Below are 93,838 nucleotides of genomic sequence, written 5' to 3'. Positions count from 1 at the left end.
GGACTACCGCACACATCAGTGTTGTCCGTTTTTCACTTAGGTCCACTACGGTAAAATCAGAATATTCTTTCTGATTTAACCTTCAACGAAACAATTCGATTGACAATAGAGATACTTATTTATGCAATGCTAATGTATTGTCATAGTAATATAGACTAAGTTGATTTATAATAGATGTATATAGTCCTATAATATTTTTTAAAAAATCCGATTTTTGTGCTTTGGTGAATCCATTATAAGAAAAAAGGCTTTATTATACCTGATAAACGTGATTGAATGACTTTAATACGGAGTAAATTATAGGTATTTTATACTATCGTTAACATGATGGGTGGTGATTGAATTGAACAAGTTTATAAGTATGGAGTATAGCAATGTTGAATATCAAGAATTGTTACATGAAGTCGTTAGAAAAATTCAGACAGGTTCACCCTTATTTAAGCCAGCGATATTTTTTATTGCGTCAAATGATAAAGTCCACTCTATTTCTAAAGTGGGTTATTTACCAAAAACATTAGTAGACGCACTGGGATACTTAGAGAAGGATTTTACGTCTTGTGAAACAATTAAGTACTATCAGGATTGTGTTCAATTCATATCACCAGTTACTGATGAGGTAAGCGAGAAGGAATTATTTTTAGGGGCGATTGTTTCTCAAACAGACCATATGAAAGATGTCCAACTTCTAATGGAAGGCATCGCACTTGGGTTATCTTCTAAGTTAAATATAGGACCAGCTCCATTTGTTGAAATGCACGAATTATTAATTTCAGTAAATTACCAAATTGAATTCAAAAAACTAGTAGAAACCTTCGTAAATAAGCTGACAGAAAGAAAATACCCTCACCCATTTCTCGTTTTAGAAAAAAAGGGAGAAAAGTTTGTACCTCTTTTTTCTTCTCAAATAGACCTAAGTGAAGCTGAAACAATTGAATTAACAAAAATAAAGTGGAAGGATGAGCGCTCCTTCATACTAGATGGCCACCTTTTGTTTAAAAATGATAGTAAATCTTACCTCATTTTTCCTATAAAGATAGAAAGTGAAATGGTTTCTTTATTTATGTTTGCCTTTAGGTCGAATGAAGATGCTTTTAGAAAAAAGGAAGAATTAGATGCCGGACTATCGACTTTAATACCGCTCTTTGAAAAGGGTTATACATATGAATTTGCAATGAAAGATGAGAAGCGAAGAAATATACTCATGCAAGTAACTAAGAAGTTTCATTCGACGATGGATATAGGTGAACTTCTAGGAGAAATTATTGAAGCGTTAAATCTAGCCAATCCAGGGTTCCGTGTACATTTATTGCTTTCACAAGAATGGAAAGTGAAAGAAACGTTGCCTATTAAGCCTTTCAAGTATGGCACTGATAGCAGCAATAGATTGGCAGAAAATGCTTACGTAACAGGGCGGATCTTAATTGAAAAGGCTGTTAAAACAAATAACATGCTTCTGTTTGCGCCACTTAGAGGAAAACAAGGCGTATATGGAGTGATGGAAATTGAAACGCAGTCGAATTCCTATTTATCAAAGCAGGAAATTGATTTCATTGAAATGCTCGCTGATACGGGTGGAATTGCTTTAGAAAATGCTGAAATGTATCAACAATCCAGAAAGTTAATTAACGATTTGCAATTAATTAATGAAACCACGCATCAACTTAATCTTAATTTACGTTTGACCGATACGATTAATTACATGACTCATCAAATTAGAGAATCATTTGGTGCAGAGGAAGTAGGATTCGTCATTTTTCAACCGAATGGTGAGTCCCTAGTATTAGAAGGAAGCTCTGCATTTTTTCGTGACGCAAGGACCATTACACTTCTTGATGAGTTTATTCGTAAAATGAAAAAGGAAAAAGAAGCTGTCTTTATTGGAGATACGATGCTTAAGGAAGAGATTAAGCTAGAAACATATCATTCCATTTTGGCAGTTCCGATGATCCATAGTAAAGAATTAAAAGGAATGGCTATTGCTGTACATCATCAACCTTATCAATTTACGTTTGATCACTTTAAATTGTTACAGTCGCTCATTCATCACTCCACACTGGCATTAACGAACTCTATGCTACATGAAGAGCTTGAACGACTAGTCATTACGGATCACTTAACCCGTTTATACTCGAGAAATTACTTGGATGAGTGTATACAAGAATCTTTAATGAAAGACTTAAATGGAACTTTTTTACTGATTGATATTGATAACTTTAAAAAAGTAAATGATACGTTTGGCCATCAAGTAGGGGATGACATTATTATCCAGGTTGCGAATGTCCTAAAAAGAAACATTCGAGACTTGGATATTGCTGCTAGATGGGGTGGTGAGGAATTAGCTATATACTTGCCAAAGATGTCCGTTGATATTGGAAGTCGAATTGCTGAACGGATTTTAAAGGCGGTTGAAATCGAAACTAGTCCTCGTGTCACCGTTTCCATCGGTGTGTCGACTTGGAATCGAAATGACAAGGAAACGAATTTACAAAGCTTGTTTAAGAAAGCAGATCAAGGTTTGTATGAAGCGAAAGAGTCTGGTAAAAACCGAGTGGTTGTTAATGTATAAATAAAATAGGGCGAACTCTAGGAGGTAGACACCTAAAGTTTGCCCTATTTTTTTAAATGTGTTTTTCGAGTACTTGAGTAAATTTTTCTAAATAACCCTTTTCATCCATTGAGAAGCGATCTAGGATTGGGCTATCTATATCTAAAATAGCGATGATGTTCCCGTTACGGCGAATCGGTATAACAATTTCAGATCTTGATGCGGCATCACACGCAATATGACCCGGAAATTTATGGACATCCGGAACTATCATGGTTTCATCTTTCACAACGGCTGTTCCACAGACTCCCTTTCCAACGGGAATCCGTACGCAAGCAGGCAAACCTTGGAATGGACCAAGAACTAGTTCGCCCTCTTTCAAAAGATAGAATCCAACCCAATTTACTTGATCTAAGAATTGAGATAATAAAGCACTGGCATTGGCGAGGTTCGCAATTAAATCATGTTCTCCAACAAGAAGTGCATCTAATTGTTTCGTTACGATTTCGTATTTTTCTTCTAGTGATCCTTTATATAACTCTGTTTGAAACATATGTTTTTCCCTCTCTTTTCTGAGTAAAAGTGTACAATAGCCATTTTACATGAATCAGCTTAGAAACGACAAATCCTTAGAAGGATTAAGCTAAAAAACATCTTAATGTAAGAATGATAAGAAAAATGTCTAAATAAAGAGGGATTTTGTCGAGCGATAATTAGAGGAAATTAGCTGATAGACACGAAACGATTAGGTATGAGAAAAAGGGGGATACCATAATGAAGGAAACGAAAAAAGAAAAGATACTTGATGCTGCTGTCCGACTGTTTCACACTCAAGGCTTTGATGGTACCTCAGTTAGAGATATCGCGAATAAAGCAAACGTCAATGTTGCCCTTGTCTCCTATCATTTTGGTGGTAAAAAAGGATTATACGAAGAATTAATGACTCAATTCCTTGAAGGCTACCTCCATGTTATTAAGTCCGAGTTAGAGAGAACTTCTAGTTCTGTTAAGGAGCAATTAATCGAAATTGTTAAATCCTTGATTGAATATCAATCTTCCCACCATTATGTCGCAAGAATGGTTCATAGAGAAATGACATTCGATTCTATGCTTGTACGTGAGCTAATGTCTACTTACTTAAGAAAAGAAAAACATGACCTTGAGGAAATCATTCGCAGTGGGATGAGAAGAGGAGAGTTTCGTAAGCAACCGATCGATCTTGTTGTGATTCATTTAAGAACGATGATTACGATGCCTTACTTATCTCCTCATTACTTAAGTGAACTGTATCAAATTACGACGACAGAACCGTACTTCATTGAAAAGTACATGAGACATGTCAGAAGTTGGATTGATCTTTGGCTTTGTGTGGAAGATTTCAGTTCTACTCCAGCTTTTTTGCTACCAAGATCCATATCTTAGTTTAACAGGTTTTACAAGTTCAGCATGGGGGAGCAATTCATCGTATCCATTCATTAAGCTTGAAGCTTGGTGGGCATCTGAACCGTAAACAAGTGGGATGTTAAGATTGATGGCTTCCTGTATGACTTCTTTAAAAGGGTAGGGTTCCTTACAAAGTGGTTTCATCGTTCCAGCACCATTGTAATCGAGCTCATATCCTTTTTTCTTGATTTCCGTTAAAATGCTCATTAATTCGGTCATGAACGAATGGGAAGCAGGAAATTTATTCTGGAATTTTCGCGCTAATGTTATGTGGCCAATACGGGTCGGTTTGTTATGACCTAAACCAGCTTGTATGGATTTTAAAACGGTCTGATAGTAAAGGGTGTAGACAGAGTTCACGGAGCCAAGTAAAACAGATGCTTGCCTAAAAACATCGGGGCTGTAATCTAAACATACATATTGAGAATCAATATGTAAGAAGTGAACAGATAAAATGCTGTCATCTAACTTGGGTCCAAACTCATCTAAAAATAAGGTTGTCTCCTTTTCGAATCCTTCTATGTAATCTACTTCTAAACCGACTAAAATATCTAAATACCCTTTGTATTCATTTTTCAGTGCGCTTACTTCTTTTAGGTACATATCTAAATCAGACCACTTCATACCACTATCCTGATTGGGCGTTGGATCAACAAATGAATGAGGAAGGGGAGCGTGCTCAGTAAATGTGATTCCGGTTAATTGATGTTTAATGGCTGCTTCACAATATTTATGAAGCGAATCTTTTGTACCGTGAGGACAAAAAGGTGTATGGATATGTCCATCATGTATCATGTATTGATCCCTTCTTTTCAATGAGATTTTTTTATATGTAACATTTTAACAAAATCTAGCCTATCTTTATCCTTAAAAACTGGAAAAAAAGCATACAAACTAGCATTTTCATGGTATCATAAGATTTATTGAAATCGTAAAAAATTTAAATAAATTTGTCAAAAATAGAGGTTTTTTGTTTTCTTTTGCAGAAACAACAAGAAGCTCAATTATGTTAAGGCACAGGACCTCACAACAACTAATAAACGAGCAGAAGAAGGGAGTCCTCTAAAAATGTATGTGGTTTTTTCAATAGTAGCAATTATTGCTATTTTTATACTTGTTAGTTCAATGTTGCGCAAACGGATATACAAAGAAGTCGATCGGCTTGAGGAATGGAAAAATGGAATTTTAAATCGTGATGTTCCTGAGGAAATTGGGAAAGTGAAACGACTACATATGTCTGGGCAAACAGAAGAAAAGTTCGAGACTTGGCGCAATGAGTGGGATGAGATAGTCAGTGGAATTTTACCAGATATCGAAGAACGCCTTTTTGATATCGAGGATCTTGCTGCAAAAAATCGATTTAAAAAAGCAAAACAGCTGATTGATATTACGGAAAAACGATTAAACGGAATTGAAGAGCAGATCAAACAGTTGTTGGAGGAAGTAGAGCAACTTGTTCAAAGTGAGGAACAAAACCGTACGGAAATAGATGAAGTACGTGTTGCTTATAAAGATATTTCTACAATGGTTACTAAAAAGAGAGGCTCATTAGGAGCAGGTCTTCCGTTAATTGATGATAAGTTAGATCGTATAAACGAGTTACTTGATTTATTTGATCAAGCGACTGGAGATGGGAGCTATCTTCAAGCGAGAGAACACCTTGTCGAAGCCAATACTTTAATTAATGAATTAAAAGAACTGGTTGAGCAATATCCTAAACTTTTAGTTCAAGTAGAAACAAAAATACCTGCAGAATTAAATGAAATTCGTGTTGGTATTGAGGAAATGAAAGAAGCAGGTTACCAGCTCGATGCCTTTTCTTTAGATTCAAGACTTGAGCAGATTGAATCTGAATTAGAAAAAGTGAAGGTTGATTTGGTTGACCTTAAATGTGAAGGGGCAAGTAATAAGCTTGTTGAATTTTCGAATCAAATCGAGCAGTTGTATGATACTTTGGATTTAGAGGTAGACTCCAAATTATATGTGGAAGCTAAGCTAAATGAGTTAAATGAGAAAGTCATGCAAGTAAAAACGAAAGTGGATACGCTAATTAGCGAAACATTGGACGCGCAGCAAAGTTACTTTGTTTCCAAACAGCAATTGGACTCACAAAAGAAATTAAGTGAAAATGTAGTGGACTTAACGAATGATTTATATGTTTTATACGATATCTCGGATAAACAAAAACAAACGTACACGTCTATTCGAGAGATGGTAGATGAATGGCAAGCTGAGCTAGAAGAAATGGACGAATTGATTGAACAGGAAAAAGCAACGTTGTTTGAGCTAAGGGAAGATGAAAGAAAAGCAAAGGAAATGTTGTTAACTCTTCATGAAACGATGATGGAATTGCACCGTACTCTTAAGAAGAGCAATATACCGGGGTTACCTGAAAGAGCGTTGAATCAGTTGAAAGATGTGGAAGAAAAACTAATCGAAGCGTCTGATCATTTAGAGAAAACGCCTTTAGAAATGGGTAGAATTAATATTTTAGTAAAAGAAGCTGAAGAATTGGTTGTCAAAAACAAAGAGGTCATTCAAGAAACGATTGAGTTGGCACGGTTAGCTGAAAATGTTATTCAGTATGGAAATCGCTATCGCAGCAGTTCGGATTCAGTCGCAGCTGGATTACTTGAGGCGGAATTACTGTTTAGACAATATGAATACGAAGAGGCAGTGCAGTGTGCTGTTCAAGTGATTGAGAAATATGAACCAAATGTATTAGACATAGTAAAAGGCTATGTAACGGCCTAATCAGTAAGGGAGTTGGCTCTTAAAATAGAGCTGCTCCTTTTTCTTTTTGACCAAATGTAACGGCATTTTGGCTATTGTTTTTGGTGAATAACTGGTAATCTGGGCTCTGCATCTTGATATTCAAGCATTTTGTGCTAACATATATGGGTGCAATGAGTTCGAATGGGGGGAATGAGATGATTTATTTAGACAATAGTGCAACCACAAAACCATTTAAAGAAGTGGTGGACGCCTATGCGGCTGTTGCATCCAATTTTTTTGGGAACCCATCGTCTCTACACTCTCTGGGAATGCAAGCAGAGGGTTTAATGACAGAATCTAGAAATCGAATCGCCGATTTACTTCATGTTAAAAATACGGAGATTGTTTTCACTTCTGGTGGAACAGAAGGGAATAATATAGCCATCAAAGGAGCAGCTCGTGCGAAGCAAAAACGAGGAAAGCACCTGATTACGACACAGGTTGAACATGCCTCTGTTGAAGAAGCATTTGGTCAACTTGAGCAAGAAGGATATGAAATCACTTATTTACCAGTCGATCAAAACGGTAGAGTGAGCGTCGAGCAAGTGGAGGCGGAAATTCGCTCAGATACTACACTCATCTCGATCATACATGTGAATAATGAAACGGGAACGATCCAACCAATTGAGGATATTGGGAAGATGTTGATTCGTTATCCACAAATCTATTTCCATGTTGATCATGTTCAAGGGATCTCGAAAGTCCCCTTAAACTTTCGTCAGGCACGGATTGACCTTTGTACCTGTTCAGCGCATAAGTTTCATGGAATGAAAGGAAATGGGTTTCTATTTGTGAGAGAAGGCATTCAAGTGGAGTCTTTATTTCAAGGTGGCGATCAAGAAAATGGATTACGTGCTGGAACTGAAAACGTGGCTGGAATTGTCGGAATGGCTAAAGCATTACGAATGACGAAGGCCAAAGAAAGTAAAATCAATGATTTAGTTGCATTAAAGGAACAATTTATCGAGCAGTTAAAAACAATTGAGGGTGTTTGGATTAATAGTCCAACCCATGCATCTGCCCCTCACATTGTTAATTTTTCAATTCCTGGTACAAAACCGGAAGTCATTGTTCAATCACTAACAACGAAAAAGATCTATGTATCTACGAAATCTGCTTGTTCATCTAAATTATCAGCACCAAGCCGCGTTCTTTCTGTGATGGGTTTAGAGCATGACCGAGCGAATTCGGGAGTTCGAGTTAGCTTCAGCTTTGATACGACAGCTGACGAATTGAATGTGTTATTTAATGAATTGAAAAAGATTATTCCCGAATTATTGGAGGTCGTTAATTCATGATTTATGATCATATCTTGGTAAGGTTTGGAGAGCTTGCTTTAAAAGGAAAGAACCGTTCCGTTTTTGAAAAGGCACTGCTGCAAAATATTAAAATGAGTTTGAAGCCGATTGCTAATTTAAGCATTAAGCGTACGTTCGGAAGAATTATGATTGAGTTAAATGGCGAAAATCCAGAACCGGTTGTTGAGAAATTAAAGGATATTTTCGGGATTCACTCGTTTAGCTTAGCTTTTAAGGTAGAAAACTCGCTCGAAGCGATGCAAAAAGGGGCACTTGAAGTCTTAAAAAGTCAAAAGAATGCCCGTACGTTTAAAATTACAGCTAGAAGAGCCTATAAACCATTCCCACTTGATACGATGGAATTGAATCGTGAAATTGGTGGATATACGCTAGCTCATACAGAAGGCATTACCGTAGACGTTCATAATCCAGATGTAGATATTCGTGTGGAAGTTCGTGAAACAGCCACCTATATCACTTCTGCTTCTTATGAAGGAGCCGGTGGTTTACCTGTAGGGACGAGCGGAAAAGTTCTATTATTGTTGTCAGGTGGTATTGATAGTCCTGTTGCTGGTTACCTCACGTTAAAACGAGGAGCTAAGATTGAAGCGGTTCATTTCCATAGTCCTCCATATACGAATGAGCGGGCTAAGCAGAAAGTAATTGATTTGGCAAAGGCCCTAACAAAATTTGGTAACAGTGTTACGTTACATTTGGTTCCTTTTACAGATGTTCAAAAGCACATTCATTCGGAGATACCAAGTAATTTGCAAATGACGATTATGAGAAGAGTCATGCTTCGAATTAGTGAAAGAATAGCCAATGATCGCGGTATTTTAGCATTAGGTACAGGGGAAAGCCTAGGTCAGGTCGCAAGTCAAACCCTACACAGTATGAACACCATTAATGAGGTAACGAACTTGCCGATCATTCGTCCATTAGTTACTATGGACAAGTTAGAAGTCATCAGTATTGCTAAAAAAATTGATACGTACGACACATCGATTCTGCCTTTTGAAGACTGCTGTACGATCTTTTTGCCACCAGACTCTAAAACAAGACCAAAGCGTGAACAAGCAAATAAATATGAACAATTCCTTGAAATGGATAAGTACATTAATGATGCCGTTGCTCGTACAGAAAAGATGATTTTAACGAGTAGTACTCCGATTAATAAAGAGGTTGATCATCTTTTTTAGCATCTTTTTAACTCTTTCATTAAGAGTACGAGGTTTGCTGTGAAGCGGTTTATTTGTTGTTAGTCTAGGATTCTCAACAATTACCAATAATCTAAGTGCATGTTTTTCTCTCTAAAAACTCATTCTATGAGTACAGAAGGAGGTGATTAACATGGCAAGCAACAACAACAGTTCAAATCAACTTCTTGTACCTGGTGTACAACAAGCACTAGATCAAATGAAGTATGAAATCGCTTCTGAATTTGGTGTTCAACTTGGTGCTGATGCAACATCTCGTGCTAACGGTTCAGTTGGTGGAGAGATCACTAAGCGTCTAGTACAAATGGCTGAACAACAAATGGGTGGTTACCAACAATAATTGTATAAAATGGCTGTAAGAAGGGTGACTTGTCACCCTTCTTTTTTTTATGGGACGAAATTATTATGATACGTTATCTTTTTTTCATACATTCTTAACTATCATTTGCATGTTTTTTATGATTCTGGCACGATTAAAAGAAAGACAACGAAAAAAACGAATTTGAAGGAAGTAGAGGCCTACTAAAGGTAGAGAGCACCCTTTTTTGGTGACCTAGACCGAGAGAGGTTGTCTTTTAATCAAGGAGGAAGTGCTATGGGAACACTTTGGTATAATGGAACGTTCTTTACGATGCAAAATGAACACGAGACTGTAGAAGCTGTCTATGTAGAAAATGGGTGGATAACTGAGGTTGGAAAAAAGGACACATTAGAAAAAAAATACGCAGATTCCATTAGAGAAAGACACAACTTGAAACAGTTATTTATCTATCCTGGATTTGTTGATAGTCATTTACATATGGTTGGACATGGTGAAAAATTAATTCGCTTGGATTTATCCGGTATCCAAGCGGCTGAAGAAATGAAGACAAAGCTAGTACAAGCATCTACTGAAACAAAAAGGGATGACTGGATATTTGGGGAAGGTTGGAATGAGAATAATTTTTCAGATAGAAAGATTTTTCATAAACAAGAATTGGATGAAATATCTCACGGAAATCCTATGTTCTTAACAAGGATTTGTCGTCATGCTGCGCTTGTTAACAGTAGAGCACTTGCTCTTGCTGGTATTAAAAAGGAGACAAAAGATCCAGAAGGTGGTGTAATCGTTCGAGATGATTCTGGTGAACCAACGGGCTATTTACTTGATACGGCAGCCGATTTAGTGAAAGCGGTCATGCCAAAGGTATCAGATGAATATGTAGAACGAGCGCTAAAAGTAGCGGTAGATGATTTATATCGAGTGGGCCTAGTTGGTGGGCATACGGAGGATTTACACTATTATGGAGGATTTAAACAAACGTTTAGTCAGTTTCAAAAAGTCATTGATGGGAAAAAGAGAAAGTTTAGAGCCCATCTGCTTGTTCACCACGAAGCGATAGCAGAAATGGAAGCAGAAGGCTATGAAAAAGGAGAGGTCACCTCATATCTTGAACTTGGTGCTGTGAAGATCTTTGCTGATGGAGCATTAGGTGGAAGAACTGCCTATTTAAGAAAACCGTACACAGATGACCCCTCTACTTCAGGTGTAGCTATACATACAGAAGAAAGTTTGCAACAACTTGTAAAACAAGCCCGAGCAAAAAATAGGCCTGTCGCGATTCATGCCATTGGGGATGGAGCTCTTGAAATGACATTGACTGCATTAGAACGTTACCCGTTAAAAGAAGGCAGAGATCGTTTAATACATGTACAAATCGCTGATCCCTCTTTAATTGAAAGAATGAAGAAGTTACCAGTCATTCTGGACCTACAACCAAGGTTTGTTGCATCAGACTTCCCGTGGGTGATAGAAAGGTTAGGGGAAGAGCGAATCCAATATTCTTTTGCTTGGAAGACCTTACTACAAGCGGGGTTACCTTGTGCAGGTGGATCAGATGCGCCAATTGAACCGGCGGATCCGTTGCTTGGAATCCATGCTGCTATCACAAGAAAAAGTGTAGGAGAAGAACATGAGGGATATGTACCAGAACAAAAGTTGACCCCATTTGAAGCTGTACAGCTTTTCACAAGTGGCAGTGCTTATGCCATTGAAAAAGAGCATGAGCGTGGACAAATTAGAGAAGGCTTTGTTGCTGATTTTACTGTTCTAGATCAAAATCTATTTACAATAGCACCGGATGATATTGTCCATGCAAATGTTGGCATGACAATTGTCGATAATTCAATCATGTATAAGAAAAGTGAATAACGAGAAGCTCAAAAGGGAAAATTCCTTTTGAGCTTTTATGATAATAAAACTTTTTTATAAAAAATTCCGTTGTACTTTTTGCCAGAAAGAATTATTCTTCAACTTTAGAACTTTGATCGACTTATTTGCTAAACGAAGCTTGATCTCTTTCGCATGACGTATGCTTAGTGCTTCATTATCGACTCCGATAATTGGATGGTCGTTTCCATCTTGTACAACTTTTAAGGTTAGAGTTCGATCTGCACCTAATAAGAAAGATGTACCTAATGTTCGGTACTCATTATTGTTTAAAGACGCTATCTCACTAACTTGTAGTGACGGAAGAGTGGGATCAACGACTGCGCCTTTAACAGACATGTTATAAGCGGTGCTTCCAGTCGGAGTTGAAACAATCATCCCGTCTCCACGGAACGTTTCAAAATGAAAATCATCAATTAAGACATCAATTACAAAGGTTTTTATGACATTTGACCGAATCGAACATTCATTTAAACAATAAAAGGGGTGTTCTTGGTCAACGGTTACTTTTAGTATGGGATAACGGCGCACTTCTACTTCTTCATTTTTCATCGCCTGAATCATTTGATCAAAATCTTGAATCATGAAATCTGTATAAAAGCCTAATGAATCCGTATTAACACCAACATACAAGCAATCTTCTCTAAATCCAGTTTTTCGCGTTGCTTGAAGAAACGCGTTATCTCCACCAATACTTGCGATAATGTCTGCTTCCTCTACGTTCGTAACGAGATGGAACCCGTTTTGATTGGCAAGTTTAAGTAAAGGTTGTACTTGTTCTTCAATCTCTTGTGTACGTTTGTAAAAAAGATAAAGGTTATTTCTTATTGGCATTTTAAAGCATCCTTTCATGAAAATGTCCATAATCCTTATTATATGTTATCATAACCAATGATTGGGAAAAAGAACCAGAAACGAAGATGGAGGGTGAGGTATGAGTCGTAAACGATGGTTAGCATTAATAGCTGTAGCCATGATTTTTGTGGTTGCTGTCATTGTCAACTTAGCAACTTCTAGCATTTTTTCTAATGCCAATTCAATGTTAGATCCTACAGGGCAACACTGGACACAACAAGTGATGGAGTCTGGCGATGAAATGGGAGGTACCATTGTTGTCTTAGAAATAAATGGGGTTATTCAAGACACAGGAGATGGTGGTTTATTTCAAACGTCAGGTTATAGACACCAGATGTTCCTTTCACAAATAGAACATGCAGCAGAAGACCCGAATGTTGAAGGCATTATTATTAGAGTCAATACACCAGGTGGCGGTGTTGTAGAGAGTGCTGAAATTCATCAGAAAATCGTTCATGCACAAACCGAGTTTGATGTTCCGATTTATGTTTCAATGGGAAACATGGCCGCATCTGGAGGCTATTATATAGCCGCACCAGCCGATAAAATCGTGGCGAGCCCGCAAACCATTACGGGGTCGATTGGCGTTATTATGGAATCGATTAACGTGGCGGGACTTGCAAAAAATTACGGGGTTGAAGTAAATACGATAAAAAGTGGTCCTTATAAAGATATTATGTCTGCAACAAGACAGATGACAGATGATGAGAGAGCCATTCTTCAGTCCATTATAGATGAATCCTATGATGAATTTGTTCGAGTTATTGTAGAAGGACGCGACATGACAGAAAGTCAAGTACGTACGATTGCAGACGGACGAATTTACACAGGGAAACAAGCTTTAGAACTTGACTTAATTGATGAAATTGGTAGTTTGGATGACACGATTTCGATGATGCGAGAACTTGTCGGTCATTATGATGTTGTAAAGTACGAAGCACATTTAGGTTTTCCTCAGCTTTTCTCAATGTCTCTACAACAGTTGATTAGAGGAGATCAAGAGCTAGTCAGTCTTGAGCGTATCTTATCTACGCATCGTTCACCGACTTTAAAGTATATTTATACAGATTAAGGGGGGCAAGCACTGTGAGTGAAGGTTTAGAACAAAGAAAAAGAATCGTTAATAGCCGACTGAGAAAACGTGTAAAACGAACAGAGATGGCTAAACCCGTTCATCCCTTGCCTATTCAAGAAGAAGTAACAGTGGCTTCTCCTACCTTTTATTATGCTGGATTTTGGATGAGGCTTTGGGCTTTTTTATTAGATTTAATTACGGTTTTCTCGATAAACTTGTTGTTGGTTTCACCATTCATACGTCTTACGAATATAGACGGACTACTATCACTAGGACCATACAGTTTTGAAACTTTTTTAGGAGCGGTCGTTTTTTTCTTCTATTTTGCTATTATGACCAAACTTTATGGGCAAACAATCGGAAAAATGGTTATGGGACTTAAAGTGATCTCTACCAACGATGAACACTTAAAATGGTCACAAATTGTTTTTCGAGAAGGAGTAGGACGATTATTGCATCAAGTTTTTTTTCTTTTTTACGTGATTTATGTCATGGTTGCATTTACCGAAAAAAAGCAAGGGTTGCATGATATCATTGCTGATACATTTGTCATTTACGATCGATCTGAATAACGAAGATAAACCTACCAATATTGGTAGGTTTATTTCGTATAAAAACGGAGAAACTATTTATAATCGCTATGTGTAAAGGGAGAAATGTATGGTTTGGACAATAGTAATAGTAGGAATAATTTTACTTTTCATTGTTATTGCAATCACAAAAGTGAAAGTCGATTGTCAATATCGACATAATCAAGACGATGATTTGCTTGAGGTTAAAGTCACGGTTTGGAAAATGAGGGTTTATACGTTTTCTGCGCCAATTATAAAAATCGATCCTGATTCTGCTGCTGTTATTGTAGAAGAAGAGCAAGAAATTGCTGGTATTGATTCAAAGAAAAAATTTCCAATTACACCTCATTTAATTTTAGAAGATTTAAGATGGTTGAGAGATTTATTTAAACATGTAGTAGGCCTGCATAAAATTATAAAGCGCTTCTTGAAGAAAGTAAGTGTGAACAAGTTTACTTGGCATACAGATATTGGCGTTGGAGATGCGGCTCACACGGCTCAGTTAGCTGGTGCAGTTTGGACATTAAAAGGGAGTATTATCGGTCTTATTGGTAATACTATGAGAATAAAGCTCATGCCCAAGCTATCGATTAACCCGCATTTTCAAGCCGTTGTATCTCATACATATCTTTCATGCATATTTTCTTTCAGAATAGGACATGCTATCGTTGCAGGTCTAATGCTACTCAAGCATTGGAGAAGAAGACCGAAGATGGAAAGACCAAGCTCTTCGGTTGAAAATAATATGTAATCCAAGGAGGAAACGATTATGACAGACCATCCGATTCAAGGGTTAATGAAGACAGCAATGGAAAATTTAAAAGAAATGGTCGATGTAAACACAATCGTTGGTGACCCAGTCGAGACGCCTGACGGTAGTGTCATTATGCCAGTATCGAAGGTTGGCTTTGGTTTCGCAGCTGGTGGTAGTGAATTCGTCGTTGAACATCGACATGGTGAAGAAGGGCACGTTCACCCGTTTGGTGGAGGTAGCGGTGGTGGAGTTTCGATTACGCCTATTGCATTTTTAGTTGTTAATAGTGAAGGTGTTAAGATGGTACACTTAGATAGCAATACTCATTTATACGAAAAGTTACTTGATTTTGCTCCACAAGTTGTTGAAAAAATTCAACAGATGATGGCTAGTAATGGTGGATCACAATCTGCTCAAGGTACTACACCACCACCTAATACAACAACAACTTCAACAACAACAACATCTGATAATCAACCACTATAAAAAGAATGGGGCTTCCCCATTCTTTTTTTTGGCATAAATTCTCAAACTCATGTAAGATAGGATTGTACATATTATTTTTAGGAGGAATTTAAATGGCAACGATTACGTTTAAGAATAATCCGGTAACATTGCTTGGTTCTGAAGTAAAGGTTGGGGAGAAGGCTCCTCAATTCTCTGTTTTAGCAAACGATCTATCTAAGGTCACTTTAGATGATACAAAAGGAAAAGTTCGTTTAATTAGTGTAGTTCCTTCCATTGATACAGGTGTTTGTGATCAACAAACTCGCCGATTTAATGAAGAAGCTGCAGCTCTTTCGAATGTTGAAGTGTTGACAGTCAGTGTCGATTTACCATTTGCTCAAAAGCGTTGGTGCGCTGCTGCTGGCATCGAGAACGTTCAAACAGTTTCGGATCATCGCGATCTTTCTTTTGGAGAAGCGTTCGGAGTAGCGATTAAAGAACTTCGTCTACTTGCTCGTGCAGTGTTTGTCATTGATTCTAATGATATTGTTACCTATGCAGAATATGTATCAGAGGCAACCAATCACCCCAATTACGAAGCGGCGATTGAAGCGGCTAAAGCGGCTCAATAATAAAACGAAACCCACGGAGCTAAAAGGCACCGTGGGTTTTCGAATTAAGTTTAATAGTAAAAGGTAGCAAACCAGTAATAATAAGGGATACCAATAATTAAATTAAAAGGTAACGTTAAACCGAGCGCTGAACCTAAATAAATGCCGGAATTAGCATTGGGGATTGCTTGAGCAATAGCAGCAGGTGCGGCAATGTAAGAAGCGCTTCCGGTTAACACAGCAAGGATAAAAGCCCCCCCAAGAGATAGACCAATGAATTGTCCAATGAAGATTCCTAAGCTCCCTCCAATGAACGGTAAAAGAAAAGCAAAGAGAAAGGAATACGGTGTTAACTTTTCTAATTGCTTTAGACTCTGAGTTGCTATCATCCCCATATGCAATAAGAAAATACATAGAATCCCATAAAACAAGTCACCAAACAATGGTCTGATTAACAGTAATCCATCGGCATGGGCGACAAAACCAATAAAGATCCCTCCGAGTAATAAAAATATACTTTTTCCGAAAAAAGCTTCTTTTACTACATGCTTCAAACTCGCATTTGGATTATCTGTTTCTTTACCTTGTTTTTGAATATAAATCTTGTAAAAGATAATGGCCAAAATAATCGCAGGCCCTTCCATGATGACCAAAATGGCAGACATATAAGATTCATAACTCATTTCAATTTTATCTAAAAAAGCCAGGCCAGCAATGAAAGTAACAGCACTTACGGAACCATAATGAGCTGAAATAGCCCAAGACTCTTCAACTGAGAATTTCCATATCTTTCTAACGAGGATAAAAGCGATAAAAAGCATGGCTATACTCAAGAAAACAGCTGCAATGATAGCAGGAAGCATTTCAAAAAAGGAGACATTCCTAAGCTCAATTCCTCCCTTTATACCAATTGTGAAAAGGATAATCATCGTATAACCAGTATAAAAAGCCGTAGGCACTTTTAAATCAGAGTTAACAAGGACAGCGATGATTCCGATTAAAAAAAACAGAACCATTGGAGATAATAAATTGGCATAGGCTATTTCAAATATTTGATTCATTCCAACACCACCTTAGTTGTAAAATCTATTGGAAAAAACACCTGTAATAACAGTGTTGTCGATTAGTGAAGATCCTAGTCTTTTGTATATCATATTAAATACAGATAGGCATGATTCATCTTGTAACAGGCGATACTGGTTATGGGGAATAGATAACGATCATATTCATGTTCACTCGTCGAGAAAGTAGCAATTCAATGCTTGTTTTGTTACAATATTGGGATGAATTAACTTAGGAGAGGGGAATAGGCATGACAACTTCAACAAAAACGGAAGATCTATTTACATATTTAGATGAAACGGCTCAATTCTTAGAGGAGAATGGGTCAGTTACTTATTTAGAAGGTATTGCTGAAGCAGGAGAAAACTTATTTCGAGAAGAGTTGTGCCAAACATTACTACCAGACCAAGCACAAATTCTTAAGGAGAAGCTGGATCTTATTAGAAAAGAAGAATTTAAAGCTGAAGAAATTCGCAAAGCTTTTCAATTGGTTGTATTAAAAGGCATGAAAGGTGCCATTCAACCGCATCATTCAATGACACCAGACGCTGTATGCTTATTTATCAGTTATTTAGTCAATAAAGTCTATGGAAAACAAAAGGAGCAATTGGCTCTTTTAGACTTGGCAGCTGGATCCGGAAATTTAGTTTCTGCGTTATTAAATCAAGCTACATTTCCCCTTCAGGCTTGCGGCTTTGAAGTAGATGAAACATTACTAAAGCTAGCATATGTAAGTGCGAACTTACAAAAGCATGAGCTTCAACTTTTTCATCAAGACAGTGTAGAACCAATTGCTCTTTTAGAAGTAGACCTGGTTGTTACTGATTTACCCATTGGATATTATCCAAAAGATGGGACGGCTAAAACATATGAATTACAAGCAACAGAGGGTCACTCTTTTATTCATCATCTCATGATCGAACAAGCGATAAAAAAGACGAAAGCGGGAGGTTTTCTCTTTTTTGTTGTTCCGAATTTCTTATTTGAAAGCGGACAAGCCAAACAATTACATGACTTTATTAAAAAGGAAGCGAATATCTTAGGATTGTTACAATTACCGAAAAGTATGTTTAAATCACAACAAGCTGGTAAAAGTATCTTCATGCTTCAGAAAAAGGGAGAGGGTACTATTTTGCCTAAACAAGCATTACTAGCTGAATTGCCTTCTTTCACTAAAAAAGAAGCACTAGCTGATATGATGAAACAAATTAATAAATGGTTTGAAAACGAATTACACATACTATAAAAAAGTTGAACTTGGCTATTTTGGTCAAGTTCCTTTTTTGATAAAAAAGCTCTTCTATGTTCGTTAACTCATTTTCCTAAAAATCAATAAAAAGTTCTTTAAAGGCCAGTTTTTAATTTTCCGAATATAAAACGGTTTCAATTCTGAAAATAAAGAATACGAGTGAAAATGAGCGAAAATCCTCGAATAAGCTTGAAATGATTGATTCGGGGTGCTTAAATGAAAGAGGACAAAATCGTAGAATAAGCGTGTAAGAAAAAGGAGCTGTATTTAAAGAATGGCAAAAATCATTGCAATTAATGCAGGTAGTTCATCACTGAAATTTCAATTATTAAATATGCCAGAGGAGACCGTCGTAACAAAGGGTCTAGTCGAACGTATTGGCCTTGGAGAAGGGGTCTTTACGATTGAAGTAGAAGGTGAGAAAAATAAAGAAACTTTAGATATTCCTGACCATGCGTTTGCGGTAAAAACCTTACTTGAGAAGTTAACGGGACTTGGAATTATTCAATCTTTAGATGAGATTGATGGAATTGGTCATCGTGTCGTTCATGGTGGAGAAAAGTTTAATGACTCAGTTTTAATCACTGATGAGGTATTAGCAGGGATAGAAGAAGTTTCTGAGCTTGCTCCATTACATAATCCTGCTAACGTGGTTGGGATTAAAGCATTCCAAGAAGTGTTACCGAATGTACCCGCTGTAGCAGTTTTTGATACTGCTTTCCATCAAACAATGCCAGAGTCATCGTTCCTATACAGCTTGCCATATGAATACTATGAAGATTTTGGGATCCGAAAGTATGGTTTCCATGGCACTTCGCATAAGTATGTTTCTGAGCGTGCGGCTGAATTATTAGGTCGCCCATTAGAGCAACTACGTTTACTATCTTGTCACTTAGGTAACGGAGCTAGTATTGCTGCTATTGAAGGTGGTAAGTCGATTGATACTTCAATGGGTTTTACTCCTCTTGCAGGTGTAACGATGGGTACACGTTCAGGTAATATCGATCCTGCTTTAATCCCTTATATTATGGAGAAAACAGGTCAAGATGCTAACGGTGTTCTAGATACATTGAATAAGCGTAGTGGATTGTTAGGGGTATCTGGATTTTCTAGTGATCTTCGTGATATTGAGGGTGAGGCAGCGGCTGGAAACGAACGTGCTGAGCTTGCATTAGAAGTATTCACGTCTAGAATTCATAAATATGTAGGTTCATACGCAGCTCGTATGAGTGGGGTTGATGCGATTATTTTCACAGCGGGAATTGGTGAAAATAGTGATGTCATTCGTGAGCGTGTTTTAAAAGGACTTGAATTCATGGGCGTTTATTGGGACCCAGCGTTAAATAAAGTTCGTGGAAAAGAAGCATTCATTAACTATCCTCATTCACCGGTAAAAGTGTTAGTCATTCCGACTAATGAAGAAGTGATGATTGCACGTGATACTGTACGTTTGTCTAAATAACTTTTTTCAACAAGCCCGTTACGTCTTCGTAGCGGGCTTTTAATAGTAGATGGTTCCTTCCTTTACTTTTGTTTGAAAAGGACGTTATCATTAGACTGAAAACTTTCTATCTCGCATAGAATGTAGACAAGCGAATAGGGGGAATGACTGTGGTGCAATGGCGAGAGGGAGAGACGATTACAGATTTTTTTCTGATTAGAGAACGTGAAATAAAGCTAGCATCCAATGGCAGTGAATATGCAAATCTCACTATAGAGCGTAACTTACATGTTATGTTAGCGCGATTATGGGATATTACTATAGAACAGAAGCAACAATTCGTAAGAAAGGCGATTGTTAAAATAGAAGGAACCGTTATTACATATCGCGGACAGTTGCAATTAACTATTCATCGTATCCGTTTAGCTACAGGGGAAGATGAAGTAAAAGTCTCAGAGTTAATTTCAAGAGAAGGAGTACAAAGAGAAGAGCTCTGGCATGAGTTAAGACTGATGATGGAAGAAATTGAATCAGAAGCACTTAGCTCTATTATCAAAACACTTTACAGTCAAAAGACAATAAGAGAACGAGTTACGACGATACCAGCTTCAAAAAACTATCATCATACTTACTACGCAGGATTACTTGATCACATCGTTCATGTGACAGGGTGCGCGTTACAATTGCTACCTCTTTACCCACATGTGAACCGTGATGTGGTTCTGTCAACGTGTCTCTTACATGATTTAGGGAAGACAGAGTTGTTTACAGAAGCCGTAGCGCCTGACTACACAACAGCCGGTGAATTCATGGGGCCTATCACTCTTGGACTTGAACTTATTTATGACGCAGCAAAAGAAGCAGGGATTCCAAGGACCAATGTTGAATTAATGAAAGTAAAGCATTGTATAGCGAGCCAGTTTGGAGAAGTGAGTCAAGGATATGGAAGTACGGTATCGCCTAAAACGGCTGAGGCCATCTTTTTCCATCATATTAAGCAGATGAATACAAGGCTTCATGCTCTAGAAATTGTTCAGGAACGCTCTGAAGAGGATTGGACATACTCGCCTATGTTTAAGCGGAAAATGTATACGAATAAAGAGGGATAAATATGAATCAAAGATGGAATGAAATAAAAGAATGGGAAGAAACGTTTTTTAGCTATGATACAACAGATCTTGCTGGTACGTATAACAAATGGAATGAAAGACTATTTCAACAGCTAGGAAATAACCGTAAGCAAAAGTGGCTGGAGAAAATGGATGCCTGCTTAATCCATTTGCATGCATGGTTGCAAAATAGCCGTTCATACGAGGAAACGAAGAAAAGAGTCATTTCACATGCACGTATTTTTGATTCACATATTACGAGCATTGAAGAGTTGCAAAGTTTGCCACTTGAGCAACTGGATTATTTAGCCGAGCAGTTAATGGCGAAGCAAAGGCTTCTAGCTCTAGGTCAAGGCGGATTAACCGGCATGGGTGGTACGTTTCTGCTACTAGCTGATTTACCTGCTCTTGCGGTCATACAATTACGCTCCTTGCAGCATTTAGCCTTAGTATATGGATATGATGTAAGACGACCTATTGAAATGGTGAATATGTTAAAACTGTTTTATGTAGCAACGGTGCCTAAATCTTATCAAGCAGCTGAATGGGATAAGCTCGTCCAAGAAGTGGAACAACAGGATTTAGATCATGTATTTTATCAAGGTGATGATGCAATCTTTCAAGAGTCTAGCTTAGAACAATTAACCAATCAATTAGCAAAAAGCTTTGTCATTACGATGCTCAGAAAAAAAATGATTCAAGGTGTTCCTATAGTAGGGATGGCTGTTGGTGCGGGGATGAATTACCGCTTCTCTCAACAAGTAATTGAAATCGGACAGCGCTTTTACCAAAAACGTAGATTGTTAGAGAACATGTAATAAAGAAGAGGTTGTTGGCATAATCCCAACAACCTCTTCTTCACTTACAAACTATTTCTTTAACTGATTTTTAAAAAAACAGGCAACAATTCAAAGCTGAATACTTATTATGTCAAAGTAGGGGTTAAACGAAACCAAATCCATAAATCATTAATATTTGATGCGAGCTCAGCCATTTCTAGATTTAATGCACATGAACGCTCGAAATCTTCTTCTCTAGATAACTGTTCATGAACGATGGTGATTTTTTTTTCAATGTCTTTGATCAGATCGGGAATGGTCCCTCTAATGGACTCCCATTTAGCAAGAACTTGTTCTTGAGTTGTCACATTTAGATCTTCCCAAGAGCTGTTTAAGCGCGGGATTGAAAGGCCGAGACGTGAATCATAAATAAACTCTACACTCATTTGCATTCACCTCACCTTGATGATAGCGAATGTTCAACAAAAATGGAATGAAAAACAACATAAAAAAACAAAAAAATTACTTGCCAAAACCAAGCACCCCTGTTAAAGTAATGAATATTAATAAGAATTGTATTTGGTTTTATGCAAGTGTGCGAGTAATCGAAGCACTCATTTTTTTGAATAAGGATGTATAAAAATAACGTTAACAGTATTAATATTCATATTTATTGGAGGTAATTAAAGATGAGCAAAGAAAAAGTAGTATTAGCATATTCAGGTGGTTTAGATACGTCAGTTGCAATCAAATGGTTAGCAGATAAAGGGTACGATGTCATTGCAGTTGGTCTAGATGTAGGTGAAGGTAAGGATTTAGACTTCGTTAAACAGAAAGCTTTAGATGTTGGTGCCATTGAATCACATTCAATTGATGCAAAAAAAGAATTTGCAGAGGATTTTGTTTTACCTGCATTACAAGCACATACAATGTATGAAGAAAAATATCCACTTGTATCAGCACTTTCTCGTCCACTAATCTCAAAGAAGTTAGTTGAAATTGCTGAGCAAACAGGAGCAAGTGCAGTAGCTCACGGTTGTACGGGTAAAGGAAACGACCAAGTTCGTTTTGAAGTATCGATTCAAGCTTTGAATCCAAACCTAAAAGTTCTTGCACCAGTTCGTGAGTGGGGCTGGTCACGTGACGAAGAAATCGCTTATGCTAAAGCAAATAATGTACCAATTCCAGTTGATTTGGATAATCCATACTCAGTTGACCAAAACTTATGGGGACGTGCAAATGAGTGTGGCATTCTTGAAGATCCATGGGCAACTCCACCAGAAGGAGCTTATGAGTTAACAGCAGCAATTGAAAACACTCCAGATCAAGCAGAATATGTTGAAATTGGTTTCGAGCAAGGTGTTCCTGTTACATTAAACGGAAAATCTTATCAACTAGATCAATTAATTCTTGAATTAAACCATGTTGCAGGTAAGCATGGAGTTGGTCGTATTGACCATGTAGAAAATCGTCTTGTTGGAATTAAATCTCGTGAAGTATATGAGTGCCCAGGTGCCATGACGTTAATTAAGGCTCATAAAGAACTTGAAGACATCACACTTACAAAAGAAGTAGCTCATTTTAAACCAGTTATTTCTAAGAAATTATCAGAAGTGATTTATGACGGATTATGGTTCTCTCCAATTACAAAAGCCCTACAAGCATTTTTAGTGGAAACGCAAAAAACAGTAACTGGAGTCGTTCGTGTAAAACTATTCAAAGGCCATGCAATCGTTGAAGGTCGTAAGTCACCATTTTCTCTTTATAATGAAAAGTTAGCTACGTATTCTACAGATGATGAATTTGATCATAGTGCAGCTGTTGGTTTCATCTCTCTTTGGGGATTATCAACAAAAGTGAACAGCATGGTGAACAAAGAGAAGAAGGAGGTCACTCAATAGTGTCTAAGCTTTGGGGGGGACGTTTTACAAAGACAGCTGAGGAGTGGGTCGATGCATTTGGTGCATCGATCGGCTTCGATCAAGCGCTTGTCGATGAAGACATAGAAGGAAGTTTGGCTCATGTTACGATGCTTGGCAAATGCGGCATTCTTCCTGCAGAAGAGGTTGAACAAATCAAATCTGGTTTGAACATCCTACGTGAAAAAGCAAAAAAGGGAGAGCTTGAGTTCTCTGTTTCTGAAGAAGATATACATTTAAACCTTGAGAAAATGCTTATTGATGAGATTGGACCAGTAGGTGGAAAACTACATACTGGACGTAGTCGTAATGATCAAGTTGCAACCGACATGCATCTTTATTTACGTAACAATACAAAAGAAATTATGACTGCAGTGAAAAAGCTGCAAGAAGCTTTGTATAATCAAGCAACCAATCATGTTGAGACACTTATTCCAGGATACACGCACCTTCAGCGTGCACAGCCTGTCTCATTTGCGCATCATTTGCTTGCATACTTCTGGATGCTTGAGCGCGACTTTGGACGTTATGAAGACAGCTTAAAGCGTCTAAATATTTCACCTTTAGGTGCAGGAGCACTTGCAGGGACAACATTTCCAATTGACCGTGCCTATGCAGCAGAACTATTAGGATTTGACGATATTTATCACAATAGCCTTGATGCTGTAAGTGATCGTGACTTTATTGTGGAGTTTCTAAGTGCGTCTTCTGTTTTAATGATGCATTTATCACGTCTTTGTGAGGAACTTATTTTATGGTCAACACAGGAATTTCAATTTATTGAAATGGACGATTCTTTTGCGACGGGAAGTAGTATTATGCCTCAAAAGAAAAATCCAGATATGGCCGAATTAATTCGTGGGAAAACAGGCCGTGTTTATGGCAACCTCTTCTCTCTTTTAACGACATTGAAAGGCTTACCTTTAGCATATAACAAAGATATGCAAGAGGATAAGGAAGGGATGTTTGATACGGTAGAAACCGTAAAAGGTTCCTTAAATATCTTTGCTGGCATGATTGAAACAATGACGGTAAATACCGGTACAATGGAAAAAGCCGTTCATCAGGACTTTTCTAATGCGACAGAACTTGCAGATTATTTAGCAACAAAAGGGATGCCTTTCCGTCAAGCTCATGAAGTAGTTGGAAAGCTAGTACTTGTTGCTATTCAAAAAGGTGTCTTTCTACTTGATTTACCATTCTCTGACTATCAAGAAGCTAGTGAGCTATTTGAAGAGAATATTTTTGATGTCCTACATCCAAAGACGGTCGTAGCTCGTCGAAATAGTGCGGGTGGTACTGGGTTTGAACAAGTGAAAATTGCACTTAAAAAAGCAGAGGCATGCATAACGGTATCAACTGAAGTATAATTTTATTCATCACATATTAGATTTGTTTGTGCCAATACTAACTAAGTAAATAATTTACTTAGAAGGAGGCGCATTTAAGTGAAAGAGCATAAGCTAACAAACGCAACTTACGATGCAGAAGGTGAAATGATGGTTCATCAACAAGTGATGGATTCGTATAGTCATGGTACACATGATGAACAGAGACATCAGGATGAAATGGACCATCAATACGAAAAAACGAAATATTAACTAGAAGACTGACTTGATAAGAAACTATTTGAAGCTTACCCGCTTTTGAATAGTACTTATAAGTCAGTCTCTTTTTTTTACTAACCGACCAAAACATAGTATGATCTAAGAAAGGTTGTTTATAAAGATAGTCACTTAGCTTTTAATAAGAGACAAAGCAAGGGCGAGGAGGGAAATTCATGCGTCATGCCTTCATTACAGCAGGGACAAAGGGACTGGGAGTTCAAGTAACGGAAGCGCTACTTGCAAATGGATATTCTGTTACGGTCACCTTCCGAAAGGACAAAGAAGCTGTAGAAAAGTTGCAAAGAAGGTGGAAGCACTATGAACAGCATCTTCAATTTGTTCAAGCTGATGTGACAAAGAAAGAAGATATTGACCGAGCGGTTGATACTGCATTCAAACGTTTCAATAGGATTGACCTACTCATTAACAATGCAGGTCCGTATGTGTTTGAACGAAAGAAATTAGTTGATTATGAATTTGATGAATGGAACAACATGATCGAAGGGAATTTAACCGCTGCCTATCACTTACTAAAAAAAGTGGTACCGATCATGAGGAAGCAACAGTTTGGCAGAATTATTACATATGGGTTTCAAGGGGCTAATAGTGCACCTGGATGGATATATCGCTCTGCTTATGCAGCTGCAAAAGTAGGACTGGTCTCATTAATGAAGACCGTGTCGATTGAAGAAGCAGAATATGGGATTACAGCAAATATGGTATGTCCAGGCAATATTCTCGGTGAGATGAAGGAAGCAACGATTGAGGAAGCAAGGCTCCATCGCGACAGTGAAACGCCAATCGGTCGGTCTGGTACAGGTGAAGATATTGCTCGGGCTATTCTTTTTCTATGTGAAGAAAATGCCGATATGGTGACAGGTACCGTTTTGGAAGTAACAGGTGGAGTCGATGTGATTCATCGATATCGTTAAATTTTTTGCAGGGTCTTCTCAAAACATGAATAATATACCAATTTATGTACATGTTAAAAATGAGGTGATGTACATGAAGAAATGGTGCATGATTCCAATCATCCTGTCCTTACTGATGATGGTGCTAGTTAGTCCTGCAATTGCGGCGGGGACAGAGCTAATGACGCTTTTCTCTATCCGAATTACAGTGATAGAAAAGGGGATTGAGTATGAGTGGGAATATGATAGCCCTAGTCAATATGAATTTGAAAAAGGGGATCGTGTCATGAAAGGCCCCCAAGCAAAAGAAGAGATGGAGAAAATTCTTCGAGTTTTACAATTGGATGAGCAAGAAGATGTTAATAATTATGTTAAACGTTTAAAGGAATCCCATTTCCCGGAACTCGATCGGATTGACATTCGCTTTATGAATGGTGAAGGGGAATTATATACATGGGTGTGGGATTCATAGGGAATAAAAAGATGAGTTCGTACAAGTAAACGCTCGATTTTGAGCGTTTTTTTGTGAGGAGGATGCCTACAGGCACGAAGCGGACATAAGATCCGTTAGTATCATACTATTGGCTCTTTTATTGATGCATAGGACATGAGTTCCGTTATTTGCTTAAAATCCAGAGATTTGATCTCGTAATTTCAAGAAAAGCGGACCTGATGTCTGCCTACATAACGCCTGTATGAATGAGATCCAAGAAGGTGATCGCAAAAACGTCACCTTTTGTCTCAAGCATAGCAAATCATCGCTTAATGATTTGTAGTTCCTTCGGATATTTTGTTAAGCACTCAAACCCTGTATCGGTAATGAGAACGTCATCCTCAATCCGGACTCCACCCACATTAGGTATGTAAATGCCAGGTTCAATTGTGAACGTCATTCCCACCTTTAAACGGTCGTTATTTAACTCATTAAGAGACGGTAGTTCATGAACTTCAGCTCCAAGTCCATGTCCAATCCGGTGCGGGAAAAAGTCTCCGTAGCCGGCTGCGGTAATGACGGATCTCGCCTTGCGATCTAAGTCGCCTAAAATCGTTCCTTTCTGACAGATGCTCAATGTTTCTAGTTGTGCATTTAACACAGTTGAATAGATGTTTTCTTGTTCTTCTGTTGGTTGACCAAAGACAACCGTCCTTGTAATATCAGAGCAATAACCATCTAGAACTACACCTAGATCAAACAAAACGAAATCTCCCTCTTCAATGACTTTCATTTTGGGTTTTCCGTGGGGATTGGCAGATTGCTCTCCGCTCAATACTAAAGTGCCAAAGGACATTTCAGCAATCCCTTTTTTCTTTAATTCGTATTCAATTAAAGCAAGAACTTCCATTTCAGTTTTTCCGCTTTGTAACGCATGCACCCCAACCTCTACACCCAAATCAGCCAATTGAGCCGCTTCACGGAGGATTGAAATTTCTTCAGCGCTCTTAATGAGTCTAAGTTCCATTAAAGCTTGTTCGCAATTCAAAAAGCTGAGAGAAGGAGCGAGCTTTTGTAACTGCTCGAATCTTGCTACGGAAAGACCTTCTTTTTCAATAGCGAGGTTTTGTCCATCAAGAGTGAAAGAAGACATATATTTGGAAATAAGCTCCCATGGGTTTTCATGATCGCTATATCCAATGACCGGATAGTCCCAGCCAGCTTGCTTGACTAACGCTTTTTCCATATTTGGACAAACTAGAAATGGTTCTTTCTCTTGGAAAACAAAAAGGGCTATCAAACGCTCATGAGGTTCACTCCGAAGCCCTGTTAGATAAAATAGATTGGCTTTTCCTTGGATAAAGCCAAATGCAGCCTCGTTTTCCTTTAACCAATGTTTAATAGATTGTAATCGTTGTTTAGACATAGAGAACTCCCTTCAATCGTTTCATTATTCTAAATTTATCATCATATGATAGAATAGGAAAGAGTAGGAGATAGGAGAACCGATATGAAAACCTTTTTTAATTACCTATCATTAACGCTAGGAGCGATTATCGTTGCTACTGGACTAGAACTTATTTTAGCACCAAATGGTTTAGTTGATGGAGGAGTTACCGCCATTGCGATTATGGTTAATTCTCAGTTAGATTGGCCAATTTGGATGGTTTTTTTAGGCCTTAATGTACCAACTCTGCTCTTTTCAGGTCGTTATATGGGGAAGAAATTTGTTATTCGAACGCTCTATGCAAATGCAGTAACAACTCTAGCGCTTTGGTGGATGGCACCGATGTCTGCCATTACCTCATCAGAAGTATTAATTGTCCTTTATGGTGGGTTAATGTTAGGCCTTGGAATTGGACTTGTCGTAAAAGCAGGTGGGGCTGTTGATGGGACAGAGATGATTGCCATTTGGATTAATCGTCGCTTTCACATCCCGATTAGCAGTTTTTTATTAGCTATCAATGCGGTCATTTTAACGGGAGCGGCTTTCGTATTTACGTTAGAAAAGGCGATGTTTAGTATTGCTGTTTTTTATCTTGTTTCTAAGATGATTGATTTTGTGCTTGATGGATTAAACCAAGGGAAATCGGTTATGATTATTTCTGATTCTCCTCATAAAATCGGGGAAAAGCTTTTGGAGGAATTAGACGTCTCTATCACCTATCTATATGGTCAAGGTGGCTATACCGGGGATGAGAGATTAATAATTTATTGTATAACCAACCGTTTTATGTATCCTAAGTTAAAAGATGTGGTTCTCTCAATTGACCCAAGTGCTGTATTAGAAGCTTCTTACGTAACGGAAACATCGGGAGTGAAAAAGCAAACGATTTTTTCAACTAAAAATGGTGAAAATGATGCAGGAATCTGATAGAAAATGGTTAAATTGTTAAGAGCGAAGATAAAACATTCATTTAGGAGTAGATAAATATGAAATTAAGTTACCATGGACATTCAGTTGTTTGCGTTGAAACGCTAGGAACTAAATTAATTATTGATCCATTCATAACAGGCAATGGGTTAACTGATCTAGATCCCGATCAATTAAAAGTCGATGTTATTCTTCTAACTCATGGACATAATGATCATGTTGGCGACACAGTAGCCTTAGCAAAGAAAAATGATGCATTAGTGATAGCTCCATTTGAATTATCTACATACTTAAGCTGGCAAGGAGTACGTACACACCCAATGCATATCGGTGGCTCACATGAATTTGATTTTGGAACAGTGAAACTCACTCAAGCGTTCCATGGTTCTTCATATACAATTGAAGAAGAACAAAAAATGGTTTATACAGGAATGCCGGCGGGGTTACTGTTTACAGCGGAAGGAAAAACCATCTTCCATGCGGGAGACACGGCTCTTTTTGGCGATATGAAATTGATTGGAGAACGCAATACGATTGATGTTGCTTTTTTACCAATAGGAGATAACTTTACAATGGGTCCAGAGGATGCTGCGATTGCGGCTGAGTGGCTACAAGCAAAACGTGTAGTGCCAATTCACTACAATACGTTCCCTGTTATTGAACAGGATCCAGTTGAATTTGCTGAAAATCTATCCGGGAAAAAAGGACTTCCATTAAAAGTAGGAGAATCAATTGAGTTATAGAAAAAGTTACTAATTAAAACGATTTAAGCCTCACCGAGTGCGGGGGAGTTAGGTCGTTTTTTTTTTGCCTGTTCTTGATCGTTTTCATGGTCGTTTACAGACAAAAGTCTTCTTGCACGCTAAAAAAATTAGGTTCTAGACCAGGTCTTTCACAGAGGCTCGGTCTTTTTTTGCCTAAAAAAACATATGATGAAGTAAGAATCGGGGGGATTAAAATGAAACAAAGATATTTTATGTGTTTTCTGCTTGCTACAGCCATGTTGATGTATGGAATTGAATTCCTTCCCATGGCGGGCTCGATGGTCGATCAGATCTTTGCATGGGGATGGATTGCTTTTGCTAGTATGGTTATTCTCGGCAATGGCTTGCATCTGTTATATCGAAAAAAAGAAGAAGCAAGGAAATCTGTACCTATTAGAAAGCATGTACAAGTGAGAACTAAGTTAAGAGGATAAGAAGGAGAGCCTTGATAGTCGCATCTTTCACACGTATAATGGTTAGTAGTACAGATATGAATTTTCGGTAGAACAGCCGAGTGAAAGTGTGGTGGCTATCATGGCTACAAAGCATGAGCAGATTATTGAATATATTACAAGTTTAGCTGTTGGAGAAAAAATTTCCGTACGTTCGATTGCGAAAGCACTTACAGTAAGTGAAGGAACAGCTTATCGAGCGATCAAAGAAGCAGAAAATAAAGGATTAGTCAGTACGATCGAACGGGTTGGTACGATTCGCATTGAAAAAAAGAAGAAAGAGAATATTGAGAAACTTACTTATGCCGAGGTTGTAAACATTGTGGATGGACAAGTCCTAGGTGGAAGAGAAGGGCTTCATAAAACATTAAATCGTTTTGTGATTGGTGCGATGAAGCTAGATGCCATGATGAGATACGTTGAAGCAGGCAATTTATTGATCGTAGGTAATCGTGATCAAGTGCACAAAGTCGGCCTTGAAGCGGGTGCTGCTGTCCTCATTACAGGGGGATTTGACACGAGCGAAGAGGCAAAAGCGCTTGCTGATGAGTTGGCATTACCTATCATCTCCACGAGTTATGATACGTTTACAGTTGCAGCGATGATTAACCGGGCCATCTATGATCAATTAATTAAAAAGGAAATCGTTCTTGTCGATGATGTGTTAATTCCGTTTCAAGATACGTATTATATGACGACGCAAAACACGGTCGATAAATGGCATGATTTAAATGAAAAAACGGGCCATAGTCGCTATCCAGTCATTGATCAGAATTTAAAAATCAAGGGGATGGTAGCTGCTAAAGATGTATTAGGTGCGACGAAGCAAACACCGATTGAAAAGGTGATGACTGGCAACCCGATAACGGTAAATGAACGCACATCAGTCGCAGCAGCCGCTCACGTCATGGTGTGGGAAGGGATTGAACTTCTACCTGTCATTGATAGCCAAAGGAAGCTGCTTGGAGTGATTAGTCGCCAGGATGTACTTAAGGCCTTGCAAATGGTGCAGCGCCAACCGCATATCGGAGAAACGATTGAGGATATTGTTACAAGTCGTATACGAGATATTTCAACAGAGGAATTATTATTTGAATGTGAAGTAACCCCACAGATGACGAACCAGCTAGGAACGATTTCATATGGCGTCATTACAACCCTAGTAACCGAAGTAGGGAGAAGGGTATTACGTAAATTTAAAAAGGGAGATTTGGTTGTTGAAAATATTACCCTTTACTTCATAAAGCCTGTTCAAATTGACAGCATTATGACGATCCAACCGAAGATCCTTGAAAGCGGAAGAAGAAATGGCAAGATCGATGTTGAACTGTATCACAATGGTGATATTGTCGGTAAAGCGTTGATGATGGCGCAGTTAATCGACTAAATAAAGAATCCCTTTAGCAGATTCAAGGAAGCTGCAATGGCTTCACACGTTGCGCGTTTGCTATGAGAACCCCACTATAGCAGGCTTAAGACCAAGCAACGGTTCCGCTCATTGCTAAAAGGCCACTGAAAAAGGTGAGAATCGTACCTTTTTCAGTGGCCTTGCAAACGCTTGGGGGTGAACCATTTATCTTTAATTATCCAATTGGCCCATATAATGACGTGACGCACGATAGCCAAAGATGACATTGGCTAAACCGAGAATGGCGAATATAATCCCAACAACAAAATCTATTGTACTTCGAGGAAAGATAAACAAGTTTGCCCCGAATGCTGTGAGGAAGAAACCAAGAGTTAACGTAGATTTAGTTTGATAAATCTTTTTTAATAATGATTCTTCAGTACGCCAAAACTTAACTTTGTTATACATGAAGAAAACGGCCGAAACCACTATAATAATAGTTAATAGTTTATCCATAAAAACATACCCTCCTTTTTAGCAACCTAGTAGCAATAGCGAGCTCTACTTCGTTTATATGTAATAGACAGCTGAGAGTCTTAAGCTATTGCATGACCTTTTTCAAATGCGTATAGTAGCAATTGTATCTTGGTAACGATGATTTTGCCAGTGGAGGATCCGTGAACAAACAGGAGAGTGAGAAAATGATACAAGACATTCAAGTGAAAATAAATGAATTTGAGACCATCATTATTCATAGGCACGAACGTCCTGATCCAGACGCATTAGGGTCACAAATGGGATTAGCTCAAGTGATCAAAGAACGTTTCCCAGAAAAGAAAGTCCTTGTAGTAGGAGAAGAAGAGCCATCACTTTCCTTCTTAGGGAAAATGGATCAAGTTCTAGATCATGATTATGAACAAGCATTAGTAATTGTTTGTGACACGGCAAATACGGAGAGAGTGGACGATAAACGTTTTACTCAAGGGGCTTATTTGATCAAAGTAGACCATCATCCAAATGAAGAGCCTTACGGTGATATCGTATGGGTTGATCCTGCCTTTAGTTCAACTAGTGAAATGATCGTCGAATTTGTCATTCAAGGAAAAGAGAATGGCTACAAATTAAGCTCTGAATCTGCGTTGCTATTATACGCTGGTATAGTAGGAGATACGGGACGGTTTAGGTATACGAACACGACAGCTGAAACGTTCATGAGAACGAGTTTACTTGTTAAACAAACTTTTGATCAAAATGCTTTTTACTCTAATTTACATAAGAAAGACTTAAAGATCACTCGACTTCAGGGCTATGTATTGCAGCATTTTCAGGTTGTGGAAAACGTAGGTGTCATGAAGTTAACGGCAGAAGATTTAACACGTTTTCAAGTGACATCCAATGAATCATCACAACTTGTGAATACTTTTTCGGATGTAGAAGGGCTAAAAGCGTGGGTATTCTTTGTGGAAGATGCGGACCGTATACGCGTGAGGCTTCGTTCTAAAGGGCCGGTTATTAATGGCATTGCGGCTGAGCATCATGGTGGAGGTCATCCCATGGCGGCTGGAGCAACAGCTTATTCTTGGGAAGAAACTGAAGACATCGTATCCAAATTGATAAAGGCCTGCCAGTAAAAAGGAAAAGAGGGAAGGGTGCCGTGTATGTGGTTATCCTATCCCTCTTTTTGGTTTTTTACATTATTTAGCTGGGATAAACCAAGATCCAATTTCTGTAATGTCCTCGTACACGTCAATGCCATCCTTTTCTAGCTCCTTACGAATGATCTCAATTACTTCTTTTGACTCAGCAAAAGCAGACAAACCATTTTTAACCTTTTCAACTTTCTTTAGAGCCATTTGCTTACGGTTAAGCACCATGTCTTTTCCTGTTACATCCATGATCCAACCCTCCCTATTTTTATATAAGATATACTTATATTATACAGCATTTGACTAGATCAGAATGGAATTAAAAGAAAAGTTCGAAAAACTGTGACGTTTTAGAGTATGTTCAAAAAGGTCGGGTTTTACCTTTTTGAACATACTCTAAGCAATGAGCGGAACCGCTACAAGGTTTTAAGCCTTTTCTGAGTGGTTTTCTCAGAAGAGGCGCGCAGCGAGTAAGCCATTGCGCCTTTACTCCAGGTAGAATTACAAGTTCACAAAAGGTCAGGTTTTACCTGCTCTTTTAGCTCGATGGAATGATCTCTACATAAAGCTCAAGCGTTGTATAGAGGAACGTTCCGGTCACATTTAGTTGATAGCGCTTATCTTCAACCGTATAGACTTTATTCTCGATCGTACTTATCATTAACTCTTTCATATTGGCTATTGTCTCAAGATCTTTACGCTTAATGTCTTGTAATTCATTTAAAGCCTGTTGCTTTAAATCTAATAAGGTTAGTTGGTTCAACTTAAGCTTTCGGTCATTATTAAAATGAATCTCAATGTCCTGAAGCGTTAATTTTTTTTGATTTTCCTCATTTAATTTTGTTTGCTCACTTACTAATATTTTTTTTTCTCTCTCGAGATCTCGTATCGTCGCTTCTTGTTCAGAGATACGAACAACTAATCCTTCATACACTTGTCCGTATTGATAAATAAAAAAGAACCAACCAATGAAAATCCCGAGTATGATGCCCGCGAAAAAGCGTTGAACCGTAGGACGCCCGAAAAAAGGTGGAATCCTCATGATGGCAAGGACTCCCCAACAATCCACTGGATAAATACAGTACCGGAATGAGCTCCACATAATGCTGCTAGAATCATAAACCCGGTCTTGAAAATATCGTCATGCGTTCCATAAAAAAGACCGCGTTCAATATTCGTAATAGCATCAAATGTTCCACCGATGGCTGCGACAATCGCCCATATTTTTAAGCTTCCGGCTAGGTCATGCATCGCTGATAAAGGAGGTTTTCCAATTAAAAAAGCCCCGATGCCACCAATAATAGCCCCCCCAATGATGACACCAAAGGCAACAAAAAAATCAATAATAAGTGTGGCGAGTAGTTCGCGAGTTAGCATTTGGATTCACCTTTCTTTCTTCTCTAATTGTATCAATTAAAAAGTGGTAGCTTTTTAGCATAGTTGTAGCTTGTCTATTTATTGACAAATGGTCTAGATAAAAGGAGAGCAGGAATAACTTTTTATAATAAAGCTTATCCATATATATATAAGACAAGACTTTAGAAATTATGACTACAATTATGAAACTCCTTAGGCACTCTCGTGTTCAATTTAGGAGAATTTGTACTATACTAGAGAAACAAATAAGGAAAGGGGATGAGGTTGAAATGGAGATTGTCCTAAGTCATGTTTACAGTGAATACAGTCTTCTATCTTCCACTAATCGAATAGAACCCCTCGTCAAAAGAGCAAAGGAACTCGGATATAAGGCATTGGCATTAAGTGATAGACATGTGATGTATGGAGCTGTTCCTTTTTATGAAGCCTGCTTAAAGCATCAGATAAAGCCCATTTTTGGTTTGGAGTTAACCATCGAACAAGATAGCAAAGGACACTCAAGTGAGTCGGCCTTGATTCGAGTGTATGCAAAAAATCAGAATGGCTACACCAACTTGCTTAAGCTTTCAACCATTATTGGTCATAAACCAGATAAGAAGTCTTACTTAACGAGAGATGAAGTGGTTCCATACTTGGACGATTTAATGGTTGTCGTTCCTTTTACCAATGGTCCACTGTCCTCTTTTTTGTTTCAAAATCGCGAGGAGCAAGCTAGTGTTTGGTTGAAAACGTGGTTAGGAACGATGGAGGGATCGGATTGTTATTTAGAACTGCAAGCTAGTTCAAAAATGGATAAAGAAATGCATCAAAGTATAAAATGGCTATCTGAGAAAACTGGAGTCCATTTACTGGCCTCTCAGCCCTGCTTTTATTTAGAGAAGAAAGATGCGAAGGCTTACCAAGTTGTCCGTTCGATAAAAGAAAACGTTAAAATAGAAGATTACCCGCTTGAAAGAAAAGAGGCTTTCTTTTATTTACAAAGTCCTAAGGAAATGCAAGATCTTTTCAAGGGAGAGGAGGTAGCTCTAAAGGCAACGCAGTTTTTTGCTTCAAAGTGCTCGGTACATTTAGAGCTAGATAAGCCGCAACTCCCTAAGTATCCAAATGAGGTAAATCAGAGTTCAAATGAATTTTTAAGAACATTGTGCCTGGAAGGTTGCTCCATTCGTTATGAGAATATTTCGACCGAGGTATTGGAACGATTAGAGAAAGAGTTAGCGGTTATTGAACGAATGGGCTTTAGTGATTACTTTTTAATCGTATGGGACTTTATGAAATATGCAAGAGAACAAGGGATTTTAACTGGTCCGGGGAGGGGATCTGCTGCTGGCTCATTAGTGGCTTATGTATTACAGATCACCAATGTCGACCCATTACATTATGATTTGCTGTTTGAGCGTTTTTTGAATCATGAACGGGTTTCAATGCCTGATATTGATATTGATTTCCCCGACCATAGACGGGATGAAATCATTACTTACGTTCAAAAAAAGTATGGAAGAGCACATGTCGCGCAAATTATTACATTCGGTACATTAGCGGCTAGAGCTGTTATTCGAGATGTTGGGAAAGTGCTAGGAGCCGATAGCTATGTAATTGAGCAACTTATTAAGCAGATCCCATCCGCTCCTGGAATGACTCTAGCCAAAGCATTGGCTGACAGTGAAACATTACAAGAGTTGGTTCAACAATCAGAGGATGTACACGAAATGTGGAAGATTGCACTGGAATTAGAAGGTCTCCCGCGCCACTCCTCGACTCATGCTGCGGGGGTCGTGATCAGCAGTGAACCATTAACAAAAGTAATGGCGTTACAAGCGGGACAATCCATGATCTCTTTAACTCAAGCAACTATGGATATCGTTGAAAAATTAGGACTACTCAAATTTGATTTTCTCGGATTACGAAACTTAACGTTACTTGAGAATATAACTAAATTAATTGAACAACAATCAGGGACGAAAATAAACTTATCGGATGTTCCATTCGATGATGAAAAAACGTTCCAATTACTAGGTAAGGGAGAAACGACAGGAGTTTTTCAACTTGAATCACCCGGGATGAGACAAGCTTTAAAACAGTTAAAACCATCAGAATTTGAAGACATCGTTGCGGTCAATGCGTTGTATCGACCGGGTCCAATGAAATACATCCCAACTTATGTAAAAGGCAAACATGAAAATGCACCGATCTCAGTAGCCCATCCTGACCTAATACCGATTCTAACAAGAACATATGGGGTCATAATCTATCAAGAACAAATTATGGAAATTGCTTCGACCATGGCTGGTTTTTCTCTTGCAGAAGCAGATATTCTGAGGAGGGCGATCGGCAAAAAGAAAAAACAAGAGCTAGACCAACAGCGTGAAGCCTTTATAAAAGGTGCTAATTTAAAAGGATATTCTAGACAAGTTGCAGAAGAAGTTTATGAGCTTATTGAGCGATTTGCCGATTACGGCTTTAATCGAAGTCATGCTGTTGCTTATAGCATGATTAGTTATTATTTAGCGTATTTAAAAGTGAATTATCCACTTGCCTTTTATACAGCTCTTTTATCGGGGGTTTGGAATCAACATGATAAATTAGCTCATCACATTCGTGAATGTAAGGATGCAGGATATGAGGTGTTGCCTCCCTCGGTTTCAAAGAGTCAAATTCTCTTCTCGATTGAAGATCAAGGGATCCGATTTGGATTATTGCCTATTGCACATGTCGGATTGCAAGCGGCAAGGCAAATTGTTCAAGAAGGAAGAAAAGAAGCCTTTACCGATTTGTTTAGCTTTGCTGTTCGAGTTGATCAAAAAAACGTTAATAAAAAAGCATTAGAAAACTTAATAAAAGCAGGAGCTATGGATGAGTTTGAAGAAGATCGTGCGACTTTGTTATACGCGGTAGAAGAAGCGGTGCGTTTCGCGAGTGAAGTGAATTCTTTTCAAAATGAGACTGAGGGACTCTTTACGTTAGATTTACAACCTCCGAATTATCGCCAAGTGGAGCCACTCCTCCCACAAGAGAAGTTGGATTTTGAAAAAGAAGTATTAGGTTTTTATTTATCCGGACATCCAATTGAAGAGTGGAAGGGAAAACTGCAAGACGTAGGACGCCTTACTGTGGATGAAGCGTTGACCAAACAAGGAACAGTTAGAGTGGCAGGGTTGATTACACACGTTAAGAAAATCAAAACAAAAAAAGGAGAAGGGATGGCGTTCTCAGCGATTACAGATGAATCTGGGGAATGTGAATTAATCATATTTCCTCGGACTTGGAGTAAACATGAACAAGTGTTTGACGAAGGAAGGCTTGTGTTAGTAGAGGGGCGTTTTGATCAGACAAAGGAACGACTCCAACTAATTGTCGATAAAGCAGCGCCTGTCGATTCTCTAGGTGTAAAGAAAGAGCTAGATGCACTTTACTTAAGAATCACAGCTGAACAAGGGAAACCTGAGATATTAACAAAAGTGAAAAGTTTACTTCTTGAGGAGAAGGGTGCGATCCCGGTTATTTTGTATTACGAGAGAACTCAGCAAACGATTCATTTATCTCAAGATTATTATGTAAGCTCAAGTTTCGACTTCTTAAATGGTATGAAAAAGCTCTTAGGTGATGAGAATGTAGTATTAAAAGCAACTATATAAAAAATGAAGCTAGACAGTATTGTCAGTTATTCTTTCAAAATAGAATATTTTCCGTATAAGTTTATTGAGAGTTAGTCGTAAATAGGGCATTTTATCACTTTGGTAGATTCATTTCATATTTAGTCTTGGCTAATCAAGGAATCTTCTATATAATAAAGGATGTTTTAGTGGTCAGACCAGTGAATTTTATTAAAAAAATAGATAATCTTACATTGAAGGAGAGTGTCATTGTGGCAACGACTAGAGAAGAAGCTTTACATATGCATCGTATTAATCAGGGGAAACTTGAATCTAGAGCAAAGGTAGCTGTACGTAATGCAAAGGATTTAAGTTTGGCCTATTCTCCTGGTGTAGCTGAACCTTGTAAAGAAATTTTTGAAGATGTCGAAACTGTTTATGAATATACAATGAAGGGGAACATGGTTGCTGTTGTTAGTAATGGTACAGCAGTACTAGGGCTTGGGAATATCGGACCAGAAGCATCTTTACCTGTTATGGAAGGAAAAGCGGTTCTATTTAAATCGTTTGCTGGTGTCGATGCATTCCCTATCTGCTTACGTACAACAGACGCAGAGAAAATCATTGAAACAGTGAAATTGCTTGAACCTACTTTCGGTGGTGTTAATTTAGAGGACATTGCTGCACCAGACTGCTTTGAAATTGAAGAACGTTTGAAAAAAGAGACCAATATTCCTGTGTTTCATGACGATCAACACGGAACGGCTATCGTTACGTTAGCTGGTTTAATTAATGCATTGAAAATCACAGGAAAGAGTATGTCTGAAATTAAAGTCGTGGCAAATGGAGCTGGATCAGCGGGAATTGCCATCATTAAATTGATGCAAAGAATGGGTGTCAGGGACATCATTATGTGTGATTCAAAGGGGGCTATTTTTGAAGGTCGCACTTATGGCATGAATAGCATGAAAGCAGAAGTGGCTAAGTTTACTAACCGCGACAAATTAGAAGGTAGTTTGGCAGATGTGATTAAAGGGTCTGATGTGTTTATCGGAGTATCGGTTGCCGGAGCTCTAACTAAAGAGATGATTGAAAGCATGAATCCAGATCCTACTATTTTTGCAATGGCGAATCCTACACCAGAAATTATGCCAGAAGAAGCAAAAGCAGCAGGTGCAAAGGTAATTGGAACAGGACGCTCTGATTTTCCTAATCAGGTTAACAATGTTCTTGCATTCCCTGGTATTTTCAGAGGAGCCCTTGATGTGAGAGCCACTCACATTAACGAGGAAATGAAAGTGGCTGCTGTCTACGCAATTGCTGATCTAGTTACGGAAGCAGAACTAACTCCTGACTATGTCATCCCAGCTCCATTTGATCCAAGAGTGGCCCCAGCTGTAGCTTCTGCTGTAGCAAAAACGGCAATGGAAACAGGTGTTGCCCGTAAGAAAGTTGACCCAGAAGCAATTGCTGAAAAAACGCGTCGACTAGCTATTATTGGCGACGAGGAATAAGAGGGAGCAATAGAGAGCGATGTTTTCTAATAAAACGACCTTGAACTTATAACTGAAGTGAGGGTGAGAAATGTCCTCAGAACAACCGAAAGTGTATATAGAAGTTATTAAACAAATTAACAATATTATAAATGAAGATCAGTTAAGAAGTGGTGATAAACTACCTTCAGAGAGAGAATTGAGCGACCGTCTAGACGTAGGTCGCTCTTCTGTCCGAGAAGCTCTACGGGCATTAGAATTGCTTGATTTAATTGAAACGCGTCGTGGAGAAGGTACGTATATGAAGCCATTTGGCAGTTATCGTCTAGTTGAAATTCTTTTATCATTTTTGCTGAAAGATGAAAATGACAGGAAGGATTTGACGGAAACAAGACGAATAGTAGAGCTTGAAGCTTTAAAATTAGCTTGTGATCGAATCTCTGATGAATCCATTATGAAGCTTGATCAGCTTTTGAATCGTGCAAAAGAAGAATGGTCTCATGGTGATTTGCCGGTTGAAGAGGATTATTTATTTCATAAAACGATTGTAAAAGCGTGTGGGAATCGGTTGCTCCTAAATTTATGGATTTCCCTTGTTGAATATAACAAAGTTGCAATCGAACGTTCTCTGCAAAGAGAAGGGCGTATGTCAGCCTCTTTAAAGGAACATGAAGAAATTTATCAGGCTCTAAAAAATCGAGATCGTGATCAAGCGACGCTAGCTATGAGACGTCATTTAGAAAATAGTCGTTTTTAGTGAAGCCATTTTAATAAGTTGCCGTTCATGATAGCCTGTACTATTTTTAAAACTATTGCCATAAGATGAACTATTACAGCTTAAGCGAATGAGGTGGGAAAGTGCTTAAGGATTTCCTAAAGAAGAAGAAAAGATACGCAACAATTCCTTCAGAACGGGCAAAGCAAGAAGTCCCAGAAGGCTTAATGACAAAATGTCCGTCATGTCGGACGATTATGTACACGAAAGAGCTTCAAAAGAATTTAAATGTTTGTGACTCATGTGGACACCATTTTCGAATGACAGCACCAGAACGATTCGATAGCTTACTTGATGTGGGTTCGTTCACAGAATATGATAAAGATATGATTAGTCAGAATCCGCTTGACTTTCCGACATATGAAGATAAGTTAGAAGCAGATCGTAAAAAAACAAACTTAAACGAAGCCATTGTAACGGGAAAGGGCACGATCAATGGATATGGAGTCGTAATGGCCGTTATGGACTCTCGTTTTAGAATGGGGAGTATGGGTTCTGTTGTCGGGGAGAAAATCACTAGAGCCGTCGAACAAGCTATTGAATTAAACGTCCCATTCATTTTATTCTCAGCCTCTGGTGGAGCGAGAATGCAAGAAGGGGTATTAAGTTTAATGCAGATGGCGAAAACGAGTGCAGCTTTGCAAAAATTAAGTCGACAAGGTGGATTATTCATTTCGATTATGACGCACCCAACCACTGGTGGAGTATCTGCTAGTTTTGCTTCTCTAGGAGATTATAACTTTGCCGAACCAAAGGCATTGATTGGATTTGCAGGACGAAGAATTATTGAACAAACCATTCGTCAAGACTTACCTGAAGACTTTCAAACGGCTGAATTTCTTTTAAAGCATGGACAGCTTGATCGGGTTCTCCCGCGTTTAGAAATGAAGGAAACATTAACAAAGATATTAGACATCCATGCTTTATAAGGGAGGTGTAGAAAGATGGCAAGTGAATTAGGATTTGAAAAGCCAATTTTAGAATTAAAAAATAAAATTTCTGAGCTTCGAACATTTACAGAAGAAAAAGAAATGGATCTGACAGATGAAATTTCCAAACTTGAAAATCGCTTACAGCAACTAGAAAGAGATATCTATGGCAATCTACAGCCATGGGAGCGTGTTCAAATAGCTAGGCATAATGAGCGCCCTACTACTCTTGATTATATTGAACATTTATTTACGGATTTTCTAGAAATGCATGGCGACCGATATTACGGAGATGACGCAGCGATTGTTGGAGGAATCGCCAAATATAAAGGTAGAGCCATAACTGTTATAGGTCACCAACGCGGAAAAGATACAAAAGAAAACATCCGACGGAATTTTGGGATGCCACATCCAGAAGGTTATCGAAAAGCTCTTCGTCTAATGAAGCAAGCAGAGAAATTTGATCGTCCCATTATTTGTTTCATAGATACAAAAGGAGCTTACCCTGGGAAAGCGGCAGAAGAACGTGGACAGAGTGAAGCGATTGCGAAAAATTTACTAGAAATGGCTGGCCTTACCGTACCTGTTGTCTGCATTGTTATTGGTGAAGGCGGTAGCGGTGGAGCATTAGCGCTAGGTGTGGGGAACCATATTCATATGCTAGAAAATTCAACGTATTCGGTCATTTCTCCTGAGGGTGCTGCAGCCCTACTATGGAAAGATGCATCCCTTGCTCAAAAAGCAGCGGAGTCAATGAAAATTACAGCTCCAGATTTAAAAGAGCTGGGAATCATAGATGAGATCATTCATGAGGTGAAAGGTGGCGCACATCGTGATGTTGCACAACAAGCAAGATCAATTGACGCAGTACTACAACAATCAATGGTCGCTCTTTCTGAATTAACAGAGGATGAGCTAATTGAGCAACGCTATCAAAAATATAAAAATATTGGACAATTTACGTATGTAAACGATGTCATGCCTATTAATAAAGGCTAAATGCTTCCGGTTTTTTCGGAAGCTCTTTTTGTGTTGGTAGTTACTGGATTGTATTCATCTCAGTAAAGTGGTATTTTAAAAAATGGATGTGAAACTCTCAGAAAAATCTTCATGAATAAGAGGAAAATACACAAGCTATATTAACATCTGTTTTTTATGATTTTACTGTATATAAAGTTTGAGGAGGTTGTTCGTATGAAGAGAATTGGTGTATTAACAAGTGGTGGAGATTCACCCGGAATGAATGCAGCTATTCGTGCTGTTGTACGTAAGGCTATTTTTCATGAATTAGAAGTGTATGGAATTTCTTATGGTTATCAAGGGTTAATTAATGGTGATATTAAGAAAATGGAGCTAGGTTCAGTAGGTGATATCATTCATCGAGGAGGAACGATGCTTTATACTGCTCGTTGTGAAGAATTCAAAACCCTTGAAGGACAACAAAAAGGAATTGAACAGCTGAAGAAATTCGGGATTGAAGGACTTGTTGTCATCGGTGGAGATGGTTCATATAGAGGCGCTCAAAAACTTACAGAACATGGCTTTCCTACAATCGGTGTCCCTGGAACGATTGATAACGATATTCCAGGAACTGACTTTACGATTGGTTTTGATACGGCATTAAATACTGTTATTGATGCAATAGATAAGATTCGTGATACGGCAACTTCGCATGAGCGTACATATGTGATTGAAGTAATGGGACGTCACGCTGGAGACTTAGCTCTTTGGTCTGGTCTAGCGGATGGAGCAGAGACAATTGTCGTTCCGGAAGCAGATTATGATATGGAAGAAATCATTGGTCGTCTAAAACGTGGACAAGAACGTGGGAAAAAACACAGTATTATTATCGTTGCAGAAGGTGCTGGTACAGGTTTTGACTTTGGGGACCGCATTAAAGAGGCGATGAACCTTGAAACACGTGTTACCGTACTAGGTCACATTCAACGTGGAGGATCACCAACAGGATTTGACCGTGTCCTCGCCAGTCGACTCGGAGCAAAAGCGGTAGACCTCCTCTTAGAAGGAAAAGCAGGCGTTACAGTTGGAATCGAAAAAAATGAACTTGTCTACCATGACATTAACGAAGCACTAGCAAAGAAACATACAATTGACTTAGAGATGTACAAGCTATCACAACAATTATCGATTTAGAGATTTTAGAGAAAGGTCGAACTTAACCTTTTTCTCTGAAATCGAAGCCGCTGCCATGTTTTAAGCCTTTCTTTAGTGTAGCCAATGCACCAACCAAACAGGTACGCTCTTGAAAGCGGAAAAAGGTCGAATGCCCCTTTTTCTATAAAATCGTATGACCACAGAAACACCTTCAAGAATCGAAAAAGGCTGAAACCTTTCTCTATAATCTAAATTAGCCATTATTTTTAATTAAATTAAATCAGGAGGCAAATATGCGTAAAACAAAAATAGTCTGTACGATTGGTCCAGCAAGTGAGTCAGTGGACAAGTTAGTAGCGTTAATTGAAGCCGGAATGAATGTAGCTCGTTTGAATTTTTCACACGGAGATTTTGAGGAGCACGGTGCTCGTATTAAAAACATTCGTGAAGCTGCGGAAAAAACAGGGAATACGGTTGCCATTCTTTTAGATACGAAAGGTCCAGAAATTCGTACACAAACATTAGAAGGTGGAGTAGCTGAATTAAAAGCAGGCGATGAACTAATTATTTCAATGACTGAAGTAGTCGGGAATAATAAGAAAATCTCAGTTAGTTACCCTGGCCTGATTAATGATGTATCACCAGGTTCTAGCATTCTTCTTGATGATGGATTAATTGGTCTTGAAGTAACTGAAGTGCTTGAAGGTGAACTAGTAACAAAGGTCTTAAACAGTGGGACGTTAAAAAATAAAAAAGGTGTAAATGTACCGAATGTAAGTGTAAACTTACCTGCTTTAACGGATAAAGATGCTGCAGATATTAAATTTGGTATTGAGCAAGGTGTTGACTTCATTGCTGCGTCATTCGTAAGAAGAGCAACAGATGTTTTAGAAATTCGTGAACTTCTCGATAACAATAATGGAAGTGAAATTCATATCATTCCAAAGATTGAAAATCAAGAAGGCGTTGATAACATTGACGAAATCTTAGATGTTTCGGACGGCTTAATGGTTGCACGTGGAGATTTAGGAGTGGAAATTCCAGCTGAAGAAGTACCTTTAGTACAAAAGCAACTTATTAAAAAATGTAACTTTGCTGCAAAGCCGGTTATTACGGCAACTCAGATGCTTGATTCCATGCAACGTAACCCAAGACCTACAAGAGCGGAAGCAAGTGATGTTGCGAATGCGATTTTTGATGGCACGGATGCAATCATGCTTTCTGGTGAAACAGCTGCTGGGGACTATCCGGTTGAATCTGTTCAAACGATGCACAATATTGCAACTCGTACAGAGCAAGCTCTTAATTACAGCAATATGCTTCGTAAGAAAACGAAAGAAGAGACAACTACAATTACTAGTGCAATTGGTCAATCGGTTGCTCATACAGCCTTTAACTTAAATGCAGCTGTTATTTTATCAGCGACTGAGAGTGGTCATACGGCTCGTGTGGTTTCTAAATATCGTCCTAAGTCACCAATCATTGCCGTTACAAGTAATGCAAAGGTGATTCGCAAGCTAAGTCTTGTTTGGGGTGTAACTCCTATACAAGGAAGAGAAGCTACATCCACTGATGAAATGTTCGAATCGACGATTTCAACTGCTTTAGAATCTAATTCAATTAAGCAAGGAGATCTAGTGGTCATTACTGCTGGAGTTCCAGTAGGAGAAACAGGAACAACGAATATTATGAAGGTCCATGTCATTGGCGAGGTTGTTGCGAAAGGTCAAGGAATTGGCCGCAGGTCTGCAGCAGGACGAGTGGTTGTGGCGCGCGATGCGGCAGAAGCACTTGAAAAGACAACAGAAGGCTCTATCTTAGTTACGTATAGCACAGACAAAGATATGATTCCTGCTTTTGAAAAAGCTGCAGCGGTTATCACAGAAGAAGGTGGATTAACTTCACATGCAGCAGTAGTTGGCATTAACTTAAGTACGCCTGTTATTGTTGGTGTGCAAGGGGCGCTTGATCTATTTAAAGATGGTGAAGAAATTACGGTCGATAGTGCGCGTGGGGATATTTACAGAGGACACGCTAGTGTACTATAATTAATAACTATGGAGAAGGGAATCCCTTCTCCTATTTTTATATCAAAACTGAAATTCGTACCATTTTGTTCTCTTATTCAGAACTCAAAAAAGGAGCATGCTATGTTTCGAATATTACTATTACTGATTATCGTTGTACCTGCGTTAGAAATTGCCGTCCTCATATTAGCTGGAAATGTAATCGGAGTTTGGCAAACGATATTCCTTATCATTGCTACAGGTGTATTAGGGGCCTGGCTTGCTAAAAAAGAAGGACTTCAAGCTGTACGATTAGCTCAACTTCAAACACAGCAAGGTCAATTGCCTAGCGGCGTATTACTTGATGGCATATGTATACTAATTGGTGGTGTAGTTTTATTAACTCCAGGTTTTATCACTGATGCGATCGGCTTTTTCTTATTGGTTCCGCAAACAAGAACGTATGCAAAAGCTCTGCTCTTAAAAATCTTCAATAATATGATTAAAAATGGGAACTTTATCATTTTGAATCGAAGATAATCTGTTGAAAAGGTAACCTGTAAAAAAGAAAGAGGGAAGACTGTTGTCACAAGCATCCATTTTTATGTTAATTTTATTAGCTGTCGCTATCGTTGCGAAAAATCAATCTTTAATAGTAGCAGTTGCCTTTTTACTGATCGTTAAATGGGTCGGACTCGGTGATAAGTTATTTCCTCTCTTTCAACAAAAAGGAATTAATATTGGTGTAACAGTTATTACGATCGCAGTCTTAACTCCTATAGTGACAGGTGAAATTGGTTTTAAACAATTAGGGGAAGCCGTTAGATCCTCTTATGCCTGGGTTGCTCTTGCGTCTGGGATTTTAGTAGCATTAATTGCGGCGAACGGAATTAGTTTATTGAAGAACGACCCACACATTACAACAGCTTTAGTTTTTGGAACTATTTTAGCTGTTGCTGTTTTTAAAGGAGTTGCCGTAGGTCCATTAATCGGAGCTGGAATTGCTTATTTTGCTATGAAAGTTGTAAGTTTTTTTTCTAATTTAGGGAGCTAAAAGTATTGTAGGGAATAGGTTTTTTAGCAAAAAGTAAAAGAGAAATTTTAGAATTTAAAAACAACTTTTAGAGAAAACGTTCACAAAAGCTTAATAAATCGTTATAATAGAAGTTGTGAACATCCTTATACATAGAAACAGCCTGCATTCTCTAAAAAGTGGAATGTAAGCATTTACTATTTTGGGGAAACTAAGTTTTAAAGAAAAGGAGAGGTTAACGTGAGTACAACTCGTGGTCTAGAAGGTATTGTAGCAACGACGTCAAGCGTTAGTTCCATTATTGAAAGTGTCCTTACTTATCAAGGATATGATATTGATGATTTAGCGGATAATGCGAGTTTTGAAGAGGTTATTTATCTCTTATGGAATGGACGATTACCAAATTCAACGGAGCTGAGTCAATTTACTCAAGAGCTAGCAGATCATGCTGAAGTTCCAAAAGAAATTATTGACCAAATGAAAGCTTATCCAATCGACAAAGTTCATCCAATGGCGGCTCTTCGGTCAGCGATTTCAAGTTTGGCATTATTTGATGAACAAGCAGATGTAATGGAAGAGGAAGCAAACCGACTTAAGGCGGTTAAAATTCAAGCACAAATCCCAACGATCGTGACAGCGTTTTCACGCATTCGTGATGGTTTAGAGCCAGTTGGCCCGCGTAGTGATTTAGGATTTGCTGCAAACTTCTTGTACATGTTAACGGGCAATGAGCCAGACGAAATTGCTGTCAATGCCTTTAATAAAGCACTTGTATTGCATGCTGACCATGAGTTAAATGCTTCTACGTTTACAGCTCGTGTCTGTGTTGCGACATTATCAGATGTATACTCGGGTATTACAGCTGCGATTGGCGCTTTAAAAGGCCCACTTCATGGTGGTGCAAACGAAGCGGTTATGAAAATGCTTATGGAAATTGAAGACGTTGAAAACGTTGAACCATACATTCGTAAAGCATTAGATAATAAAGAAAAAATCATGGGCTTTGGACATCGTGTCTATAAAGATGGAGACCCACGTGCGAAGCATTTAAAAGAAATGTCTAAGCGTTTAACAGAAATTACTGGTGAGACAAAGTGGTACGAGATGTCTACCAAAATTAATGAAATGGTTACTGGAGAAAAGGGTTTACTACCAAATGTAGATTTTTACTCTGCAAGTGTTTACCACAGCCTTGGTATTAAACATGACCTTTTTACACCGATTTTTGCAGTAAGTCGTGCATCAGGCTGGTTAGCTCATATCCTTGAGCAATATAGTAATAATCGTCTTATCCGTCCACGTGCTGAATATGTTGGACCTGGTAAACAAACTTATATTCCAATTGAACAACGATAAGAGCGTGCCTGGGAGGATGACCTCCCTGTACATAGATTGACAAGTGCGTTGAATTTTGGCTACATTAGACTAGGTAGTCTTATATTTTTAATTATTTCAGGAGGTTAAGAACATGGCAGACGTAATTAAAGTAAACAATGGTGTACTTGATGTACCAAACAATCCAATCGTTCCTTACATTGAAGGTGACGGTATTGGACCAGATATTTGGGCAGCTGCTTCACGAGTATTAGATGCTGCTGTTGAAAAAGCATATAACGGAGAGAAGAAAATCGAGTGGAAAGAAATTCTTGCTGGTGAAAAAGCGTTCAACCAAACAGGTGAGTGGCTGCCGGAAGAAACATTAGAAGCTGTTCGTGAATATATGATCGCAATCAAAGGACCTTTAACAACGCCAATCGGTGGTGGTATTCGTTCTTTAAACGTTGCACTTCGTCAAGAGCTTGACCTTTACGTATGTCTTCGTCCTGTCCGTTATTTTAATGGAGTTCCTTCACCTGTAAAACGTCCTGAAGATACAGATATGGTTATCTTCCGTGAAAACTCTGAGGATATTTATGCTGGTATCGAGTATAAAGAAGGATCTGAAGAAGTTAAGAAACTTATTGCCTTCTTACAAAATGAAATGGGAGCTACGAAAATCCGTTTCCCTGAAACATCTGGTATCGGAATTAAGCCAGTATCGCAGGAAGGAACAGACCGACTAGTTCGTGCGGCTATTCAATATGCAATTGACGAGGGTCGTAAGAGTGTGACACTTGTTCACAAAGGTAACATTATGAAGTTCACTGAAGGAGCCTTCAAAAACTGGGGTTATGAAGTAGCTGAGCGTGAGTTCGGAGATAAAGTCTTCACATGGGCTCAATATGATAAGTTAGTTGAAACAGAAGGCAAAGATGCTGCTAATAAAGCACAAGCTGATGCAGAAGCTGAAGGCAAGATTATCGTTAAAGATTCGATTGCTGATATCTTCTTACAACAAATTTTAACTCGTCCTAAAGAGTTTGATGTTGTAGCAACAATGAACTTGAATGGTGACTACATTTCTGACGCCCTTGCTGCACAAGTTGGTGGAATCGGTATTGCTCCAGGAGCAAACATTAACTACGACACAGGACACGCTATTTTTGAAGCTACACACGGTACGGCTCCTAAATACGCTGGTCTTGATAAAGTAAACCCATCTTCAGTTTTACTTTCTGGTGAGTTATTACTTCGTCACTTAGGTTGGTTTGAAGCGGCTGATCTAATCATGGCATCTATGGACAAAACAATCGCAAGCAAAGTTGTAACATATGACTTTGCACGTCTAATGGACGGCGCTACAGAAGTTTCTTGTTCTGGATTTGCTGAAGAGTTAATTAAAAACCTATAAGAGAATGAACACCAAAAGGTCATTTACAACCTATAAGAGAATGAACACCAAAAGGTCATTTACAACCTTTTGGTGTTAACTTGAAGGAATGAGCGAAGCCGCTGTTACGTGCTAACCCCCTTCACAGCGTGCGGGTCCATTGCAATTCATTGCACTTTTTTGAACGTAAAATTCAAATTATATCAAAAATTCTTATCATGGGGAGTGAGTGTGTCATGGCAATTAAACGTAGAAAGATTTCTGTTATTGGTGGTGGCTTCACTGGAGCTACAACTGCTCTTATGGTTGCTCAAAAAGAACTAGGAGACGTTGTTCTTCTTGATATTCCACAAATGGAAGGTCCAACAAAAGGTAAAGCACTAGATATGCTAGAATCGACACCTGTTGCAGGAATTGATTCGAATATTGTCGGAACTTCAGATTATGCAGATACGAAGGATTCTGATGTTGTTGTTATCACTGCTGGAATTGCACGTAAACCAGGTATGAGTCGTGATGATCTTGTGAGCACAAATGCTGGAATTATGAAGGCTGTTACAAAGGAAGTTGTTAAATACTCACCTAATTGCTACATTATCGTTTTAACGAACCCAGCAGATGCAATGACTTACACGGTTTACAAAGAGTCTGGCTTCCCTAAAAATCGTGTAATTGGTCAATCCGGAGTACTTGATACGGCACGTTTCCGTACATTCGTTGCACAAGAATTAAACCTATCTGTTGAAGATATTACAGGTTTCGTTCTTGGTGGACACGGTGACGACATGGTTCCACTTATTCGTTACTCAGCTGCTGGCGGTGTGCCACTTGAGAAGCTTATCCCTCAAGATCGCTTAGACGCTATTGTTGAGCGCACACGTAAAGGTGGCGGTGAGATTGTTGGTCTTCTAGGTAACGGAAGTGCTTACTACGCGCCAGCTGCGTCACTTACTCAAATGGTTGAAGCAATCATTAAAGATAAGAAACGTGTTATTCCTACAATTGCTTACCTTGAAGGTGAGTATGGCTATAATGATCTTTATGTGGGTGTTCCAACCATCCTTGGTGGAGACGGAATTGAAAAGGTCATTGAGCTTGATTTAACAGAAGATGAAAAAGCAGCCCTTGCTAAATCTGTTGAATCTATTAAAAATGTTATGTCGGCATTGCCAACTGCATAATTTTCTTAAAGTATGCCACTTACGAGTGGTGTACTTTTTTTGGTTAGAGAAGGGAAGAGACAATTTCGGTAAATAGAGTTATCCTCTTTGAGCATTGTTTGCTATACTGAAACTATAAAAAGAGAGCCGATTCACTCGGCAGGGATGAAACCGTAACATGTCGCTCGTAATAAAGTCGGGCTTGGAGGTTTAATATGTCACAACGCTTATTAATAGTCGATGATGAAGAATCAATCGTTACTCTGCTTCAATTTAATTTGGAGCAGTCTGGTTACGAGGTAACAACTGCGCTCGATGGTGCTAAAGCACTTGAACTCGCCAAAAATGAAAGCTTTGATATGCTTATACTTGATCTCATGTTACCTGAAATGGACGGTCTAGATGTGTGTAAACAGTTACGTCAAAATAAAATCATGACACCGATTTTGATGTTAACGGCTAAAGATGATGAGTTTGACAAAGTCTTAGGATTGGAGCTTGGAGCGGACGATTATATGACGAAACCGTTTAGCCCAAGGGAAGTGGTTGCAAGAGTCCGTGCTATCTTAAGACGATCCCAACCTGTAATTTCAGAAAATGAGGTATCTAAAAGCTCTAATCAAGATCAAGTGATTAAATTTGGAGAAGTAGAAATTTATCCAGAAAATTATGAAGTGCTGTTCAAGAAGCAGTCCATAGAACTAACACCGAAAGAATTCGAATTACTTTTGTATTTAGCCAATCATAAAGGCCGTGTTTTAACAAGAGATCAACTTTTAAATGCCGTTTGGAACTATGAATTTGTTGGCGATACAAGAATTGTTGATGTGCACATAAGTCATCTTCGGGAGAAAATCGAAGCAAATACAAAGAAGCCTGTATATATTAAGACAATCCGAGGGCTTGGTTATAAATTAGAGGAGCCTTCCTTACATGTATAAACTACGGTTCAAGCTCAACTTTGCTACATTGCTAATCACGCTGCTAGTGATGGCAGGACTTGGCATTGTTATTGGGCAGTTGTATCAAGCATTCTATTTGAGCAACTTAACTGAACGTATCGAAAAAGAAACCAATTTAGCTGCTTATATTATCAGTGAAAAAGAGAGCTTGACAGGAGAAACACCACAACGTTTAGCGATCGAGTTTTCCGAAATGCTTGAGGCACGAGTAACAATTATCTTACCAGATGGCACGGTTATTGGAGAATCAGAGAAGGATCCGTCTCTGATGGATAATCATTTAACAAGACCAGAGATTGCTGCTGCTAAAAGAGGCGAGAAGGGAGCTGAAATTCGTCATAGTGATACTGTTCATGACGAATTACTATATTACGCAGTTTCGATTATAGACCCTTCAGGAAATCACTTAGGCTATTTACGCTTAGGACTCTCCACTCAAACATTAGCTGAAATGGATCAGATCATCTGGGGGATATTAGCTACTAGTTTTATCATTGCTTTTATCATTATTGTGTCTATAACCTACCGGGTAGCTAACGAAATGATTAGACCCATTGAACAAGCTACTGTTGTTGCGAATGAGTTAGCCGAGGGGAATTATAAGGTTAGAATACAAGAAGGGAAGCGGGATGAAATTGGCCAATTGACACGCTCCATTAACATTTTGGCTTACAATTTAGAGCGTCTTACGAAGCGACACCAAGCTCAAACGGAACGGATGGAAACGTTAATTGAAAATATGGGTAGTGGCTTAATTCTGATTAATACAAAAGGAGATATCACTCTTATTAATGGAACATGTCGCACAATTTTTCAAGAGAATACCGATCTTTGGTTAAATCAGCTTTACCATGACGTGATTAAACATAAAGAGGTCATTCGGATTGTTCAGACGATCTTTCTAACAGAGGAAAACCAAAGGAAGCAAATTCATTTTCCTGTGAAACTTGAAGTACGTCATTTTGAAGTGTATGGCGCACCAGTTATGAGTAATAGAGGGAAATTAAAAGGAATCGTTCTCGTTCTTCATGACATTACTGGCTTAAAGAAACTAGAACAAGTTAGGACTGATTTTGTTGCAAATGTTTCCCACGAATTAAAGACGCCTGTAACTTCGATCAAAGGTTTTACAGAGACTCTTTTGGATGGGGCCATGCATTCAGAACCGTTGAGAGAAAAATTTCTAAATATTATCGCAAAAGAGAGTGAAAGGCTTCAAGATTTAATTGAAGAATTACTTGAGCTCTCGCGAATCGAACAATCATACTTTAGGCTCAACTGGCATACAACAAATTTTAAAACGATTATAGAAGAAGTATTTGATCTACTAAAAGAAAAGGCCAAAAATAAAGGGATTCATCTTGATCTAGTTATAGAAGGAGATACAACTCTTGAAGGGGATGCTACTCGTCTGAAACAGATCGCAATAAACTTAATTAACAATGCAATTGCGTATACGCCGACTGGAGGACACGTAACGGTTTTCTTAAAAGGGAGAGAAAACCGCGTTGAACTAGATGTAATTGATACAGGCGTCGGAATCAGTGAGAGCGAATTACCTAGAATTTTTGAACGTTTTTACAGAGTAGACAGAGCTCGAAGTAGAAATTCAGGCGGAACAGGACTAGGTTTAGCAATTGTAAAGCATTTAGTAGAAGCTCATTCTGGTATCATATCGGTTACAAGCCAAGTGGGAAAAGGAACGACATTTTCTATTGAATTTCATAAAGAACGTCAACAATAGAGTGACATCATTTACAAAATATTTACAATCACTTTAAACATGCTTAATGTTGGCCGGCTACAATGTAATAGAACGGTTTCATCACTGTCGAGCAACTAGACAACACTCTAGTTGTCCAAAAGTACATCCCCTTATAGGATGTGAGCGCCCCTTTATGCTCACATCCTTTTTTTAGAGTTGAGGAGAAATGGTCGCCCTTTACCTTTTGTCCTTAACTCTAAGTAATGAGTGTAGCCGCGGCCATGTCTTAAGCCTTTTGAGCGATCTTCTCAAAAGGTGCGCAGCGAGTGGAGCCATTGCAAGCCATGATCAGCCATCAAAACAACACAAAGAAGAAAGTTAACGTACCGAAGTAAAGTCGCCCTTGACCTAACTAGATTCCTACTTCTCCCATTTTATCCACAACTACTACATGGAGTTTTCTCTAAACGCCCCATTTATCTTAAAATTTGTTTTATAATGAAAAAGAATGAAATGTTATAAAGAATAGTGAAACCGTTTAATCGGTAAGTACGTAGAAAGAAAGACATCACAATGAGAAGGGATGATACGATGACCATTAAGCAACTGCTCGTTGGCTTTGTTTCTTTAATAGCTGGGGCCATTCTTGTTTTATTTTTAGTAACGGGATGGTACATAGTTGACGAATCGGAACAGGCTGCACTTATTACGTTTGGTAAGGTTGAAGATACGATTACGGAACCGGGGTTAAAGTTTAAGATGCCGTGGCCTATACAAAGAGTAGAGATTCTTTCAAGGGGGACGTTTAACCTTCAAGTAGGTTACCACGAAGAAGATGGTGAGGTTGTTGAATTTACTCGAGAAGCTAAAATGATTACAGGGGATGAGAATATTCTCTTTGCAGATTTGGCTGTTCAATGGAGAATTACCGATCCAGAACAATATTTATATAGTACGGTTGACGCCCAGCAAGTGTTGTATAACGCGACATCTGCTGCATTACGTGGCGTGATTGGTAGTACGAGTATTGATGAGGTCTTAACGGATCAAAGACCAGAAGTAGAGGCTCAAGTTTTCGAGAATTTAGTTGAACTGTTAGAAATCTATCAAATTGGTGTTAGTATACAAGACGTAAAGCTACAAGACGTTGAGCTTCCAACTGATGAAGTGCGTCGTGCATTTACAGAAGTAACGGATGCACGTGAGCAGCGTTTGACGAAAATAAATGAAGCTACTAGATACCGTAATCAGCTGATAAATGAAGCTGAAGGGGAAAAGGATGCGATCATTTCTCGTGCGGAAGGAACTAAAGCAGAGCGTATCGAGCGGGCTCGTGGGGACGTTGCAAAGTTTGATGCTCTATATGCTGAGTACTTAGTGAATCAAGATGTGACTCGTCAACGTCTTGTTTTAGAGACTTTAGAGAATGTCCTACCAAACACTGAGATTTATATTATGGATAGCAATAATGATACAGTAAGCTACTTACCGATTAGGCCGCTTGAGCGTGGGCAAAACACAGCCGCTGAAGGAGGGAGTAACTAATGAGTGACGAAAATATTGTCGATATTAATGAACGTCGCCCGAGTGAGGAGTGGAGAAAGTTTGCTAAGCTTGGGGCAATGGCGATTATCTTATTAGTGATTTTAGCAACGATTATTAGTAATTTATTTATTGTAGAGCAAGGTGAATATAAAGTAGTTAGGCAGTTTGGGGAAGTTGTACGAATTGAGGATCAGCCTGGACTGAGCTATAAAATTCCTTTTATTCAATCTGTGACTACTCTACCAAAGTTTCAAATGGTCTATGATATTCCGCCAGCAGAAATCAATACTCGTGATAAGAAAAGAGTACTTGCCGACCATTATGCGATTTGGAGAATTGAAAGTCCTCAGCTGATGATCTCTAATACTGTTAACCAGGATCGTGCCGAAGCCATTTTAGGAGAGTTAATTTTTTCTGCGATTCGAGCTGAGTTAGGTCAGTTAGATTTTGATGAAATCATTAATGAGGAAAAGTCTTCAAGAGGTAGCTTTAATGAATTGGTTCGTGATCGTGTAAATGAAGCACTCGAACGAAACCAATATGGGATAATCTTAACGGATGTTCGAATGAAGCGTACGGATTTACCAGATGAAAATGAGCAAGCTGTATATAGTCGAATGATTTCAGAACGTCATGCTACAGCTCAAGAGTATTTGTCGCAAGGGGATGCTGAAGCAAACCGAATTCAATCTGCAACCGACCGGGAAGTAACGGAAATGATTGCCACTGCGACTGCAGATGCAAATGAGATTGAAGGGGAAGGGGAAGCAGAAGCAGCTCGTATCTACAATGAATCTTTCGGTCGTGATACAGAGTTCTATCAATTGTACCGTACGCTTGAATCTTATGAAAAAACGATTGGAGAAGAGACGGTTATTGTCCTTCCTGCGAATTCACCATATGCACGTATCTTAATGGGATACACAGATTAAAAAGGAGGAGGGCGAGTCAGTCGCCTTCCTTTTTCTTTATTGATTAAACAAATTGAAACAAATAATAAACATTACCTTAAATAATAAAAAAGGATTTTGGGGAGTCAGTTGTCACTTTTTCTCATTTTATCTTAGCTATGCTACAATAAACGTAAGATGATTTTGAAAAAGAGAGGAGCCTTTCTAGTGAAAAAGCTCGTATTAATAGATGGAAATAGTATTGCTTATCGTGCGTTCTTTGCCTTGCCTTTATTGAATAATGAAAAAGGCGTTTATACAAATGCTGTTTATGGATTCACGACGATGTTGCTTAAAATTATTGAAGAAGAAAAACCGACGCACATGCTAGTAGCTTTTGATGCTGGTAAAACCACGTTCCGCCATAAAACTTTTGAAGAATACAAAGGGGGACGTCAAAAAACGCCACCTGAATTATCCGAACAATTTCCGTTAGTTCGCGAACTTCTTGATGCCTTTAATATTTCTCGTTATGAAGCGGAAAACTATGAAGCGGATGATATTATCGGAACACTTGCGACAAATGCTGCCGAAAAAGAATTCGAAGTTAAAGTGTATTCTGGAGATAAAGACTTACTTCAACTCGTTTCAGATAAAGTGACCGTTGTGTTAACGAAAAAGGGAATAACGAATGTAGAAGCCTATGATAAAGCGTTAATCTCTGAGAAATATGGAATTACACCAAAGCAAATCATTGATATGAAAGGGCTAATGGGTGATAGCTCTGATAACATTCCTGGAGTTCCAGGAGTTGGTGAAAAGACAGCTCTGAAGCTTTTAAAAGAATTTGGCTCAGTCGAAAAAGTTCTTGATTCGATTGATCAAATATCTGGTAAGAAGATGAAAGAGAAGTTAGCAGAAAATCGCGAGCAAGCGCTCATGAGTAAAGAGCTTGCAACGATATTTTTAGAAGTACCATTTGAGACGGAATTAGATGATTTAAGCTTTGGTGACTATGACCAGAAAACCGTCGTTGACTTCATGAAAGAACTCGAATTTACTTCCTTAGTTACTAAGTTTGACACGGAAGGTGCCGAAGAGGTTGAGTTAGAGGAAATTACATATGAACGATTAGATAAGTTGGAGGACGAGCATCTAACTAAAGAAGCTGCATTAATTGTCGAAGTTCTAGGAGAGAATTATCATCAAACTCCGATTGAGGGATTTGCGATGGTAAACGAGAAAGGTCGCTTTTTTATTCCAACAGAACAGGCACTAGACTCTCCTGCTTTTGTTGATTGGTTGAAGGATGACTCAACTGAAATTTTCGTATTCGATGCGAAACAAGCCGTCGTTTCACTTGGTTGGCAAGGAATCTTACTAAATGGAGTTGTGTTTGATCTTCAAATGGCTTCTTACTTATTAGACCCATCATTGTCTTCTCACGAAATTAGTGATGTCGCCTCTCGTAAAGGACTTGGACAACTACAGGAAGATGAAGTGGTCTATGGAAAAGGAGCAAAACGAAGAATTCCTGAGGTAGACCAATTAGCTGAACATCTAGTTCGAAAAGCGGATGCTCTTTATCAATTGAAGCCTGTTCTTGAGAAAGAATTGAAAGAAAATGAGCAAGAAGAGTTGTATCGTGATCTGGAGATGCCGCTTTCACTTGTGCTTGGAAGAATGGAAACGACTGGTATCAAAGTTGATAAGGAACAACTCGAACAGATGGGGGAGGATTTAGAACTGAGGTTAAACGATCTCGAGAAGAAAATTCACGAATTAGCTGAAACGTCTTTTAACATTAATTCTCCTAAACAATTAGGTGAGATCTTATTTGAGAAATTAGGATTACCACCTGTGAAAAAAACGAAGACCGGCTATTCCACTTCAGCAGATGTGTTGGAGAAATTAGCAAAGGATCATGAAATAGTAGAACACATCCTTCACTACAGACAATTAGGGAAGTTAAATTCAACATATATAGAAGGTCTTTTAAAAGTGACAAAAGAGAACACTCATAAAATTCATACGAGATATAACCAAGCTTTAACTCAAACAGGACGTCTCAGTTCAACAGACCCGAACTTACAGAACATCCCGATTCGCTTAGAAGAAGGAAGAAGAATAAGGAAAGCCTTTATTCCATCTGAGAAAGGATGGAAGATGATTGCTGCTGATTATTCTCAAATTGAGCTACGTGTCCTTGCTCACATTGCCGAAGACGAGAAGTTGATCGAAGCGTTCCAATTGGATATGGACGTCCATACGAAAACAGCAATGGATGTGTTCCATGTAAGTGAAGAGGAAGTTACGTCTCATATGCGTAGAAGTGCTAAGGCGGTTAACTTCGGGATCGTGTATGGCATCAGTGATTTTGGTTTGTCCCAAAGTCTTGGAATCACAAGAAAAGAAGCAGGGCAATTTATTGAGCGATACTTTGAAAGTTATCCAAAGGTAAAAGAATATATGGATAACATCATTGAGGATGCTAGAGAGAAAGGCTTTGTGTCAACTTTGCTTCACCGTAGACGCTACTTACCAGAATTAACGAGTCGTAATTTTAATAAACGGAGTTTCGCGGAACGTACAGCGATGAATACACCTATTCAAGGAACGGCAGCCGATATTATAAAAAAAGCAATGGTTGAAATAGCAACCAAATTAGAAGAAGAACAAATGCAGAGTCGAATGCTCCTTCAAGTGCACGATGAATTGATTTTTGAGGTCCCAGAAGAGGAAGTAGAAAAAATGCTCAAATTGGTTCCTGAGGTTATGGAAAGAGCTGTCGAATTAAAGGTTCCATTAAAAGCTGATGTTTCATATGGAGAAACATGGTATGACGCCAAATAAGGAGAGATTGATTCATGCCAGAATTACCTGAGGTTGAAACCGTTAGTCGAACACTACGTGAACTAGTCATCGGTAAAACGATAGCCGGAGTCGATGTAAAATGGGCAAATATTATTAAAAAACCAGATGATGTAGAGCAATTTAAGCTCGAATTAATTGGACAAACGATACACGCAGTAAACCGGCGCGGGAAGTTCCTACTTTTTGTACTTGATGATATTACAATGGTCTCCCATTTAAGAATGGAAGGACGATACGGACTCTTTAAAAAAGCCGAGGAACTCACTCCTCATACTCATGTTATTTTTCAATTTACAGATGGAACCGAATTACGATATCAAGATGTACGTAAATTTGGGACGATGCATTTGTTTAAAAAAGGGACAGAAGAAGAGTCATTACCTCTTGTACAACTAGGCGTTGAACCATTCTCTGAGGCGTTTACGATTGAATTATTACGTGATTCCTTTCAAAAGACAACTAGAAGTATTAAAGTGGTCTTGTTGGATCAAAAGACCGTTGTTGGACTTGGAAACATATATGTAGATGAAGCTCTTTTTCGTTCAGGTATTCACCCCGAACGATTAGCTTCCTCGCTTTCAATGGAGGAGTATACTCGTTTACATGAAGCTATTGTTTCTACTCTGCAAGAAGCGGTCGACCTCGGAGGGAGCTCTGTAAAATCTTATGTGAATGGTCAAGGCGAGATGGGGATGTTTCAGCAGCAACTAAATGTTTACGGTCGAAAAGGGGAAGCGTGTAAACAATGTGGAGAAGAAATCTCAAAAACGGTTGTAGGTGGAAGAGGCACTCACTTCTGCGTGAATTGCCAAAAATAAAGTACATTGGATAGGCTCCTGCCATATACTATCGTATGTTTGAATGGAAGGGAGCTTATCAAGATGGTTGAGATTCTCTCCTTATTGGCCATTGCCCTTGCTGTTAGTCTGGATAGCTTTGGCGTTGGTTTAACATATGGACTTAGAAAAATGAGATTACCATGGAGATCGTTGTTATTTATCGCAGGTTGTTCAGCTAGTTCTATATTAATCGCGATGTTCTTTGGAACATTCATTCAAGCTTATTTGTCTCCAAGTGTTGCTGAATCTTTAGGTGGGATCATATTAATTTTAATTGGAGCTTGGGCCTTGTACCAGGTATTCCGTCCAGCTAAAAACGAAGTAAAAAATAAGGGAGACGAAATCATTTTAAATTTTGAAATCAAAGTATTAGGTGTCGTTATTCGAATTTTAAGAAAGCCGATGGTTGCAGATTTTGATAACTCAGGAACCATAACAGGACGTGAAGCTTTTTTACTAGGGGTCGCCTTATCCCTTGATGCGTTTGGGGCCGGTATCGGAGCCGCCTTAATTGGCTTTTCTCCAATCTGGATGGCAATCAGTGTCGCAACGATGAGCGCACTATGTGTCACACTTGGAATGAAAAGCGGCTACCGCTTCTCAGACTCCATCTGGATGAAAAAATTCTCCTTCATACCAGGCCTCCTCCTTATTATAATAGGCATTTTTAGTTTATAGAGGTTGTTCAAAAAGGTGGGTTTTTACCTTTTTGAACAACCTCTAAGCATGGAGCGGAACCGCTGCAGGGTTTTAAGCCATTAATGAGTGGGCTTCTCATTACTGGCGCGCAGCGAGAGAAGCCCATGCCAGTCATTTAAGAAAATTAAAAAGAACAAAAAGGTGGGTTTTTACCTTTTTGAACAACCTCTTTACATAGGAACAGGTCTTACTATATTGAACAACCATAGGAGGAGAAATCATGTTTATAGGTTTAACGGGCGGTATTGCTAGTGGTAAGTCAACTGTCAGTAAGATGATTATGGAAATGGGTATACCAGTTATAGACGCAGATCAGGTTGCCCGCGAAGTCGTAGAACCAGGTACGAAGGCCCTACAAGCTATTTGTCAACATTTTGGATCTTCCGTCATAAATGAAGATGGGACGTTAGCAAGAAAAAAGTTAGGATCCATTATTTTTGAGGATCGAAAAGAACGCCAAGTTTTAAATGAAATTGTTCATCCAGCTGTTAGAAATCGCATGGATGAATTAAAACAATATTATTTAGAGCAAGGTGAAACGACGATTGTGTATGATATTCCATTATTATTTGAAAGCAATTTATTTTATTTAGTAGATAAAGTAATACTCGTGTATGTTGATAGCAAAACTCAACTGCAAAGATTACTGGAACGAGACTCAGCGGGGATGGAAGACGCTAAACAGAGAATAGCTTCACAAATACCGTTAATCGATAAGCGCGAACGAGCAGATTTTGTGATTGATAACTCGTTTACGATGGAAGAGACGAAGAAACAGCTTCAGCGTATTTTTGATCAATTATTAACACAAAAGTGACTTAAACCAAGCTTAGATCTAGGCGAAAGGATGTCTAAATCAAATCTGGTTTAGGCACTTTTTTTATTTTTTATAAAATACAATGAAATTAATGTCATTAATAACTTAATGTGTTATACTAATTAATATCAAATCAAAATAAAGTATAGCTCATATTGTGGGAGGAGTCATTCTAATGAAGACAAAGGTTGCAATTAACGGGTTTGGCCGTATTGGTCGTATGGTGTTCAGAAAGGCAATGAAAGATGCAAATGTTGATATAGTAGCAATTAATGCAAGCTATCCTGCAGAAACATTAGCTCATTTAATAAAATATGATAGTATACATGGGAAATACGAATTAGAAGTTGTCGCGAAAAACAATGCTATTATGGTTGGTGGAAAAGAAATCCAACTTTTACAATCTAGGGATCCTAGAGAACTACCTTGGGCTGAACTTGGGATTGACATTGTCATTGAAGCAACAGGCAAATTTAAAACACAAGAAACAGCTGGCTATCATCTACAAGCGGGAGCGAAAAAAGTGGTGATTACGGCCCCTGGTAAAGATGAAGATATCACGGTTGTAATGGGTGTTAATGAAGACGATTACAAGAACGAAGAGCATCATATTATCTCAAATGCTTCTTGTACAACAAATTGTTTAGCTCCTGTAGCAAAAGTCATCGATGAGAACTTTGGAATTGAGAGTGGCATGATGACAACGATTCATGCTTATACAAACGACCAAAAAAATATTGATAATCCACATAAAGATCTCAGAAGAGCAAGAGCTTGTGGCGAATCAATCATTCCAACTTCAACGGGTGCAGCAAAGGCGCTTGCCAAAGTACTTCCACAACTAACAGGGAAATTAAATGGGATGGCTTTACGTGTTCCAACTCCAAATGTTTCACTTGTGGATCTAGTTGTGAATGTGAAGCAAGATGTGACAGTAGAGCAGGTAAATCGTGCATTAGCAAATGCTTCTGAAAATGAATTAAAAGGAATTTTAGGTTATACGAACGAACCGCTCGTATCGATTGATTTTAATGGAAGTGAGGATTCTTCTGTTATCGATAGTTTATCGACAATGGTGATGAATGACAGACAAGTGAAAGTACTGGCTTGGTATGATAATGAGTGGGGCTATTCATGTCGCGTGGTAGACCTCGTATGTTTTGTGGCTGAGAAATTAAAAGAACCAAGTAAAGTGTATTAGAACTATATTAAAGAAAATGGTATAGTGCCCATAAAGTTGAGAAACCTAAATGGTGTATTGGTGTTCATAAATCAGATATTTGATTGCAGATCAACTAGTATAGTTATAAATAGTCCTGATTTAACAGCTACAAAAAAAGTTACTTGTAACTGTTGCAATCAAATTATAAACCGAGTATACTGATTTTCGTGAACTTCAATTACAGCAAATCAGGAACTGTTTTTTTACAGACCGGGTTAGGACCTCTCTGGACTAACTTTCCCCCGTGTAATTTAACTTTCCTACATGCTTGAGAAGGCATGAATTTTTGTAAAGGGGGATTCAACTTATGGACACTATGGGTCGTCACGTAATTGCAGAACTTTGGGGATGTAACGTGGAGAAGTTGAATAATATGAGTTTTATTGAACAAGTATTTGTTGATGCAGCATTGAAATCCGGAGCTGAAGTAAGAGAGGTCGCATTTCACAAGTTTGCTCCACACGGAGTAAGTGGAGTTGTTATTATCTCAGAATCTCATTTAACAATTCACAGCTTTCCTGAACATGGTTATGCGAGTATTGATGTATATACTTGTGGTGATCTTGATCCTAATGTGGCAGCGAATCATATTACTGAAGCGTTAGGTGCTACATCAAGTGAAGTCATCGAGGTGCCTAGAGGAATGGGACCAGTTAAAATTGAGAAATCAAAAGTTCAAGCACTATAAGTGAGATAGAAGAGGTTGGCTCTGACAAATGTGTTTACCTTTTTTTCAATCGCGATAGAAACGAGACGTTTCGAGGCAATTGAAAAAGAGATTACGTACATTTTGGGTCAACCTCTTTTTGATTTAATACTTTTTTCTGTATTTTGCCCCTAAAAAAGGTGGATATGATATGATATACATAGTTAAATTTCGATAAGGAACGACAAAAAGGCCTTTTCTTGTCAGACCGTTCGTTTTTTAATATCATGGAAGATATGTAGCGGAAATTGGAGTTGATCAAATGCTATGTCCTGCTTGTCACCATAATGGAACTCGAGTACTTGATTCAAGACCCAGTCATGAAGGCCGTTCAATTCGAAGAAGAAGAGAATGCGAAGAATGCAGCCACAGATTCACTACTTTTGAGATGATCGAGGAAATTCCTTTGATTGTTGTGAAAAAGGATGGGACACGTCAAATTTTTAGTCAAGATAAAATTCTTCGAGGACTTATTCGTGCCTGTGAGAAGAGACCTGTATCATTAGAAACACTTGAAAAAATTGTGAACGGTGTGGAGCGTGAACTTCGAGGATTAGGGAAGAATGAAGTTATGAGTCATGATGTAGGTGAGCTTGTTATGGAACGACTTGCTGATATTGATGACGTCGCATATGTACGTTTTGCATCAGTTTATCGACAATTTAAAGATATTAATGTTTTTATAAAAGAACTAACAGATTTGATGAATAAGAGTTAAGGAATAAGAGAGCTTAAGCGAAAGTCGCTGCAAGCTCTTTTTCAGCTGAAAGTCAAAGTCGAGAGGAGGACTTAGAAATGACATGGCATTGGAAAGAATTACTACCCGTTGATCGGTTTACGGTTCGGACAGGTCAGTACGTGACAGAGATGGATCGTCTTACTTTAACCTTGTTATATCAACCCCTTATAGGAGCAGTCGCACACAGTCTGTATGTGACGTTTTTGTCGCAGTTAGAAAGAGATCAATACTGGAGTGATGAGCAAACACATCGGCAATTAATGTTGTTACTAGGTGCTCCACTCGAAGTGATTTTTGAAGAACGAAAGAAGCTCGAGGGAATTGGTCTACTTAAAACCTATAAACGGAAAGAAGAAGATGGAGAAACCACTTATTTATATGAGTTACAGCCACCGATGACTCCAAAGCAATTTTTTGAAAATGATGTATTGAGTGTTTATCTTTTCAATAGGCTTGGTAAAACCCATTATCGTCAGCTTCGTGAACGATTCACGTTAGATCAGGTAGCTCATGAAGAATTTACAGAATTAACTTATGCGTTTGATGAAGTGTTTGCTTCGTTGCATCATTCAGAAATGGTTTCGAATTTAAAATCAGAGACTGGAAATGCACTAAGGGGAGATCCGCAAAGAGAGTTGATTTCAACCGAAAAGGAAGAGCTCTCTTTTCAGTATCAAAATTTCGATTTTGAGCTCCTCGAAAAAAGCTTATCCTCTTTTATTGTACCTGAAGACGTTTTAACAAAGGATGTAAAGGCGTTAATCGGCAGACTTGCCTTCGTCTACCGAATCGAACCTTTAGAAATGACGTCGATCATCCAACAGACTCTTTTACATGATGACAAACTGAATGTAGTCGAGTTTAGAAAGAAAGTTCAGGAATGGTATAAGATTGAGCATGGAAATGAACCACCTGGTATAGGATTACAGCAGCACCCTGTCCAATATCAATTGATGCAGGGAAAAGAACCGGTTACCGAAGAAGAACGGACGATTAAATTTTACGAAACAACCCCACCACTAACGTTATTAGAAATTAGGTCAGATGGTGCGAAAGTGGCGGCAGCCGATGTAAAGATTGTCGAGTCGCTTATTCTTGATCATCAATTGTTACCGGGCGTAGCGAATGTTCTGCTGGATTTTATGCTTTGGAGCCAGGACATGAAATTATCTAAAGCCTTAATCGATAAAATAGCAGGACACTGGGCGAGAAAGAAAGTCCAGACGGTTAAAGAAGCGATGCAGCTTGCGATGCAGGAACAAAGAAAAACAAATGAGCAACAGGCTAAGAAATCAACGGCACCATACAGTAAGCAAACCACAAGACGTAAGCAACAGCCGAAACGAGATAAATTACCTAAATGGCTTTTAGCTGAGAAACAAAAAGAAAGTCAAGTAACGGAAGCGACCGAAAAAGTAGAAGTGAAGATGGATCAAGGCAAGCAAGAAGAGAAGAGCTTTGAACAGATGCTTGAAGAAAGAAGAAGGAACAAGGCACAGAAAGGAGAGGTGTAACATGGAATCCATTCAATCTGCATTGAAACAATGGAGTCAAGATAACAATAAATTTCAACAGAGGTTAAACGAGGCGAGAAATTCCTTGCTTGCGGATCCCATTGTAAAAAAAGCATTGGATCAAGTTTCGGTTACGGACGAGATGCTTGAGCAAGGCTTAATTAAGCTATATGAATTACAAAAGGAGCTTCATCATTGTCATGATTGTCCTGGCCTCTCCAATTGTCCGAACATGATGAGGGGGTATCAACCAGAATTAATGGTCACGCGAAAAGCATTAGACCTTAGGTATCATCCGTGTTCGTTAAAAACAAATGAAGAGAGTGCTCGTAAACAAAGACAATTAATCAAATCGTTATATGTACCAAAAGATATTCTTAAAGCTACTTTTGATCGACTAGATCGCGACCATGAGCGTGAAGAGGCTAGTCGGAAAGCTCTGGCATTTGCATTAGGAGCGAACCCTGGTGAGGATGGACAAGGCCTTTACTTTTACGGGAAATTTGGAGTCGGAAAGACACATTTAATGGGTGCAGTCGCAAATGAATTACGTGATAGAGGAATTGAAACGTATATCGTTTATACACCCGATTTCTTTAGAGAAATGAAGTCTTCTATCGGAGACGGGACATTTCAAGAAAAAATTGATATGGTCAAGAAAGCGCAAGTCCTGATTCTTGATGATATTGGAGCGGAAACGATTTCTGGTTGGATTCGAGATGATGTGCTAGGGGCTATTTTACAACATAGAATGCTAGAGAACCTTCCAACGTTATTTACATCTAATTATGATTATGATGAATTAGAAGATCATCTCTCCTATTCAGAACGAGGCGGTATTGAAGAATTAAAAGCAAAACGAATTATGGAACGGATCAAGCATTTCACCACATTTGTGAATGTTGAGGGTGCCAATCGACGTTCTAGATAAGTTGAACTTTCTTCCAATTGAAGGTTCTTCTCTTTGCTGAAAGAGGTAACTATGATAGGATGAGAGTATCATATTTTGATTATTGCGGAGGGTACTACATGAGCATTGATGCGATATTAGAACGTGCGCTGAATGGTGAACGCTTGCAAATGGAAGATGCGATTGCTCTTTATGAGAGTGACGAAGTGGAAAAAATGGGAGCAGCAGCCAATCAAATCATGAAAAAATGGCATCCAGAACCCATTACGACGTTTGTCATTGGACGTAATGTTAACTATACAAATTTTTGTGATACCTATTGTCGCTTTTGTGCATTCTACCGTGCGCCAGGACATAAAGAAGGATATGTATTAAGTGATGATATTATCTTTAAAAAGATAGAAGAAACACAGGCCGTTGATGGAACTGAAATTCTTATGCAAGGTGGGACTAACCCTGACTTGCCTCTTAGCTATTATACCGATTTATTAAAAGAGATTAAAAAACGCTTCCCTGACATTTGGATGCATTCTTTCTCTCCAGCTGAGGTTTGGAAAATAGCAGAAGTATCCGGTTTGTCAGTAGAAGAAGTGTTACGAGAACTACATGAAGCAGGTCTTGATAGCATGCCTGGTGGTGGGGCAGAAATCTTAACAGAAGAAACAAGGCTTCGTGTTAGCCGTTTGAAAATCACTTGGGAACAATGGATTGAGGCTATGAAGGCGAGTAAACGTGTGGGAATGCACGGCTCGGCTACGATGGTGATTGGTTTTGGCGAGTCTTATGAAGAGCGTGCGCTTCACATGCAACGAATTCGTGATGCTCAAGATGAAACACAATGTTTCACAGCATATATTTCATGGTTATTCCAACCTGAGAATACGGGTATGTACAAAACGGAAAAACTAACTCCACGTGATTACTTAAAAAACGTTGCGATCTCACGTCTCTTTATCGATAATATTGAAAACTTCCAATCTTCTTGGGTAACAATGGGACCAGAGGTTGGAAAACTATCACTTGAGTACGGATGTAATGATTTCGGAAGTACGATGATGGAAGAAAACGTTGTATCAGCTGCGGGCACAACCCATAAAGTGAATACAAATGAAATCCTTCGCCTAATTCGTGAGGCTGGTAAAATTCCAGCACAGCGTAACACAAAGTATAACATCCTTCGTGTGTTTGACGGAGAAGAAACAGCAGCTAAAGATTTTATTATGCAAAATTAATTTTTTTGGTAGAGTCTGGCCCCATGGATTTGGGAGCGAGGCTCTTTTTTTTGTACTGGATCGTTTGTGAGGAGTTGCTGGAAAGCAGGAGGAAGTTGCCGAAAAGTAGTCAGGAGTTGCTGTAAAAAGAATGAGAGGCGAAAAAGCTAGAGAAGAATTATGGTCAAGATAAGTAGCATGCTCAGATCGACCTACATAAAATCATTTTAGTTATCATTTTTTCAAAACCCGAACATAGGATGAAAGTAGAGCCTGTCTGAAAAGGGAAACAAGAAGATGTACCCACATGAGGTGTTCGTTATATGTAAGGGGGAGTAAGCGTTGATAGCAATCCATTTTGAACAAGAACAAGATTGCAAGCAGCTATTTCGTCAGCTGACAGCGTATATCCAAAAGTACGCTGCATACGGCTTAGGCGGAGCCGTTAAAGCAGAAGGGGATGACACGATTATTCTCAACTATGAACACAAGCATATTGATTTCTATGATTCGTTTCATCCGCTACTTGCATCTGTGTTAACCGATTATGTGATTAGTACGAAAGAAGATGAGTGGTTATTAGATATTATTGAAAACATGTTTTACTTCAAGGACAATGAAGAACAGGAGCAAATTTTAACGATTGCTCGCTCTATTTTAGAAGGCGATCGAAATGATTTGCCACAAATGAAGCCATTCTTTAATAGGAGAGCTTTTATTTACGACGCTTTTGCGAAGCATCTAGAAGAAGAAACGACTTTCTACTATGAACCTTTTCTCACTTTTCGATTGAGGGATTATGGTGAAATTCTAATTGATTGTGTAGAAATAGCCATCGATGAGTACATGCTAGAACAAGAATATCAAAATATGATTGAGGATTTCCGCCAATTTGTTCAATTTAAAAGATCGAAACTTGATCTCGTTTATCTGGTTCATGATGGTGGATTTACGTTTTATGATGAACATTTCCGTCGTATGACGAGAGAGGAACTTCTTTTTCATTTACAAGACGATTTAGTTTTTGAACAAGAGGTAGACATCGAGGACATGGTCATTAGTCCATTAGTAAGTATGGTCCCAAATCTTGTTCATGTTTTCACGGATGACCCTGATCATGGTGTCATTTTATCCATTCAAGCCATTTTTCAAGAAAGAATGAAGCTCTTTCCACTGAAGGCGTACGAACAAGATTGGAATTAACTTTTGGAAAAACTTGCTTTTCTATACAAGGCTCCCTATAATACTACATATCATAGTCAATATGAGAAAGAGTCTTGATGAGGACATGAGACGTTCAAATCGGTTTGCAGAGAGGGAAGTATTGCTGAGAGCTTCCTAACTAGAATGACGTTCTTACCACCTCTGAACTGCGTTAGGGAAACACATCTGTGGACTATCTAATGCCGGTATCAACCGTTACATTGTATCTTGAGGAGACTGCTTTGTTTTTTTAGTTGTCTCGAACAAGGGTGGAACCACGAACTACACTCGTCCCTTCTATTATGAAGGGATGGGTGTTTTTTATTTTATACTTTTGAAGGAGTGGACAAGTATGGCCGTTGTAAAAATTACGTTTCCAGATGGTGCAGTGAAGGAGTTTCCAAGTGGAACAACAACAGAAGATATTGCTGCATCCATTAGCCCGGGATTAAAGAAGAAGGCAATCGCTGGAAAATTTAATCATACATTGATTGATTTACGTACACCTATTACGGAAGATGGTGAAATTGCTATTGTGACGCCAGACTCAGATGAGGCTTTAGAAATTATGCGTCATAGTACGGCACACGTTATGGCACAAGCCGTTAAACGTTTGTTTGAAAATGTGAAGCTAGGTGTAGGTCCAGTCATTGAAGGTGGGTTCTATTATGATATTGATTCTGAGCAATCGATCACGGCAGAGGACTTACCTAAGATCGAGAAGGAAATGAAAAAAATCATCTCTGAAAACCTTGAATTGAATCGTATTGAAGTGACTCGAGAAGAAGCCATTGCGAAATATAAAGAAATGGGTGACGAATATAAACTCGAGCTTATTGAAGCAATTCCTGAGGGAGAAATGTTAACGATTTATGAGCAAGGTGAATTCTTCGATCTTTGCCGTGGTATTCACATCCCATCAACGAATAAAATTAAGGAATTCAAGTTACTTAGCCTAGCTGGTGCTTATTGGCGAGGCGATAGTAAAAATAAAATGCTGCAACGTATTTACGGAACAGCTTTCTTCAACAAAGAAGATTTAAAAGAGCATTTACGCTTGCTAGAGGAAGCAAAAGAGCGTGATCATCGTAAGTTAGGAAAAGAACTAGGTATTTTTGCACTATCGCAAAAAGTGGGACAAGGTCTACCGCTATGGTTACCTAAAGGTGCAACAGTTCGTCGTATTATCGAGCGCTATATTGTTGATAAAGAAGAAAGACTTGGCTATCAACACGTGTATACGCCTATTTTAGGAAGCTCAGAGCTTTATAAAACGTCTGGTCACTGGGAGCACTATAAGGATGATATGTTTCCGGTAATGGAGCGTGATAATGAAGAGTTCGTGCTTCGTCCGATGAACTGCCCTCACCACATGATGGTATATAAGCAAGAGATGAGAAGCTATCGCCAATTGCCTCTTCGTATTGCTGAGCTTGGTATGATGCATCGATATGAGATGTCTGGCGCCGTTTCAGGTCTTCAGCGTGTACGAGGAATGACATTAAATGATGCTCATATTTTCTGTCGTCCTGATCAAATTAAAGATGAATTTCTTCGTGTCGTTCACTTAATACGTGAAGTATACAAAGATTTTGGCATTGAGAACTTTAAATTCCGTTTATCTTATCGTGATCCTGAAGATAAAGAAAAATACTTTGATGACGATGCCATGTGGGAAAAGGCTCAAAGCATGTTAAAAGATGCGATGAATGAGCTTGGTGATATCGAGTATTTTGAAGCGGAAGGAGAAGCTGCGTTCTATGGTCCAAAGCTTGATGTACAAGTGAAAACAGCTCTTGGTAAAGAGGAAACCCTCTCAACGGTTCAATTGGATTTCCTATTACCTGAGCGTTTTGATTTAACGTACGTGGGTGAAGACGGACAGCAGCATCGCCCAGTTGTTGTCCACCGTGGTGTTGTATCAACAATGGAGCGTTTCGTTGCCTTCTTACTCGAAGAATACAAAGGGGCATTCCCAACTTGGTTAGCTCCAATCCAAACGCAAATCATACCTGTATCAAATGATGTCCATCTTGATTATGCGAAAAAAGTTCAAGAGAGCTTACAAGCGGTGGGTGTGCGAGTTGAAATTGATGAGCGTGATGAAAAGTTAGGATACAAAATCCGCGAAGCACAAATGCAAAAAATTCCATATATGCTTGTTCTAGGCGACAAAGAAATGGAAGCATCAGCAGTGAATATCCGTAAATATGGTGAACAAGACTCAGAATCCGTTTCGCTAGACCAATTTGTAGAACAAATGAAAACAGAAGCTAGAAAGTAGTAGTTAGAACAAAAAGGTCGAACTTTACCTTTTTGTTCTAACGAAGCAATGGGCGTAGCCGCTGCAAGGAATTAAGCCTCTCTGAGTGCATTTCTAAAGAGAGGCGCGCAGCGAGTGTAGCTATTGCAAGCACGTGGCCCAAGAGGCGATCATTTCAAAAAGATCAATTTCTACTAAAACGAACGAAATCTCTCCTTCGAGATTGTTGTAAATACTTTCTATTCAACTTTGTTGAAATAAGTCATTGCTTTCTAGCGAGTTAGACGTTAATATAATATAGGTCGGCCGCTAAGAAAAGTTTGACACCTCTTAATGGGTATGATATAGTCGTTTAGTAAACAATTAAACATGAGAAACAAAGCAAGCAGAAGCGCCCGCTTCTCACCTGGTGACGCATATAGCAGTTTACAGGTATAAAACGTTTCATTTCTGGATAAATGAGATAAGTGTGGGCGTATATATTGCGCCTACACTTTTTTTGTACTTAAATGAGGTGCATTCACGCTACTATGTAATTAGTAGCAATGCTTATAAAATTGCTTTGGTTCGTTAAAATCCTTTGGAGGTGGCTCATTATTAGTAAAGACATGTTGGTCAATGAAGGGATTCGTGCACGTGAAGTACGTCTTATTGGAGCAAATGGCGATCAAGTTGGTGTAAAGTCAAAACAAGAAGCTCTTGAGATGGCTCAAAATGTTAATCTTGATTTAGTTTGTGTTGCTCCGACTGCGAAACCACCTGTGTGTCGTATTATGGACTACGGAAAATTCCGTTATGAACAACAAAAGAAAGAAAAAGAAGCGCGTAAGAATCAAAAGATCATCAATGTAAAAGAGGTTCGCTTGAGCCCAACGATTGAAGATAATGATTTCAATACAAAGCTTCGTAACGCTCGTAAGTTTCTTGAAAAAGGAGATAAAGTGAAAGTGGCAATCCGTTTCCGTGGACGTGCTATCACTCATTCTCAAATCGGAAGAAAAGTATTAGAGCGTTTAGCAAAAGAATGTGAAGATGTTGCAGTGGTAGAATCAATGCCTAAGATGGAAGGGCGTAGCATGTTCCTAATGCTTGCTCCGAAAGCTGAAAAGTAACATTTCACCCTAGCTTGTAACAAGATTAAAGGAGGACCTGAGTTATGCCAAAAATGAAAACTCACCGTGGTGCTGCAAAGCGTTTCAAGAAGACTGGATCTGGAAAGCTGAAGCGCTCACACGCATTTACTAGTCACTTATTCGGTAACAAGTCACAAAAGCAAAAGCGTAAATTACGCAAAGCTGGAATGGTTTCTTCTGGCGATTTTAAGCGTATTCGCTCAATGTTAACGTACAAAAAATAATTGATCGTTTGATAGAAGGAGGGAACTTCGATGCCAAGAGTAAAAGGCGGTTATGTCGCTCGTCGTCGTCGTAAGAAAGTTCTAAAGTTAGCTAAAGGTTATTACGGTTCTAAACATACATTATTCAAATCTGCACAAGGTCAGGTAATGAAGTCATTACTTTATGCTTACCGTGATCGTCGCAACAAGAAACGTGATTTCCGTAAGCTATGGATTACACGTATCAACGCAGCTGCTCGTATGAATGGTCTTTCTTATAGCCGTTTCATGCACGGTTTAAAGCTTGCTGAGATCAATGTAAACCGTAAAATGCTTGCTGAACTTGCAATCACTGACGAAAAGTCATTTGCACAACTTGCTGACAAAGCAAAAGCAAGTCTTAACGCATAATGAAGAAAGCGCGGCATTCGTCGCGCTTTTTTTTATTATTTATCATTTCTATAGAAAAGAATAATGGGGGTGTCTAAAATGATTCTCACAGTCTATCTGGTAATCATTAATTTTATAGCTTATATCACCATGGGTTCAGATAAGACCCGAGCCAAAAAGCGACAAAGAAGGATACCTGAAAAAACGTTGTTTTTATTGGCACTTTTTGGAGGAAGCTTAGGGATTTATACAGGAATGAAGTCATTTCGGCATAAAACCAAGCATGCTAGTTTTACAATAGGGATCCCCATTATTCTTTTCGTTCAAATTGGAATACTCGTCTTCATCTTATAGTTTGTCTCAGCATAGATTAGAGAGAGAGGAGGCCAAAAGTATGGAGGAATTTATTGATCGCTCATTTCAGTTTATTGAACAAAGTGGCTGGCTGGCTCCGCTATTCTTCGTTTTACTCCATGTTTTCAGACAAATTCTTTTCATACCCGTCTTGGTTATTTGTCTTTTAGGTGGTTATTTATTCGGTACGTTGTATGGATCGATTTATTCCATGATTGGTCTTACATCAGTGAGTATAGTCTTTTACGGCCTCATTCATATTTTACCTAGTATGAGAGAAAAATTGACTAAGCTTAAGAAGCGTTTTCTGAAAGGAAAGCATCAACTAACCGTTCCGCAGATGATGATCATGAGATTAATGCCCTTTGTCCATTTTCATTTGATTTCGTTATATTTAATTGAGTCAACAAAAGATTTAAAAACATATTCGAAATATTCGTTCCTTGTCAGTATTCCCCCTGCGTTGGTTTACACAGCTTTTGGTGATATGATTCATGAATTGCCACTGGCAGGGACTCTTATATTTGCGTTATTCTTAGCCATTTTGTTTCTCTTTTTTCGAAAAAAACGAACAAATATTAGTTGGAATGATTTTTTTTCACTAAAAAGAAATGAACGTTGATACGATAAAACCCTCAGTCTGAGCGATAGACTGAGGGTTTTCTGTATTTAATAAAATAGGATCTCAACAAACCTACTGAAAAAAGGGAAACAGTATCTCCTATTAATGATAGATTCTTCTCACCGTTATTTTCGAAGGAGTTCTTTAATCGGGCTTTTCCATTCTATTTTAGCACTCGGGTACCGTAAACGAATATCATCAGCAATAAACTGAAAATCTTCCTTACTAAAGCCTGTTAATTGGTTGGTTTGTCTAGCCCATACATAGATGGAGATAATTTCAAATGATTGATCAGTGGTGCCTAAGTACTTTTCTCCTTCGAACATCACACCTTTATACGTAATCAAGAAGTTTTTGCGTACATCCTTATGATCATCAAAAAAGAAAAATTGTTTACGTTCGTGTGCTTGTTCTAGTTTTCTCCTTGGGTGAAACAAGTATTTAAAGGCTGAATAGGCTAGGACAATGAAAGCTACTAATAATAGCAATCTAAATAAAATAACCATTTAGGTGCCTCCTTATGAGGTTCTTCTTAGAGTGTTAACTTGATTTTGCCATATTCCATTTATAGAAGTAAAGTCTCTACTATTTAATACGAGTAAGCTTGTAATTGGTTGCGTTTTTTTTTGGAAATATTGTTGTAAATGTTTTCTGATTGTTATAATAAGCAGATGAGGAGGGATTTACGTGGACATTAACACATTATTTTCCATACAAGAACAATTAAACGATCGAATTATTGAAGAACACCAACTTACGGGACAAGATTTGTTCCAGGAGAAACTCCTAGCCTTCATCGTGGAAGTAGGGGAACTTGCGAATGAAACAAGATGCTTTAAATATTGGAGTCGCAAGCCTTCTTCAGAACGCACGGTTATTTTAGAAGAGTATGTAGACGGGCTGCATTTCGCCCTTACGTTGGGACTTAGCCTCGGCTATAAAAACGTATCGGTAAAAGAAGAATTTGACCTAAAAGAAAAGCTAACAGATCATTTTCTACAAGTGCTACACCTTGCACAACAACTAAATGTAAATCAGTTAGAGGAACAGTTTCAACCATTCATGGACTCCTTTTTTGCTTTAGGTCATAAATTAGGCTTTACATATGTGGAAATGGAAGAAGCCTATTTAGAAAAGAATAAAGTGAATCATGAGAGACAAGATAACGGATATTAACATCTTGAAATGATGAGATTAATTTGAGTAACGAAATAGTTTTCTGTATACTTAAAGAGACTTGATAATTGAGGAGGCTATACGGATGACAAAGCTTGATGAAAAATTGCAAATGTTAAAGGATTTAACGGATGCGAATGGCATTCCGGGGAACGAACGCGAAGTTAGAGAAGTCATGACTAAATACATAACTCCTTTTGCTGATGAGGTCACAACGGATAAGCTTGGTAGCTTAGTGGCAAAGAAAACAGGGAAAGCGGACGGTCCTAAAATTATGGTGGCAGGTCACCTTGATGAAATTGGATTCATGGTTACAAGCATCGATGATAAAGGATTTCTTCGCTTTCAAACAGTCGGAGGTTGGTGGGAGCAGGTTATGCTTGCGCAACGCGTGACCATTATGACGAAAAAGGGGAATATTCCTGGTGTAGTAGGTTCAAAGCCTCCACATATTTTAGCACCTGAAGCTCGTAAGAAACCAGTAGATAAGAAAGACATGTTCATAGATATCGGAGCAACAAGTAAAGAAGAGGCACAGGAATTCGGCGTGCGTCCAGGTGATTCTGTCGTGCCAGTTTGCGAATTTACTGTGATGAAAAATGAAAAATTATTAATGGCGAAAGCTTGGGATAACCGAATTGGTTGTGCGATTGCGATTGACGTTTTGCGTGAGCTTAAAGGAGTGGACCATCCTAACACGGTTTATGGTGTAGGAACAGTGCAAGAAGAAGTTGGCTTACGTGGTGCACGTACATCAGCTCACTTAATCCAACCAGATATTGGCTTTGGAGTAGATGTAGGGATCGCAGGAGATACGCCTGGAGTGACGGAAAAGGAAGCATTGGCTAAAATGGGCGACGGTCCACAAATTGTCCTTTACGATGCGTCTATGATCTCTCACAAAGGTTTACGTGATTTTGTTACTGATACAGCGGATGAAAACAATATTCCATATCAGTTTGATTCGATGGCAGGAGGCGGAACAGACTCTGGAGCCATTCATTTAACAGCCAATGGAGTTCCTGCGTTATCGATTACCGTACCAACGCGTTACATTCATACACATGCAGCGATGCTCCATCGTGATGATTATGAAAATACAGTGAAATTGATTGTTGAAGTAATCAAGAAGCTTGATCAGGAAACAGTTGAGAAGATGACGTACAATTAATTTGTGTCGGAACCGAATTTCATGATGATGAAGTTCGGTTTTTTTTTTGTTGTTGAGAGTCTATGAAAACTCTACAAGGTTGTAAACTAGGCTTTATAGCTCACTAAACAAACTTTTGTTTAATGAAGTTAATGCTGATTTTAAAGGTTAAAAGAGGTAGGTGAGGAGCAGAGCAGCAACCGTTCAAGCATCCTCCACCAAAAAGAGCTTATCCCGAAGAAGGGACAAGCTCACTTTTCCTTATTGCAACCCTTGGCTAATTTGTTGGCAAACCGCTTCTTTGTCTTGCTCACTAGCGTTTTTCCAATACACTTCGAATAAAACGCCTAAGCCTGGTAGCATCTTTTCTTCGCCTTTTTGAAGGGCATCTACAATTGTTGCTTCAACATCCTCTTGTGTGCTGCCTTGAATGTTGGCCATGATGGCACCGCGTAAGTTAAAACCCATAAGTATACACTCCTTTTTTTGTGAAAATGATGATTCTGTTAGTAGTATGTAACAGCACGGACTGGATTATGACGAAAAAAATGGGTATGATGGATGAAATGAGAAAGTAGGGTCTAAAGGAGTAGAAGATGAAGCGAATTGATTCAGTCAAAAATGAACATGTAAAACGATGGAAGAAATTAAAAACGAAAAAAGGTAGAGAAACAACAGGACGTTTCCTTATAGAAGGTTATCATCTTGTCGAAGAGGCTATAAAGGCACAGAAGCTAGTGGAGTATATTCTTTTAACAGAAGGAGCCAATCCGCCAGCAACCTTATCTTTGCAAAATGAGGATGTTATTATCGTAAGTGATCAAATCATGAAGGAACTTTCAGAAACAGAGACACCGCAAGGGATTGCAGCTGTCTGTGTTTTGCCGTCGGAACCGGATGTAGAAAGGTTAGAAGGACAGTTTCTTCTGATTGACCGGGTGCAGGACCCTGGAAACTTAGGAACGATGATTCGAACGGCTGATGCAGCTGGTATGACAGGTGTGATCCTTGGTGAGGGTAGTGTTGATGTGTTTAACAGTAAAGTGATCAGAGCCTCACAAGGTTCTATTTTTCATCTACCTGTGATGAAGGGTAATTTACAAGAGTGGGTCTTGCGTTTAAAACATGCGATGATTCCAGTATTTGGAACATCCCTTCAAGGAGCTAGTTCGTACACGGCGATAGAGCCTCAAGCTCAGTTTGCGATCATTATGGGCAATGAGGGGGAGGGCATGTCTGCTTCCTTACTGGAGATGACCGATCAAAATATTTACATCCCGATTCATGGGAAAGCAGAATCTTTGAATGTGGCGGTAGCAACAGGGATCTTGCTCTATTATTTTAAGGGGTAATTGTCAAAGAAAGTTGCATAAGAGTACAACATTCACTATAATAAAAAAATCAAATGTATATTTTAAATGCGAAGAAAGAGAGTAGTACGTTTTTAACCACCATGCAGGGAGAAGATGTCTAGACTGAAAGCATCTTTATGGAAGGGAAAGCAGAATTCACTCTGGAGCAGGCACTGGACTACAAGACTTACTTGTAAAGGTGTTCCGGTTTCGACCGTTACAGCAATGAAGATAATAGTCATTAGAGAAGTCTATCGATTATTAACTAAGGGTGGTACCACGAGTCTTCGTCCCTTTTGCGGGAGCGAGGGCTCTTTATTTTGTTCAAAATGAAGGAGGCACTTTGATGCGTGAACGATTAGAAGCCTTGCGAGATGAGGCATTAGCAAAAGTCGCTGTAGCTGAAGATGTTAAAGCGCTACAAGATGTAAGAGTTGCTTATTTAGGGAAAAAAGGTCCGATTACGGAAGTATTGCGTGGCATGGGAAAACTATCTGCTGAAGAACGTCCATTGATTGGACAAATGGCCAATGAGGTTCGCGATGCCATCAAAGCAGAAGTGGATCGTAAAGAAGCAGAACTTGAAGAAGCAGCAATTGAAAAGCAATTAGCGAATGAAAGCATTGACGTCACATTGCCAGGACGTCCAGTACAAAGTGGATCGAGTCATCCACTTACAGCAGTAGTAGAAGAAGTAGAAGAGGCGTTTTTAGGTCTTGGATTCTCCGTTGCGGAAGGTCCTGAAGTTGAAGTGGACTATTATAACTTTGAAGCTCTTAACTTGCCGAAAGATCACCCTGCACGTGATATGCAAGATTCATTTTACTTTACAGAGGAACTGTTACTTCGCACACATACTTCACCTGTACAAGCAAGAACCATGGAATTACATAAGGGAAAAGGGCCCGTTAAAGTCATTTGTCCAGGAAAAGTATTCCGTCGTGATGATGATGATGCGACTCATTCCCACCAATTCATGCAAATTGAAGGTTTGTTTGTCGATGAAAATGTCCGCATGAGTGATTTGAAGGGTGTATTGGAACAATTTGCGAAATCGTTCTTTGGCGAAGATCGCTCGATTCGTTTGCGTCCAAGCTTCTTCCCGTTTACAGAACCGTCTGTTGAAGTGGATGTGTCATGTGGAATGTGCGGCGGAAAAGGTTGTCGTATTTGTAAACAGTCAGGCTGGATTGAAGTACTTGGGGCTGGAATGGTTCATCCACGAGTATTAGAGATGAGTGGCTTTGACTCAACAAAATATAGTGGATTTGCCTTTGGTATGGGTGTAGAGCGTTTAGCAATGTTAAAGTACGATATTGATGATATTCGTCATTTCTATACGAATGATGTGCGTTTTCTAGCACAGTTTAAACGGGTGTAAAGGAGGAGTTTCGATGTTAGTTTCATATAAATGGTTACAGGATTATGTAGATGTAAAAGAGCATTCCGCACGCGATATCGCGGAGAAAATGACTCGCGGTGGAATTGAGATTGATTTTGTTCATCAGTTAAACCAAGGAATTTCAGGAGTGGTTGTTGGCTTTGTTAAAGAGTGCAATCAACATCCCAATGCCGATAAGTTAAATGTGTGTCAGGTTGATATTGGCGAAGAAGAGCTTGTTCAAATCGTATGTGGAGCAAAGAACGTAGCGGCTGGTCAACATGTAGCTGTAGCGAAAGTAGGGGCTGTTCTTCCTGGTAATTTTAAAATTAAAAAAGCGAAGCTACGTGGCGAAGTCTCACAAGGGATGATCTGTTCGTTGCAAGAGCTTGGGATTGATAGCAAGCTTGTACAAAAAGAATATGCAGAAGGTATTTATGTGTTCCGCGATCAAGTGGAAGTCGGAAGCGACGCACTTGCTACTCTTAACTTAGATGATGAAGTTCTTGAGCTAGACTTAACTCCAAACCGTGCTGATTGTTTAAATATGTTAGGTGTGGCGTATGAAGTGGCAGCATTATATGAAAAAGAAGTCACGCTCCCTACTATTGACGTTCAAACAAACGAAGAAGAAGCTTCAGACTATATTGATGTAAAGGTAGAAGCAACGGAAGATAATCCTTATTATGGGGCAATCATCATCAAGGATGTGAAAGTAGGTACGTCACCACTTTGGTTGCAAAACCGTCTAATGGCCGCAGGAATCCGTCCAATTAGCAATGTTGTTGATATTACGAACTATGTGTTACTTGAATATGGACAACCATTACACGCGTTTGATTATGATCGATTTGGTTCGAAGGAAGTCGTCGTTCGTCGTGCGAACGATGGAGAAACGATTGTGACATTAGATGATCAAGAGCGCACGCTTTCAAGCGATCATCTTGTGATTACAAATGGCAAGGAGCCTGTTGCGATTGCAGGTGTCATGGGTGGAGCGACCTCTGAAGTACACGCAGGCACGACAACTGTGTTACTAGAAGCTGCTTATTTTAAAGGAGCAACGATTCGTAAAGCTTCACGAGATCTAGGACTTCGTAGTGATGCGAGTACCAGATATGAAAAAGGAGTCGCTCAAGACCGCGTCCTAGCGGCGGGCCGAAGAGCAGCGGCATTAATCGCTGAACTAGCTGGTGGAACGATTGTATCTGGCGTAGTGGAACAAGATATTCTATCCTATGAACTATCAACTGTCGCTCTTGATTTAAACCGTGTGAATAACCGCTTAGGAATGTCCGTATCCACTGATGAAGCCATATCATTCATGGATCGCCTAGGGTTTACGTATGAAATAGATGGAGAAGTGTTAAATGTGACGATTCCATCCCGTCGCTCTGATATTCAAATTGAAGAGGATCTAATGGAAGAAGTTGCAAGACTGTATGGATATGATCATATTCCAACAACGCTTCCTATTGGTGCAACGACTCAAGGGGCGTTAACGGACTATCAAAAGAAAAGACGTCATGTTCGTCGTGTGCTAGAGCGTTCAGGCTTATCGCAAGTCATCACTTATTCGTTAACAAGTCCAGAAAAAGCGAAAGGCTTCGCGTTTGAAAAGAATCAAACCCCTGTTACACTAGCGATGCCAATGAGTGAAGACCGTAGTACAATGCGTACGAGTCTCATTCCACATTTATTCGATGTACTTAGCTATAATTTCAACCGGAAAAATCAAGACGTTCATGTCTATGAAATTGGATCCATTTTCTTAAGTAACGAAGAAACATTGACGAATCAACCAACTGAACGAGAAATGGTTACGGGTGCCCTAACAGGAATGTGGCTCGAGCACGAATGGCAAGCAGAGAAGAAAGCAGTTGATTTCTTTGTTGGTAAAGGCATTCTTGAAAACTTGTTCAAGGAGCTTGGAATTGAAGCTAAAATTGTGTTTGAACAAGCCACTCTACCTGATTTACATCCGGGAAGAACAGCTCTTGTGAAATTAGACGGTCAAGAGATTGGTTTTATTGGTCAAGTGCATCCTTCTAAGCAGAAGGAACTAGGCTTAAAAGAAACGTATGTCTATGAATTAGAGTTAGACACACTCCTTAACCATGAAGCTAAGGCAGTTGTTTATCAAGCACTACCAAGGTTCCCAGCTATGGTCCGTGATATTGCACTTGTCATTGATAAGCACCGTTCGGCAGGAGAAGTCGAAACCGTGATCCGTTGGGCTGGTGGCGAGTTACTGAAAAAGGTTCGTCTGTTTGATTTATATGAAGGAGAACATATGGAAGAAGGAAAGAAATCTCTTGCTTTCTCTTTAACCTATTTAGATCCAGAAAGAACGTTAACAGATGAAGAAGTGACAAAGGTTCATACAGAAGTGTTGAAAATGGTGGAAGAACATGTAGGGGCTACGCTAAGAGGCTAATATTGCCTTCCTAGTGCCCCCTAACGTAAACGAGGTTGTCGGTAAAGGTCATATAATGAACCTTTACCGGCAGCCTTTTTTTAATGCTGGTCATAGAAAGTAGAAGGTGGAAAGATAAGTAAAACCACCATTTACATTTATGATTTCATAATCTTACAAAAAAGGAAGGAAAACGACTAATAAATCAAGTAGCCCAGACCATAAATTGACTACATCATTCAATAAGATTCAGTAATTTCCAAATTTCTTCTAAAACCGATGTTTCCATAAATAAACCTTCATGGTATGATAGAATGTAGGATTTTATTAGATGATTACAACATATGGAATGACTTGTAGATAGGAGGCTTTTCCGTGTCAAAACGAAACGAAAAGCAAAAGATAACGGTTTCGATATATGGTCAACAATATACAGTCGTCGGTGAAGAGCCTCCCGCACACGTGAAAGAAGTGGCTCAAACAGTTGATCAGAAGATGAGAGAAATAAAAAAAAGAAACCCTTATCTCGATACTACACGTTTAGCTGTATTAACAGCTGTTAACATAGTTGATGATTATATAAAACTGAAAAAGGAAAATGAAATGTTGAACGAAAAAGTAAAGCAGCAAAGAACGACAGGAGACGAATAACATGCTTAGCTTTCTAATTCTATTTATCTTATTTTGTAGCTTCTTTATTGGTAGAAGAAGAGGTTTCATCCTTCAGATTATCCATCTCGTTAGTTTTGTCGTGGCAATTGTTGTCGCTTATACGTATTTTGGCGAGCTTGCTACGTACATCCGACTATGGGTACCTTATCCGCAATTCTCATCAGACAGTACAGTCGGAATGATTATTAATACGTTTAACGCAGAAAGTGTTTACTACTCTGGGATTTCTTTTGCGATTCTCTTTTTTGGAACAAAAATTGTTCTACATATACTTGGTTCCATGCTAGATTTCTTGGCACACTTACCGATTTTACGATCGGTTAACCAATTACTTGGTGGAATTTTTTGTTTCATTGAAGCATATCTTATTTTGTTTGTGCTTCTTTTTGTAGCAGCGCTTTTACCGATTGTAGTTGTTCAAGAGATTATGCAAGGCTCGATTGTTGTTCAGCTTATGCTGAATCACACACCTTTCCTATCAGAATGGTTGAAAGAACTGTGGATTAGTAATCAGCTATAGTTTGGCGAAAAGGAGGGCTTTACCTTTTTGAACAGACTATTGAAATGAGCGGCACCGATGTGAGATTTAGCCTTCTGAGAAACTTCTCAGAAGGCGCTCTAGGTGAGTGGAGTCATTGCAATGACCAGTTTGTAAGGTATCGATAATCTAACATACTGTTTCAATGTCCAATGTCCAAAGAGTAACTATTGCACATACAACCCAATAAATTTAAAAAAACAGTCTGATTCTGCATGTGACCTCTGCTTACGTGTTTTGAATCGGACTTTTTTTAAAGAAAAAATTTTAGTTGTGAATCAGAGAAGCGTGAAAGATTATTCGAAGGAGGCAATGGCTTCACACGTTGCGTGTCTTTTAGGAGATGATCACTCCTAAAATGCTTAAAACAATGGCAACGGTTCCGCTCATTGCCTATAAGAAAAGTCCGCTTTGCGGCTTTTCTTATAGTACTTTCGTTGATTTTGTCTACCAACTATCGGTATGATGAGAGTAAGAAAGAAAGGATCGATGAAGATGAATAAAAAAGACGTCATAAAACAACTGGAATTGATAGCAACGTATCTTGAAATTAAGGGTGATAACCCTTTTAAAATATCAGCTTATCGCAAAGCGGCGCTTGCGTTAGAGTCAGATGAGCGCACATTAGATGAAATAGAAAATCCTGCTTCTTTAACTGGAATTGGCAAAGGGACAGCTGAAGTTATTTTAGAACTGAAACAAACAGGAACCTCTTCTTTAATGGAGGAATTGGCGGAGGCGGTACCGTCTGGTTTGTTAAGTTTATTGAAATTACAAGGGCTTGGTGGTAAAAAGATTGGAAAGCTCTATCAAGAACTAAATGTGGTTGATCTGGAAACACTAAAGCATGCATGTGAAGCTAAAGAGGTTCAAAAGCTGGCTGGTTTCGGAAAGAAAACAGAAGAGAAAATTCTCCTCTCTATTCAAGAGGCAAGTGAGAGACCGGACCGATTAGCGCTACCGACCGTATTACCACTTGCTAAAGCGATAGAAGAGGCACTAGCTAGAATGAACGGCGTAGAGCGCTTTTCTAAAGCTGGCAGCTTAAGAAGAATGAGAGAAACCGTTAAGGACCTTGATTTCATTATTTCTACAACTGAGCCAGAAATCGTTAAACAGCAGTTACTCGAACTAGATTCGATTATAAAGGTCATCGCTAGCGGAGATACAAAGGTTTCTGTTGAAATTGAAACGATTGATTTTCCGATCTCTGTTGATTTTAGACTTGTCAAACCAGAAGAGTTTGCGACAACGCTTCATCACTTCACCGGTTCTAAAAACCATAACGTGAAAATGAGGCAGCTAGCTAAAAAACGTGGAGAGAAAATCAGTGAGTATGGAGTCGAGTATCTTGAAACAGGAGAAGTAAAAACATTCACCACAGAGGAAGAGTTTTTCGCTCACTTCGGTTTGGACTTTATCCCTCCAGAGGCGAGAGAGGATCAAGGTGAAGTCGAGCATTCGTATACGTATTTGACAGATGAAGATATTGTTAGCGACCTTCATATGCATACAACGTGGAGTGATGGTGCTCATTCGATAGAAGAAATGGTCGAGGCTGCTAGGCAAAAAGGGTATCAATATATTGCGATAACGGATCACTCCAAATATTTACGTGTCGCTAATGGTCTTTCTATTGAACGATTAAAAGATCAGCATGTTCGTATTAAAGCATTAAATGAACAATACGATGATTTTACGATTTTAACAGGTATTGAGATGGATATTTTACCTGATGGTACACTTGATTATGAAGATGAAATTTTAGCAGAAGTCGATTTTGTCATTGCCGCGATCCATTCCTCTTTTCAACAAGATCGTGCTACGATAATGAAACGGTTAAAAACAGCCTTAGAAAATAAGCATGTCGATTTAATTGCACATCCAACCGGTCGAATACTTGGTCGTCGGGAGGGCTATGATGTCGACGTAGAGTTACTGATAGAATTAGCGAAAGAAACAAATACAGCACTTGAATTAAATGCTAACCCACATCGATTAGATTTAGCAGCACACTGGTTAAAAAAAGCAGAAGAAGCAGGTGTGACGGTTGCAATTAATACAGATGCTCATAATAAAGAGTCGTTAGAACTGATGTCTTACGGGACAGGCGTAGCAAGAAAAGCGTTACTAAAAGCAGAATCAGTCATGAATACGTGGCCATTAGAAAAGCTACAAGCATTCTTGAAACGACACGATTGATGATTAGCAGAGAAGGAGCTAACTAAGATGGAACGAGTCTTACGAGTACTAGAATTTGAAAAAATGAAAAAGCAATTGTCGGGGCATGTGTCCTCTTCTCTAGGTAGGCAGAAGGTTACAGAGTTAAAGCCATCTACTGATAAAGAAGAAGTGCAAAGGTGGCAACAGGAAACCTCAGAAGGGGCGAAAGTTCTAAGATTAAAAGGACAAGCGCCACTTGGAGGAATTACCGATGTTGCCCCACATGCCAAACGAGCAAAAATTGGGGGAGCCCTTGCTGCACATGAGTTGATGGAAGTGGCAAGTACGATTTACGGGGGCCGCCGACTAAAAAAATTTATTGTAACGATGGTGGAAGAAGAAGAAATTACGCTGCCATTGCTATATGTACTTTCAGAAGAAATTGAACCGCTAACAGACGTTGAGCGAGAAATTAAGCAATGTATTGATGATAACGGACATGTAATGGATTCAGCCTCTCCTGAGCTCAGAACGATTCGTGCTCAAGTCCGGAGCTATGAATCTTCTGTCCGCTCCAAATTAGAGAGCATTACACGCTCCTCTAGCTCGCAAAAAATGCTATCAGATGCGATTGTCACGATTCGAAATGATCGATTTGTTATTCCTGTCAAACAAGAATATCGCAGTTCCTTTGGGGGGATTGTTCATGATCAATCTGCATCTGGAGCGACCTTGTTTATCGAACCACAAGCGATTGTCGTGTTAAATAATCAACTGAGTGAAGCGAAAGTAAAGGAAAAAAGAGAAATTGAACGAATTTTAACCGAGTTATCTGCGCAAGTCGCTGAAATTGCTGATGAATTGTTGCATAACTTAACGACACTTGCTGTACTTGATTTCATTTTTGCTAAAGCGCGGTATGCCAAGCAAATCAAAGCCTCAGAGCCGAAGCTCAATGAGGACGGTTTTCTTTTTCTGAAGAAGGCACGTCACCCTTTATTAGCGGATGATGAAGTCGTACCAATTGACGTCGAACTAGGTGGAACGTACCGGTCACTGATTATTACCGGTCCGAATACAGGAGGGAAGACCGTTACATTAAAGACGGTCGGTCTACTGACATTGATGGCTCAATCGGGGCTTCATGTGCCTGTCGAAGAAGAATCGGAAATGGCTGTATTTAAGCAAGTATTTGCTGATATTGGCGATGAACAATCGATTGAACAAAGTTTAAGTACATTTTCTTCTCATATGACGAACATCGTCGATATTTTAGATAAAGTTGACTTTCAAAGCTTAGTTCTTTTTGATGAACTTGGAGCAGGTACCGATCCTACAGAGGGTGCCGCTTTAGCGATTTCGATTTTAGATGATGTGTACAATCGTGGTGCCTGCGTAGTGGCAACCACTCACTATAGTGAGCTAAAAGGCTATGCCTATAATCGTGAAGGAGCGATGAATGCAAGTGTGGAATTCAATGTCGAAACATTGCGCCCTACTTATCGCTTGCTAATTGGTGTTCCGGGTCGAAGCAATGCTTTTGCAATTTCTAGAAGACTCGGTCTAAACGAGCGTGTAATTGAAAAGGCGAAAGAACAAATAGACAGTGAAACCAATCAAATTGAGCTAATGATTGAGTCGCTTGAAACAAGCCAAAAATCGGCTGAATCCGATTGGGAAGAAGCGAATGCATTACGAAAAGAAGCAGAAAAACTTCGAGCAGACCTAGAAACGCAATTGCAAGCACTTGAGGAAGAAAAGGAACGAATTTTTAAAGAGGCAGAAGAGAAAGCAGAAAAAGCCGTTCAAGAAGCGAAGGATGAAGCTGAATTAATTATTGGTGAGCTACGTGAGATGCAAAAACAAGGTCTCTCGGTCAAAGAACATCAAATCATTGATGCCAAAAAACATCTCGAGCAAGCTGCACCTAAACTTACTTCCAAGCAGAAGAAAATAAAGAAGGAAGCTGCTAAAGCCAAGCAAAACATTCAAAATGGGGATGAAGTAAAAGTCTTAAGTTTTGGACAAAAAGGATTTATTGCAGAGAAAATAAGTGAAGATGAGTTTCACGTTCAAATGGGAATTATGAAAATGAAAGTGAAAAGAGATGACTTGCAACTTTTAGATCGTCCAAAACAAGTTGAATCCAAGCCTCTTGCAATGGTACGCGGCAATGATCATCATGTTAAGTCAGAGCTTGACCTACGTGGGCAGAGATTTGAAGACGCGATGCTGATGGTAGAAAAATACATTGATGACGCGCTGCTTGCTGGATATCATCAAGTTTCTATTATTCACGGAAAAGGGAGCGGAGCCCTTCGAAAAGGAGTTAAGCAGTTACTAAAAAAGCATCCACACGTGAAAAATGAACGAGATGGTGGCATGAATGAAGGTGGGCTTGGGAACACCGTTGTCGAACTAAAATAAGAGAGGCGAGATGAATGGAAGCACTTTTTGAATATGAATGGGTTCGTACAACCGCTTACTACAGCGTCTCTCTCCTAGCTATTATTTTATTCTTGGCGATCTTTGAGCTAGTGACAAGATACAAGAACTGGCAAGAGATTAAAAAAGGCAATATAGCTGTAGCACTTGCAACTGGTGGAAAGATCTTTGGTGTAGCCAATATTTTCAGACACTCCATTGAGTACTCTGATTCTCTCCTCATGATGCTTGGATGGGGAGTGCTTGGTTTCTTCTTGTTACTTTTTAGTTATTTTATGTTTGAGTTTTTAACACCCAATTTTAAAGTAGATGAAGAAATTGAACGAGATAATCGGGCTGTCGGATTCATCGCGCTGATCATTTCTGTTGGTTTATCCTATGTCATCGGGGCGAGCATTATTGCAAGGTAGAAGGAGTCGATTTCGCTAATGGAACGGTTAATGAAGATTTTATATGTAGCATGCGGAGCATTTATATTGGCAGGAATTATTTTTATGATTTTTTATGCACCGTAAAAAAGAAAAAAAGCTGCTTTAGGGGAATCCTAAAACAGCTTTTTTACTGTTATTATAGGGTTTCGATGGTACTAGAAAAGTCATTTGGATAGGCAGTTGTCTACTCATTTGAAAAAAAGTTCTGAAAAAAGTCAAAAAATGATTCAAATATGTAAGCGATTACAATACAATGGTGTAAGAGGAGATTGATTTATGAGAAAGGAGTAAGAACAAAATGGTAAGGAGGAGATAGTCATGACAACGGTTGAAAAGATCTGGCTAGACAGTTATCCCGAGGAAGTTCCACATTCCATTGATTACGATGAGGGGTGCCTGCATGATTACTTAAAGCTATCAGCTAGTAAATATGCCAATAACACAGCTCTTCATTTTCTAGGGAAGGACATGACATACACAGAATTGTATGAACAAGCCAAGCAATTTGCGAATCAGTTGCAATCACTCGGAGTGAAAAAGGGTGATCGTGTGGCTATCATGCTTGCGAACTGTCCACAAGGAGTCATTAGTTATTATGGGGCATTGATGATCGGTGCTGTTGTTGTCCAAACAAACCCTCTCTATGTTGAGAGAGAGTTAGAGCATCAATTAATTGATTCAGGTGCTAAGGTCATTATTTGTCTGGATCTCGTATTTTCCAGAGTTGAAAAAGTACGTTCCAAAACCAATCTAGAACATGTCATTGTAACAAGCATTAAAGACTATCTACCATTCCCAAAAAATTTGCTCTATCCTTTCGTACAGAAGAAAACTACAGGCATAAAAGTAGATATCGAATACAATCACAAAACCATTGCCTTCAAACCATTTTTAAAAGCAGGAAAACCAAACGAAGTACTTGTAGAGATGAATCCAGCTGAGGATTTAGCCCTTTTGCAATACACAGGTGGAACAACAGGACCTGCAAAAGGAGTCATGCTCACCCACAAAAATTTGGTGGTCAATACCTTGCAATGTATTCATTGGACATACAAAACGACACCAGGACAAGAAAAAGGTTTAGCTGTTCTGCCGTTCTTTCATGTGTATGGGATGACAGTTAGTATGAATTTTGCCATTATGAATGGGAATACAACGGTGATTTTACCTAAATTTGATACGAAAGATGTATTAAAAACAATTGAGAAACAAAAGATTACACTGTTTCCGGGAGCGCCAACGATGTATGTCGCTCTAATCAATGACCCTAGTATTAAAGATCACGATCTGTCATCGATAAAAGCTTGTTTAAGTGGGGCCGCTCCTCTTCCTTTAGAAGTCCAACAAAAGTTTGAGCAACTTACAGGTGGAAAGCTTGTTGAAGGATATGGATTAACGGAAACCTCTCCTGTTGCGATATCGACACCGATTTGGGGTAAACGTAAAACGGGTAGCATCGGTATTCCATGGCCAGATACAGAAGCCACTGTGATCTCAGCAGAAACAGGTGAACCTGCAGATATAGGCGAAGTAGGAGAAATTGCCATTAGAGGTCCTCAAGTGATGAAGGGCTATTGGAATCGCCCTGAAGAAACAACAAAAGTATTTAACGAAGATTGGTTCATGACAGGGGATATGGGTTATATGGACGATGAAGGCTATTTTTATATTGTTGATCGAAAGAAAGATATGATCATAGCCGGTGGATTTAACATTTATCCTCGTGAGATTGAAGAAGTGTTATATGAGCATGAGGCAATTCAAGAAGCAGTTATTATTGGTGTTCCTGATGAGTATCGAGGAGAAACCGTCAAAGCTTTTGTTGTCTTGAAAGAAGGAAAAAAAATGACGGAACAAGAGCTGAACGAATACTGTCGTAAGAATTTAGCGGCTTATAAAGTACCAAGACTCTATGAATTCCGTGATGAGCTTCCTAAAACTCTAGTTGGTAAAATTTTGCGAAGAGTACTTGTGGAAGAAGAAAAGCAGAAACAGGAATCACAAGAGAAAGTAAGCAATAATTAAATTTTTTTGTGCGCCTGAGTCATGGTGATGCATCTTGAAGACGCTAGGGAGTTAAGAAACGATCTCTAGCGTTTTTCATTGCTAGCGAATGAATTATGCTATACTACTCCTTGTTTCAATAGGAGGGGGGTTCGCTTAGCATGAAGAACAGTTCGTTTTTATTTTTGTATTGTGTGGTTTCTATTAGGTCACTTACCGATGCAACGCTATTATATTAGATTATTGTCAAAGAATGAAAGGCTTGTTGCGAAAAAAACAGATCAGATCGCAGAAAAACTAATGAGGAATCTTGTCCAAATTACAGGTTCAACAGTGGAAGTAAGAGGAGAGGAACATCTTCAGACGGATGAACCTTATATTCTTATCGCTAACCATCAAAGTAATTTTGATATTCCGTTATTGTTAGGGTTTGTTCATTCAGGAATGGGGTTTGTATCCAAGCAGGAATTGCGGAAAATCCCGATAGGAAGTAAGTGGATGGAACTAAAAAGGTGTTTGTTTATTGATCGTCAAAATCCAAGACAGGCCATTAGAGATATCGACCAAAAAATTGAGGAAACGAAATTAACTGACGATGTTCTATGTATTTTTCCAGAAGGAACAAGTAGTAAAGGTGATCAAGTAGGGGAATTTAAAACAGGTGCGTTTAGGGCAGCGAAGCGAAAAAAGATAGCGATATTACCTGTTGCCATTTCAGGTTCCTTTCAACTAATGGAACAAAACAACGGGAAAATCTCAGCAGGACATGTCGTTCTGACGATACTTCCTTTGCAAAAGCCAAAAGAAGACGTGAAAGTTTGGGCTGAAGAAGTCAGAGAACAAATACAAGCATGTACGAATAAACCAGTGTGATCGTTTAATTTGATGACACTGGTTTTTTGTACATGTTTGTGTAGGGTGTGACACATATAAAAAAATTTGACGCATAAATTCTCGATGTGACGCTTAGGAGAGCGAATGAAGGCATAAATTCTACAATGAGATGCATACATTTATCCCCCACCTGCGATAATGTCAAAAAGAGGCACCGGCATATACAGAGATCGCAAACACTAAAAAATAATCATCAATGAGGATTGCTTTCAGCTACTTGTTCTTCTCCAAACAATTCGATCACCGTATCATCGGTGTAGCGGATTTGAACTAAACCTCTACCTTCAGCAAAATAATAGATCGTCTGATTAACGGTTACTGGGAGGACAGATAGATCTTCACCAGGTATGAGAATAATCGTTTCAGGCTGTTCGTTAGCTGAAAAGAAGAGACGGTCTTCATTTTGGTCTGTGGCTTGATATTGTTCTAGTAAAACAGAAAGCTCTTCACCCTCGTCGATTGAACGTTGAATAGATTCAAACTCATCAGTTGCTTCCATAAACTCATGAGTAATTCGAATTGATTCTGTCGTGTCGTCAATTTTAAGAATACGATAAAAAGCGACTGCTTGCCCTTGGTGACCTACCGCTAATACGTAAGGACCACTTTGTTCAAGAAAATTCATTCCTTCCCCAAGGCCAGTCCCATCATGATACATATCATAGTCCGTTAATGGTTGATAAGATTCAACAACCTCGTAAAAAGCGGTTTCTGTATTCTCTTCATCTACTTCTATTTCAGGCAGTCTCTCATCCTCGACAGTATTAGGAGGGGAAGTTTCATTTTGACAGCCAACAACCATGATCATTAATAGAAAAAAACTAAACACATGTTTCATAAAATTCACCTCACTTTATACTATTGTCTCCTTTTTGCATGCTAAAACAAAGATTTTTTGTGGGAATTATTAAAAAGTTGCAAATTTCTATTTAAAAATGAATGAATATTCATTACAATAGAGAATAGAGAGGATGAAAGCTTTGGAAGGAGAGGAAATAGAGGAGGCTGTTTTACTTGGTAACTGTAACTGAAAAAAATTGGATCCAGCGTTACGATAAAGAAATACCAGCTTCAATTGATTATCCAAAGCAAGCATTGCATGAATTAGTCGAAGAAGTCGCTCTGCGTTCTCCTAATCATGTCGCACTTGAGTTTTTAGGGAAATCTCTTACATATAAGGAGTTTGCTCAATCCGTGAGAAGATTTGCTAATCAGCTACAAACTTTAGGGTTAGAAAAGGGAGATCGAGTGGCAATTATGCTTCCCAATTGCCCGCAAGGAGTTATTGCTTATTTTGCAACGTTAATGGCAGGCGGCGTTGTCGTTCAAACGAACCCGTTATATGTAGAAAGAGAACTCGAACATCAGTTAGTTGATTCTGAGGCAAAGATTATACTATGTCTCGATTTGCTTTATCCAAGAGTCATGAAGGTAAAAAAAGCTACAGCAGTTGAACGCATTATTGTAACCGCTATCAAAGATTATCTACCGTTTCCGAAAAACCTGATCTATCCTTTTATCGAAAAAAAGAATACAGGGCTATCGGTTGATGTGGCATATAATGGATCAACACATTCGTTTAGTTCTTTACTAAAAAAGGGTGCAGATCAAAAACTTTCAATCGATGTCGATCCGGAAGAAGATTTAGCTTTGTTACAATATACAGGTGGGACTACAGGATTAGCTAAAGGAGTTATGTTGACTCACAAAAGTATAGTCGCTAATACGATTCAATGTCGATATTGGATGCACAAAATGAAAGAGGGCGAAGAAAGAACCCTCGCAGTACTTCCTTTTTTCCACGTGTATGGAATGACGGTATCGATGAATTTAACTTTGCTAACGGGGAACACTTTGCATATCGTACCAAAGTTTGATGTAAAACAAGTATTGAAAATCATTCATGAGAAAAAAATAACGATATTCCCTGGTGCGCCAACGATGTATATCGGATTAATTAATCACCCTGATATGAAAAAATACAATCTTACATCGATTGAAACGTGTATTAGTGGTTCTGCAGCTTTACCTGTTGAGGTCCAAGATCGCTTTGAAAAATTAACAGGCGGACGTTTAGTAGAAGGATATGGACTAACAGAAGCGGCACCGGTCACTCACTGTAATTTATTATATGGAGAGCGACGCAAAGCGAGTATCGGATTACCTTGGCCTGATACAGAAGCAATTATTCTTTCAATGGAAACAGGAGAACCAGCTTCTCAAGGCGAAGTAGGAGAATTAGCGATTCGAGGACCGCAAGTCATGAAAGGTTATTGGAAACGTCCTGAGGACACAGCAGCTACGATGAATGGAGAATGGTTATTAACCGGAGATATGGGATATATGGATGAAGAAGGATTTTTCTACATTGTTGACCGGAAAAAGGACATGATTATCGCTGGTGGTTTCAACATCTATCCTCGTGAAATTGAAGAAGTACTCTACAATCATGAAAGCGTTCAGGAAGCTGTTGCAATCGGAATACCTGATGAGTATCGCGGCGAAACAGTAAAAGTTTTCATCGTAAAAAAAGCAGGGACCACCCTAACAGAAGAGGAATTGAACGCGTATTGTCGTCAAAACTTAGCTGCTTATAAAGTACCAAGAAAATATGAATTCCGTGATGAACTCCCAAAAACCATCGTAGGGAAAATCTTAAAACGCGTGTTAATTGAGGAAGAAAAAGAAAAAAAGCAGCAAGTAAACAAAAAGACTAGTTAACCTCTTTAAATTAAATAGAAGAAATGATTGACAGTCACAAGCTTTTTCACTACAATAGAGATTATGAATGAACACTCATTCATTTTAAAGGAGAGACGACGACAGTGGGAAAGAAAAAAGGACCTAAATACAACCAGATTATCGATGCTGCCGTTAAAGTGATTGCTAGTCATGGTTATCATCAAGCGCAAGTATCTAAAATTGCCAAAGAAGCTGGTGTTGCTGATGGTACGATCTATTTATATTTTGAAAATAAAGAAGATATTCTAACCTCTTTATTTAAAGAGAAGATGGGTCATTTTGTTGAAATTATTCGAGAACGCATTGCGTCAGAGACTTCGGTTGAAGACAAACTTTTAATTTTAGTGAAGATGCATTTTGAACAACTCCAAGCAGATAAGCACTTGGCCATCGTTACACAGCTTGAGCTACGACAATCAAATAAGGATTTACGATTGAAAATTAATACAATTTTTAAGAATTACTTAATTTTGTTAGAAGAATTGCTTACTGAAGGAAAAGAAGCTGGTTATTTCATTGCCGACTTAGATAACCGTTTAGCTCGTCAAATGATCTTTGGTACGCTAGATGAAGTAGTAACGAACTGGGTGATGAAGGATTGTAAATATGATTTAATCGCTTCAGCTGAGCCTGTTCACAACTTGTTACTTCGTGCATTCCGCGCTTAGCTTTGATGATGCAAAGGAGAGAAGGAAATGGATTATTTCAAAGTGGTTGTAGAAGAAAAAATCGCTACGGTTACGCTAAATCGCCCGCCTGCAAACGCTCTGTCAAAGAGCGTTCTTGCAGAGCTTGATCAAGTTTTGATTGAGCTTGAAAGAAACGATGATGTCCATGTTCTCCTGCTTCATGGAGAGGGACGCTTCTTTGCGGCAGGTGCTGATATTAAGGAATTTACAGAAGCGCTAAACGGAGCAGAATTTGCTCAGAATGCTAGGCATGGTCAGCAACTCTTTAGAAGGATGGAAGATTTCGCAAAACCGATTATCGTAGCGATTCATGGTGCTGCTCTTGGTGGAGGTTTAGAGCTTGCGATGTCCTGTCACATTAGACTTACTACTGAAGATGCTAAGTTAGGATTACCTGAACTGTCCTTAGGATTAATTCCAGGATTTGCAGGTAGTCAACGACTCCCTCGGTTTGTCGGGACGGCCAAAGCAGCTGAAATGATGTTAACGAGTGATCCAATATCGGGAGCTGAAGCAAAAGCGATCGGACTTGTCAATTCTACTTTTGCTACAGAAGCAGAACTATTAGAAGAATCTCGTAAACTAGCTAAAAAAATAGCAGCTAAGAGTAGGGTTTCCGTGAAGAGAACGCTTGAATTATTGCGTTATAGCAGAAATCCACAGCAAGATGCTGGTTCTAGCAAAGAAGCAGAGTTGTTTGGAGAAGTTTTTGATTCTGTTGATGGAAAAGAAGGGATCCAAGCATTTATTGAAAAGCGCTCACCAAATTTTAAAAATAAATAATACATTGTAGGAGGGATTCACATGAACATTTTTGTCATCATGAAGCGTACGTTTGATACTGAGGAAAAGATTTCAATTAGTGGTGGTCGAATCGCTGAAAGTGGAGCTGAATTTA

At 38.9% G+C, this 93,838-nt stretch carries 88 protein-coding genes and 3 other annotated features (1 of these 91 only partly in view); of the genes, 75 read left to right on the top strand and 13 right to left on the bottom strand.

The features are described 5' to 3' along the window. The first annotated feature begins 343 nt into the window (after window positions 1-343). On the top strand, window positions 344-2,566 hold the full coding sequence (locus tag PQ474_RS12305; RefSeq protein ID WP_273843573.1) for a sensor domain-containing diguanylate cyclase: 2,223 nt from the start codon (window positions 344-346) through the stop codon (window positions 2,564-2,566). Between the two features lie 52 nt (window positions 2,567-2,618). On the opposite strand, the gene PQ474_RS12300 is transcribed toward PQ474_RS12305, so the two are convergent. Next, window positions 2,619-3,098 (bottom strand): GAF domain-containing protein, encoded by a 480-nt coding sequence (locus PQ474_RS12300; protein ID WP_273843570.1) that lies wholly within the window; start codon window positions 3,096-3,098, stop codon window positions 2,619-2,621. A gap of 221 nt (window positions 3,099-3,319) precedes the next feature. Between PQ474_RS12300 and refZ the strand changes: the two genes are divergently transcribed. Continuing rightward, entirely contained in the window at window positions 3,320-3,967 is a 648-nt protein-coding gene (refZ, locus tag PQ474_RS12295) for a forespore capture DNA-binding protein RefZ (protein WP_273843567.1), read from the top strand. Here refZ and hisJ read toward each other — a convergent pair. Further along, complete coding sequence (gene hisJ, locus PQ474_RS12290) at window positions 3,947-4,780, bottom strand: histidinol-phosphatase HisJ (protein ID WP_390185801.1); 834 nt, start codon at window positions 4,778-4,780, stop codon at window positions 3,947-3,949. The genes refZ and hisJ overlap by 21 nt on opposite strands. Window positions 4,781-5,056: 276 nt before the next feature. On the opposite strand from hisJ, the gene ezrA reads away from it, so the two are divergent. The 5 genes from ezrA to PQ474_RS12265 all read left to right on the top strand — a co-directional run bounded on the left by ezrA (window position 5,057) and on the right by PQ474_RS12265 (window position 11,469). Beyond that, the gene (ezrA, locus tag PQ474_RS12285; RefSeq protein WP_273843561.1) at window positions 5,057-6,742 is read left to right on the top strand and encodes a septation ring formation regulator EzrA; all 1,686 of its coding nucleotides are present in this window, start codon (window positions 5,057-5,059) and stop codon (window positions 6,740-6,742) included. Between the two features lie 176 nt (window positions 6,743-6,918). Beyond that, window positions 6,919-8,061 (top strand): cysteine desulfurase family protein, encoded by a 1,143-nt coding sequence (locus PQ474_RS12280; RefSeq protein ID WP_273843558.1) that lies wholly within the window; start codon window positions 6,919-6,921, stop codon window positions 8,059-8,061. Further along, entirely contained in the window at window positions 8,058-9,260 is a 1,203-nt protein-coding gene (thiI, locus tag PQ474_RS12275; RefSeq protein ID WP_273843556.1) for a tRNA uracil 4-sulfurtransferase ThiI, read from the top strand. Before PQ474_RS12280 ends, thiI begins: the two co-directional genes overlap by 4 nt. Window positions 9,261-9,411: 151 nt before the next feature. Beyond that, the gene (locus PQ474_RS12270) at window positions 9,412-9,618 is read left to right on the top strand and encodes an alpha/beta-type small acid-soluble spore protein (protein WP_273843553.1); all 207 of its coding nucleotides are present in this window, start codon (window positions 9,412-9,414) and stop codon (window positions 9,616-9,618) included. A gap of 255 nt (window positions 9,619-9,873) precedes the next feature. Further along, window positions 9,874-11,469, top strand: coding sequence for an amidohydrolase (locus tag PQ474_RS12265; RefSeq protein WP_273843549.1), 1,596 nt, complete (start codon window positions 9,874-9,876; stop codon window positions 11,467-11,469). Window positions 11,470-11,523: 54 nt separating this feature from the next. On the opposite strand, the gene PQ474_RS12260 is transcribed toward PQ474_RS12265, so the two are convergent. Continuing rightward, window positions 11,524-12,321: an NAD kinase gene (locus PQ474_RS12260; protein WP_273843547.1), complete on the bottom strand. Its 798-nt coding sequence runs from the start codon at window positions 12,319-12,321 to the stop codon at window positions 11,524-11,526. A 100-nt stretch (window positions 12,322-12,421) separates the two neighbouring features. Here PQ474_RS12260 and sppA point away from each other — a divergent pair, with 100 nt between their 5' ends. The 5 genes from sppA to tpx all read left to right on the top strand — a co-directional run bounded on the left by sppA (window position 12,422) and on the right by tpx (window position 15,822). Then, complete coding sequence (gene sppA, locus PQ474_RS12255) at window positions 12,422-13,414, top strand: signal peptide peptidase SppA (RefSeq protein WP_273843543.1); 993 nt, start codon at window positions 12,422-12,424, stop codon at window positions 13,412-13,414. 14 nt (window positions 13,415-13,428) lie between these two features. Next, a complete protein-coding gene (locus tag PQ474_RS12250; protein ID WP_273843541.1) occupies window positions 13,429-13,989 on the top strand; it encodes an RDD family protein in 561 nt (186 codons plus the stop codon). 88 nt (window positions 13,990-14,077) lie between these two features. Beyond that, window positions 14,078-14,740, top strand: a complete 663-nt coding sequence (locus PQ474_RS12245; RefSeq protein ID WP_273843539.1) for a DUF2953 domain-containing protein — start codon at window positions 14,078-14,080, stop codon at window positions 14,738-14,740. A gap of 18 nt (window positions 14,741-14,758) precedes the next feature. After that, window positions 14,759-15,229: a GerW family sporulation protein gene (ytfJ, locus tag PQ474_RS12240; protein ID WP_273843535.1), complete on the top strand. Its 471-nt coding sequence runs from the start codon at window positions 14,759-14,761 to the stop codon at window positions 15,227-15,229. A 92-nt stretch (window positions 15,230-15,321) separates the two neighbouring features. Next, window positions 15,322-15,822, top strand: coding sequence for a thiol peroxidase (gene tpx, locus PQ474_RS12235; RefSeq protein ID WP_273843531.1), 501 nt, complete (start codon window positions 15,322-15,324; stop codon window positions 15,820-15,822). Between the two features lie 50 nt (window positions 15,823-15,872). Here the strand turns inward: tpx and PQ474_RS12230 are convergent, their stop codons facing one another. Continuing rightward, window positions 15,873-16,862 carry a sodium-dependent bicarbonate transport family permease gene (locus PQ474_RS12230; protein ID WP_273843529.1) on the bottom strand — a complete coding sequence of 330 codons (990 nt, stop codon included), beginning with the start codon at window positions 16,860-16,862 and terminating at the stop codon, window positions 15,873-15,875. 251 nt (window positions 16,863-17,113) lie between these two features. Between PQ474_RS12230 and PQ474_RS12225 the strand changes: the two genes are divergently transcribed. The 4 genes from PQ474_RS12225 to PQ474_RS12210 all read left to right on the top strand — a co-directional run bounded on the left by PQ474_RS12225 (window position 17,114) and on the right by PQ474_RS12210 (window position 21,480). After that, entirely contained in the window at window positions 17,114-18,109 is a 996-nt protein-coding gene (locus tag PQ474_RS12225) for a class I SAM-dependent methyltransferase (protein WP_273843528.1), read from the top strand. A gap of 277 nt (window positions 18,110-18,386) precedes the next feature. Further along, the gene (locus PQ474_RS12220; protein ID WP_273843526.1) at window positions 18,387-19,574 is read left to right on the top strand and encodes an acetate kinase; all 1,188 of its coding nucleotides are present in this window, start codon (window positions 18,387-18,389) and stop codon (window positions 19,572-19,574) included. Between the two features lie 149 nt (window positions 19,575-19,723). Beyond that, window positions 19,724-20,662, top strand: a complete 939-nt coding sequence (locus tag PQ474_RS12215) for a CMP-binding protein (RefSeq protein ID WP_390185792.1) — start codon at window positions 19,724-19,726, stop codon at window positions 20,660-20,662. A gap of 2 nt (window positions 20,663-20,664) precedes the next feature. Continuing rightward, entirely contained in the window at window positions 20,665-21,480 is an 816-nt protein-coding gene (locus PQ474_RS12210; protein WP_273843523.1) for an EcsC family protein, read from the top strand. Window positions 21,481-21,587: 107 nt separating this feature from the next. On the opposite strand, the gene PQ474_RS12205 is transcribed toward PQ474_RS12210, so the two are convergent. Further along, window positions 21,588-21,887: a hypothetical protein gene (locus tag PQ474_RS12205; protein WP_273843520.1), complete on the bottom strand. Its 300-nt coding sequence runs from the start codon at window positions 21,885-21,887 to the stop codon at window positions 21,588-21,590. 243 nt (window positions 21,888-22,130) lie between these two features. On the opposite strand from PQ474_RS12205, the gene PQ474_RS12200 reads away from it, so the two are divergent. From PQ474_RS12200 to PQ474_RS12180, 5 genes are all read left to right on the top strand, one after another. Then, window positions 22,131-23,342 carry an argininosuccinate synthase gene (locus tag PQ474_RS12200; protein ID WP_273843516.1) on the top strand — a complete coding sequence of 404 codons (1,212 nt, stop codon included), beginning with the start codon at window positions 22,131-22,133 and terminating at the stop codon, window positions 23,340-23,342. Beyond that, window positions 23,342-24,730, top strand: a complete 1,389-nt coding sequence (gene argH, locus PQ474_RS12195; protein ID WP_273843514.1) for an argininosuccinate lyase — start codon at window positions 23,342-23,344, stop codon at window positions 24,728-24,730. The genes PQ474_RS12200 and argH overlap by 1 nt, the downstream gene beginning before the upstream one ends. Window positions 24,731-24,808: 78 nt before the next feature. Then, window positions 24,809-24,961: a hypothetical protein gene (locus tag PQ474_RS12190; protein ID WP_273843513.1), complete on the top strand. Its 153-nt coding sequence runs from the start codon at window positions 24,809-24,811 to the stop codon at window positions 24,959-24,961. A 179-nt stretch (window positions 24,962-25,140) separates the two neighbouring features. Next, a complete protein-coding gene (locus PQ474_RS12185) occupies window positions 25,141-25,899 on the top strand; it encodes an SDR family oxidoreductase (RefSeq protein ID WP_273843511.1) in 759 nt (252 codons plus the stop codon). Between the two features lie 73 nt (window positions 25,900-25,972). Then, a complete protein-coding gene (locus PQ474_RS12180) occupies window positions 25,973-26,350 on the top strand; it encodes a hypothetical protein (RefSeq protein WP_273843509.1) in 378 nt (125 codons plus the stop codon). A gap of 283 nt (window positions 26,351-26,633) precedes the next feature. On the opposite strand, the gene PQ474_RS12175 is transcribed toward PQ474_RS12180, so the two are convergent. Next, a complete protein-coding gene (locus PQ474_RS12175) occupies window positions 26,634-27,737 on the bottom strand; it encodes a M24 family metallopeptidase (protein WP_273843506.1) in 1,104 nt (367 codons plus the stop codon). An 84-nt stretch (window positions 27,738-27,821) separates the two neighbouring features. On the opposite strand from PQ474_RS12175, the gene PQ474_RS12170 reads away from it, so the two are divergent. The 4 genes from PQ474_RS12170 to PQ474_RS12155 all read left to right on the top strand — a co-directional run bounded on the left by PQ474_RS12170 (window position 27,822) and on the right by PQ474_RS12155 (window position 31,288). Beyond that, window positions 27,822-28,685 carry a YitT family protein gene (locus PQ474_RS12170; protein ID WP_273843504.1) on the top strand — a complete coding sequence of 288 codons (864 nt, stop codon included), beginning with the start codon at window positions 27,822-27,824 and terminating at the stop codon, window positions 28,683-28,685. 59 nt (window positions 28,686-28,744) lie between these two features. Further along, on the top strand, window positions 28,745-29,428 hold the full coding sequence (locus PQ474_RS12165) for a metal-dependent hydrolase (RefSeq protein WP_273843503.1): 684 nt from the start codon (window positions 28,745-28,747) through the stop codon (window positions 29,426-29,428). Between the two features lie 215 nt (window positions 29,429-29,643). Next, a complete protein-coding gene (locus PQ474_RS12160) occupies window positions 29,644-29,883 on the top strand; it encodes a hypothetical protein (RefSeq protein ID WP_273843501.1) in 240 nt (79 codons plus the stop codon). 100 nt (window positions 29,884-29,983) lie between these two features. Next, window positions 29,984-31,288: a DRTGG domain-containing protein gene (locus tag PQ474_RS12155; protein ID WP_273843499.1), complete on the top strand. Its 1,305-nt coding sequence runs from the start codon at window positions 29,984-29,986 to the stop codon at window positions 31,286-31,288. Between the two features lie 192 nt (window positions 31,289-31,480). Here PQ474_RS12155 and PQ474_RS12150 read toward each other — a convergent pair whose 3' ends face one another. Continuing rightward, entirely contained in the window at window positions 31,481-31,765 is a 285-nt protein-coding gene (locus PQ474_RS12150) for a YtpI family protein (RefSeq protein WP_273843497.1), read from the bottom strand. Between the two features lie 185 nt (window positions 31,766-31,950). Between PQ474_RS12150 and PQ474_RS12145 the strand changes: the two genes are divergently transcribed. Next, window positions 31,951-32,880: a DHH family phosphoesterase gene (locus PQ474_RS12145; protein ID WP_273843495.1), complete on the top strand. Its 930-nt coding sequence runs from the start codon at window positions 31,951-31,953 to the stop codon at window positions 32,878-32,880. Window positions 32,881-32,943: 63 nt separating this feature from the next. Here PQ474_RS12145 and PQ474_RS12140 read toward each other — a convergent pair whose 3' ends face one another. From PQ474_RS12140 to ytrH, 3 genes are all read right to left on the bottom strand, one after another. Beyond that, the gene (locus PQ474_RS12140; RefSeq protein WP_273843492.1) at window positions 32,944-33,144 is read right to left on the bottom strand and encodes a YtzJ family protein; all 201 of its coding nucleotides are present in this window, start codon (window positions 33,142-33,144) and stop codon (window positions 32,944-32,946) included. A 289-nt stretch (window positions 33,145-33,433) separates the two neighbouring features. Beyond that, complete coding sequence (ytrI, locus tag PQ474_RS12135; RefSeq protein WP_273843490.1) at window positions 33,434-33,937, bottom strand: sporulation membrane protein YtrI; 504 nt, start codon at window positions 33,935-33,937, stop codon at window positions 33,434-33,436. After that, window positions 33,934-34,272, bottom strand: coding sequence for a sporulation membrane protein YtrH (ytrH, locus tag PQ474_RS12130; RefSeq protein ID WP_227936613.1), 339 nt, complete (start codon window positions 34,270-34,272; stop codon window positions 33,934-33,936). The genes ytrI and ytrH overlap by 4 nt, the downstream gene beginning before the upstream one ends. 269 nt (window positions 34,273-34,541) lie before the next feature. Here ytrH and dnaE point away from each other — a divergent pair, with 269 nt between their 5' ends. The 33 genes from dnaE to PQ474_RS11965 all read left to right on the top strand — a co-directional run bounded on the left by dnaE (window position 34,542) and on the right by PQ474_RS11965 (window position 72,887). Beyond that, entirely contained in the window at window positions 34,542-37,907 is a 3,366-nt protein-coding gene (gene dnaE / locus PQ474_RS12125; RefSeq protein ID WP_273843485.1) for a DNA polymerase III subunit alpha, read from the top strand. Window positions 37,908-38,167: 260 nt separating this feature from the next. Next, window positions 38,168-39,379, top strand: a complete 1,212-nt coding sequence (gene ystJ / locus PQ474_RS12120) for an NADP-dependent malic enzyme (protein ID WP_273843592.1) — start codon at window positions 38,168-38,170, stop codon at window positions 39,377-39,379. A gap of 70 nt (window positions 39,380-39,449) precedes the next feature. Next, entirely contained in the window at window positions 39,450-40,115 is a 666-nt protein-coding gene (locus tag PQ474_RS12115; protein ID WP_273843483.1) for a FadR/GntR family transcriptional regulator, read from the top strand. Window positions 40,116-40,216: 101 nt separating this feature from the next. Next, window positions 40,217-41,062, top strand: a complete 846-nt coding sequence (accD, locus tag PQ474_RS12110; RefSeq protein WP_273843481.1) for an acetyl-CoA carboxylase, carboxyltransferase subunit beta — start codon at window positions 40,217-40,219, stop codon at window positions 41,060-41,062. A gap of 15 nt (window positions 41,063-41,077) precedes the next feature. After that, window positions 41,078-42,061 (top strand): acetyl-CoA carboxylase carboxyl transferase subunit alpha, encoded by a 984-nt coding sequence (accA, locus tag PQ474_RS12105; RefSeq protein ID WP_273843479.1) that lies wholly within the window; start codon window positions 41,078-41,080, stop codon window positions 42,059-42,061. Between the two features lie 195 nt (window positions 42,062-42,256). Then, window positions 42,257-43,216, top strand: a complete 960-nt coding sequence (gene pfkA / locus PQ474_RS12100) for a 6-phosphofructokinase (RefSeq protein WP_273843477.1) — start codon at window positions 42,257-42,259, stop codon at window positions 43,214-43,216. Window positions 43,217-43,470: 254 nt separating this feature from the next. Then, window positions 43,471-45,225 (top strand): pyruvate kinase, encoded by a 1,755-nt coding sequence (pyk, locus tag PQ474_RS12095; RefSeq protein ID WP_273843475.1) that lies wholly within the window; start codon window positions 43,471-43,473, stop codon window positions 45,223-45,225. Between the two features lie 102 nt (window positions 45,226-45,327). Further along, window positions 45,328-45,723 carry an FxsA family protein gene (locus tag PQ474_RS12090; RefSeq protein WP_273843473.1) on the top strand — a complete coding sequence of 132 codons (396 nt, stop codon included), beginning with the start codon at window positions 45,328-45,330 and terminating at the stop codon, window positions 45,721-45,723. 40 nt (window positions 45,724-45,763) lie between these two features. Then, entirely contained in the window at window positions 45,764-46,237 is a 474-nt protein-coding gene (locus tag PQ474_RS12085; RefSeq protein WP_273843591.1) for a DUF441 domain-containing protein, read from the top strand. Window positions 46,238-46,456: 219 nt separating this feature from the next. After that, window positions 46,457-47,572, top strand: a complete 1,116-nt coding sequence (gene citZ / locus PQ474_RS12080; RefSeq protein WP_273843471.1) for a citrate synthase — start codon at window positions 46,457-46,459, stop codon at window positions 47,570-47,572. Window positions 47,573-47,684: 112 nt separating this feature from the next. Then, window positions 47,685-48,947, top strand: a complete 1,263-nt coding sequence (icd, locus tag PQ474_RS12075) for an NADP-dependent isocitrate dehydrogenase (protein WP_273843468.1) — start codon at window positions 47,685-47,687, stop codon at window positions 48,945-48,947. Between the two features lie 215 nt (window positions 48,948-49,162). Then, on the top strand, window positions 49,163-50,107 hold the full coding sequence (mdh, locus tag PQ474_RS12070; RefSeq protein WP_273843465.1) for a malate dehydrogenase: 945 nt from the start codon (window positions 49,163-49,165) through the stop codon (window positions 50,105-50,107). Window positions 50,108-50,301: 194 nt separating this feature from the next. Then, on the top strand, window positions 50,302-51,027 hold the full coding sequence (locus PQ474_RS12065) for a response regulator transcription factor (protein WP_273843462.1): 726 nt from the start codon (window positions 50,302-50,304) through the stop codon (window positions 51,025-51,027). Next, window positions 51,020-52,792, top strand: coding sequence for a two-component system histidine kinase PnpS (pnpS, locus tag PQ474_RS12060; RefSeq protein ID WP_273843460.1), 1,773 nt, complete (start codon window positions 51,020-51,022; stop codon window positions 52,790-52,792). The genes PQ474_RS12065 and pnpS overlap by 8 nt, the downstream gene beginning before the upstream one ends. A 552-nt stretch (window positions 52,793-53,344) precedes the next feature. Then, window positions 53,345-54,298: an FtsH protease activity modulator HflK gene (hflK, locus tag PQ474_RS12055; protein ID WP_273843458.1), complete on the top strand. Its 954-nt coding sequence runs from the start codon at window positions 53,345-53,347 to the stop codon at window positions 54,296-54,298. Next, window positions 54,298-55,230 carry a protease modulator HflC gene (gene hflC / locus PQ474_RS12050; RefSeq protein WP_273843456.1) on the top strand — a complete coding sequence of 311 codons (933 nt, stop codon included), beginning with the start codon at window positions 54,298-54,300 and terminating at the stop codon, window positions 55,228-55,230. The genes hflK and hflC overlap by 1 nt, the downstream gene beginning before the upstream one ends. A gap of 186 nt (window positions 55,231-55,416) precedes the next feature. Beyond that, window positions 55,417-58,041 (top strand): DNA polymerase I, encoded by a 2,625-nt coding sequence (polA, locus tag PQ474_RS12045; protein ID WP_273843454.1) that lies wholly within the window; start codon window positions 55,417-55,419, stop codon window positions 58,039-58,041. A gap of 14 nt (window positions 58,042-58,055) precedes the next feature. Beyond that, window positions 58,056-58,880 carry a DNA-formamidopyrimidine glycosylase gene (gene mutM / locus PQ474_RS12040; RefSeq protein ID WP_273843451.1) on the top strand — a complete coding sequence of 275 codons (825 nt, stop codon included), beginning with the start codon at window positions 58,056-58,058 and terminating at the stop codon, window positions 58,878-58,880. Window positions 58,881-58,943: 63 nt separating this feature from the next. Continuing rightward, window positions 58,944-59,579, top strand: coding sequence for a sporulation membrane protein YtaF (gene ytaF, locus PQ474_RS12035; RefSeq protein ID WP_273843449.1), 636 nt, complete (start codon window positions 58,944-58,946; stop codon window positions 59,577-59,579). A 241-nt stretch (window positions 59,580-59,820) separates the two neighbouring features. Next, window positions 59,821-60,417 carry a dephospho-CoA kinase gene (coaE, locus tag PQ474_RS12030; RefSeq protein ID WP_273843448.1) on the top strand — a complete coding sequence of 199 codons (597 nt, stop codon included), beginning with the start codon at window positions 59,821-59,823 and terminating at the stop codon, window positions 60,415-60,417. Between the two features lie 175 nt (window positions 60,418-60,592). Further along, entirely contained in the window at window positions 60,593-61,618 is a 1,026-nt protein-coding gene (locus PQ474_RS12025) for a glyceraldehyde-3-phosphate dehydrogenase (protein WP_273843446.1), read from the top strand. Between the two features lie 328 nt (window positions 61,619-61,946). After that, entirely contained in the window at window positions 61,947-62,327 is a 381-nt protein-coding gene (gene speD, locus PQ474_RS12020; protein ID WP_273843443.1) for an adenosylmethionine decarboxylase, read from the top strand. Between the two features lie 280 nt (window positions 62,328-62,607). After that, window positions 62,608-63,063, top strand: a complete 456-nt coding sequence (nrdR, locus tag PQ474_RS12015; protein ID WP_273843441.1) for a transcriptional regulator NrdR — start codon at window positions 62,608-62,610, stop codon at window positions 63,061-63,063. 77 nt (window positions 63,064-63,140) lie between these two features. Next, window positions 63,141-64,598 carry a replication initiation and membrane attachment family protein gene (locus tag PQ474_RS12010; RefSeq protein WP_273843439.1) on the top strand — a complete coding sequence of 486 codons (1,458 nt, stop codon included), beginning with the start codon at window positions 63,141-63,143 and terminating at the stop codon, window positions 64,596-64,598. 1 nt (window position 64,599) lies between these two features. Further along, complete coding sequence (gene dnaI, locus PQ474_RS12005) at window positions 64,600-65,529, top strand: primosomal protein DnaI (RefSeq protein ID WP_273843436.1); 930 nt, start codon at window positions 64,600-64,602, stop codon at window positions 65,527-65,529. A 98-nt stretch (window positions 65,530-65,627) separates the two neighbouring features. Next, a complete protein-coding gene (gene mqnC, locus PQ474_RS12000; protein WP_273843435.1) occupies window positions 65,628-66,740 on the top strand; it encodes a cyclic dehypoxanthinyl futalosine synthase in 1,113 nt (370 codons plus the stop codon). 321 nt (window positions 66,741-67,061) lie between these two features. Next, window positions 67,062-67,922 carry a putative sporulation protein YtxC gene (ytxC, locus tag PQ474_RS11995; RefSeq protein WP_273843432.1) on the top strand — a complete coding sequence of 287 codons (861 nt, stop codon included), beginning with the start codon at window positions 67,062-67,064 and terminating at the stop codon, window positions 67,920-67,922. A gap of 65 nt (window positions 67,923-67,987) precedes the next feature. Next, window positions 67,988-68,221, top strand: a binding site (T-box leader). A 53-nt stretch (window positions 68,222-68,274) separates the two neighbouring features. Beyond that, complete coding sequence (thrS, locus tag PQ474_RS11990) at window positions 68,275-70,206, top strand: threonine--tRNA ligase (RefSeq protein ID WP_273843429.1); 1,932 nt, start codon at window positions 68,275-68,277, stop codon at window positions 70,204-70,206. 356 nt (window positions 70,207-70,562) lie between these two features. Further along, window positions 70,563-70,691, top strand: a sequence feature (ribosomal protein L20 leader region). A 102-nt stretch (window positions 70,692-70,793) separates the two neighbouring features. After that, window positions 70,794-71,297 (top strand): translation initiation factor IF-3, encoded by a 504-nt coding sequence (gene infC / locus PQ474_RS11985; protein ID WP_035662857.1) that lies wholly within the window; start codon window positions 70,794-70,796, stop codon window positions 71,295-71,297. A gap of 44 nt (window positions 71,298-71,341) precedes the next feature. Then, window positions 71,342-71,542: a 50S ribosomal protein L35 gene (rpmI, locus tag PQ474_RS11980; protein WP_210595099.1), complete on the top strand. Its 201-nt coding sequence runs from the start codon at window positions 71,342-71,344 to the stop codon at window positions 71,540-71,542. A gap of 30 nt (window positions 71,543-71,572) precedes the next feature. Next, window positions 71,573-71,932 carry a 50S ribosomal protein L20 gene (gene rplT / locus PQ474_RS11975; protein ID WP_227936640.1) on the top strand — a complete coding sequence of 120 codons (360 nt, stop codon included), beginning with the start codon at window positions 71,573-71,575 and terminating at the stop codon, window positions 71,930-71,932. Window positions 71,933-72,010: 78 nt separating this feature from the next. Further along, window positions 72,011-72,265, top strand: coding sequence for a DUF1294 domain-containing protein (locus PQ474_RS11970; protein WP_273843408.1), 255 nt, complete (start codon window positions 72,011-72,013; stop codon window positions 72,263-72,265). Window positions 72,266-72,305: 40 nt separating this feature from the next. After that, window positions 72,306-72,887 carry a TVP38/TMEM64 family protein gene (locus PQ474_RS11965; RefSeq protein ID WP_273843406.1) on the top strand — a complete coding sequence of 194 codons (582 nt, stop codon included), beginning with the start codon at window positions 72,306-72,308 and terminating at the stop codon, window positions 72,885-72,887. A 125-nt stretch (window positions 72,888-73,012) separates the two neighbouring features. On the opposite strand, the gene PQ474_RS11960 is transcribed toward PQ474_RS11965, so the two are convergent. Then, a complete protein-coding gene (locus PQ474_RS11960; RefSeq protein ID WP_273843404.1) occupies window positions 73,013-73,393 on the bottom strand; it encodes a sigma-w pathway protein ysdB in 381 nt (126 codons plus the stop codon). A gap of 181 nt (window positions 73,394-73,574) precedes the next feature. Between PQ474_RS11960 and PQ474_RS11955 the strand changes: the two genes are divergently transcribed. Together PQ474_RS11955 and PQ474_RS11950 are read left to right on the top strand one after the other, a co-directional pair. Further along, window positions 73,575-74,063 (top strand): dUTP diphosphatase, encoded by a 489-nt coding sequence (locus PQ474_RS11955; RefSeq protein WP_273843402.1) that lies wholly within the window; start codon window positions 73,575-73,577, stop codon window positions 74,061-74,063. An 85-nt stretch (window positions 74,064-74,148) separates the two neighbouring features. Next, window positions 74,149-75,234, top strand: coding sequence for a M42 family metallopeptidase (locus tag PQ474_RS11950; RefSeq protein ID WP_273843400.1), 1,086 nt, complete (start codon window positions 74,149-74,151; stop codon window positions 75,232-75,234). A 240-nt stretch (window positions 75,235-75,474) separates the two neighbouring features. On the opposite strand, the gene sspI is transcribed toward PQ474_RS11950, so the two are convergent. After that, the gene (sspI, locus tag PQ474_RS11945; RefSeq protein WP_273843398.1) at window positions 75,475-75,681 is read right to left on the bottom strand and encodes a small acid-soluble spore protein SspI; all 207 of its coding nucleotides are present in this window, start codon (window positions 75,679-75,681) and stop codon (window positions 75,475-75,477) included. 128 nt (window positions 75,682-75,809) lie between these two features. On the opposite strand from sspI, the gene PQ474_RS11940 reads away from it, so the two are divergent. The 10 genes from PQ474_RS11940 (at window position 75,810) to PQ474_RS11895 (ending at window position 89,488) form a co-directional block, all read left to right on the top strand. After that, window positions 75,810-76,565, top strand: coding sequence for a TrmH family RNA methyltransferase (locus PQ474_RS11940; RefSeq protein WP_273843396.1), 756 nt, complete (start codon window positions 75,810-75,812; stop codon window positions 76,563-76,565). Between the two features lie 62 nt (window positions 76,566-76,627). Further along, window positions 76,628-76,863, top strand: a binding site (T-box leader). Window positions 76,864-76,911: 48 nt separating this feature from the next. Then, a complete protein-coding gene (gene pheS, locus PQ474_RS11935) occupies window positions 76,912-77,946 on the top strand; it encodes a phenylalanine--tRNA ligase subunit alpha (protein WP_273843394.1) in 1,035 nt (344 codons plus the stop codon). 13 nt (window positions 77,947-77,959) lie between these two features. Continuing rightward, window positions 77,960-80,383 carry a phenylalanine--tRNA ligase subunit beta gene (gene pheT / locus PQ474_RS11930; RefSeq protein WP_273843392.1) on the top strand — a complete coding sequence of 808 codons (2,424 nt, stop codon included), beginning with the start codon at window positions 77,960-77,962 and terminating at the stop codon, window positions 80,381-80,383. Window positions 80,384-80,737: 354 nt separating this feature from the next. Further along, window positions 80,738-81,013, top strand: a complete 276-nt coding sequence (gene zapA, locus PQ474_RS11925; RefSeq protein WP_273843390.1) for a cell division protein ZapA — start codon at window positions 80,738-80,740, stop codon at window positions 81,011-81,013. Window position 81,014: 1 nt separating this feature from the next. Continuing rightward, on the top strand, window positions 81,015-81,554 hold the full coding sequence (locus PQ474_RS11920; RefSeq protein ID WP_273843388.1) for a CvpA family protein: 540 nt from the start codon (window positions 81,015-81,017) through the stop codon (window positions 81,552-81,554). A gap of 507 nt (window positions 81,555-82,061) precedes the next feature. Continuing rightward, window positions 82,062-83,774 carry a DNA polymerase/3'-5' exonuclease PolX gene (polX, locus tag PQ474_RS11915; protein ID WP_273843387.1) on the top strand — a complete coding sequence of 571 codons (1,713 nt, stop codon included), beginning with the start codon at window positions 82,062-82,064 and terminating at the stop codon, window positions 83,772-83,774. Window positions 83,775-83,801: 27 nt separating this feature from the next. Then, window positions 83,802-86,162, top strand: coding sequence for an endonuclease MutS2 (locus tag PQ474_RS11910; RefSeq protein WP_273843386.1), 2,361 nt, complete (start codon window positions 83,802-83,804; stop codon window positions 86,160-86,162). Between the two features lie 14 nt (window positions 86,163-86,176). Continuing rightward, window positions 86,177-86,590, top strand: coding sequence for a DUF350 domain-containing protein (locus tag PQ474_RS11905; RefSeq protein ID WP_273843385.1), 414 nt, complete (start codon window positions 86,177-86,179; stop codon window positions 86,588-86,590). A 339-nt stretch (window positions 86,591-86,929) separates the two neighbouring features. After that, window positions 86,930-88,636: a long-chain-fatty-acid--CoA ligase gene (locus tag PQ474_RS11900; protein WP_273843384.1), complete on the top strand. Its 1,707-nt coding sequence runs from the start codon at window positions 86,930-86,932 to the stop codon at window positions 88,634-88,636. Window positions 88,637-88,834: 198 nt separating this feature from the next. Next, on the top strand, window positions 88,835-89,488 hold the full coding sequence (locus PQ474_RS11895; protein WP_273843383.1) for a lysophospholipid acyltransferase family protein: 654 nt from the start codon (window positions 88,835-88,837) through the stop codon (window positions 89,486-89,488). A 214-nt stretch (window positions 89,489-89,702) separates the two neighbouring features. Here the strand turns inward: PQ474_RS11895 and PQ474_RS11890 are convergent, their stop codons facing one another. Further along, window positions 89,703-90,347: a hypothetical protein gene (locus PQ474_RS11890; RefSeq protein WP_273843382.1), complete on the bottom strand. Its 645-nt coding sequence runs from the start codon at window positions 90,345-90,347 to the stop codon at window positions 89,703-89,705. Between the two features lie 176 nt (window positions 90,348-90,523). Here PQ474_RS11890 and PQ474_RS11885 point away from each other — a divergent pair, with 176 nt between their 5' ends. The 4 genes from PQ474_RS11885 to PQ474_RS11870 form a co-directional block, all read left to right on the top strand. Further along, window positions 90,524-92,230 carry an AMP-binding protein gene (locus PQ474_RS11885; RefSeq protein ID WP_273843381.1) on the top strand — a complete coding sequence of 569 codons (1,707 nt, stop codon included), beginning with the start codon at window positions 90,524-90,526 and terminating at the stop codon, window positions 92,228-92,230. Between the two features lie 104 nt (window positions 92,231-92,334). After that, on the top strand, window positions 92,335-92,919 hold the full coding sequence (locus tag PQ474_RS11880) for a TetR/AcrR family transcriptional regulator (protein WP_273843380.1): 585 nt from the start codon (window positions 92,335-92,337) through the stop codon (window positions 92,917-92,919). A gap of 27 nt (window positions 92,920-92,946) precedes the next feature. After that, on the top strand, window positions 92,947-93,723 hold the full coding sequence (locus PQ474_RS11875) for an enoyl-CoA hydratase (RefSeq protein ID WP_273843379.1): 777 nt from the start codon (window positions 92,947-92,949) through the stop codon (window positions 93,721-93,723). Between the two features lie 21 nt (window positions 93,724-93,744). Then, window positions 93,745-93,838, top strand: the 5' portion of a protein-coding gene (locus tag PQ474_RS11870; RefSeq protein ID WP_273843378.1) for an electron transfer flavoprotein subunit beta/FixA family protein. The gene runs 677 nt beyond the window's last position; only the first 94 of its 771 coding nucleotides appear in the window; it begins with the start codon at window positions 93,745-93,747; its stop codon lies beyond the right edge, outside the window.

The sequence above is a fragment of the Halalkalibacter alkalisediminis genome (assembly GCF_028610705.1).
GTDB lineage: Bacteria > Bacillota > Bacilli > Bacillales > Bacillaceae_D > Halalkalibacter > Halalkalibacter alkalisediminis.
This window is presented reverse-complemented; position numbering and strand designations above follow the sequence as displayed.

Coding starts and splice junctions, on each gene's coding strand:
- PQ474_RS12300 (WP_273843570.1), bottom strand. CDS start 3,098: ATGTTTCAAACAGAGTTATATAAAGGATCACTAGAAGAAAAATACGAA.
- refZ (WP_273843567.1), top strand. CDS start 3,320: ATGAAGGAAACGAAAAAAGAAAAGATACTTGATGCTGCTGTCCGACTG.
- ezrA (WP_273843561.1), top strand. CDS start 5,057: ATGTATGTGGTTTTTTCAATAGTAGCAATTATTGCTATTTTTATACTT.
- PQ474_RS12280 (WP_273843558.1), top strand. CDS start 6,919: ATGATTTATTTAGACAATAGTGCAACCACAAAACCATTTAAAGAAGTG.
- thiI (WP_273843556.1), top strand. CDS start 8,058: ATGATTTATGATCATATCTTGGTAAGGTTTGGAGAGCTTGCTTTAAAA.
- PQ474_RS12270 (WP_273843553.1), top strand. CDS start 9,412: ATGGCAAGCAACAACAACAGTTCAAATCAACTTCTTGTACCTGGTGTA.
- PQ474_RS12265 (WP_273843549.1), top strand. CDS start 9,874: ATGGGAACACTTTGGTATAATGGAACGTTCTTTACGATGCAAAATGAA.
- PQ474_RS12260 (WP_273843547.1), bottom strand. CDS start 12,321: ATGCCAATAAGAAATAACCTTTATCTTTTTTACAAACGTACACAAGAG.
- sppA (WP_273843543.1), top strand. CDS start 12,422: ATGAGTCGTAAACGATGGTTAGCATTAATAGCTGTAGCCATGATTTTT.
- PQ474_RS12245 (WP_273843539.1), top strand. CDS start 14,078: ATGGTTTGGACAATAGTAATAGTAGGAATAATTTTACTTTTCATTGTT.
- ytfJ (WP_273843535.1), top strand. CDS start 14,759: ATGACAGACCATCCGATTCAAGGGTTAATGAAGACAGCAATGGAAAAT.
- tpx (WP_273843531.1), top strand. CDS start 15,322: ATGGCAACGATTACGTTTAAGAATAATCCGGTAACATTGCTTGGTTCT.
- PQ474_RS12230 (WP_273843529.1), bottom strand. CDS start 16,862: ATGAATCAAATATTTGAAATAGCCTATGCCAATTTATTATCTCCAATG.
- PQ474_RS12225 (WP_273843528.1), top strand. CDS start 17,114: ATGACAACTTCAACAAAAACGGAAGATCTATTTACATATTTAGATGAA.
- PQ474_RS12220 (WP_273843526.1), top strand. CDS start 18,387: ATGGCAAAAATCATTGCAATTAATGCAGGTAGTTCATCACTGAAATTT.
- PQ474_RS12210 (WP_273843523.1), top strand. CDS start 20,665: ATGAATCAAAGATGGAATGAAATAAAAGAATGGGAAGAAACGTTTTTT.
- PQ474_RS12205 (WP_273843520.1), bottom strand. CDS start 21,887: ATGAGTGTAGAGTTTATTTATGATTCACGTCTCGGCCTTTCAATCCCG.
- PQ474_RS12200 (WP_273843516.1), top strand. CDS start 22,131: ATGAGCAAAGAAAAAGTAGTATTAGCATATTCAGGTGGTTTAGATACG.
- PQ474_RS12185 (WP_273843511.1), top strand. CDS start 25,141: ATGCGTCATGCCTTCATTACAGCAGGGACAAAGGGACTGGGAGTTCAA.
- PQ474_RS12180 (WP_273843509.1), top strand. CDS start 25,973: ATGAAGAAATGGTGCATGATTCCAATCATCCTGTCCTTACTGATGATG.
- PQ474_RS12175 (WP_273843506.1), bottom strand. CDS start 27,737: ATGTCTAAACAACGATTACAATCTATTAAACATTGGTTAAAGGAAAAC.
- PQ474_RS12170 (WP_273843504.1), top strand. CDS start 27,822: ATGAAAACCTTTTTTAATTACCTATCATTAACGCTAGGAGCGATTATC.
- PQ474_RS12165 (WP_273843503.1), top strand. CDS start 28,745: ATGAAATTAAGTTACCATGGACATTCAGTTGTTTGCGTTGAAACGCTA.
- PQ474_RS12160 (WP_273843501.1), top strand. CDS start 29,644: ATGAAACAAAGATATTTTATGTGTTTTCTGCTTGCTACAGCCATGTTG.
- PQ474_RS12155 (WP_273843499.1), top strand. CDS start 29,984: ATGGCTACAAAGCATGAGCAGATTATTGAATATATTACAAGTTTAGCT.
- PQ474_RS12150 (WP_273843497.1), bottom strand. CDS start 31,765: ATGGATAAACTATTAACTATTATTATAGTGGTTTCGGCCGTTTTCTTC.
- PQ474_RS12145 (WP_273843495.1), top strand. CDS start 31,951: ATGATACAAGACATTCAAGTGAAAATAAATGAATTTGAGACCATCATT.
- PQ474_RS12140 (WP_273843492.1), bottom strand. CDS start 33,144: ATGGATGTAACAGGAAAAGACATGGTGCTTAACCGTAAGCAAATGGCT.
- ytrI (WP_273843490.1), bottom strand. CDS start 33,937: ATGAGGATTCCACCTTTTTTCGGGCGTCCTACGGTTCAACGCTTTTTC.
- ytrH (WP_227936613.1), bottom strand. CDS start 34,272: ATGCTAACTCGCGAACTACTCGCCACACTTATTATTGATTTTTTTGTT.
- dnaE (WP_273843485.1), top strand. CDS start 34,542: ATGGAGATTGTCCTAAGTCATGTTTACAGTGAATACAGTCTTCTATCT.
- ystJ (WP_273843592.1), top strand. CDS start 38,168: ATGCATCGTATTAATCAGGGGAAACTTGAATCTAGAGCAAAGGTAGCT.
- PQ474_RS12115 (WP_273843483.1), top strand. CDS start 39,450: ATGTCCTCAGAACAACCGAAAGTGTATATAGAAGTTATTAAACAAATT.
- accA (WP_273843479.1), top strand. CDS start 41,078: ATGGCAAGTGAATTAGGATTTGAAAAGCCAATTTTAGAATTAAAAAAT.
- pfkA (WP_273843477.1), top strand. CDS start 42,257: ATGAAGAGAATTGGTGTATTAACAAGTGGTGGAGATTCACCCGGAATG.
- pyk (WP_273843475.1), top strand. CDS start 43,471: ATGCGTAAAACAAAAATAGTCTGTACGATTGGTCCAGCAAGTGAGTCA.
- PQ474_RS12090 (WP_273843473.1), top strand. CDS start 45,328: ATGTTTCGAATATTACTATTACTGATTATCGTTGTACCTGCGTTAGAA.
- icd (WP_273843468.1), top strand. CDS start 47,685: ATGGCAGACGTAATTAAAGTAAACAATGGTGTACTTGATGTACCAAAC.
- mdh (WP_273843465.1), top strand. CDS start 49,163: ATGGCAATTAAACGTAGAAAGATTTCTGTTATTGGTGGTGGCTTCACT.
- PQ474_RS12065 (WP_273843462.1), top strand. CDS start 50,302: ATGTCACAACGCTTATTAATAGTCGATGATGAAGAATCAATCGTTACT.
- pnpS (WP_273843460.1), top strand. CDS start 51,020: ATGTATAAACTACGGTTCAAGCTCAACTTTGCTACATTGCTAATCACG.
- hflK (WP_273843458.1), top strand. CDS start 53,345: ATGACCATTAAGCAACTGCTCGTTGGCTTTGTTTCTTTAATAGCTGGG.
- hflC (WP_273843456.1), top strand. CDS start 54,298: ATGAGTGACGAAAATATTGTCGATATTAATGAACGTCGCCCGAGTGAG.
- mutM (WP_273843451.1), top strand. CDS start 58,056: ATGCCAGAATTACCTGAGGTTGAAACCGTTAGTCGAACACTACGTGAA.
- ytaF (WP_273843449.1), top strand. CDS start 58,944: ATGGTTGAGATTCTCTCCTTATTGGCCATTGCCCTTGCTGTTAGTCTG.
- coaE (WP_273843448.1), top strand. CDS start 59,821: ATGTTTATAGGTTTAACGGGCGGTATTGCTAGTGGTAAGTCAACTGTC.
- PQ474_RS12025 (WP_273843446.1), top strand. CDS start 60,593: ATGAAGACAAAGGTTGCAATTAACGGGTTTGGCCGTATTGGTCGTATG.
- speD (WP_273843443.1), top strand. CDS start 61,947: ATGGACACTATGGGTCGTCACGTAATTGCAGAACTTTGGGGATGTAAC.
- nrdR (WP_273843441.1), top strand. CDS start 62,608: ATGCTATGTCCTGCTTGTCACCATAATGGAACTCGAGTACTTGATTCA.
- PQ474_RS12010 (WP_273843439.1), top strand. CDS start 63,141: ATGACATGGCATTGGAAAGAATTACTACCCGTTGATCGGTTTACGGTT.
- dnaI (WP_273843436.1), top strand. CDS start 64,600: ATGGAATCCATTCAATCTGCATTGAAACAATGGAGTCAAGATAACAAT.
- mqnC (WP_273843435.1), top strand. CDS start 65,628: ATGAGCATTGATGCGATATTAGAACGTGCGCTGAATGGTGAACGCTTG.
- thrS (WP_273843429.1), top strand. CDS start 68,275: ATGGCCGTTGTAAAAATTACGTTTCCAGATGGTGCAGTGAAGGAGTTT.
- infC (WP_035662857.1), top strand. CDS start 70,794: ATGTTGGTCAATGAAGGGATTCGTGCACGTGAAGTACGTCTTATTGGA.
- rpmI (WP_210595099.1), top strand. CDS start 71,342: ATGCCAAAAATGAAAACTCACCGTGGTGCTGCAAAGCGTTTCAAGAAG.
- rplT (WP_227936640.1), top strand. CDS start 71,573: ATGCCAAGAGTAAAAGGCGGTTATGTCGCTCGTCGTCGTCGTAAGAAA.
- PQ474_RS11970 (WP_273843408.1), top strand. CDS start 72,011: ATGATTCTCACAGTCTATCTGGTAATCATTAATTTTATAGCTTATATC.
- PQ474_RS11965 (WP_273843406.1), top strand. CDS start 72,306: ATGGAGGAATTTATTGATCGCTCATTTCAGTTTATTGAACAAAGTGGC.
- PQ474_RS11960 (WP_273843404.1), bottom strand. CDS start 73,393: ATGGTTATTTTATTTAGATTGCTATTATTAGTAGCTTTCATTGTCCTA.
- PQ474_RS11950 (WP_273843400.1), top strand. CDS start 74,149: ATGACAAAGCTTGATGAAAAATTGCAAATGTTAAAGGATTTAACGGAT.
- sspI (WP_273843398.1), bottom strand. CDS start 75,681: ATGGGTTTTAACTTACGCGGTGCCATCATGGCCAACATTCAAGGCAGC.
- PQ474_RS11940 (WP_273843396.1), top strand. CDS start 75,810: ATGAAGCGAATTGATTCAGTCAAAAATGAACATGTAAAACGATGGAAG.
- pheS (WP_273843394.1), top strand. CDS start 76,912: ATGCGTGAACGATTAGAAGCCTTGCGAGATGAGGCATTAGCAAAAGTC.
- pheT (WP_273843392.1), top strand. CDS start 77,960: ATGTTAGTTTCATATAAATGGTTACAGGATTATGTAGATGTAAAAGAG.
- PQ474_RS11920 (WP_273843388.1), top strand. CDS start 81,015: ATGCTTAGCTTTCTAATTCTATTTATCTTATTTTGTAGCTTCTTTATT.
- polX (WP_273843387.1), top strand. CDS start 82,062: ATGAAGATGAATAAAAAAGACGTCATAAAACAACTGGAATTGATAGCA.
- PQ474_RS11910 (WP_273843386.1), top strand. CDS start 83,802: ATGGAACGAGTCTTACGAGTACTAGAATTTGAAAAAATGAAAAAGCAA.
- PQ474_RS11905 (WP_273843385.1), top strand. CDS start 86,177: ATGGAAGCACTTTTTGAATATGAATGGGTTCGTACAACCGCTTACTAC.
- PQ474_RS11900 (WP_273843384.1), top strand. CDS start 86,930: ATGACAACGGTTGAAAAGATCTGGCTAGACAGTTATCCCGAGGAAGTT.
- PQ474_RS11895 (WP_273843383.1), top strand. CDS start 88,835: ATGCAACGCTATTATATTAGATTATTGTCAAAGAATGAAAGGCTTGTT.
- PQ474_RS11890 (WP_273843382.1), bottom strand. CDS start 90,347: ATGAAACATGTGTTTAGTTTTTTTCTATTAATGATCATGGTTGTTGGC.
- PQ474_RS11875 (WP_273843379.1), top strand. CDS start 92,947: ATGGATTATTTCAAAGTGGTTGTAGAAGAAAAAATCGCTACGGTTACG.